Genomic DNA, 110,204 nt, shown 5'->3' with positions numbered 1-110,204 from the left:
GAACTTCGCCGGCGGGGAGTTGACCGCCTGCGAGTGGATCGGCCACTCCATGTTGTAGAGGTTGAAGATCGGGAGCGTCGAGATCAGGTCCCGGTGCGCGTCGAAGAACGAGTCGATCGTCCCCACGTCGCGCCAGTAGGAGCGGTCTCGCGGCGACGACCCCGGGACCTCGTTCTGCTTCATGTCGTAGTAGCCGGCCTCGCCGCGGTCGACGAAGTACGGGACGATGTCGCCGCCCATGTCGTGGCTCGACGTGGGCAGCTCCCCGTCGGCCTCGACGGCCGCGATCAGGGCGTCGGTGTCGAAGATGTAGTTGCCCATCGAGGCCAGGACCTCGTGCGGGGAGTCCGCGAGACCCGTGGCGTCGGTCGGCTTCTCCAGGAACTGGCGGATCCGCCCGGATTCCGGGTCGGCGTCGATGACCCCGAACTGGGACGCCAGAGCGAGCGGCTGACGGATGCCGGCGACCGTCGCCTTCGCGCCGGACTCGATGTGCGCCTCGAGCATCTGCCGGAAGTCCATCCGATAGACGTGGTCGGCGCCGATCACGACGACGATGTCGGGCTTCTCGTCGTTGATCAGGTTCATGCTCTGCAGGATCGCGTCGGCGGAGCCGGAGAACCAGCGCTTGCCCAGGCGCTGCTGGGCCGGGACCGAGGTCACGTACGAATCGAGCAGGGCCGACATGCGCCAGGTCTGGGAGATGTGCCGGTCGAGGCTGTGCGACTTGTACTGCGTGAGCACGACGATCTGTCTCAGCCCGGAGTTGATGAGGTTCGAGATGGCGAAGTCGATCAGGCGGTACTGGCCGCCGAACGGGACGGCGGGTTTTGCGCGGTCGGCCGTCAGCGGCATGAGTCGCTTGCCCTCGCCGCCGGCGAGGATGATCCCGAAGACCTTCTTTGGAGCGGACATGGGTCCACCATAGATCCCGTTCGGCGCGGGGAACTAGCATCTGGACAACCCGCTCGATAGCGTCTAGGCATGCGAGTCGAGATGATCACCAAGGAGTATCCGCCGGAGATCTACGGAGGCGCGGGTGTGCACGTCGCCGAACTCGTCTCCGCACTGCGTCGGGACATCGATGTGACGGTGCGTGCGTTCGGCGCGCCGCGCGACGAGGAGGGCACCTTCGCCTACCGCGCTCCCGAGAGCCTCTCCGCCGCCAACCCGGCGCTGCAGACGCTCGGAACGGACCTGGAGATCGTGTCGGCCATCGCGGGCGCCGACGTCGTGCACAGCCATACCTGGTACGCGAACTTCGCAGGACACCTCGCCTCCCAGCTCCATGGGATCCCGCACGTGCTCACGGCGCACAGCCTCGAGCCGCTGCGGCCGTGGAAGGCCGAGCAACTCGGGGGCGGCTACGCCGTGTCGAGCGGTATCGAGAAGCTCGCCTACGAGAACGCCGCCGCGGTGATCGCGGTGAGTGCCGGCATGCGCGCGGACATCCTCCGCAGCTATCCGCAGGTCGACCCCGCGCGGGTCCGGGTGATCCACAACGGGATCGATGTGGAGCGCTGGCGTCCGGTCCAGGATCGAGCTTTCCTCTCCTCGATCGGCATGGATCCTGACCGACCCTCGGTGGTCTTCGTCGGACGCATCACGCGGCAGAAGGGTCTGCCCTACCTCCTGCAGGCGGCACGGCTGCTGCCGCCCGAGGTCCAGCTCATCCTCTGCGCCGGTGCTCCGGACACGCCGGAGATCATGGCGGAGGTCCAGGAGGGGGTGCGGCTGCTGCAGCAGACCCGAGAGGGCGTGGTGTGGATCGAGCGGATGCTGCCGCGGGACGAGCTGTCGGCGATCCTGGCCGCAGCGACCACCTTCGTCTGCCCGTCCGTCTACGAGCCGCTCGGGATCGTGAACCTCGAGGCCATGGCCTGCGGAGCGGCCGTCGTGGGAACGGCGACCGGCGGCATCCCCGAGGTCGTCGACGACGGCGTGACGGGCCGGCTGGTCCCCATCGAGCAGGTGCAGGACGGTACGGGCACACCGACCGACCCCGACCGCTTCATCGCCGATCTCGCGGCAGTCCTCACCGAGGTCGCCACGGATCCGGCGCGGGCGCGGGAGTACGGGGAGGCCGGTCGGGAGAGGGCCCGCGCGAAGTTCAGCTGGGGCGCGATCGCCGACGAGACGCGCGCGCTCTACGCAGAGCTGTCCGCCTGAGCCGATAGGCTTTCGGTATGCCGATCGCTCTGGAGTTCACCGACGTCGTCGTGCGCCGAGAGGGGCGCAACATCATCGATCACGTGACCTGGCAGGTCTCGGACGATCAGCGATGGGTGATCCTCGGGCCGAACGGTGCGGGGAAGACGACCCTGCTGCAGCTCGCCGACACGCTGATGCACCCCACCTCGGGCACGGTCACCATCCTCGGCGAGACACTCGGACGCGCCGACGTCTTCGAGATCCGTCCGCGGATCGGGTTCGCGTCGTCCGCCATGGCCAAGCGCATCCCGCGCGACGAGACGGTGCTCAACACCGTCCTGACGGCGGCGTACTCCGTGCTCGGGCGCTGGAACGAGAGCTACGAGGACATCGACGAGCGGCGTGCGCTGCGCGTGCTGGGCGACTGGCGTCTCGCGCACCTCGCCGACCGCACCTTCGGCACGCTGAGCGACGGCGAGCAGAAGCGCGTGCAGATCGCCAGGGCGGTCATGACGGACCCGGAGCTCCTGCTGCTCGACGAGCCGACGGCCTCGCTCGACCTGGGGTCGCGCGAGGAGCTGCTGGCTCTGCTCGGCGGCTATGCGTCGGCGCCGACGACGCCCGCGATGCTCATGGTGACGCATCACGTCGAGGAGATCCCCGTCGGGTTCACGCACGTGCTGCTGATCCGCGACGGTGCCGTGGTCGCCGCGGGCCCGATCGCCGAGACGCTCACCGCGGATGCCCTGGGCGAGACCTTCGGGATGCCGATCGCGCTCAGCAGCGAGGACGGGCGCTACTCCGCCCGCGCCGCCTCCTGACCTCGGTCCCCGCTGGGTTACTGAGTTCGGTTCCGATGGGTTACTGAGCTCGGTTCCGATGGGTTACTGAGCTCGTCGAAGTACTGGTAGAATGGATCCTTGGTGCGTTCGGCACCACAGACTTCCCTCGTCCCTGGCACAATCCAGGGCAGCAACAAAGGAATCCCATGAAGACTGACATTCACCCCGAGTACAAGGCTGTCGTGTTCCGCGACCTGGGTTCGGGCGAGACCTTCCTCACCCGCTCCACCGTCACGAGCGACAAGACGATCGAGCTGGACGGCGTGGAGTACCCGGTGATCGACGTCGAGATCTCGTCGGCCTCGCACCCCTTCTACACGGGCAAGCAGCGCATCATGGACTCGGCCGGCCGCGTCGAGAAGTTCAACCAGCGCTTCAAGGGCTTCGGCGGCTCCTCCAAGTAAGACCGCCCACGAAGGCCCCGTACTCCTCGGAGTTCGGGGCCTTCGTCATGCGCGGGGTGGGCGAGTCGCTCAGACGTCGATGACGATGCGTCCGCGCTCGATGCGGCCCGGCGGATCTCCGGGGGTCGGCGCCGGGGCCGTGCGCCGGGTCTGCCGGTCTCGCTCCTGGCCGGCCTCGTGCGCGGTGGGGGACCACACCGCGTCGAAGACGCCGACCAGCCCTCCGGACCCGGCCTGCTCGTACTTCTCCTCGACGGGACGACGGGAGAGGGAATGCCGGATGCCCACGAAGAACAGCACCGGCCCCGTGCCGAGCACGAGGACGATCGTGGTCCACCCGAGCAGATGCTCCATGGCCCCAGGATAGATCGCGGAGCGCGGCGGTGACATCCGTCGCGCGGCGGAGGTCAGCGGAGGCGGCGTCCGTGGGCGAGGTCGATCAACCGCTCCAGCACGGGCCCCGTCCGCAGGCCGTTGTGCTCATGCTCGCTCGTCACCCACGGGGTCACACCGGGGAGGAGGCGGGCGGTCTCCAACGAGAACTCCAGGGGCACATACACGTCGTTCACGTACACGGCGGCCGCGCCCGTCGCCCCGGAGGCGGCGAGGGCGGCGGTGTCGTAGATCCGCGGCCAGGGGTGCTCCGCCAGGATCGACGTCACCTCGCGCCAGGGCTGCAGCGCCGGGACGGTGTCGGCCCACTCGCGGCGGATGTGCTCGCCCGTGAAGAGCGTCGGGTCGTCGCGGAAGTCCGTCGGCTCGACGCGCTCGGCGGACCACCGCGTGGTGTGCCCGTTCGCATAGCTCGACTCATGGAACGCGTAGTACAGCGGGTTGCGGCCGCCGAAGGGCATGGCGTGCTGGAGGTCGTGCCGGAAGGCGTTGGACGCGGGATCCCGCTCCAGCAAGGACCAGACCGTCTGCCAGCCGTCGTCGGTGCCGAGCGCGGAGCCGACGGAGCGCAGGCGCGAAGGCGACACGACCTCGCCGTCGGGAAGGACGAGCTCACCGGCGTCCGCGAGATCGACCAGGCGTCGCATGACGTCGCGGTGCTCCGGGAAGCGCCGGTAGTACCGCTCGGAGGCCGTGCGCATCTTGTCGAAGCAGAGCGCGTACACCTCGTCCGGATCGCGCTCGACCGTGCTGAGACCGCCGGTGATGAAGACGTCGTCGAGGGAATCCGCGTGGGTGGACAGGTAGGCCAGCGTCGTGAAGCCGCCGAACGACTGACCGAGGACGCTCCAGGTCGATGCCCCCAGATGCTCCCGCAGTGCCTCGCAGTCGCGCACGATGGCATCCGCACGCAGGTGCGTCAGGTGCTCGGCGACGGCTTCGCCGCCCTGCGCGAGGTCACCGTCGCCGACGGGGGAGGAGAGGCCGGTGCCGCGCTGGTCCAGGAGCACGAGCCGATAGTGCGCGAGGGCCTGATCCAGCCACGCCGGTGCCGTGGAGGCGTGGAAGGGGCGCGGCGCCTCGTGGCCCGGCCCGCCCTGCAGGAAGACCAGATAGGGGAGGGCCTCGCCGCCCTCGCGTGCCACCACGCGGGCGAACACGTCGATCGTGCGCGTGTCTGCCGGGTCGTCCCACACGAGGGGGACCGTGAGCGTGTGGTCCTCGAGCACAAGGTCGAGCAGGCGGCGGCGGATGACAGTGGTCATGGTCACATCACATTCCCGATGTAGGAGTATTTCACGAAGACCTCGGCGGCGATGCCGGACTCGTCGAGGACTCCCTGGACGGCCGTCATCATGTAGTTCGAGTCCCAACCCATGTAAAGGAAGTGCGTGTCGTCGAGGTCGTCCCACTGCCCCTTCCACGCCTTGTCGCGGTAGATCGGTCCGCCGTGGGTCGCGCAGTAGGCCAGAGCGGCCTCGGTCGTGTCGGTCCAAGCCCGACGGAACACGCGATTGAACAGGTGCTTGACGTCGTACACCTCCCACCGCTCGCCGCGGTATTCCACGTAGTCGAACTCGCGCTCCCATCCCGCGGGCCAGCCGCGGCGGCGGACGGCGTCGAGGATCGGGGTGAGGCCGTCGTCATCGATCTCGGGCAGTGCGGGTCGTGCCCACACGCGGACGAGGTCGGCCGTCAGCGCCACCGTGCGTGCGGTGATGGCCGCCGTGCCCCAGGATTCCTGTGCGGCGAGGGCGCGGGTTGCCGGCACCGCGCTGCGTGCGTAGGCCTCATCGCGTTTGGCGGGGAAGGAAGCGCCGAACACCCGCTCCGTCAGCCCCTGCTCCAGGAGCGTGAGGTTGCCGAGGGTCGGTGCGAGGGCGCGGTGGCTGTTCTGCTCGTCCTCGGAGTATTCGCTCCAGGGGCGCACGCCGTCGCCGGACCAGGCGTCGCCGGGCACGGCGGGCGCGATGTGCTCGACGTCGAAGCCGTCCACGTCGTCGACGCCCTCGAGCCGGCCGAGCACGTAGGCCGGATACGGCACCTCGCTGTACTTGAGCACGGCGCTGACCCGCTCGTCGGAGGGGGTGATCCGCGCGATGGCACGGGCGAGGACGTCGTGTCCGTCGCGACGGGCACGACAGAGCCGGGCGATGAGTCGCTCGGCAGGGAGATTCACGAGCGCGCGGCGCAGGAACATCGCCTGCAGCCACTCGAGCGTCTCGAGGAGCTGACTCCGGTCGATGAGGCCACGCGCGTGATCGCTGTAGGCGCTCATGACCAGCGGGTACGAGGAGCGTCCGAACGTGTTCACGTACCCCAGCTGCCGCGCGATCTCCGGGTCCTGCTCCTTCGTCGGATCGAGGAGGATGCCGTAGATCTCCGCATAGTGCCGCCACGTCTCGGCGTCGGCCTGGAGGTGGGCGACGTCGACGCGCGGGAACGACTGGCGGAAGGCGCTGTACACGCCGTGCTCTCCGTTCGCCGCCACCTCCCGCCCCGTCACGAGTACGAGATAGTGGCGCCAGAACGCGCCGATCGCCTCGCCCGTGTGCTGCTCGATCGGCAGCCAGAACCGGGCTTCCACGTCCAGCTGCTCGGCATGGTTCAGCCCCATGAGGATGTAGTTGTGGATCAGCTCGTGATCCCGCAGCGGCTCACCGGTGGAGTTCAGGCTCTCGAAGATCTGCTGCGCGTTGGCCTGGGCGCCGAGCGTGATCGAGACGTGCTCCAGTCGCTGCAGCCCCTGCCAGATGAACGGCACCTCGTCGGCATGGATCTGGCTGCGGAAGAATGCGTAGTTGTCGTCGAAGCGCGACTCCCGGTCGAGGTCGTCGCGGCGATCGAGCACGACCGACTCGTAGAGATCGGCCCAGGCGTCGTGCGGACGGAGCTTCGTGCGCTCGGGATCGTCGGGGCGGACCAGCACGCGGGCCAGGTCGGCGGCGAGCTCCGGATCGCGGTCACGCACCGAGTGATGCAGCGCGGCGACGAGGAGCATGAGCGTGGTGAGGCGCTGCTGCCCGTCGATGAGGATGAGGTCGGCGTCCGGGCCGGAGCCGTCCTCGGCGGAGAGGATCGATCCGATGAAGTGGCGATGCGCGTCGTCTTCGGCGGCCACCGCCCTGACGTCGGAGAGGAGCCGCTCGCAGCCGCCGATGTCCCAGCGGTACTGCCGCTGGTAGACGGGGACGACGATGGTCGTGCGTCCCGCCGCGAGCCATTCGATCGTGTTGACTGCCGTCGCCTCGACGTTGGTCGCGGTGCTCATGCTGGTGTCTCGTCCTCCCGTAGCGACAGGCGCCACGGACGCGCCGGGTGCCCCGCCCAGTCTATTCGCTTATCCACGGCGACCCTCCGGAGGAGGGCCAGGTCCCGCTGTTAGCCTTGCCTTATCAGGGCCTGTTAAAACGTGCTGGCCCCCGATGAAAGGAACATGACTCGATCATGGGATACATCAAGTCCGCAGCGCTGGAGGAGAAGGGCTTCGTCGTCCTCGACAGCTACGACCAGGAGGCCGACCCCAAGGAGTGGCTCGACATCGAGTACGTCGACTGGAAGTCCTCGGGCGACACCCGGTTCGCGCCCCTCGCCAGCGCCTTCGGCGACATCGAGTGCAACGGCTTCTGGAACCACAAGCCGCCGCGCACCGACAAGGACGGCGTCTGGATCGACGAGCAGACCGCCAAGGCCCCGAACCTCACGCGCCGTGCGCAGGAGCCCGGCGCGAACGTCGGCCGTTGCCGCGTCATCGAGCTGCAGCCGACCCCGTACGGCGACTGCCTCTACAACCTCCACCAGGACGACAACAACCGCCTGAACCCGGACGGCACCGGCTGGGTCGTGCGCGGGTTCTTCAACCTGACGGACGACAAGGACAGCTACTTCGTCCTGCGTGAGAACCGCACGGACCCCAGCATCGAGTACCGCATCGCCCTCCCGGCCGGTGCGCAGCTCATCGTCGACACCCAGCGTCTGTGGCACGCGGCCACCCACAACGGCACCGACCCGCGCTACTGCCTCATCACCTCGTGGACCTCCGGTCCCGAGCTCGACGCCTACATCGAGAAGTACCACGGCACCGACGACGTCCCGAACGTCGAGGTCCCGCAGGACGTGCTCGAGTTCGGCTACGCCGAGCAGGCCCGCAAGGACGCCGCTCGCGCGGCCTACTACGCGGCGAAGGGCCAGCAGGTCAAGCAGGCCATGAGCGAGGCCTGAGCCTCCGCACACTGGGTCGCTGAGCGTCCCCACGGTGGGTCGCTGAGCGTCCCCACGGTGGGTCGCTGAGCTCGTCGAAGCGCCCGAAGGCCCCGGTCCGCTGACCGGGGCCTTCGTCGTCGAATCACATGCTTGTGATTTCGCGGGAACTCGGCGAGAATGGGCGCACAACCGCATACTCTCGCCACTCTGTGGTTCAGGTCGTAGGGGAAGACGCACCTGATGAAACGGAGAGATCATGGCGACGGCTTACGCACGCGGAGTGGTTTTCATCCACTCGGCGCCTCGCGCGCTCTGCCCGCACCTGGAATGGGCGGTGGGTCGCGCTATCGGGCGTGCGGTGAACTTCGACTGGACCGAGCAGCCCGTGCTGACCGGCGCGCGCCGCGCCGAGTTCTATTGGGACGGTCCCGTCGGTACCGGTGCTGCCCTCGCGACCGCGATCCGGGGCTGGGAGCACCTCCGGTTCGAGGTGACCGAGGATCCCACGCCGCGCAGTGACGGCGGTCGGTGGCTGCACACGCCCGACCTCGGCATCCACTACGCCCAGACCGATGCCGCCGGCAACATCGTCATCGGCGAGGACCGCATCCGCTACGCGATGGAGATCGCCGCGGGCAACGCCGTCGAGCTGCAGCGCGAGCTCGACATCGCCCTGGGCTCCGCCTGGGACGAGGAGCTGGAGCCCTTCCGCCACGCCAGCGACGACGCGCGCGTCGTCTGGCTCCACAAGGTCGGCTGACCGACCGGCGATACCGGGAGCGCGGAGGCGTGAGTATCGGATGCCGGTGAGTGATCCCGGAGGCTGAGAAGACGAATCCCCGCTCCGCTCGACGAAGACCCCGCCCCGGCAGACTGGGCGGGGTCTTCGTCTGCGCAGATCAGATCACGGCCGCGTGCGCGAGGTCGTCGACGGTGTTCACACCACCGCCGCGCACGTCCGCCCAGGCCTGCGCCAGGCGCGTCATCGCCTCCGCCGCGCGCTCGGGCGGGAGCGTGATCGGGACCCGGAGTCGCCGCTCCAACACCCCGCCGGTCGTGAAGCGCGGCCCGGGCGGCAGGATGAGTCCCCGTTCGCGTGCGGCGAGCGAGAGGGTCGTCGACAGGGGAGCGCCGAGATCGATCCAGGCGGAGAGCCCGCCGGGTGTCTCCGGCATCCGCATCCCCGGGATCCCGGCGATTCCCGTGGCCACGGCTTCCCGCCCGGCAGTGAGACGTCGCCGGACGTGCTGGGTCAGTGCCGAGACGTCGTCGAGCAACTCCACGGCGATGCACTGCTCGAGGAGGGCGGTGCCGAGCTCGAACGAGGGACGGACGGCCAGCAGCCGGGCGATGACCGAGCGCTCGGCGCGGATCCAGCCGATGCGCATGCCTCCCCACGCGATCTTCGACATCGATCCCACCGTGATCACGTTCGGGCCATCGGCCGCCATCGGCGCCGGTGCCCATCCTCGGTCGATGTCGAGCTCCGCCGTCGTCTCGTCGACGATCAGGTGCGTGCCGGTGTTGCGGGCCGTCGTCGCGATCCGAGACCGCTCCTCCTGCGGCAGCGTCGCTCCGGTGGGGTTGTGGAAGTCGGGGATGAGGTACGCGACGTGCGGGCGTGCGGTCAGCAGGGTGTCGGTGAGGTGCCGGGTGTCCCAGCCGTCGGTGTCGACCGGCGTCGGGAGCAGCCGGTAGCCGTGCCGGTGCAGAGCCTCGAGCGCGTGCGGGAAGGTCGGTTGCTCCACGAGGGCGCGTTCGCCCCGGCGGCCGATCGCCGTGAGGATGAGGTTGACGGCGTTCAAGGCGCCGGAGGTGATCATGATCTCGTCGGCCGAGGTCGCCGCGCCACGTTCGGTGAACCGGCGGGCCACGGCTTCTCGGAGCTCGGGAAGGCCCTGCAGCGAATAGCCGCTCGTCCCGCGCAGGGCCGCCAGCCGGGGGAGGGACCGCACGGTCGCGTCGTACAGGCCGGGGGTCGAGTCCATCGAGGCGATCGACAGGTCGATCGCCTCGTCGTCCGCGTCGGGGGCGGCGGCCGCCGGGCCGTGCGGGAGGGTCACTCTGGTGCTTCCACCATGATGCCGGGACACGTAGCCGCCGGCCTCGAGAACGCCGTAGGCGCGGGTGATGGTCGAGCGTGACCGCCGCAGCTCGAGCGCGAGGGCGCGCTCGCTCGGCAGCCGCTCGCCGACGGTGAGGCGTCCATCGAGGATGAGGGCCCTGATGCGGTCGGCCAGGCCCGACGCCGAGGCGTCGTCGATGTCCTGCGTACCGAGCTGGGTGACGAGACGGGAGGCCATGCCTCCAGCCTGCCGCAAAGTGGCCTTCCATGTGCAGACCACTTTTCGCTCAGTGGTCGGCCTCGTGACGCCTTCGCACGGGCCACGATGGAGAGATGCTCTTCCGTGCCGTCTTCCTGCCGTTCACCGCGACCAGCCGTCGAGACCTGGTCGAGCGACTGGTGCAGCTCGTGGGCGGGCTCTTCCTCTACGGCGTCGCCCTCGGCTTCATGGTGCGAGGCGGCATCGGCGTCGCGCCCTGGGACGTGCTCTCGCTGGGTGTCGCGCGCTGGACGGGACTCGGGTACGGAGTCGTCACGGTGCTGATCTCGATCGTCGTCCTGCTGCTGTGGATCCCGCTCCGTCAACGGGTGGGTCTCGGCACCCTGCTCAACGCGCTGCTCATCGGCCCGTTCGCCGACCTCACGCTCCTCGTGCTGCCTGCTCCGCCGTCCGTGTGGGTGGGGGCGCCCATGTTCCTCTTCGGACTCGTGCTGCTGGCGTTCGCCACCGGGCTCTACATCGCGGCGGACTTCGGCCCCGGACCGCGCGACGGACTCATGACGGGGCTCGTCCGGGTGACCCGATGGCCGGTCTGGCTGGCGCGGACGGTCATCGAGGGGTCCGTGCTGCTCGTCGGCTTCCTCCTCGGCGGTCCGGTGGGCGTCGGCACCGTGCTGTTCGCGTTCGGCGTCGGCCCGTTGATCGGATGGTTCCTCCCGCGGATCGAGCGCCGCCGTCGGGAGCGTTCGCAGCGCCTTGCCGTCCGGGCGCGCGCGCCCCTGGGTCCCTGAGCCTGTCGAAGGGCCAGAGCGGACCTCGCACGACGAAGGCCCCCGGGATCGGATCCCGGGGGCCTTCGTCGTGAATGCGGAAGCGGTCAGTCGACGCCGCCGAGCACGAGCACCGCGTTGTGTCCGCCGAAGCCGAACGAGTTGCTGATGGCGATCTGCGGGCCGTCGCCGAGCGGAGCCGCCTCTCCGGACAGACGGAACGGCACCTCCGGGTCGGGCTCGGTCATGTTGATCGTCGGCGGGGCCACGCGGTCCCGCAGCGCGAGAAGGGAGAAGATCGCCTCCAGCGCGCCGGTCCCGCCCAGGAGGTGTCCGGTCGACGCCTTGGTCGCCGAAACCGGGATCTCGTCGATCCGGTCGCCGAAGACGTTCTTCAGCGCGACGTACTCGTTGGGGTCGCCGACCGGCGTCGAGGTCGCGTGGGCATTGATGTGCGTCACCTGGTCGGGGGTGATGCCGGCCTCCTCGAGTGCCTGGACGACGGCGCGGGCCGCCCCCTTGCCCTCGGGGTCGTTGCCGGTGATGTGGTACGCGTCGGCGGTCACTCCACCGCCGAGGACGTAGCCGTAGATCTTCGCGCCGCGGGCCTTGGCGTGCTCCTCGGTCTCGAGGATGAGGGCCGCGGCACCCTCGCCCATCACGAAGCCGTCGCGGTCGATCGCGCCGGGTCGGGAGGCATGGGCAGGGTCGTCGTTGCGGCGCGACAGCGCCTGCGCGGACGCGAACGCGGCCATCGTGATCGGGTGGATCGCCGACTCGGTGCCGCCGGCGATGACGACGTCGGCCAGCCCCTCCTGCAGGTGGTGGAAGGCGTGGATGATCGACTCGGTGCTGGAGGCGCACGCGCTGACGACGGTCTGTGCGTAGGCGCGGGCCTCGAACTGCAGCGACAGGTTGCCGGCGGCCGCGTTCGGCATCAGCATCGGCACGGTCAGCGGCATGACCCGGCGGGGGCCCTTCTCGCGCAGCGTGTCCCAGGCGTCGAGCAGCGTCCAGAGGCCGCCGATCCCCGTCGCGAAGTCGACGCCGAGGCGCTCAGGAGCGACCTCGGGCGAGCCCGCGTCCGCCCAGGCTTCGCGAGCCGCGATGAGGGCGAACTGCGAAGAGGGGTCGAGACGCTTCGCCTCGTGGCGGGGCAGCACCTCTTCCGGGCGGACGCTCGCGGAGGCGGCGAACGTGACGGGCAGGTCGTACTCCTGCACCCAGTCGTGCTCGATCGTGCGGGCGCCGGAGGCACCGGCGAGAAGGTTGTCCCAGTTCTCCGGGGCCGTCCCGCCGATGGCGGAGGTGGCGCCGATGCCGGTGACGACGATGCGCTTGGTCATGAGGTGTGGTTCCTTGTCGAAACGAGTTCGTGCGGGGGATGGGCAGGGCGGGAGGATGCCACGCCCCGCCAGGGGCGAGGGTGGCATCCTGCCGGGATTACTCCTGGCCCGCGACGATGAAGTTGACGGCGTCGCCGACGGTCTTCAGGTTCTTGACCTCGTCGTCGGGGATGGTGACGCCGAACTTCTCCTCGGCGTTGACGACGATCGTCATCATCGAGATCGAGTCGATGTCGAGGTCGTCCGTGAACGACTTCTCCAGGGCGACCTCGCTGGCGTTGATGCCGGTCTCGTCGGTGATCAGCTCTGCGAGGCCGGCGAGGACCTCATCGTTGGTGAAAGCCATGGTGGTCTTCCTCTTTCTTACGGGTTGTATTCGGAACCGTGGAACAGTCTAGGGAAGGTCGACGCGTCTTCAGGGGAGGACGACGACCTGGGCCGCGAAGACGAGGCCGGCGCCGAAGCCGATCTGCAGGGCGAGGCCGCCGGAGAGCTCCGGGTGCTCGGCCATGAGGCGGTGGCTGGCGAGCGGGATCGAGGCGGCAGACGTGTTACCGGTGGTCTCGATGTCGCGGGCGATGACGGTGGTCTCCGGCAGACCGAGCTGCTTGGCGAACTCGTCGATGATGCGCATGTTGGCCTGATGCGGGATGAAGGCGGCGAGGTCGGAGGCCTCGATCCCGGCCTTGTCCAGTGCCTCGCGGGCGACCTTGGCCATCTCCCACACGGCCCAGCGGAAGACCGTCGGGCCCTCCTGACGGAGTGTCGGCCACGGCACCACGCCGTCGCGGAAGTCCGTGAGGGTGCCGTTCATGCCCACGGCGTCGGCCTTGGAACCGTCGCTGCCCCAGACCGCGGGGGCGATGCCCGGCGTGTCGCTCGGGCCGATGAGAGCGGCGCCGGCGCCGTCGCCGAGGAGGAACGAGATGCTGCGGTCGGTCGGGTCGACGACGTCGGAGAGCTTCTCCGTGCCGATCACGAGGGCGTGGCGCGCGGCCCCGGCCTTGATGAGGGCGTCGGCCTGCGCCACGGCGTAGGCGTAGCCCGCGCAGGCCGCGTTGATGTCGTAGGCCGCGGCCGGGTTGGCCCCGACGCGGTCCGCGACGATCGCGGAGACGGACGGCGTCTGCTTCGGGTTGCTGATGGTCGCGACAATCACGAGGTCGACCTGGTCGGCGGGAACCCCCGAATTCTCGATGGCCTCGGCTGCCGCCGCGGTCGCGAGGTCGATGGCGTCCGTCCCCTTGTCGGCCCGGGCGCGCGTGACGATGCCGGTGCGCTGACGGATCCACTCGTCGCTGGAGTCGATCGGCCCGATGAGGTCTTCGTTGGGCACCGCGTTCTCGCCGCGAGCCGCGCCGAACGCGTAGATGCGGGTGTAGGCGGGTCCGGCGATCTGGGCGAGGGAGGCGGTCATGCGGCTTCTCCGTTCAGCAGCGCGACGGCGGCTTCGAGGTCTTCGGGGGTCTTCACGGCGACCGTGGGTACGCCGCGCAGGCCGCGCTTGGCGAGGCCGACGAGGGCGCCCGCGGGGGCGAGCTCGATGACGCCGGTCACCCCGGCGTCGGCGAACGAGGTCATGCAGAGGTCCCACCGGACGGGGGAGGAGACCTGGTCGACGAGGTAGTCGAGCGCCGTCGCTCCGTCGGTCACGACCGAGCCGTCACGGTTGGTCCAGAGCGTGATCTCGGGGTCGGACGGCTGCACGTCGGCGACCGCGTCGCGGAGGGTCGAGACGGCGGAGGCCATGTAGTCGGTGTGGAACGCGCCGGCCACCTGGAGCGGCACCACGCGCGTGCCCTTGACCGGCTCCTCGGCGAGAGCGGCCAGGGCCGGAAGGGGACCGGCGACGACGATCTGCCCGCCGCCGTTGAAGTTCGCCGGGGCGAGGCCGAGTTCGGCGAGGCGGGCGAGGAGCGTCTCCTCATCGCCGCCGAGCACCGCGCTCATCCCCGTCGGGGTCTGGGCGGCGGCATCGGCCATCGCCCGCCCGCGGATGCCGACGAGGCGCATGCCCGTCTCGGCGTCCAGCACGCCGCTGCCGACGAGCGCCGCGATCTCCCCGACGGAGTGCCCGGCGATGCCGTCGGCGCGGCGGCCGGCGGCGGCCACGAGGGCGTCACCGGCGACGAGGGAGGCGGCCACGATCAGCGGCTGGGCGACCCGGGTGTCGCGGATGGTGTCCGCGTCCGACTCGGTGCCGTGCGCGCGGAGATCGAGCTGCGCGGCCTCGGAGTAGGCGGCGAGACGCTCCTCCACTCCGTCGAGCTCGAGCCAGGGGGCGAGGAATCCGGGGGTCTGCGAGCCCTGTCCAGGGCAGACGACGACAATCACCCACCCAGTCTGCCAACGATCGCGGCAGAACGGTGGATGATCCATCACAAGATTGCGCGGAACCCTTGTGTGTGGCGCACAGAATGCGTCGGGCGGGTCAGCGCGGAGGGCGGCGCAGCGGAGGACGGCGGCGTACCTGCTCCGCGGCCCCGATGGAGCCGAGGATGAGCGCCGTCTGCAGGATGAGCGCCTCGCGGGGCCCGGTCGCGTCCCACCCGATGACCTCGCTCACCCGCTTCAGGCGGTAGCGGACGGTGTTCGGATGCACGAAGAGCTCGCGGGCCGTCGCCTCGAGGGAACGGCCGTTGTCGAGATAGCTCCAGAGCGTCGTGACGAGGTCGGTCGAGTGTGCCTGCAGCGGGCGGTAGATGCGCTCGATGAGGGTCTGCTTCGCGAGAGGGTCGCCGGCGAGGGCGCGCTCCGGGAGCAGGTCGTCGGCTTCGACGGGCCGCGGTGCGCTGCGCCAGGCGCGGGCCACCGCGAATCCGGCCAGAGCCGCACGCGCGCTCTGGCTGGCGTCGACGAGGGCAGCCACAGCCGGCCCCAGCACGACGAACCCCGGGCCGAACGACGGCTCCAGACGGGCCGCGATCTCCTGGAACCCGAGCTCCTCGTCCTCGCCCTCCTGGCCCTCGACGCGCGCGCGTCCGAGCACGAGCACGAGGCGCGAGCCCTGCACGCCGATGAGGACGTCGACCGCCAGCTTGCGCGCCGTACGACGCACGAGGTCGACGTCGAACTGCGGAGGCGTGGTGCCCACGAGGACCGCGACCTCTCCGTGGCCGTGCCACCCGAGAGCGGCGATCCGGCTGGGAAGCTCCTCGTCGGCCTCGCCCGTGAGGATCGAGTCGACGACGAGCGCCTCGAGCCGCGCGTCCCAGAGGCCGCGGGCCTCGGCGGCGCGCGCGTAGACGTCGGCGGCGGCGAAGGCCACGTCCCGCGAGTAGAGCAGGATGGCCTCGCGAAGGTGCTCGCCCTTGCCCGCCACCCGTTCCTCGGTCACCTCGACCGTGACGCGGATGAGCTGGAGGGTCTGCTGCAGACTCACGCTCCGCAGCAGCTCACGGGGAGCGGCGGCGAAGATGTCCGCGGCGATCCACGGGGTGGACGTCGGGTCGTCGTACCACTGGATGAACGAGGTGATGCCCGCCTGCGCCACCAGCCCGACCGCGGAGCGGCGGGCCGGTGGCATGTCGGCGTACCAGGGGAGGGTGTCCTCCAGCCGCTTGATCGTCACCGTGGCGATGTCGCCGGAGATCCGGCGCAGCCAGGTGAGCGTGGCGGCCTTGTCCATGCCGGCGGCGGAGGCAGCTGTCACCGAGGGCTCAGCTTTCGCCGCCTGCGTTGCCGCTCGTGCCGGCGTTCACGTCGTGCAGGCGGTACTTCTCGATGGCCTGGGCGGAGAGGCCGCGCTCGACCTTGCCCTCCTCGGCCAGCGCCTGCAGCGTGCGCACGACGATCGACGGTCCGTCGATCTTGAAGAAGCGGCGGGCCGCGGCACGGGTGTCCGAGAAGCCGAAGCCGTCGGCGCCGAGCGTGGCGAAGCGGTTCGGGACCCACGGGCGGATCTGGTCCTGCACGGCGTGCATGAAGTCACTGACCGCGACGACGGGACCCTCGGCGCCCTGGAGCTTCTGCGTGAGGTACGCGGTGCGCGGCTCCTGGTCCGGGTGGAGGAAGTTGTGCTCGTCGGCGGCGAGGCCGTCGCGGCGCAGCTCGGTCCACGAGGTGACCGACCACACGTCGGCGACGACACCCCAGTCCTTCTTCAGCAGCTCCTGGGCCTCGAGCGCCCACGGCAGGCCGACGCCGGAGGCGAAGAGCTGGGCGCGGGGGCCGTCGCCCTCGCCGACGGAGACGCGGTGGATGCCGCGGACGATGCCGTCCACATCCACGTCGGCCGGCTCCGCGGGCTGGACCATCGGCTCGTTGTACACCGTGAGGTAGTACATGACGTTCGGGTCTTCGTGCTGCCCGCCGTACATGCGCTCGAGACCGGAGCGCATGATGTGCGCGATCTCATAGCCGTACGCCGGGTCGTAGGAGACCGTCGCCGGGTTGGTCGAGGAGAGCAGGTGCGAGTGCCCGTCGGCGTGCTGGAGGCCCTCACCCGTGAGGGTGGTGCGGCCGGCCGTGGCGCCGATGATGAAGCCGCGCGCCATCTGGTCGCCGGCGGCCCACTGGGCGTCGCCGGTGCGCTGGAAGCCGAACATCGAGTAGAAGATGTAGATCGGGATGAGCGGCTCGCCGTGCGTCGCGTACGACGTGCCCGCGGCGGTGAATGCCGCGAGAGCACCGGCCTCGTTGATGCCGACGTGGACGATCTGTCCCTGCGGGCTCTCCTTGTAGGCGAGCAGCAGCTCCCGGTCGACCGACGTGTAGTGCTGGCCGTTGGGGTTGTAGATCTTCGCGGTCGGGAAGTACGCGTCCATGCCGAACGTGCGCGCCTCGTCGGGGATGATCGGCACGATGCGGTGGCCGAACTCCTTCGAGCGCAGCAGGTCCTTCAACAGGCGGACGAACGCCATGGTCGTGGCGATCTCCTGCGTGCCGGAGCCCTTCTTCGGCAGCGCGTAGGCGTTCTCCTCGGGAAGGGAGAGGCCGACGTGCGTCGAGCGGCGCTCCGGGAGGAAGCCGCCGAGGGCCTTGCGGCGCTCGAGCATGTACTGGATCGTCTCGTCCTGCGGTCCCGGGTTGTAGTACGGGGGCAGGTACGGGTTCTCCTCGAGCTGCGCGTCCGTGATCGGGATGTGCATCGCGTCGCGGAACGTCTTGAGGTTGTCCAGCGTCATCTTCTTCATCTGGTGGGTCGCGTTGCGGCCCTCGAACTGCGGGCCGAGCCCGTAGCCCTTGACGGTCTTCGCGAGGATGACGGTCGGCTTGCCCTTGTGCTCGGTCGCGGCCTTGAACGCGGCGTACACCTTGCGGTAGTCGTGGCCACCCCGCTTGAGGTTCCAGATGTCGTCGTCGGAGTAGTCCTTGACGAGCGCGGCGGCGCGCTCGTCGCGGCCGAAGAAGTGCTCGCGGATGTAGGCCCCGGACTCGGCCTTGTACGTCTGGTAGTCGCCGTCGGGCGTGACGTTCATGAGGTTGAGCAGTGCACCCTCGGTGTCGCGGGCGAGCAGGTCGTCCCACTCACGGCCCCAGACCACCTTGATGACGTTCCAGCCCGCGCCGCGGAAGAACGACTCGAGCTCCTGGACGATCTTGCCGTTGCCGCGCACCGGGCCGTCGAGACGCTGCAGGTTGCAGTTGACGACGAAGGTGAGGTTGTCGAGGCCCTCGTTCGCGGCGACCTGGAGCTGGCCGCGGCTCTCGACCTCGTCCATCTCGCCGTCGCCGAGGAACGCCCAGACGTGCGACTGCGAGGTGTCCTTGATCCCGCGGTTCTCGAGGTACTTGTTCGACATCGCCTGGTAGATGGCGTTGATCGGGCCGAGACCCATGGACACCGTCGGGAACTGCCAGTACTCCGGCATCAGGCGCGGGTGCGGGTACGACGGGATGCCGTTCGGCGCGTGCGACTTCTCCTGGCGGAAGCCGTCGAGCTGGTCCTCGGTGAGGCGACCCTCGAGGAAGGAGCGGGCGTAGGTGCCGGGGGAGGCGTGGCCCTGGATGAAGATCTGGTCGGCGCCACCGGGGTGGTCCGCGCCCTTGAAGAAGTGGTTGAAGCCCACCTCGTACAGCGCCGCGGAGGACGCGTAGGTGGAGATGTGACCGCCGACGCCGATCCCGGGGCGCTGGGCGCGGTGCACCGTGATGGCGGCGTTCCAACGGATCCAGGCGCGGTAACGCCGCTCGATCTCCTCGTCGCCGGGGAACTCGGGCTCGTTCTCCGGGGCGATGGTGTTGATGTAGTCGGTGGTCGGAACCATCGGCACGTTCAGGTGCAGTTCCTTGGAGCGCTTGAGCAGGCTGAGCATGATCTCGCGCCCGCGGCCGTGGCCCTTGGCGTCCACCAGCTCGTCGAGCGACTGCTGCCACTCACCGGTCTCTTCCGGATCGCTGTCGAGGGGGCCCTGAGAGTACGGATCCTGGTCGTGGACGGTCACGGGGGAACCTTTCGTCAAGCTGGCAGGTCATGCCAAGGAAACGGGAAGCGACACGGGCAGCCTTGTCGGCCGTGCACAACGCGCGCCGACCTCAGCCTATCCCTCTTCCACGACACGGGTGCGCATCCGCACCCGGATAGACTGAGCGCACCAGGGCCTTTAGCTCAGCTGGTAGAGCGCCACGTTTACACCGTGGATGTCGTCGGTTCGATCCCGGCAGGGCCCACCCGTAACGTTTGCAGCGGGGAGCGCAATGACGCGACGCATCGTCATCAGCGGGGCATCAGGCCTCATCGGTTCTGCTCTCGCCGCCTCCCTGCGGGCGGACGGCATCGAGGTGAGCACCCTCGTGCGACGTCCCCCGCAGGCGGAGGGCGAGATCGAGTGGGCTCCGGGGGAGGCGTCCCTGGATCCCGACGTACTCGCCGGGGCGGAGGCCGTCGTCGCCCTCGGGGGTGCGAGCGTCGGCCGGCTGCCGTGGACGCGTGGGTACCGTCGCCAGCTCGTCGAATCGCGGCTCGACGCGACGAACACGCTCACCACCGCTCTGCGCGCCCTGCGCACCGACGCGCCCGCCTTCCTCTCCGCCTCCGCCGTGGGCTACTACGGGTCGGCGCCCGGCGAGGTGCTCACCGAGCACTCCGGCCCCGGGAGCACCTTCCTCGCCGACCTCACGGTGCGCTGGGAGACCGCGGCGCGGCGGGCCGAGGACCACACGCGGGTCGCCCTGCTGCGGACGGCACCCGTCATCCACCGCCGGGGTGTGCTCCGGCCGATGATCACGCTGACGAAGCTCGGCGTCGCCGGCCCGCTGGGGCCGGGTACGCAGATCTGGCCGTGGATCTCCTTGGACGACGAGGTGCGCGGTATCCGCCATGTCCTCGATGAGAAGCTCGCGGGGCCGGTCAACCTCACCGGGCCCACCCGGGCGTCCGCGAACGACATCGGTCGCGCGCTCGCGCAGCGGATGCACCGGCCGTTCTGGGTGCCCGCCCCCCGGTGGGCCCTGCGCCTCGCTCTCGGCGACGCCGCCGAATCCTTGCTGCTCCCGGATGCCGATGTGCGGCCCGAGGCGCTGCAGCAGTCCGGCTTCCGGTTCACCCATCGCACAGCAGCCGAAGCGGTCGCCGCCGCGATCTGACGAGCCCGCGATTCTCCCGGCGACACCCCTGCCGTCGCGGCGCTCGCGCTGTCAGGATGGGCGCATGGAGATCATCGAGAACTCGAAGCTCACCGTCGTCGGCGCCGGAAGCGTCGGATCGAGCGTCGCCTACGCGGCTCTGATCCGCGGCTCGGCCCGCCACGTCGCCCTCTACGACATCGCGACCGAGAAGGTCGAGGCGGAGGTGCTGGACCTCGCGCACGGGACGCAGTTCACCGGCAGCAGCGACATCATCGGGGGCAGCGACATCTCGGTGGCGGCCGGTTCCCATGTCGTGGTCATCACGGCGGGAGCGAAGCAGAACCCGGGACAGACGCGCACCGAGCTCGCCGGCGTGAACGCCGGCATCATCCGGCGCATGATGCCGGAGCTGCTGTCCGTCGCGCCGAACGCGGTCTACGTCATCGTCACGAACCCGTGCGATGTGCTCACCGTCATCGCTCAGCAGGAGACGGGCCTGCCCTCGGAGCGCATCTTCGCCTCCGGAACGGTCCTCGACACCTCCCGGCTGCGCTGGAAGCTGGGGGAGCGGGCGGGAGTGTCCACGGCGAGTGTGCACGCCCACATCATCGGGGAGCACGGCGACACCGAGTTCCCGCTCTGGTCGCGGGCGACGATCGGCACAGTTCCGATCCTCGACTGGGAGACCCCGGAGCACCCGCGCTTCACACTGGCGGAGCTGGACGAGATCGCCGTCGACGTCCGGGACGCCGCCTACAAGGTGATCCAGGGGAAGGGCGCCACGAACTACGCGATCGGGCTCTCCAGCGCGCGCATCGTGGAGGCGATCCTCCGGGACGAGCATGCGGTGATGCCCGTGAGCACGGTTCTCCGCGACTTCCACGGGATCGACGGCGTCGCCCTGTCCGTGCCGTCGATCGTCAGCGCCGCCGGGGCCGTGCCGATCCGCACGACGGCGTTCTCGGATCGCGAGCTCGACCTGCTGCGGCAGTCCGCCGACGCGCTCACCGCGGTCGCCGCATCTCTGCAGGAGTGACGCCGGTGGGGCGGCGGTCCGCCCCACCGGGGTTCACCGGCCGTGCGGATCCGTGCGGTTGAGGACCGTGACGACCTCGTCGTAGTCGCCCCGCGCCTCGCCGTAGCGGAGGAACTTCACCCGCTCGACTTGGATCTCGGTCGCGTCGGGCTGGGTCTCGATGAGCGTCATGACCTCGTCGACGAACGCGTCGAGCGGCAGAGCGGCCTCGTTCTCCGCATGCCCGGGCATGAGGTCCGTGCGCACGGCGGGCGGCTCGAGTTCCTGCACCGCGACGGTCGTACCCGCGAGCTGCAGCCGCAGCGACTCGCTGAGCATGTGGATCGCCGCCTTGCTCGCGTTGTACGTGGGCGTGACCTTCAGGGGCGCGAAGGCGAGACCGGAGGAGACGGTCATGATGGTCGCCGACGGCTGGGCCCGCAGGTGCTCGATGAAGGCGGCGATGAGACGGATCGGGCCGAGGATGTTCGTCGTGACGGTCTCCTCCGCGGTGGACAGGAAGCCGGCCGGCGTGGTCCAGTCCTCCGTGCGCATGATGCCCGCCATCGTGATCAGCACGTTCAGCGTCGGATGTGCGGCGAGGACCGCGGCCGCGGCCTCGTCGATGCTCGCCGGGTCCGCGATGTCGATGCGGACGGTGTGGAGCCCGGGATGCGCGGCAGCGATAGCGGTCAGCCGGTCCTCGCGGCGTCCCCCGACGATCACGGTGTTGCCGCGCTCCTGCAGCCGGAGCGCCAGTGCCAGACCGATCCCGCTCGTCGCGCCGGGGATGAAGATGGTGTTTCCGGTGATGTCCATGACCTCAGCCTCGGCGCTGTACCGGCCCCGTTCCAGAGACGGCTGATCGGGGGATCGGCGGTCCCTGGATCCCGTCCCGCGTCCGGGGGATACTGCACGGATGGATCGCGATGCCCTGGCCGACTTCCTCCTGCGCCGTCGGGAGGCGCTCCGCCCCGCCGATGTGGGTCTGCCTGAGGGGCCGCGTCGCCGGACGGCCGGGCTGCGCCGGGAGGAGGTCGCGCAGCTGGCGACCATGTCGACGGACTACTACACGCGGCTGGAGCAGCGCCGGGGCCCGCAGCCGAGCCCCCAGATCCTCGCCGCCCTCGCCCGCGCGCTGCGGCTGTCCTCGGACGAGCGTGACTACCTCTACCGGCTCAGCGGGCTCAGCGCTCCCGATCGGGCGGTGATCACCGACTACGTCCGTCCCGGAATCCTCCGGGTGCTCGACCGTCTGCACGACACCCCGGCGTTCGTGGTCTCGGCACTCGACGAGGTGCTGGTGCAGAACGACGCCTCGCGCGCGCTGATCGGAGACGCGAGCGGGCTGACCGGGCTCGACCGGAGCGGCATCCACCGCTGGTTCGCGCGCCCGGGGGAGGAACGGCGGCGATACCGGGAAGTCGATCACCCCCGGCAGTCACGGGCGCTGGTGGCGGCGTTGCGCGCGGCGTACGGGACGATGGGCGCGCGGTCGCGGGCGGGGGAGATCGTGGCGGATCTGTCGGAACGGAGCCCCGAGTTCGTGCAGCTCTGGGCGGCTCACGAGGTCGCCCGTCGCTTCGAGCAGCACAAGGTGATCGTTCATCCGGAGCTGGGGGAGATCGAGGTGGACTGTCAGGCGCTGTTCACGGAGGACGAGTCGCAGGCGCTCATCGTCCTCACGGCGCAGCCCGGGAGCGAGGCGGCTGAAAAGCTGGAGTTCCTGCGCGTACTCGGCACGCAGAGCGTCTGAGCCTTCGCGGCTCAGGACTCCTCGTGCACGGCGGGATCGCCGTCGAACAGGCGCCCGTCCGCGCGTCCGAGTGCGGTGATCGCGGCGACCTCCGCGTCGTCGAGCACGACCGCGGCGGCGGCGAGGTTCGCGGCCTGGTGCTCTGCGGACGACGCCTTCGGGATCGCGACCGTCTCCCTGGCCACGTGCCAGGCGAGGACGGTCTGCGCGGGCGTGATGTCGTGAGCGGTGGCCACCTCGCGGACGACATCCTCGTCGAGGAGGGCCTGCGCACGCCCCAGCGGGCTCCAGGCCTCGGTGAGGATGCCGCGCTCCCGGTGATAGGCCAGCTGCTCCTCCTGCGGGAAATACGGGTGCACCTCGATCTGGTTCACGACCGGCCGGACCCCGGTCTCCCGTTCGATGCGCTCGAGATGCTCGGGGAGGAAGTTCGAGACGCCGATCTGGCGGACGACGCCGCGCGACTGGGCGTCCACGAGAGCCGCCCATGCCTCGACGTACTCGTCCTGGCTCGGGTTCGGCCAGTGGATGAGGTGCAGGTCGGTCGCGTCGAGGCCGAGGCGGGATCGGCTCTCCTCGATGCTGGCGGTCGCCGTCGCGCGGGCATGGTGCCGTCCGGGGAGCTTCGTCGTCACGATGACCTCGGAGCGGGGGACGCCGGAGGCCGCGACGCCGCGCCCGACGGAGCCCTCGTTCTCGTAGTTGAACGCCGAGTCCACGAGTCGGTAACCCGCACGGAGCGCCTGGGCGACCGCCTCGGCCCCGGCGTCGCCGTTCAGCCGATACGTGCCGAGACCGAGGGCCGGCAGGGCGAAGCCGTTGTGGGCGCGGAAGGTGGGGACAGTGGTCATCGATGCTCCTGGCGTTGGCGTGCCTCCAGCGTAGGGCGAGTTGGCGCATCACGGCCCTCCGCGCGATGCTGGCAGGCATGACCCTGATCGTCGCGCTCCCATGACGGCGTCCTTTCGCTGCCCCTGCGCCTCGGGGGATACGTTCGCCGCCTGCTGCGGACCGCTCCTCGACGGGGCATCCGCGCCGACCGCCGAGCGACTGATGCGCTCGCGCTACACGGCTTTCGTGCGGGAGGACGGGGCGTACCTGCTCCGTACCTGGCACCCGGAGACGCGACCGGAGACGATCGCCTTCGAGGACGACCTCGAGTGGCGTCGGCTGGTGATCGTGGATCGCGTGGCCGGCGGCCCGTTCGACACGGAGGGCGTGGTCGAGTTCGAGGCCTTCTGGCGGCAGGGCGGCACGCGTGGATCGTTGCACGAGCGCAGCCGCTTCGTCCGCGAGAACCGGACGTGGCTCTACGTGGACGGCGACATCCGATGATGCGGCGCTCGGCCCGGCAGCGACTAGATTTGAGAGCGTGAACGCCACCCCGGAGAACCAGCGCACCCTGCTCGACATCGCGGACCTCGACCGGCGCATCGCGCAGGCGGAGCGTGCCCGCACGCAGCCGAGCCAGGCGGGCCGGATCGCCGAGCTCGTCGCCATCCGTCAGGAGCAGCTCCGCGAGCTCACGGTCCTGACCGGCGCCAGGGACGACGCCCGGACCGAGCTCTCGCGGCTGGAATCGGATGTCGCGCTGGCGGAGCAGCGGCGCGACCGCGACGCCCAGCGCCTCGCGGCGGCCACCAACCCGAAGGAGGCGCAGGCCCTGGAGCACGAGCTCGCCAGTCTCGCCAAGCGTCTGAGCGACCTGGAGGACGCGGAACTCGACGTCATGGGCCGGGTCGAGGAAGCCGACGCCGCCGTGGCCGCGCAGCAGGCGCTGCTGGATGCGACGACCGCGGAGGGCAGCGCGCTCACCGCCCAGGGCAAGGCCGATGTCGCTGCGGCGGCCGAGCTCGGCGCCCAGCTCGCCCGGGACCGGGAGGCCGTCGCCGCCACCGTTCCCGCTCCTCTGCTCGCGGAGTACGATCGTCGCGCCGCGAACAGCGCCGGAGCTGCGCTCCTCACCCGCGGAACCTGTGAAGGCTGCCGCATGATGCTCCCCGGCACCGATCTCAACGAGATCCGTCGCGCGCCCGAGGACGAGGTCGTCTCGTGCCCCGAGTGCGGCTGCATCCTCGTGCGCACCGAGGAGTCGGGACTCTCTTCATGAGCGCATCCGGCCTGCACCGCCCGTGACGGCGCCGGCGTCGGGCCCGGAGCGACGCCTCGCGCTGGTCGGCCTCGGTGCGGGGGAGTACGCCGCGATCGAGCTCGACGAATACGACGAGGAGCAGCAGCGCACGCTCCTGCCCGCGGCGGAACTCGCCGGATGGGTGGCCGCGGTCGAAGCCGCCGACGCCCCGCGGTGGATCATCCGTAGCGCGGCCGAGATCTACGCGCTGCTCCTGAGCGAAGGCGTCAGGATCACGCGCAGCCATGATCTCGTGCTCTGCCACGCGATCCTGCGCGACACGGCCATGGCGTCCACGCCGCTGGCACCCGGTGCGGCGTGGGAGCGCCGCGACCCGGTCGACACCACCCCCTCCCTGTTCGACGTCCTCGACGAGGAGTCCGGCGAGGACGCGATCGCCGCGGCACTCGAGCAGTACCGCGCACAGCGGACCGTGATGGCGGAGGCGGCCGACGGGCGCCTGACGCTGCTGTGCGCCGCGGAGTCGGCCGGCGGGCTGATCGCGGAGGAGATGCGCGTCGCGGGGCTCCCGTGGGACGCCGGGGTGCACGACGCGATCCTCACCGAGACCCTGGGCGCTCGTCCGGCCGCGGGCGGGTTGCCCCGACGGATGGTGGAGCGCGGCGACGAGGTGCGGGCCCTGCTCGACGACCCCACGCTGCACCTGGACAGCCAGCCGAAGCTGCTGCGGGCGCTGCACCGCGTGGGCGTGTCGGTGGAGTCGACGAGCAAGTGGGAGCTGTCCGCCCACGAGCACCCCGTGATCGAACCACTCCTCGCCTATAAGAAGCTGTCTCGACTGCTCAGCGCGAACGGCTGGACCTGGCTGTCGGAATGGGTGCAGGATGGCCGTTTCCGTCCGGTGTACATCCCCGGAGGCGTCGTGACCGGACGGTGGGCGTCGGCCGGCGGCGGTGCCCTCCAACTGCCGCGCAACCTCCGCCCCGCGGTGCGTGCGGATCCGGGCTGGGCCCTCGTCGTCGCGGACGTCGCCCAGCTGGAGCCGCGGATGCTCGCGGCCATGGCGTCCGATGAGGCGATGGCGGCCGCGGCGCGCGGCGGCGACCTCTACGCGGGGGTCGTCGCGTCGGGTGCCGTCGCGACCCGCGAGGAGGCGAAGTACGCGGTGCTTGGTGCGATGTACGGCGCCACCAGCGGCGACAGCGGGCGACTCGTTCCCCGGCTGCGGAAGGTGTACCCGCGCGCGATGGCGCTCGTCGACGACGCGGCGCGTGTCGGGGAGGATGGCGGCATCGTCTCGACCTGGCTCGGTCGCTCCTCGCCGCGTCCGTCCACGGAGTGGATGCGGCTGCAGGCCGATGCCACGGGCGCCGACGCCGACCCCGCCGTGGTCTCCCACGCCCGCCGCCGCGCACGGGAGTGGGGGCGCTTCACCCGGAACTTCGTCGTCCAGGGCACCGCGGCGGAGTGGTCGCTCATCTGGCTCGCCGAGATCCGTCACCGCCTGGCACAGCTCCCCGAGGTCTTCGGCGCGGCCGAGGCATCGGGGCCGTTCGCCCGGGAACCGCACCTGGCGTTCTTCCTGCACGACGAGGTGATCCTGCACACGCCGCAGGAGCACGCGGAGGCCGCGGCCGACGCCGTCCGCGAGGCCGCTGCCGTCGCCACCACCCGCCTGTTCGGCACCTTCCCGATCGATGTTCCGCTCGACCTGCGCATCGCGGACTCCGCAGAGAAGTGAGGCCCCATAGACTGGAGGGGCGAATGGGTCGACTGGACGGTCGCGTGGCGGGCAACCGCACCGAGGAACGTCCGGGCTCCACAGGGCAGGGCGGTGGGTAACACCCACCCGGAGTGATCCGCGAGACAGTGCCACAGAGAGCAGACCGCCCCGCGAGGGGTAAGGGTGAAAGGGTGGTGTAAGAGACCACCGGGGGCCGTGGTGACACGGCCCGCCAGGTAAACCTCGCCCGGAGCAAGGTCAGACAGAGGATGATGACGCGGCCCGCCGAGTCCTCGGGTAGACCGCTGGAGCGGCACGGCAACGTGTCGCCGAGAGAGATGGCCGTCGAAGGGGCGAAGAACCCCGGAACAGAACCCGGCGTACAGGTCGGCCCATTCGCCTCGAACGCCGAAGGCCCCGATGACTCCCGTCATCGGGGCCTTCTCTCGTTGGGTCGCTGAGTCTGTCGAAGGGCCCTGAGCGTCCCGTTGGGTCCCTGAGCCTGTCGAAGGTCCCTGAGCTTGTCGAAGGGTCAGTCGCCGGCGAGCGAGGCCGCGCCGATGATGCCGGAGTTGTTGCGGTGGATCGCGGGGACGATCGGCGTCTTCAGGTCGAGCAGGGGCAGGAAGTCGCCCGCGTTCTTCGACACGCCGCCGCCGACCACGAACAGGTCGGGGCTGAACAGGAACTCGATGTGGGAGTAGAACGCCTGCAGGCGCTCGGCCCACTCCTCCCAGCTCAGGCCTTCGCGCTCGCGTGCAGAGGTGGCCGCGTAGGTCTCGACGGACTCGTACTCGCGGAAAGTTCAGGTGGCCGAGCTCCGTGTTCGGGAGCAGCACGCCGTCGTACAGGAACGCGGAGCCGATCCCGGTGCCGAGCGTGGTCAGGAGCGTGAAGCCGAGCACATCACGGGCGGCTCCGTGGCGAGCCTCCGCGACGCCCGCGGCGTCGGCGTCGTTCACGAAGACGATGTTGCGGCCGAGGCCGTCGCGGAAGAAGCGCTCGGCGTCGAAGTCGATCCACTCCTTCGAGACGTTCGCCGCGGAGAGGGTCTTGCCGCGCTTGACGATCGCGGGGAACGCCACGCCGAGCGGCAGGGTCGACTCGTGCACGTCGAGCGTCTTCAGGACCGTCTGCACCGCGACGAGGACGTCTTCCGGTGCCGCGCCGGCCGGAGTGGGCACGCGCACCCGATCCGAGGCCATGGTGCCGTGTTCGAGGTCGACGATTCCCGCTTTGATGCCCGTGCCGCCGATGTCGACGCCGATCGCTTTTGCCATGGCCGATAGCTTAGCGACCACGGTGCACGCCAGTAGGATCGATGACATCACCCCAACCGCTCGCGGGAAGAAGGAGCAGCCATGACCGACGGCGATCACAAGTACTGGTACAACTCCGTCACGGGCGAGGTCGAGTTCGGCATGCTGTCGCCGTCCATCGACCGCATCGGTCCGTTCGACACCGAGGCCGAGGCGCGCCGCGCCCCCGAGGTGCTCAAGGAGCGGTCGCGCGCCTGGGCCGAGGAAGAGGCCGCGGAGCAGGGCTGGGACGCGAAGCCGTCCAGTGGCTTCGGCGCAGAGAAGGGCCAGGGCGCAGAGTAGCCATGGACAAGCAGAGGGACTTCGTCCTCCGGACGATCGAGGAGCGCGGCGTCAAGTTCGTGCGCCTGTGGTTCACCGACGTGATCGGCACGCTCAAGTCCGTCGCCATCGCGCCGGCCGAGGTCGAGGGCGCCTTCGCCGAGGGCATCGGGTTCGACGGCTCCGCGATCGAGGGGCTGACCCGCACGTACGAGTCCGATCTGCTCGCCCAGCCCGACCCGACGACCTTCCAGACGCTGCCGTGGCGCGGGGAGATCGACCCGACCGCGCGCATGTTCTGCGACCTCACCACGCCCGACGGACAGCCCGCGGTGGCCGATCCCCGTCACGTGCTGAAGCGGACGCTCGCGAAGGCCGCCGATGCGGGCTTCACGTTCTACACGCACCCGGAGATCGAGTTCTACCTGCTCAAGTCGTCGTCGTTCGGTCCTGAGGGGCCCGTCCCCGTCGACTCCGCCGGCTACTTCGACAACGTCCCCGGGGGTACGGCGCACGACTTCCGTCGCCGTTCGGTCCGCATGCTGGAAGACCTCGGCATCTCCGTGGAGTTCAGCCACCACGAGGGCGGCCCCGGCCAGAACGAGATCGATCTGCGCTACGCCGACGCCCTCACCACCGCGGACAACGTGATGACCTTCCGCACGGTCATCAAGGAGGTCGCGATCGAGCAGGGCGTGTACGCCACGTTCATGCCGAAGCCGCTCAGCGGCCAGCCCGGCAGCGGCATGCACACGCACATGTCGCTGTTCGAGGGCGATCAGAACGCGTTCTACGAGGAGGGTGCGAAGTACCAACTCTCCAAGACCGGACGCCACTTCATCGCGGGCCTGCTCAAGCACGCCAACGAGATCTCCGCCGTGACGAACCAGTTCGTCAACTCGTACAAGAGGCTCTGGGGCGGCGACGAGGCGCCGAGCTTCATCACGTGGGGCCACAACAACCGGTCCGCGCTGGTCCGCGTCCCGATGTACAAGCCGAACAAGGGGCAGTCGTCGCGCGTCGAGTACCGCGCGCTCGATTCCGCGGCGAACCCCTACCTCGCGTACGCGCTCATGCTCGCCGCCGGTCTCAAGGGCATCGAGGAGGAGTACGAGCTTCCGCCGGAGGCGGAGGACAACGTCTGGGCGCTGAGCGACGCCGAGCGCCGGGCGCTGGGCTACTCCGCCCTGCCCGCCAGCCTCGACCACGCCCTGGAGTACATGGAGGCCTCCGAGCTCGTCGCGGAGACGCTGGGGGAGCAGGTGTTCAACTACGTGCTGCTCAACAAGCGCAAGGAGTGGGAGGCGTACCGCGGCCAGGTCACGCCGCTGGAGCTGAAGAACAACCTCGAGCTCCTCTGAGCGCGGCATGGCTCGCCCCGACGCCTCCGTCTCGCTCTCGGCCCTCGCCCGGCTCGGGTTCGCTGAGCTGAGCGAGGCCGCGGCGTCGCTGGCGGAGCTCGAGAGCCTGCTCGGCGTGCCGCGCGCGATGCTGCTCGAGGCGGCCGTCGCGGCGGACCCGGATGCGGCCGTTCGCGGGATGCTGCGGGTCGCTCGACGAGACCCTGCCCCGCTGCGGGCGCTCGCGGACGACGAGGAGACGCGCCGGCGCGTCTGGCGCGTCTTCGGAGCCTCCGTAGGACTGGCGGAGTTCTTCCTGCGGCATCCCGACGAGCTGGACGTGCTGGCGGCACCGATCGACGTGCTCCCCTCGGCGGACGTGTGGCGCGATCGCCTCCTCGCTGCCGTCGGGGCGGAGGACGGGTTCGCGGACTCGGCGGACGACGGGACGGTCGTGGCGCTCCGCGTCGCGTATCGGCGGAACCTCGCGGAGATCGCCGCCTTCGATCTCGGCCACTCGCGCCCCGAAGAGGTCGTCGCCGCGGTGGCCGCTTCCCTCGCGGATCTCGCCGGCGCCGCCCTTGAGGCCTCGCTCGCGATCGCCCGCACCCGCCAGGCGCCGTCCGCCGGTCGCGATGTCGTCGCTGCCACTCAGCTGGCCGTGATCGGCATGGGGAAGGCCGGCGCGAGGGAGCTCAACTACGTCAGCGACGTCGACGTCATCTTCGTCGGCGGCACGACGGATGAGGAGGCGCTTTCCGAGCCGCAGGCGATCGACATCGCCACGCGTCTGGCCAGGGACACCATGCGCCACCTCAGCGCCATCGAGGTCGAGCCGCCGCTCTGGGAGGTCGACGCGGCGCTGCGCCCGGAGGGCAAGCAGGGCGCGCTCGTGCGTTCCCTCGCGTCGCACGTCGCGTACTACGACCGGTGGGCGAAGAGCTGGGAGTTCCAGGCGCTGCTGAAGGCTCGTCCGCTGGCCGGCGATCCCGACCTGGGCGCCGCCTACATCGATGCGGTGCAGCCGCGCGTGTGGTCGAGTGCCGCCAGAGAGGAGTTCGTCGAGAGCGTCCAGCGTATGCGCGAGCGGGTCATGGAGCACATCGACCCGGAGGACGCCCCGTACCAGCTCAAGCTCGGCGCGGGCGGGCTGCGCGACATCGAGTTCACGGTGCAGCTCCTGCAGCTCGTGCACGGTCTCACCGACGAGTCGCTGCGCACGCGCGGCACGCTGGAGAGCCTGGACGCCCTGGTCGCCGGCGGCTACATCGGTCGCGCGGATGCGGGGACCTTCGCGGACGACTATCGGGTGCTGCGCCTCATGGAGCACCGTCTGCAGTTGCGCGACCTCAGCCGCACCCACCTCATGCCCAAGACGCCGGCCGGCCTGCGCATCCTGGCGCGCAGCACGAAGCTGGCGGAGACGGGAGAGGGCGTCTGGGCGCGGTGGGAGAGCGTCCGCCGCGAGGTGCGCGACATCCACACCCGCCTCTTCTACCGGCCGCTGCTGAGCGCCGTGGCCGGACTGCCCGAGGAGGAGCGCACCCTCTCCGCGGAGCAGGCTCACGACCGGCTCGCCGCGATCGGGTTCCGCGACCCGGCGGGAGCGCTGCGCCACATCGGCGCGCTGACACGCGGACTCAGCCGCAAGGCGACGATCCAGCGGCACCTCATGCCCGTCATGGTGCGCTGGTTCGCGGACGGCAGCGACCCCGACTACGGCCTCCTCGCGTTCCGCCGCATCAGCGAGCGGCTGGGGGACACCTCGTGGTTCCTGCGCATGCTGCGGGACTCCTCCGGCGCGGCGGAGAGCCTCACCCGACTGCTGTCGTCATCGCGGTACATCGGCGAGCTGCTGGAGTGGATCCCGGAGTCGGTGGCGTGGCTGGACAGCGCCGAGCGGCTGCGACCGCGGAGCGCGCAGGCGCTCGACGACGAGGCCCGAGCGATCCAGACGCGCCATGAGACGGTCGCCGACGCGTTGCGGGCCGTCCGGGCCCTGCGGCGTCGCGAGCTCCTGCGCACTGCGATGGCGGCCGTCCTCGACGTCGTCACCATCGAGGAGGTGGCCACCGCGCTCACCGACATCACGGACGCGACGATCCAGGCGGGCCTCCGCGCCGTCCTCCGCGAGGTCGTGCCGCCCGAGGACGCAGCGCTCGACTTCGCGGTCATCGGCATGGGGAGGTTCGGCGGCGCAGAGCTCGGCTTCGGGTCCGATGCCGACGTCCTGTACGTGTACGACGCGAACGGCGTCGACCCGGGCAGAGCGGAGAAGCTCGCGACGCGGATCGTGGCGGGACTCCGTGAGCACCTCACCGATCATCGCCTCCCTCTCGACCTCGACGCGGGTCTGCGGCCCGAGGGGCGCAACGGTCCGATCGTGCGGTCCCTCGACGCCTACGCGGCCTACTACCGCCGCTGGTCGCTGTCGTGGGAGGCGCAAGCGCTGCTGCGGGCGCGTGGTGTCGCGGGGAGCACGAAGCTCATCGGGCGGTTCATGGAGCTCGCGGACAGCATCCGGTACCCGGAGGCGGTCGATCTTCAGGGCCTCCGGGAGATCAAGCGGATCAAGGCGCGCGTGGAGGGGGAGCGGCTGCCGCAGGGCACTGACCCCCGTCGTCACCTCAAGCTCGGGCCGGGGACTCTCAGCGACGTGGAGTGGCTCGTGCAGCTCCTCCAGCTGCAGCATGCGACCGACGTTCCGGGTCTCCGGACCACTTCCACGCTGCTCGCGCTCGACGCCGCGGTCGGAGCCGGGCTCGTCGGGGAGGACGACGCCGAGCGCCTGCGGGCCGCCTGGCTGCTGTCGAGCCGTCTCCGTTCGGGCATCACGCTGCTCACGGGGCAGACGAGCGACGTCCTCCCCGCTGACCGCCGTCAGCTGGATGCCCTGGCCCGTCTGCTCGGCTATCCACCCCGGTCCGCGACACCGCTCGAGGAGGACTATCTGGCGGTTACGCGGCGCGCCCGGCGGACCTTCGAGCAGCTCTTCTACGGCTAGACGGCCGGTCGAGTTGCACGATCGCCCTCCGTCGCTCAGAGTGAGCGTATGACCTCTCCTCGCATCGGCGTGATCTGGAACCCGACGAAGTCCGACCGGGATGTCCTCGGGGAAGCGGTGACCCTCGCGTTCGGCGAGGAAGCCGATGTGCGCTGGGGGGAGACCACTCCGGACGACCCCGGTCGCGGCGTCGCGGCGAAGGCCGTGGAGGAGGGCTGCGCCCTCGTCATCGCAGTCGGCGGTGACGGCACGATCCGCGCCGTCGCGGAAGCTCTGGTCGGCACCGATGTCGCCCTCGGCATCGTGCCGCAGGGCACCGGCAATCTCCTGGCGCGCAACCTCGGCGTGCCGCTCGAGGGCGTGCTGCCGGCGCTCGAGCACATCCGCGACTCGGAGCCCCACCGCATCGACCTCGGCTGGGTGGAGTTCGACGGCGAGGAGCACGCCTTCTCCGTCATGGTCGGCTTCGGGGTCGACGCGCAGATGCTCGTGGAGACCAACGACGACCTCAAGGATCGCGCCGGCTGGCTCGCCTACGTGGAGGCGATGGGGCGGGCACTCGCCGGCACCGAGATGACGGACATCACGCTGCAGCTCGACGACCACGAGCCGGAGGAGGTGCGCGGGCACACGCTGCTCGTCGGCAACTGCGGCATGCTCCAGGGCGGCATCCGCCTGTTGCCGGACGCCGTCCTCGACGACGGCCTCCTCGACATGCTGCTCATCAGCTCCGACGGCGCGCTGCAGTGGCTCGACACCGTCCGCTCGGTCGTCTGGGACAACGGGATCCGTCGCATGATCGGGAACGTCGATCAGGCGGTCAGCACCGACTCCACGACCCATGTCTCGGCGGAGCGGATCCGGGTGCAGCTCGCCGCGCCGCAGATGTTCGAGATCGACGGCGAGGAGGTCGGCGAGATCGACGCCTTCACCGTCCGTGTGCAGCCGGGCGCCGTGCTCGTCCGCTGATCAGGCGACGGTCACCGCGGGCGGCGTCTTCTTCCTGTCCTGATTGGGGAAGACGACCTTCTGCACGATGATGATGATGCTCGCGGCCACCGGGATGGCGACGAGCGCACCCAGGATCCCGCCGAGCGCGCCACCGGCCACTGCGGCGATGACGACCAGCGCGCCCGGGACATCGACGGCCTTGTTCATGATCCGCGGAGAGAGCACGTATGCCTCGATCTGCATGTAGATCAGGTAGTAGATGATCGCGATCAGCGCGGTCGTCGGCGAGACGAACAGGCAGATGAGCGAGATGATGATCGACGCCGAGAGGGTTCCGACGAGCGGGATCATCGATCCGATGAAGGCGATCAGTGCGAGCAGCGCCGGCACCGGCGCTCCGATGATGGTCAGGAAGATGAGGCTCAGGATGCCGTTGGTGAGCGCGAGGCTCGCCTGACCGATGACGTAGCGCCCGACGGCACTCGAGACGTCCTCCAGGAGCTCGCTGAACGTGTCGCGCTGGTACGCCGGGACGAACCGGGCAGCCACCCGCTTCATGCTGCGCAGCGACGCCATGAAGTAGAGCGTGAGGATGACCACGATCGTGATGCCCGTCAGGCCGCCGGCGATTCCGGCGCCGACGGCGAAGACACCGCCGCCGATGTCGAGGAAGTTGTCCGGGTTCTGCACGAAGCCGAGCACGCCGTCGACCGCGTCCTTGATCGTGCCGCCGAACTGTCCGCTGACGTCCTGGAACCAGGCGCTGTTCGTGAAGTCCTCGATCATCTTCGGACCGTCTTTGATCAGGTTCCCGATCTGCTCCACGAGGGTGGGGACGATGGCGAGGATGATCCCGGCGAAGGCGAGCAGGACGCCGATCACGACCACGGCGACCGCCGCGGGACGGGGGAGCTTACGCTCGATGAACCGCACGATCGGATCGAGGCCGAGCGCCAGGAAGAGCGCGACGCCGATGTAGACCAGCACGGTGGCGAGCTGACCGACGATGCCGCCGATCATCAGCGCGACGAGGACCCCGAGGGCACCGAGGAGACCGAACATGAACGGGTTCGCCCTGGCGCCGGCGACCACGCTCGACGGCGACCGTCGCTGCGCGGACACGCTGGGTGCCTGATCCGGCGGTGCGATCAACTTCCTGCGACGCATGGTCCCCTCCCTCTGTCGATACTCGACACTCGATCATCCTCCACCCGGTCCCGCGCGCCGCTCAGCGACACCCGCCGGCTCGGCGGGCGTCGGGAGCGTCGGATCAGTGGCTGCTGTTGCCCTTGCCGTTGTTGCGGTCGCGGCCTGGGCTCTTGCCTCGGTTCTCCTGCGCCTGCGGTGCGGCGTTCTCGGGCAGGCTATCCTCGGCGATCGACTCGGTGACCGGTGCCGTCCGTGTCACCGGGGTCGCGGCCACCGGCTCGACGGCGACGGTCTCTGCCGGCTCCGAGTCGACGACGGTGTCCGCGGGAGCCGGCTCGACCGGCACGAGGTCCTCGACGCCCTCGACGATCCTCGACGCGCCATCGGAGACGGCGCCCGAGCTGGCGAGAGCCTGCTCGCCGTGTCCGAGCAGTGCTGCGGAGGCGGTGGTCACCGCGCCGAGTACGACCACCGCAGCGATGAGCAGGGACTCGCGAAGACGTCGCGTGCGCCGGGCCGGGGACGCGGCGGGGTGCGCCGAGGCGGCGCGACGGCGGGCGCGAGCCTCGGCGCGCGTCCGGGGGAGGGCGCCTGCGGTCGGCGCGGGAAGCGGCACGGTGACGTCTGTTGCCACCTCTTCGGTGACGGGGAGATCGATCAGCCGACGCAGTTCGCTCTCGACCTCCAGAGCGTGCGGTCGTGCGTCGGGGTCGATCGCCGTCATCGCGCTGAGCAGTGCGGCCCACTCCGAACCCAGTTCCGCCGGGATCTCCGGCGCGATGTGGAGACGGGCGAGGGCGGATTCGACGCTGAGGGTGGGGGCGAACCCAGGCTTGCCGGTGAGCGCCTCCAACAGGATGAGACCGAGCGCGTAGATGTCGACCGCGGGACGGATATCGCCGTTCCGCAGCTGCTCGGGCGCCATGTAGGTCAGCGTCCCGAGGACGATGCCGGGAGTGGTGACGCGGGACATGTCGATGGCGCAGGCGATCCCGAAGTCGGCCAGCTTCGCGCTCCAGCGGCCGTTCGTGTCGAGGGGCGGCGTGAGGAGGACATTCGAGGGCTTGATGTCGCGGTGCACGATGCCGGCGCTGTGCACGGCGTGGAGGGCGGAGGCGATGTCCGCCCCGATCGTGGCGATCTCGCGCGGGGTCACCGTCGCGCGGGCCATGCGCTTGCTCAGCGTCGGTCCCGGCACGTACTCCATCACGAGGTATTTCGGTCGTCCGGGCTCGAGGTGCGCGTCGAGGAGGGTGACCAGGCCCGGGTGGTTGAGACCCGCGAGGAGCGCCTTCTCCGAATGCACCCGCTCCACGGACTCGACGGCATCGTCGGATTCGCGGAACATCTTCACCGCGACGGTGCGTTCGAGGGCGATGTCCTCCGCGCGATACACGGTCGCCATCCCGCCCATGCCGACAGCCTCCGCCAGGCGGTAGCGGCCGTCCAGAAGCGCGGCGGTGGGCGGGGCTTCCTGGGTGATCACGGCGTCCTCCACTGGCGGGACCGGGTATCCCGACGATGTATTCACCGTATCCGCGCAAAAAGAACGACGCGTTGGGGTTGACGTGGAGCCCGACACCTGCAATGGCGGATCCACGGGGAGCTGAGAGACTGGACGGATGGCAGGGATTCACCACGTGGAGGTCTGGGTCGCCGACCTCGTGTCGTCGCGAGCGGAGTGGGGGTGGCTGCTCGGTGCGGTGGGTTTCGTCCGCGCCGGTGCATGGCCCGAGGGCGAGTCCTGGGAGGCGGGTGGCGCGTATGTCACCCTCACGACATCCCCGAACCTCAGCAGCAGTGAACACGATCGTCGTGCCCCGGGCGTGAACCATCTCGCCTTCGCTGCGGGCCCGCGGGACCGTGTGGACGCGATCATGGCGGCGGCGCCAGAACACGGCTGGCGGCCTTTGTACGCGGAGCGCTACCCGCACGCGGGCGGGCCGGATCACTACGCCGGATGGCTGGAGAACTCCGCGGGGTTCAAGGCCGAGATCGTCGCCGACGAGCCCTGACGGGGGCCATGCCCGGAGCGCCGTTACCGCCAGAGGCGGGCGGCGGTGCTGGCGGTCTCCAAGACTCTCATCGTTCCTCCGACAGCTCCTGGCTGAGGTCGAGCTCGCGGAGGACGTAGGGCTGGGCGACGGCGTCGGTGAGGTAGTACGTGTAGAAGATGACTGCGGCTTCGTCGGCGGTGAACACCTCGTTCGAGAACACGCGCACCGCACGGGTCTGACTGATCGGGATCAGCGTCGTCCCGTCGGCAGGCTCGGGACGCCCTACCGTGTACAGGTGGGTCTCGCCGTCAGGCGCGGGGAGGCGCACTTCCACCGTCATCTGATCGGCTGAACCCGCCGCCTGCATGAACCCGTCTCCGCCATCTTGCGGAGTGACGATGATGCTCTCGGGGTTCGGGGCTCGCCAGATTACGTAAGTGAACTTTTCTTGCCCGTCGAGGTGCCCGAGCATCATGCGCAGATGATCCGGGATGGGGCGGCGACGGTCGCTGATCCATCCGGTCATCCCTCGCGGGGTTGTCTCCGCGAATGGCCCGTAAAACGTCAAGGAACGTACCTCACTTCGATCCTCTCCTTGACGACGCATGGCTTGTTCTTTTGAACGATTGCGTATTTGCCCTCGTAATCTCGTCCGTCCGCGCCATCGAGCTCGTCCTCGAATTGCCAAACGGTGGGGGCGAGACGTGGGACGGTGTCGGCGATGGCGTCGTGACGGACCGCAGCTCTCATGGCGCCTCGTCCTCGGTGGGGTCGGGGACGCTCATATCGAACTCGCGGAGCGTGTAGGGCTGGGCGACTTTGTCGGTGAGGAAGTAGGCGTAGAAGATCACCGCGGCTTCGTCTGCTGTGAACACCTCGTTGGGATACACGGTGGTGGAGTACCGTCGAGGGCCTCCGCTGTCCCGGCACACTGGATGTACTCCTCGCTGAAGGGGATGCTGTCCAGGAGGTCCGCGCTCTCCGGCGCACGCCACAGTGAGAATGCCCAGAACGTGGAGGGGTTCATGGCGCTCAGCGATGTTCGCAGTTGGTCGGTGTACGGGCGTACGTAATCCACGAGTGGCCCGCGGGATTCTCCGTTGATCTGGGTGATATGTGTGGGAGTGCTCATATGACGGTCTCCAAAACGACGCGGGTGATCATCGTTGCTCCGACAGCTCCTGGCTGAGGTCGAGCTCGCGGAGGACGTACGGCTGAGCGACGGCGTCGGTGAGGTAGTACGTGTAGAAGATGACCGCGGCTTCGTCAGCGGTGAACCCCTCGTTCGAGAACACGCGCACCGCACGGGTCTGACTGATCGGGATCAGCGTCGTCGTCCCGTCGACGGGCTCGGCACGCCCGACCGTATACAAGTGTCTCTCACCGTCAGGTCCAGGCAGTTTCACCTCCACCGTCATTGCGTTGGCAGAGCCTGCCGCCTGCATGAAGGTATCCCTGGCAGGCTCGCGGAAGCCCACGGTGCTGGAGGGATCGGATCCGGGCCAGATTATGTAGGTCAGCTTTCGCTCGCCGTCCAGGTGGCCCAGCATGAGCCTCAGATGCGCGGGAATGGGGCGGAAGCTGTCCGTGATCCAGCCGCGCTGCCCGCTGGGTGTTTCTTCGCCATGCGTAAACGGCGCTCTCATGGGACATCCCTGCTCTCTACTCGCGTGATGGTGACGACGATGTTTTGGCCGTCCAGGTTGCCGCGGGCGGGGGTTCCATCTCGGACCGTATGAGCGTCACTTCCAGAGGCGGGCGGCGGTGCTGGCGGTCTCCATGGAGATGGCGTTGGCGGTGATGAGTCGTCGGTTGGCTTCGGCGAGGGCGGCCTTCATACGGCGGATGGCGGTGTCCCAGTCGTGGTGGGCGCGGTCGTATGCTGCCTGCGCCTCACCGGACCATGAGGATCGAAGTCGAGCGGCCTCCGCGTCGAGGGCGTCGAGCCGCTCCTGGAACTGCCGTACGGTGAGGGCGAGACGCGCGACCGTGTCGCTAATGGCGTCGTGACGGACCGCTACTCTCATCGTTGCTCCGACAGTTCTTGGCTGAGGTCGAGCTCGCGGAGGACGTACGGCTGAGCGACGGCGTCGGTGAGGTAGTAGGTGTAGAAGATGACCGCGGCTTCGTCGGCGGTGAACACCTCGTTCGAGAACACGCGCACCGCACGGGTCTGACTGATCGGGATCAGCGTCGTCCCATCGGCAGGCTCGGGACGACCGACCGTGTACAGGCGGGTCTGACCGTCAGGCCCTGTCAACCGGACCTCCACGGTCATCTGATCGGCTGAACCCGCCGCCTGCATGAAGGATCCACCAGGCTTGGAGTCGAACCCCACGATGCTCGTCGGGTCGCTGCCCCGCCAGATGATGTAGGTGAATGTCTCCAGGCCGTCCAGTGCTTCGAGCCTCAGCCGAAGAGTGTCCGGGACCGGACGAAAGACCTCTTCAATCCACCCTTCCTGGCCGCGTGGGGTTCTCTCTGCGAACGGTCCGTAGCTGCTCATGGTTCCCTTCTCACAATCACCCTAGAAATCTCGATACTCTCACCATTGAGCCGCCCTCTCGCAACGGCCCCATCGTTCACTTGCGCGTCGAACTGGCGCTGTGTGCTCCCCGGCCGGAAATACGCGTCATAAGCACCACCTGACTTGACCTCGATGGCTGTGAACGTCCCGTCAGGGTTTCGGACGAGGCCGTCATAGTATCGGCCGTCCTGCGGCGCGCCGTCGTAGCCCACCTTGGCTTTGGTGCGGATCACTTCCACTTGCTCTTCAGCGGCGAACTTGTCAAGTCCGATCTTCTCTTTGTCGACCCACGGCTTGTTCTCCTGACCGTTTGCGTATTTGCCCTCGTAGTCTCGTCCATCCCCGCGATCGACGCCCTTGCGGGGGTCGGCGGCTCGGTCGGTTTCCCGGAACCATCGCCCTGCCGCGTCGCCGATGAGTCCCGCACCGACTCCGGCGACGCCGACGCCTGCGGCAGCGACGGCGGGCGCGCCGGCGATGGCACCGACTCCGGTCACCGTCAGACCTCCGCCACCGACAGCGAGTGCGGCGCCTCCGATGAAGGTCGCAGCCCCGCCGAGGAGTTCGAGGATGATGTCCGGGTGCTCCCACAGCGTCTGTGCGGAGACGGCGAGCATGTCCGTCGTGGCCTGGAACGGCTGCACGACAGCAAGGGTGAACACCGCCTCGGTGACGGCATGTTGGGCTGCGGTCGCGGCCTCAGCCTCGGTGAGCGGCATGCGCGCGGCCTCTGCGGCCTGGTCCAACCGGACTGCACAGTCTCGGGCGAAGACCTCCAGCGTCGCCCGGGCGTTGTACAGCACCTCTCTGGCCTGTTCATGCGCGGGACCGGACGGGTCGACGAATGGCACCTCCACCTCCGGGTGCCGAAGGCCCTGCCCGACCCGAAGCTCGCGGACGTAAGCGCGGTGCGCGGCCAGTGCCGTGGCGGCCTGCTGCTCGGCCTCGTCCCAGAGAGTGATGGCGCGCGCGGCTTCCTCCTGCGCCCACTCCAGCGCATCCGCCCAGGTGAACAGGGCGTGAGCGCCCTCGCGGAGCCCGTCGCCGGCGTTCGACCAGTGCAGCAGCTGACGATCGAAGCGCGTCAGGTACGCGTCGTAGGCCTCGCCCGTCCAGGTGCCCTCATCGTCGAGCGACGCGAGCTGGTCGTGCACCCGTGCTGCAGTCGTGCCGTGTGCCTTCCACCCCTCGGCTGTCTGCCTGACCTCGCCGGGGGAGCCAGGGATGAGGGCGGTGGCGGAGCGGGTCTGCCCGAGCTCCATCACTCTTCCCAGATCATCGCGTCGACCTCGGCCTTCGCGGCATCCGTCCCCTCATCGAAGACCCGGGCCGTCGTCGCCAGACGTTCGGTGAAGTCGTCGGAGTCCGTCACCCGCGCTGCGAGGCCGGCAGACCACGTTTCGGCGAACCGCTCAGAGGCTGCGACCACCCACTCGTGGCCGGCGCTCGTCGGCGGGGTGAGGTCGGTCGCCCCGACGTCGGCGATGACGCGCCGCGTCTTCGCCGCCATCGCCCGCAACACATCCGTGTCGACCTCATAATCCTGCGACATGCCGCCCTCTTCCTGCGAGCCCCCCGGCTGCGGGATCGAGCATAGGTCAAGACAGGGTCAGAGGATAGCGAAATGTCTGAATATGCGTAGGAAGTAACCCCAAATGAGTACGTGGGGGGTAGGGCTGCCGTAGCCGCAAGGTTCCCATGCAGCGAAAGAGCCCGCCCCCGGATGGGGACGGACTCTTTCGCGATCTGCGTTCGGCTCAGACTCCGAAGTACAGCTCGTACTCGAACGGGTGCGGGCGCTGAGCGATCGGCAGGATCTCGTTCTCGTACTTGTAGGAGATCCAGGTCTCGATGAGCTCCTCGGTGAACACGCCGCCCTCGAGGAGGAACTGGTGGTCGGCGCGGAGCGCCTCGAGCGAGTCCAGCAGGGAGTTCGGCACCTGCGGGATGTTCTTGGCCTCCTCGGGCGGGAGCTCGTAGAGGTCCTTGTCGACGGGCTCGTGCGGCTCGATGCGGTTCTTGATGCCGTCGAGGCCCGCCATGAGCTGCGCGGCGAAGGCGAGGTACGGGTTGCCCGAGGCGTCGGGGGCGCGGAACTCGATGCGCTTGGCCTTCGGGTTCGAGCCCGTGATCGGGATGCGGATCGCGGCGGAGCGGTTGCCGGCCGAGTAGACCAGGTTGACCGGAGCCTCGAAGCCCTTGACCAGACGGTGGTAGCTGTTCAGCGTCGGGTTGGTGAAGGCGAGCAGCGCCGGCGCGTGGGCCAGGATGCCGCCGATGTACCACCGCGCGATGTCGCTGAGCTGACCGTAGCCGGCCTCGTCGTAGAACAGCGGCTTGCCGTCGTTCCATAGCGACTGGTGGGTGTGCATACCCGAGCCGTTGTCGCCGTACAGCGGCTTCGGCATGAAGGTGGCGACCTTGCCCCACTCCTCGGCGGTGTTCTTGACGATGTACTTGAACTTCAGGATGTCGTCGGCCGCGTGCACCATGGTGTCGAAGCGGTAGTTGATCTCCTGCTGGCCGGCCGTGCCCACCTCGTGGTGGGAGCGCTCGAGGATGAAGCCCGCATCGATGAGCTTGAGGGTGATGTCGTCGCGCAGGTCGGCCGTCTTGTCGACCGGGCTGACGGGGAAGTAGCCGCCCTTGTAGGGGGTCTTGTTGGCGAGGTTCCCGCCCTCCTCCTCGCGGCCGGTGTTCCACGCGGCCTCCTCGGAGTCGACCTTGTAGAAGCTCTCGCCGGCCGTCACGGAGTAGCGCACGTCGTCGAAGATGTAGAACTCGGCCTCGGGAGCGAAGAACGCGGTGTCGGCGATGCCGGTGGAGGTGAGGTACTTCTCCGCCTTCTTCGCGACCTGACGCGGGTCCTTCGAGTAGATCTCGCCGGTGCGCGGGTTGTAGATGTCGAAGATCATCACGAGGGTGCTCGCCTCGCGGAAGGGGTCGATGTACGCCGTCGTCACATCCGGGATGAGCTGCATGTCCGACTCGTGGATGCTGGCGAAGCCGCGGATGGAGGAGCCGTCGAACAGCTGTCCGTCCGTGAAGAAGGCCTCGTCGACCGTCGCCGCAGGGATGTTGAAGTGCTGCTGCACACCAGGGAGGTCGGTGAAACGGATGTCAAGGAATTTGACGTCGTTCTCCTTGATGTAGGCCAGTACCTCGGACGAATCTTTGAACATGTACGACTCCTGTGATGCGGATCGATGGCTTCGGGGCCACTTTGCACAGTACGGACGGGGGATTTCTCCACGGTATCCGCTTTGTTTCGTCCGTGTTACAGCGTGAGCAGGATCGGAGGGCATCCACAGCCTCGGTAGGCTGGAGGGGTGACGGATGCTGTGAACACGTACCCCGGTGAGCGACTCGGACTCCCGGAGTCCGGACCGGGAAGCATCGGCCGCCCCGGTCGCCGGATCGGCGCCCTCGCGATCGACTGGACGGCAGCCGTCATCCTCTCCGTCGCGTTCTTCCAGTACGACCCGTTCGCCACGCTGCTCATCTTCGGCGTCGTGCAGATCCTCTTCATCCCGACCGCGGGCGGCAGCCCCGGGCACCGCATCCTCGGCATGCGCGTCGTCCGTCTCGACGGCGGCTGGGTCGGCCTATGGCGCCCGATCGTACGCACGCTGCTGCTGCTGATCGTGATTCCGGCCGTGGTGTGGGACCCGGATCAGCGCGGTCTGCACGACAAGGCCGTGGGAACGGTCCTCATCCGCGCCTGACGCTCAGGCGCGGCCGCGGTTGCGCCGGCGTGCCTCACGGGGTGCGCGGCCGCCGAGGAAGGAACGCGCCGGGTCGACGACGTAGCCGCGGCGCAGCGCTTCGCGGCCGATCAGCATGCGGAATCCCATCTCGTCCCGGTTGCTCAGGGTCACTTCGGCCATCACCTCCCGGTCGACGAGCCGGATCATCAGCTGCACGACGAGACGCTCCTGCGCGTGCCCGGACGAACTCCGGACGGCCCGGCGGTCGTGGATGGGGGACTCCACGACGACGGCGTCCTCCTGGCTGTCCTGCCAGGGCTTCACGCGGAAACGCACCCAGGCCTCGCCGTCGCGTGCGAACTCCTGGATGTCGAACGCGTGCAGGGACGAGGTGCGGGCGCCGGTGTCGATCTTGGCTTTGATCCAGTCGACGCCGAGATCGGGCAGGCTCACCCACTCGCGCCACCCCGTAAGGGTGTTTGAATGGGTAGACCTACTCACCTGATACATCCTGGCAGGAAATCCCCCGTGAAGATCGCAGTGCTGTCCCGTGCGCCGCAGGCGTACTCCACCCAACGCCTCCGCGCGGCCGCACTGCAGCGGGGCCACAACGTGAAGGTGCTCAACACGCTGCGCTTCGCGATCGACCTGACCTCCGATGAGCCCGACCTGCACTACCGGGGCCGGCAGCTCAGCGACTACGACGCGATCCTGCCCCGCATCGGCAACTCGATCACGTATTTCGGCACCGCCGTGGTGCGGCAGTTCGAGCAGATGGACGTCTACACCCCCAACACGGCGAACGGCATCTCCAGCGCGCGCGACAAGCTGCGGGCGAACCAGATCCTCTCCCGGCACAACATCGCTATGCCTCCGACGGCCTTCGTGCGCAACCGCGCCGACGTGCGACCGGCGATCGAGCGCGTCGGGGGTGCTCCCGTGGTGATCAAGCTGCTCGAGGGCACCCAGGGCATCGGCGTCATCCTCGCGCCTCAGGTGAAGGTGGCCGAGGCCATCATCGAGACGCTCCACTCCACCAAGCAGAACGTGCTCATCCAGAAGTTCATCGCCGAGAGCCGGGGGCGCGACATCCGCGCGCTCGTCGTCGGGGACCGCGTGGTCGCGGCGATGCGGCGCTCGGCGGCCGGAGACGAGTTCCGCTCGAACGTGCACCGTGGCGGCTCGGTCGAGGCGATCGAGCTCGACCCGGTCTACGAGCGGGCCGCCGTGCGATCGGCCCAGATCATGGGACTCCGCGTCGCCGGCGTGGACATGCTGGAGGGGGACGAGGGACCCCTGGTGATGGAGGTCAACTCCTCCCCGGGCCTGCAGGGCATCGAGACCGCGACCAAGCTCGACGTCGCGGGCGCGATCATCGACTACATCGCCGGTCAGGTGGCCTTCCCGGAGATCGACGTGCGGCAGCGCCTCACGGTCTCCACGGGATACGGCGTCGCCGAGCTCATGGTCCACGGCGCCGCCGACCTCGTCGGCAAGACGCTGGGGGAGGCGGGTCTGTGGGAACGCGACATCACCGTCCTCACGCTGCACCGCGGGGTGAGCGTGATCCCGAACCCGCGCAAGCACGTGGTCCTCGAACCCGACGACCGCCTGTTCTGCTTCGGCAAGCTCGATGAGATGCGCTCCATGATCCCCGAGCGTCGTCGCCGCCGGGCGAAGGTGCGCCGTCTCCCCAAACAGCCGCTCTCGGAATAAGAGAAGCGCGGCCGCCCTCGGTGAGGACGGCCGCGCTTCGCGGTTCGGGGGAGCGGGTCAGCGCGGACGCTGCGCCCGCACCTTCGTCGGGTCGATCCCCTTCGGGATGGGGAGCGACGACAGCGACTGCGAGACCGAGTCGATGCGGCGGATGACGGCCGCCATCGTGGCCTTGTCGATGGCCTTCGGGAGCTTCTTGATGGTCTTCGCGAGGTCGGCGATGGGGACCTCGTCCTCGCCGTGCCCGACGTAGAGCACCGTGATCGGCACGCCATGGGCGACGCGCTGCGCCCGGCTGCGCTCCTCGTTCACCAGCCGCGTGAGACGTCCGCGGGCGCCTTCGCCGACGACGACGATGCCGCCGCGGCCGACCGTCCGGTACACGGCCTCCTGCGTCTTCGGGTTGATGCCCACCGGGGTCTCGGAAGCCTGCCACTGGCGACCCAGGCTGGTGCTGAGCACGTGACCCGTCGCACCGGGCATGCCGTCGATCTTCGTGTACATGGCCGAGGTCGAGAGCCTGGTCATGAGGAAGAGGGCGCCGAGCACGCCGAGCATGAGGCCGGTGATCGCCCAGAGCACGAGCGTCCACACCTGGAACGGCGGGATCAGGTAGCCGGCCAGGAGACCGAGCAGCACGCCGCCGATGAGGATCGCGGCCTGCGCCCAGGGGAGCCAGGGGTAGGCCTCGCGCGTGAACCGGAAGAGGGACTTGATCTGGGAGAAGAACCCAGGACGCTTCTCGGGTTCGGGAGCACGCTTTGCCATGGAGACCAGCCTACCGAGTCCGAGCGCCTTGCGATGCCGCCGTTCGCGTGCAGCGGAGAGCAGAGGGTAACCGTTCCTGCACAATTCGGACCGCGACCGGATCCCCTCCCGGCGGCACCGAACAGGCACGGCGGGTCCGGCGGGTCGGGTGGGATGGACCACATGACACCAGCGCGTGAGACTCCGTTGCAGGAACCGGTCGTGCTCGCCCAGGCGCACCGCACGATCCGTCTCCTCGACCGCTCCGAAGGGCCATTCCACGGTGCGCTCGTGACCTCACCGGACGGGCCGCTCGTGCGCGCCGAAGCTGAGAGCTTCGCCGGCTGGGCGGGCTGGCGGTACGCGGGCTCTCAGCACATCGCGGCTCCGGTCGACATCGCCCGACGGCTGGACGGGCATGACGTGTTGCTTCCCTGGTGCACGGAGCGGCTGGAGTCATACCTGGACCGACGGCTCCGGACACAGGGTGGGCTGCCGCCCGGGGAGATCGGCACGGTGGTCGTGAGTCTGCTGCGCGGACTGGCGGAGCTGGGTCCGGCGCCGGCTGTCGAGGCGCAGGGAACATGGTGGCTCACCGAGGGTGGCCGGCCGCTCTTTGTGGTCGGGCCCGGCCAGGAGGCGGCGTCTGCCGTCTCCGAGATCGTAGGCCGGCTGCGCGCGGAGTGTACGGACAAGATGCTGGCCCGGGCTCTCGACCGCGCCCGGGATCGAATCGACACGGCCGCGGCACAGCGCAGGGTGCCACGGCGGCTGCTCGAGGAGGTGGAGAGCGAGCTCCTGGAGATGGCGGCGCCGCGACCTTTGGAAGAGGCGGCCGAAGACCGGGCAGGCCCCCCCGTGGAGACGCGGGTGGCCGGGGCGCTGCGGCGCGTCCGGGTCGAGCCGGTTGCCCGTGCGCGACTGCGGCACCGCCGGGCGCGGGTGGAAGGAGCGGGCGGACCGCGCTCGACACGGATCGTTGCCGACATTCTCGTTCTGCGTGACCGCCTCGTCGGCAGGACGCGAGCCCTCATCGGCCAGCAGGCCGGCAGGCCGCGCCGGGCCGCACCGGAGCGGGGGACCGGATCCCGACGGCCGCGGGTTCTCGCCGTGGCCGGTGCCGGCGCGGTGGTGGTGCTGCTTGCCGGCTTGCTGTGGCCTAACGAGCGAGATGATCCGGCGGACGGGCCCCCGGAGAGCCGGCCCTCGGCCTCGCCCCATCGAGCGGGGGCCGACTCTGCGGACGTAGACTCCCCGTCGCCGGCTCCCGCGGCCCGCACACCGGTGGCGCCGACGGGCGACGATCCGGTGCTCGCCCTGCCGGGGCTCGTGGCCCAGATCGAGGAGTGCGAAGCTCAGGAGGACCGGGTGTGCGCTTCCGCGGTCGCGGCGAGCCCGTCGGAGGTCATCCCGCTCGTCTCCGGAGCCGCCGACGTCCAGGACGCCGCTCTCATCGATCGGTATGGAGACATCGCCGTGCTGGAAGTGCCGTCATCGTCCGCTGACGAGGAGGGGACGGAGGGTGCGATCACTCTCGTTCTCGCGCGCATAGAAGAGAAATGGCTGGTCCGCGACGCATATCGCGTCGCGGACCAGCCGAGGTGAGACGAAGCCGTCGAGTCAGGCGCCGAGCTGACCGCTGAACTGCGCGGCCTCCAGGCGAGCCTTGACAGCGCCGAGGAAGCGGGCCGCGTCGGCACCGTCGATGATGCGGTGGTCGTACGACAGGGCCAGGTACACATAGGAGCGCACCGCGATCGCGTCCGTGCCGCCGACCTTGACCAGGCCAGGGCGCTTGACGACCGTGCCGGTGCCGAGGATCGCCGACTGCGGCAGGAACACCACGGGGGTGTCGAACAGCGCGCCGCGCGAACCGGTGTTGGTCAGCGTGAACGTGGCGCCCGCGAGCTCGTCGGGCTTCAGCTTGTTGTCGCGCGTGCGCGCCGCGAGGTCGGCGATCTCGTGGGCGATCTCGGCGATGTTCTTCGACGCCGCGTCGCGGAGCACCGGCGTGAGCAGACCGCGCTCGGTGTCGACCGCGATCGAGACGTTCTCGGAGGCCGGGTAGACGATCTGCTCGCCGTCGACCGTCGCGTTGATGATCGGGAAGGCCTGCAGAGCCTCCGCCGCCGCCAGCGCGAAGAACGGCAGGAAGGAGAGCTTGTCGCCCGTCTTCTCGAGGAAGGACGCCTTGACGCTGTCGCGGTACTCGGCGAGAGCGGTGACGTCGACCTCGACCACGGTGGTGAGCTGAGCGGTCTGCTGCATCGACTCGACCGCGCGCTTGGCGAGGACCTTGCGCAGGCGCGACATCGGCTGAGTGGTCCCGCGCAGCGGCGACACCTCGAGGGGTGCCGGAGCCGGTGCCGCGGCGGCCGCCGGTGCGGCGGTCGCCGTCTCGGCCGCCTTGAGGACGTCCTCCTTGCGGATACGGCCTCCGACGCCGGTGCCCTTGACCGTGGCGAGGTCGACACCCTGCTGCGCAGCCAGACGGCGGACGAGCGGGGTCACGTACAGGTTGTCGCTCTCGGTCGGCAGCGACAGCTTGGGAGCCTCGGCCTGCGCGGGCTGTGCCGGAGCAGCGGGCTGTGCGGGAGCAGCGGGCTGGGCCGGCGCGGCGGGAGCAGCGGCCTGCGGGGCAGGAGCAGCCGGAGCCTCGGGCTGTGCAGCCGGAGTCTCGGCCTGCGGAGCCGGCGCGGCGGGAGCCTCGGCCTGCGGCGCGGCGGGAGCCTCGGGCTGAGCCGCGGGAGCAGCACCGGAACCGACACGAGCCAGCACGGCGCCGACCTCGACGGTCTCGTCCTCGCCGGCGACGATCTCCTGCAGCACGCCGGCGACCGGCGACGGGATCTCGGTGTCGACCTTGTCGGTGGAGATCTCGAGGAGCGCCTCGTCGACCTCGACCGAGTCGCCGACCTGCTTGAGCCAGCGGGTGACCGTGCCCTCGGTGACGCTCTCGCCGAGCTCGGGGAGCACGATGTCCGTCGCGTCGCCGGACGGAGCCGCAGGGGCGGCCTCGGCGGGAGCGGACTCGGCGGGAGCCTGCTGCTCCGCTGCGGGAGCCGCCTCGGGCTCCGGAGCGGCGGGGGCGGCGGCTTCGGCCGGAGCGGCCTCGGCGGCGGCAGAGGCATCGCCGGCAGGGGCCGCGCCGCTGCCGTCACCGATGCGGGCCAGCAGAGCACCGACCTCGACGGTCTCGTCCTCGGCGACGAGGATCTCCTCGATGACGCCGGTGACGGGAGAGGGGATCTCGGTGTCGACCTTGTCGGTCGAGATCTCGAGCAGGCCCTCGTCCGCCTGGACGGTGTCTCCCACCTGCTTGAGCCAGCGGGTGACCGTACCCTCTGTGACGCTCTCACCGAGAGCGGGGAGGACCACGGATGTGCTCATGACTGAGTCTCCTTCAGAAGTTGTATGACGCTTGTCTAGCTTAGTGACTCGGGCACCGGTTGGTGCTCAGAGGGCGTGCAGGGGCTTTCCGGCCAGCGCGAGGAAGGCTTCGCCGAGGGCCTCGCTCTGGGTCGGGTGGGCGTGGATGAGCGGCGCGATGTCCTCCGGGTGGGCTTCCCACGCGACCGCGAGCTGCCCCTCGGTGATGAGCTCGCCGACGCGGTCGCCGAGGAGATGCACGCCGAGGACGGGACCGTCCTTGAGGCGGACGACCTTGACGAGGCCGCCCGTGCCGATGATCTCGCTCTTCCCGTTCCCCGCGAGGTTGTACTCGTAGGAGTGGACGGCGTCGGCGCCATGTGCCGCGATCGCCGCCTCTTCGGTGAGACCGACCGAGGCGACCTCGGGGCTGGAGTAGGTCACCTTGGGGATCTGCACGTCAGGGACGTTCACGGGGGTGAGGCCCGCGATGCGCTCGGCGACCGCGATGCCCTGCTGGAACCCGCGGTGGGCGAGCTGGAGACCCGGGACGATGTCGCCGACCGCCCACACGCCGGGGACGCCGGTGCGGAGCTCGTCGTCCACCGTCACGAACCCCCGGTCAAGGCGCACGCCGGCCTCCTCGAATCCCAGGTCGGCGGTGGCGGGGCCGCGGCCGACGGCGACGAGGAGGTAGTCGGCAGTGAGCTCCTTGCCGTCCTCCAGGGTGACGGTCACGGACGAGTCGTCCTGCGTGGCGGTCTGGAAGCGCACGCCGAGCGAGTACTGGATGCCACGCCGGCGGAACGCGCGTTCGAGGCCCTTGCTCATCGCGATGTCCTCGTTCGGGACGAGGTGGGGCAGGGCCTCCACGATGGTGACCTCGGCGCCGAAGGAGCGCCATACGCTCGCGAACTCGACGCCGATCACGCCGCCGCCCAGGATGAGCACGCGCTCGGGGATGACGTCCAGGGCGAGGGCCTGCTCGCTGGTCAGGATCCGTCCGCCGATCTCGAGCCCCGGCAGCGAGCGGCTGTAGGAGCCCGTGGCGAGGATCACGTCGGTGCCGACGTAGACGTCGTCGCCCACGCTGATGCTCCGGTCCGTGTTCAGGCGGCCGAGCCCGGGGACCGTCGTGATCCCGCGCGCCTTCACGAGCCCCTCGAGGCCTTTGTACTTCTTGGCGACGATGCCCTCGCGGTACGTGCGCACCCCGGCGACGTCGATCCCGCCGAACGAGGCCGTGACTCCCACGGAGGAGGCGTCGCGCACGTGGTCCGCCACCTCGGCGGCGTGCAGCAGCGCCTTGGTGGGGATGCACCCGCGGTGGAGGCATGTGCCTCCCACCTTGTCCTTCTCGATCAGTGCGACGGAATTGCCGAGCTCGCTCGCTCGCAGTGCCGCGGCGTACCCGCCGCTGCCGCCGCCCAGGACGACGATGTCGAAGGTGTGGGTTGTCATGGGTGTCATGCCTCCGGGTGGGATGCTGCTTCGGCGAAGGCGATGATCGATCGGACCATCGCCCCCGTGGGGCCCTTCTCGGTGAAGCCGTAGGGGGCGCCGGCGTGTTCACCGGAGCCCGCGATGTCCAGGTGCACCCAGGGGATGCGCTTCGCGTCGTCCGCGTCCGAGGTGCGGCCGACGAAGCGTCGCAGGAAGAGGCCGGCGAAGGACGCGCCGCCCATCCGATCTCCCATGTTGGCGTTGATCATGTCGGCGATGGGGGAGTCCAGCGTCTCCTCCATGTAGGCGGGCAGGGGCATGTGCCACGCCGGCTCTCCCGTGCGCGCAGCGGCGGCGAGGAACTCCGCGACCGTCTCGTCGTCGCCGAAGACACCCGTGTGGCGGTGGCCGAGGGCCGCGACGATCGCGCCGGTCAGGGTCGCGACGTCGATGATGACGTCGGGGTTCTCCCGGCTCGCGGCGACCAGGCCGTCGGCGAGGACGAGGCGCCCTTCCGCGTCGGTGTTCAGCACCTCGACGGTGGTGCCGTCGAGGATGCGGATGACGTCGCCGGGGCGGAGGGCGCGGCCGGACGGCATGTTGTCGGTGATGCAGAGCCAGGCGGTCACGTGCACGGGAAGTCGCAGGGCTGCGATGGCGCGGAGCGCGGCGAGAGAGGTGGCGGCGCCCGCCATGTCGAACTTCATGCCGACCATCGACGCGGCCGGCTTCAGGGAGAGCCCACCGGTGTCGAACGTGATCCCCTTGCCGACGAGGGCGATGTGGCGCTGCGCGTCCGCCGGCGCGTAGTCGAGGCGGACGAGACGCGGTGGGCGGTCGGAGCCCTGGCCGACGCCGAGGATGCCGCCGAAACCCTGTTCCGCGAGAGCGGTCTCGTCGAGGATCTGCACGGTGACGTCGAGGTCGGCGACGCTGTCGGCGGCGCTCTGCGCGAGCTGTGCGGGGCTCTGCCACTCCGCGGGCACGTTCACGAGGTCCTTGATGAGGGCGACAGCCTCGCCCGTGGCCTGGGCGCGAGCGACGGTCGCGTCGTCGAGCGGGGCGTGGACGACGACCGCCGTCGCCCGCTTCTTCCTGCCGTTCTCGGCGCGGTAGTCATCGAAGCGGTAGCCACCGAGGACGGCGCCCTCCGCCGCGGCGGCCGCGTGCGCCTCGAGCCCGGAGGCGAGGCCGAGCGCGACGGTGTCGAAGCCGGTGAGGGAGCGAAGAGCCGTGCCGGCGGCGCTCCGCACGGACGCGTCGTCGATGGTAGAGCCGACGCCGACGACCGCGAAGGGGAGGGTCGTCACCTCGGGGGCGTAGACCCGCGCAAACGCTCCGGCGGCGCCGGTGAAGCCGATGCCCGCCAGGACGTCGGCGAGACCGGGGTGAGCCGCCAGCGACTCGGCCGACTCGGAGTGATCGGGGACGACGAGCACTGCGGCATCGGCAGCGCTTCCGGGGAACTGATCGGTGGTGTGCGAGAGCACGGGAAGCGTCATGCTCTCCATCCTAGGATCTCCGTACCGGGGTCGTCGGTCCGGCGGCCGGGGTGTGTTCGCTCTCAGCGAGACACGTCAGAGCCCGGCTCCGGGTGCGGCTCGTAGCATGGAGACATGCCCTTCTCCGGAGAGATCCACGAACGCGTCGCGAACGCCCCCGCGGTGCCCCACGGCCTGCCTCTCGTGATGCTGCTCACCGGGTTCACCGACGCCGGCAGTGCGGTGTCCGGGCTCATCGATCACCTGCGGGAGACGACGTCGCCGCAGCCGCTCGCGATCTTCGACAACGATGTGCTCCTCGACTACCGCGCGCGCCGCCCGGTCATCTCGTTCGACCAGGACCACCTCGCCGAGTTCCGCCCGCCGCGCCTCGAGCTCTCCCTCGCCACGGATGCGCTGGGACGCCCGTTCCTGCTGCTCACGGGGTATGAGCCCGACTTCGCGTGGAACGCCTTCGCGGAGACCGTTCTGGATCTCGCTGCGGAGTTCGAGGCCTCGGGACTGCACTGGGTCCACTCCATCGCCATGCCCGTGCCGCACACGCGTCCCATCGGGACGACGGTGAGCGGTAATCGGCGCGATCTCGTGGTGTCACACTCCGTGTGGCGTCCGCGCACGCAGGTGCCCGCGACCGCCGGCCACCTGCTCGAGTTCCGGTTCGCGGAGCGGGGTGAACGCGTCGTCGGCTTCGTGCTGCTGGTGCCGCATTACCTCGCCGAGACCGAGAATCCGGAGGCGGTCAGCGCGGCGGCAGAGAAGCTCATGGCGTCGACCGGTCTCGTGCTCATGCTCGACGCGGTGCAGGAGCGGCGCGCGGACTACATCGCCCGGGTCGACGAGCAGGTCGCGGCGAACGACGAGCTGCAGCAGATGGTGCACAACCTCGAACGTCGTTACGACGCCTACATGGCCGGTCGTGACCCCGAAGACGACTCGTACGACGAGGGCGGGTTCAGCGAACGCGACCTGCCCAGCGCCGATGAACTCGCGGCCGAGCTCGAGCGCTACCTCGCCTCGCGTCCGTCCGGCGACGAGGACAAGCCGGGGCGCGGCTGAATCTCTCGCAGCGGATCGCCCTCGAATGCGTCCCCATCGCCATACGTGTGCGATACTAGGAGTCCGACCCGTTGTCAATCAGTGTTTTCGAGCGCTGGACTTGACAAGGGTCTTACTAGTGTCCGAAATGTCCCGGGGTCTCCCAGCGGCCCCGTGAAAGGCGAAACGTGACTCCTGCCACGACGAAGAACACGCGGACGAAGAAGGCCGATCAGATCACCGCGGATCCCGAGGTCGAGGACGTCGAAGCGACCGAAGCGGCTCCCGCGCCCAAGCGCGCCGCGGCCAAGCGCGCCCCCGCGAAGAAGAAGAAGTCGGACGACGTCGTCGAGGAAGACGACGCCGCTGCGGCCGAGGGCTCCGAAGACGCCGCGGGCGACGAGGAGGAGGACGACGCGAAGCCGGCCTTCACCGAGCCGCTGCCGACCGGTGCGATCGTCATCTCCTCCAAGGACGACGAAGAGGTCCCGGTCTACTCGACCCAGATCACCGGCGCGACGGCCGACCCGGTCAAGGACTACCTGAAGCAGATCGGAAAGGTCGCGCTGCTGAACGCGGCCGAAGAGGTCGAGCTCGCGATGCGCATCGAGGCGGGTCTGTTCGCGGAGGAGAAGCTCTCCGCGATGTCTCCCGCCGAGAAGACGAGCCAGCTCGGACTCGACCTGCAGTGGGTCGCCCGTGACGGTCAGCGCGCGAAGAGCCACCTCCTCGGCGCGAACCTCCGTCTCGTCGTCTCCCTCGCCAAGCGCTACACCGGACGCGGGATGCAGTTCCTGGACCTGATCCAGGAGGGCAACCTCGGCCTGATCCGCGCCGTCGAGAAGTTCGACTACACCAAGGGCTTCAAGTTCTCGACCTATGCCACCTGGTGGATCCGTCAGGCGATCACGCGTGCCATGGCCGACCAGGCCCGCACGATCCGCATCCCGGTGCACATGGTCGAGGTCATCAACAAGCTCGCCCGCGTGCAGCGCCAGATGCTCCAGGACCTCGGTCGCGAGCCCACCCCGGAGGAGCTGAGCCGCGAGCTCGACATGACCCCCGAGAAGGTCGTGGAGGTACAGAAGTACGGCCGCGAGCCGATCTCCCTGCACACGCCGCTCGGCGAAGATGGCGACAGCGAGTTCGGCGACCTCATCGAGGACACCGAGGCCGTGGTCCCCGCCGATGCCGTGGGCTTCACGATGCTGCAGCGTCAGCTCGAGCAGCTCCTCGACTCGCTCTCCGAGCGCGAGGCCGGCGTGATCCGGATGCGCTTCGGCCTGGGCGACGGTCAGCCGAAGACGCTCGACCAGATCGGTGACACGTTCGGGGTGACGCGTGAGCGCATCCGCCAGATCGAGTCCAAGACGATGGCCAAGCTGCGCCACCCGAGCCGCTCGCAGTCGCTGCGGGACTACCTCGAGTGATGCAGGCGAACGAGGGCAAGGCGCTCGAGACGAGCGTCGACGGAAAGAGCTACGCGCGGATCCCGCTGCGCACCCGTGTCGTGATGCCGGACGACGATCTCGACGCCATCATCACGGAGTACGCCAAAGATGCCGTCCAGCCGGGTGACCTCCTCTTCGTGACCGAGAAGATCGTCGCGATCACGCAGGGGCGGTCCTACCGCCTGGACGAGATCAAGCCGCGGAAGCTCGCGCTGTTCCTGTCGAAGTACGTCACGCGCACGCCGTACGGCATCGGTCTCGGCATGCCGGAGACGATGGAGATGGCGCTGCGCGAGTGCGGTACGCCGCGCATCCTCTTCGCGGCGGCCGTCTCGGCGATCACCAAGGCGTTCGGGCGCAAGGGCGACTTCTACCGCATCGCGGGGGACAAGGCGCGCGCGATCGACGGACCGACGAAGCACACCATCCCTCCGTACAACGAGGCTGTGGTGCTCGGGCCGAAGGATCCGGACCGGGTCGCGGCGCACCTGAAGACGCTGATCGGCGGTCAGGCGGAGGTGGCCGTGGTCGACATCAACGATCTCGGCGGCAACATCCTCGGCTCCACGCTGGACAAGGCGGGGGAGCTGCGGCTGGTGAAGATCCTCGGTGACAACCCGCTGGGGCAGGGCCTCGAGTCCACCCCGCTCGGCATCGTCCGCGCGGTCTGAGCGGGTCGAACCACCCCTTTACATACGAACCGGCCCCTTGCGTTTGAACGCAAGGGGCCGGTTCGTTCGTAAGGGGCCGGGTCGACGCTTCGACAGGCTCAGAAGCCGATGACCTCGCGGTACCGCGGCTTGTGCCCGGTGCGGATGCCGGTGACGCTGGGCTTGTTCTCGTACACGCCTGCGCCCCAGTTGCCCTCGACGAGCACGGGGCCGTCAGGGGTCACGACGACGTCCCAGCCGACGTACTGCACCTGCGGCACGACGCGGGCGACCTGATCGATGAACGCCCGCACCTCGTCCATATAGGGCAGCTGGAAGTCGGCGATACGGAACCCGGAGTCCGGGTGCGTCTCGTGGACGTGGCCGTGCGAGTCGTAGCCGGCCCCCACCGCGTGCCCGTTCTCGTCGAGCATCGTGTAGAAGCCGCCGAAGGTCATCTGGTCGCTCACCGCGCCGCGTCCGAACTTCTGCGCCATCGCGAGGATGTGCGCCTTCTCGCCGTCGAAGAACGCGGTGATGCGCGTGGTGTTCACGGTCCCGGGGCACACGGCTGCGAGGTCGTCGTGCTGGCGGATGACCTGTTCGATCAGCAGCTCGCCGCGATCGAGGAGGCCGCGGTGGAACTCGGTCCAGTCCGTGATGTCGGCCGCGTGATACCGGTGCACACCGGTCCCGGCCTGGCCGACCGGCTCCTTCGTGACGATCGTGCCGAGGCGCTCCGTCAGGGCGCGGACCTCGTCGGCGTTCCCCTCCTCGACCACCATCCACTCACGGTGCAGGTGCGCGGAGAACTTGCGGTTGAACTCGATCTTGTCCTGGAAGATCCAGCGGAAGTCGGGGTGGTCGTACTTCTGCGAGAGCTGGTTGGACACGGGGTGCGTCATGTACGTCTCACGCTCGGCCCGGTTCAGCATCGCGAAGTCGTAGTCGATGTAGTCCTGGAAGCCGACGTTGTGACGGGCCGCCGACCAGAGCATGTCGGCGACGATCGTGGGCACGGGCCGGTGATGCTGGGCCGAGGCCTCCTTGGCGCGTTCGAACACCGAACCGACGTCGATGCGGCGGGCACGGCCGAGGAGGTAGCGGATGCGGGGCGCGAGAGAAAGACGAGACATGAAGCTCCGGGTCTAGGGATCGACGTCCCAGTCTACGCGGGGAGCCCCCAGGCTCCTGGGAGCGCGGAAGCTAGGCTGGAGCACGTGTGTGACACGAGTTCGAGTGCGCTTCCGCAGGCGATGATCTCGCGTTCGGCCCTCGCTGCCGGCGCGTCCGCGGCGATCCAGGCGGGAGGTCGCCGGGCCGACTTGCGGCGCGATGCGTGGGGTCACGGTCTGCTCGCCGTCGCCCAGGCGGTGACCGCGGCAGGAGCGGAGGAGGTCCTCGTCGACTCCCCCGGAGAGGTCGAGGCGCTCCGTCTCGAAGGCATCACCGCCACGATCACCGGAGAGCCGGACGTCGATCCCGCTCTCCTCTACGGGCTGCCGTCCGCGGAGGGCCTCCCGACGACGCCTCCGGTCATGCGCCTGGTCGGCCGTGTCATGTCCACCAAGCGCCTGCGGGCGGGAGAGGCCGTCTCGTACGGCTACACCTTCCGGGCGGCGGCGGACACCACGGTCGCGCTCGTGACGGGCGGCTACGCTCAGGGCATCGTCCGGGCCCTGGGCAACCACGCGGACGTGGAGATCGACGGCGCGCTGCACCCCATCGTCGGGCGTGTCGCGATGGACGTCTGCGTCATCGACCTCCAGGGGGCTCCCGCGGAGGTCGGCGACGCGGTGACCTACTTCGGAGGGACCGGACCCGCCTCCGGCGCCATCGCGCGCTGGGCGGAGCTCACTCGGATGACCCCGGCTGAGCTCGTCGCGGTCCCGGGAGCGCACGCCGTGCGCGGATGGGAGGCATGATGGGAGGCCCGATGCGCCCCGAACTGCGTCTGGACAGCGCCGTCTTCCGCGCGAACATCGCGGCGGTCCGTGACCGCCTCGGCGACTCCACGCTGATGCTGGTCCTCAAGGACGATGCCTACGGCCACGGGCTCCGCTGGGCGGTCGAGACGGGCCTCGAGGCCGGGGTGACGTCGTTCGGCAGCTATGACGTGCGCGGAGGCGTCGAGGTCCGGCGCATCGCGGGCGGAGAGGTGACGGTGTTCGCCTGGGCGACCTCGACAGATGAGGAGATCGACGAGGCGCTCCTGCAGGACATCGAGCTCGGCGTCGGCACGGTCGAATATCTCCGGCGCATCGCCGCCCGGGCGGAGGTCCTCGGCGTGCGCGCACGGATCCACCTCAAGATCGACACCGGGCTGCACCGCAACGGCGTGCGCCCGGAGGACTGGGCGGCCGCGGTCGCCGATGCCCGGGACGCCGAGCGGTCCGGCGCCCTCGCGCTCGTCGGCGTCTGGAGCCACATCGCCGAGGCGAGCGATGCCGAGGACGACGAGGCGCAGGCCGTGTTCCTCGACGCCGTCCGGCAGGCCGGCCTGACCGGGCCGCAGCCGGCGTCTGTGCACCTCACGGCCTCGGCCGCGTCCTGGTGGCGACCCGAGCTGCGCGGGACCGTGTCGCGGATCGGCGCGTTCTGCTACGGCATCCGCTCGGCGGACGGCCCGGACCTCGACGGGATCCGTCCCGCGGCGCGTCTCGTCGCGCCGGTCGTGCGGGTGGAGGGCGAGAACGCGATCGTCGCCGTCGGGAGCCTGGACGGCGTCCCCTCCACGCTGACCGGGATGACGGTGGGCACCCCCGCCGGCTCGCGTGCCGTGTCGACCATCGATGTCGCCACGATGACGGTCGAAGGCTGGCCGGGGATGGCGGTCGGCGACGAGGTGACGATCTTCGGCCCCGGCGCACAGGGGGAGGAGACAGCAACGACCCTCGCCGAGCGGATCGATACGGTGGGCGAGGAGATCCTCACCCGCCTCGGTCCGCGGATTCGGCGGAGGGTCGTGGACTGAACCGGCCCGGCCGGGTCAGGCGCTGATCAGACCGTCTCGATGAGACGGGCGGTCTCGTCGTGCCAGCTCGTGGCCACGCTGCGCAGCTTCTCTTCGTACTTGCGGCCGTGGTGGGCGCAGAAGAGCAGCTCGGAACCGTTGACCTCGGCGGCGATGTAGGCCTGCGCTCCACACGAGTCGCAGCGGTCCATCGCGGTCAGGCGGTACTCGACAGCGGAGGTCTCACGTTCGGTCGTTGCATTCATCTCGGGGCCTCCTCGGGTGTCGGCGTCCTTGTTGGTCGTGCTCAATACAACCACGCTGCACCTGGGGGCATGCCCGGTCGACGGCGTGTTTCGCTCAGCGCGTACGCGCGCACCCGCGAAGGCGGCGCCCCGGGGAGTGTCTGCGAGGGGCGACTCCCTCCCGCGAATAGACTCGGAGATTGTGAATGCCGAGTACTCCGCCCATCATCTCCAGGTGCTCGAAGGACTCGAAGCGGTCCGCAAGCGCCCCGGCATGTACATCGGCTCGAACGGTTCGCCCGGGCTCATGCACTGCCTCTGGGAGATCATCGACAACTCCGTGGACGAGGCCGTCGCCGGCAACGGTTCCCGGATCGACGTCATCCTCCACGACGACGGCAGCGTCGAGGTGCACGACCGCGGTCGCGGCATCCCCGTCGACGTCGAGCCCCGGACCGGTCTGACCGGCGTCGAGGTCGTGTACACGAAGCTGCACGCCGGAGGGAAGTTCGGCGGTGGCTCCTATGCGGCATCGGGCGGTCTGCACGGCGTCGGCGCCTCGGTCGTGAACGCGCTCTCCGAGCGCCTCGACGTCGAGGTCGACCGCGGCGGCAAGACCTACGCGATGTCCTTCCACCGCGGTGAGCCCGGCATCTTCCAGGACTCGGGGGAGAAGCGGCCCGATGCGCCGTTCACCCCGTTCGAGGAGAACAGCGAGCTGCGCGTCGTCGGCAAGGCGCCGCGCGGCGTCACCGGCACGCGGGTGCGGTACTGGGCCGACCGCCAGATCTTCACCAAGGACGCCGCGTTCCAGCTCGCCGAGCTCGAGACGCGGGCGCGTCAGACGGCCTTCCTGGTCCCCGGGCTCGAGATCGTGGTGCGCGACGAGCGCGCCGCGAGCGCCGGGGTGGGGGAGGACGGTGCGCCGACCGGCCCCGTGGAGACCTCGTACCTCTACGAGGGCGGCATCTCCGAGTTCGTGGACTACCTCGCGGTCGACCCGCCGGTGACCGACACCTGGCGCATCCAGGGGGAGGGCACGTTCACCGAGACCGTCCCGGTCCTGCAGCCGGACGGGCACATGGTGGCGACCGAGGTCGAGCGCGTCTGCGCCGTCGACATCGCCCTGCGCTGGGGCACCGGCTACGACACCCGCATCCGCTCCTTCGTGAACATCATCTCCACGCCGAAGGGCGGCACGCATCAGCAGGGCTTCGAGCAGGAGCTGCTGAAGGTGCTCCGCAGCCAAGTCGAGCAGAACGCCCGCCGGCTCAAGGTCGGCAACGACAAGCTCGAGAAGGACGACGTCCTCGCCGGCCTCACCGCGGTCCTCACGGTCAACGTACCGGAGCCGCAGTTCGAGGGTCAGACGAAGGAGGTGCTCGGCACGCCCGCCGTGCGCCAGATCGTGGCCCAGGTGATGCGCAAGGACCTTCAGCAGCGTTTCACCTCCACCAAGCGCGACGACAAGAGCCAGGCCACGCAGCTGCTCGACAAGATCGTCTCCGAGATGAAGGCCCGCGTGTCGGCACGCGCCCACAAGGAGACGCAGCGCCGGAAGAACGCGCTCGAGTCGTCCACCCTGCCGACCAAGCTCGTCGACTGCCGGACGAACGACGTGGAGCGCAGCGAGCTCTTCATCGTCGAGGGCGACTCGGCCCTCGGCACGGCGAAGAACGCGCGCAACAGCGAGTTCCAGGCGCTGCTGCCGATCCGCGGGAAGATCCTCAACGTGCAGAAGGCGTCGGTCGGCGACATGCTGTCCAACGCCGAGTGCGCGTCCATCATCCAGGTGATCGGGGCCGGCTCCGGTCGGACCTTCGACATCGACGCCGCGCGCTACGGGAAGATCATCCTCATGAGCGACGCCGACGTCGACGGCGCGCACATCCGCACTCTGCTGCTCACGCTCTTCTTCCGCTACATGCGGCCCCTCATCGAGAACGGACGGGTGTTCGCCGCCGTGCCGCCGCTGCATCGGATCATCGTCATCAATCCGGGATCCAAGCCGAACGAGACGATCTACACCTACAGCGAGCAGGAGCTGCACGCGCTGCTCGCGAAGCTCCGCAAGGCCGGCAAGCGCTGGCACGAGCCGATCCAGCGCTACAAGGGTCTCGGCGAGATGGACGCCGAGCAGCTCGCGAACACGACGATGGACCGCTCCGGTCGTCTGCTCCGCCGCGTCCGGATGGAGGACGCCGAGGCGGCGGGCCGCGTCTTCGAACTCCTCATGGGCAACGAGGTCGCCCCGCGGCGGGAGTTCATCATCGACTCCGCAGACCAGCTCTCCCGCGAGTCCATCGACGCCTGAGTGCAGAGGTCACGAAGAAGGGGACCCGGCGTGGCCGGGTCCCCTTCTTCGTGGAACGGATCAGACGAGCGTGCGGCCGATGCTGCCGATGACGCCGTCGATCGGCTGACCGGAGGCGTCGCGTCGTGCCCCCACGTCCGGGAGCTTGCGCACCGCGCCGGTGGGGTCGACGGCCAGTGCCGGACTCGGGCCGACCCAGGCGACGGTGAGGCGGTCCTCGCCCTTCAGGAAGGCGTGGGCGCGGACGCCGCCAGTCGCGCGGCCCTTCGACGGGTACTCCGTGAAGGCCGAGACCTTCGCGCGGCCGGGATCGGTGCCTGGCAGGATGCTCTCCGCACCGGACACCGTGGCGACGACGGCCTCCGTGTCCGGGCGGACGGCGCCGAAGAAGAGGACAGAGGCGCCGGAGCCGAGCTTGATGCCCGCCATGCCGCCCGCCGGGGCGCCCTGGGGGCGGACCGTCGAAGCCGAGAACCGGAGGAGCTGCGCGTCGGTGGTGAGGAACACGAGGTCGGCGTCATCCGCAGCGTCGGCCGCACCGACCACGGCGTCGCCGGCCTTGAGGCCGATGACCTCCAGGTCGGGCCGCACGGGCAGGGTCGACGGCACGATGCGCTTCACGATGCCCTGAGCGGTGCCGAGGGCGACGGGGGTCTCGCTGTCGAAACGGACGAACCCGAGGATGCGCTCGCCCTTGGTCGTGATCCCGAGGTAGTCGCGCAGCGGAGTCCCCGCGGCGAGCTGCACCGAGGTGCCGGGCACCGAGGGCAGGTCGACGGGGGAGAAGCGGACGACGCGTCCCGTGCTGGTGAGCGCCCCGACCTCGCCCCGGACCGTCGTCTCGACCGTCGCGAGGATGGCGTCGTGCTTGCTCCGCCGGGCCGGGGCGGTGAGCTCCTGTCCTTCGCCGAGGTCCACGCGCACGGCGCGGCCCGTCGTCGACAGGACCACGGTGGTCGGAGCATCGGCGATCTGCAGATCCACCGCGCCCTTCGTCGCGCGGGGCTTCGGCGGGGCGGCGTTCATCAGCAGCGTGCGGCGCGGCGTGCCGTAGGCCTCCGCCACGGCGTCCAGCTCCTGGGCGACGGCGGCGCGCAGCAGCGCCGGGCTGGCGAGCAGTTCGCGCAGCGACGCGATCTCCGCGAGGAGGGCGTCGCGCTCCGCTTCGAGCTCGATGCGGGAGAACTTGGTCAGGCGGCGCAGTCGCAGTTCGAGGATGTACTCGGCCTGCGGCTCGCTGAGGTCGAACACCGACCGGAGTCGGGTGCGGGCCTGCTCCGTGTCGTCCGAGGAGCGGATGACCTGGATGACCTCGTCGATGTCGAGGATCGCGATGAGGAGCCCCTCCACCAGGTGCAGGCGCTCCTCCCGGCGGGCGAGGCGGTACCGGCTGCGGCGGGTGATGACCTCGATGCGGTGGCCGACGTAGACGCTGAGCATCTCCTTGAGCCCGAGCGTGCGGGGCTGACCGTCGACGAGGGCGACGTTGTTGATGCTGAAGGAGTCCTCCAGCGGAGTGAGCCGGTACAGCTGCTCCAGGACGGCGTTCGGGTCGAATCCGGTCTTGATCCCGATCGCGACGCGCAGGCCGTGGTTCCGGTCGGTGAGGTCGGTGACGTCGCTGATGCCCTGCAGCTTCTTCGCCTGCACCGCGTCGCGGATCTTCTCGATGAGACGCTCCGGGCCGACCATGTAGGGCAGCTCCGACACGATGATGCCCGTGCGCCGGGGGCCCAGCGGCTCGATCGACGTCCGCCCGCGGACCTTGAGGGCACCGCGCCCGGTCGTATAGGCGTCCTTCACGCCATCGAGCCCCATGAGGATCCCGCCCGACGGGAAGTCGGGACCGGGGACGTACTCCATGAGGTCCTCGGTGGTGGCGTCCGGGTTCTCGAGCAGGTGGGTCGCCGCGGCGACGACCTCGATGAGGTTGTGCGGCGCCATGTTGGTCGCCATGCCCACCGCGATGCCGCTGGCACCGTTGACGAGCAGGTTGGGGAACGCCGCGGGCAGCACGGCCGGCTGCTGGAACTGGCCGTCGTAGTTCGGGATGAAATCGACGACGTCCTCGTCGAGGTTCTCGGTGAGCGACAGCGCGGGCGCGGCGAGGCGCGCCTCGGTGTACCGGGCGGCGGCGGGGCCGTCGTCCAAGGAGCCGAAGTTGCCGTGACCGTCGACGAGCGGCACCCGGAGGGCCCACTCCTGCGCGAGGCGGACGAGCGCGTCGTAGATGGCCGAGTCGCCGTGGGGGTGCAGCTTTCCCATGACCTCGCCCACGACGCGGGCGCTCTTCACATGACCGCGGTCCGGGCGCAGGCCCATCTCGGCCATCTGGAACAGGATGCGGCGCTGCACCGGCTTGAGGCCGTCTCTGGCGTCGGGGAGTGCCCGCGAGTAGATGACGGAGTACGCGTACTCCAGGAAGGATCCCTGCATCTCGTGAGAGAGATCGATGTCCTGGATGCGTTCCTCGACGGGCTCGGGCGGCGGGGTTTTCGGCATGGACTTCCTGAGGGCGTACGGGAGCCTGTGTCAGACTGGCTCGGATGCCCTTCATGCTACCGTCCGTGCCGCCCGGCGCCCGGAGCGTCGTCGGGGTGGCGGACGACCTTCGCTCCGCTCTCCGAGGCGAATCCGCCACGCTGCCGAGCGCCGATTCGGCCGTGCTCGTGGTGATCGACGGCCTCGGGGCGATCAGCCTCAGGGGCCACGCCGGTCATGCCCGGTCGCTCACCGCATCCATGACCAAGAAGGACGTCGCCCAGACGGTGTTCCCGACGACGACGGCGGCGGCGCTGACCAGCCTCACCACGGGTGCCTGGCCGGGGGAGCACGGCCTCGTCGGGTACCGGGTCAGGGATCCGGAACGGGACGTGCTCGTGAACCAGCTCAGCGGGTGGGAGACGGACGGCCTGGATCCCCTCACCTGGCAGGGGACGCCCACCGTGTTCGAGCGCGCGGCGTCGGTCGGACAGGAGACGTTCGCCGTCGGACTCGCGACCTACGCGCACAGCGGCTTCACGCGGGCGACGTTGCGGGGAGCGACCTTCGTGTCTGCCGCGACGCCGGAGGAGCGGGTCGAGGTCGCCTACACGCTGGCCGCGGAGCATCCGGGCTCGCTGGTGTACTGCTACCTCCCCGAGGTCGACAAGGCGGGGCACAAGCACGGTGTCGCGTCCGCCGAGTGGGTGGCCGCGTTGGAGCGGATCGACGGGGCGCTGTCGCTCCGCGTCCCCCCGCGGGTCGGCGTGGTCGTGACCTCGGATCACGGGATGGTCGATGTGCCGTTCCACCGTCAGGTAGTGCTCGAGGAGTCGCATCTCGCGGGAATCCGTCACGTGGGCGGAGAACCCCGCATGCTGCACCTCTACTCTGAGCCGGACGCCGATGCCGCTCTGGTTGCGACGCGGCTTCGCCGCGACCTCGAGGGCGCGGCCGATGTCGTCACCCGCGCGGAGGCGGTGGAGGCCGGGCTCTTCGGTCCGGTCGTGCGAGACGAGGTCCTGGATCGCATCGGCGACGTCCTGGTCATCGCCACGGGAGTCCGGGCACTCTACGACGGCACTGCCGACGACCAGCGCAATCGCGGCATGGTGGGGCAGCACGGGGCGCTCACGCCGGATGAGACGCGGGTTCCCTTCCTGCGGTTCGGATCGTTCGCCTCCTGAGGCTCGACCGGGAACCGATCACTCGTCGGTGCGCGCTCCGAAGACGATCTCGTCCCACGACGGCATCGCGTTCCGGCGGCGCCGACGCCCGCTGCCGTCGCTGTCCCCGGAAGCAGGCTGACGCGGCGCGGGCTCGGGGGCCTCGGGCTCGTCGTCCGGCTCCTCCAGGGCGGCGAACAGAGCGATGGGGTCGGACTCTTCCGGAGTCTCCTCGATCTCGTGCTCGATCGGCGACGGTTCCCGCTGGCCGCGACGGCGGCGCAGGGCTTCGAGGAGGTCGGCGGTCTCCGGACTCGTCGAGGCGGAGTCGGGTGCGCGGTTGATCGCGGCGTCCTGGACCGCCGGCGCCGACCGCTCGGGCTGCGCCGGCTCGTCGGCCTCTGCAACCGGAGCCGGGACCAGACGAGGACCGAAGGCACCGGAGTCGAAGCGGCTGTCGTCCTTGTAGGGGGAAGCGGCACGGTCCGCCTCCACCGCCCGCAGGCGCGGGATGAGGCCCTCCGGGAGCGAACCCTGGCGGGAGAGCTGCGTGGCGTCGGCGTTCAGGGGGGAGAGGGCGCTGCGCCGCGGATCGAAGCTCCAGCGGGCGTCATGCTCGACGTCGTTGGCGGAGAACTCCAGCTTGATGATCCAACCGGACTCCTCCTTCCAGCTGGCCCAGCGTTCGGACGACGCGGCCACCTCGGCGAGCTTGGCGCGGATCGCGGCTCCGAAGGTGGGCTGCGCATCCGGCTCGACCTCGCTGCCGATGAGGACGGGCACGGCGAGCGCCTGGCCGATGATGTGCTCGCGCTCGGCGAGGACGGGGCCCTCGAACCGGGCGACGTCGTCGACGCTGATCCCGAGGAGCTCCGCGACCTCCGCGGCGGTGAGACCGGCGCGGATCTGTGCCTGGATGTCGCGTGGACTCGCAGCGAGCTTCTGGGCGGCCGGCTCGGCCTGGCGCGTCGCGCGGCGGATCTCCCGCTGCAGCACGGCGTCGATGGGCAGCGCGAACCGCTCGCCCGCCTCGGTAGCGAGGACGAGCACTCCTGCCTCTGTGCCGACGATGGTGACGTTTTCCATGCGAATGCCCCTCTGATGGGTGTGCGTTCATGGTGTCACGCCGGGCTGGCCGGAACGGGGAATACGGCGGGCGTGCCGTGAGTTTGCCCTGTCGCATGGGAGGGCATTTGCGAAACGCCCGCCGGTCATGCAAACTATGGCCGCCGATTACCCGACGGCGCACCCGCCCACTCGCACCATGAAAGTGGAGATTCACCGCATGGCAACCGATTACGACGCTCCCCGAAAGAGTGAAGACGACTCCGAGTCGATCGAAGCCCTCAAGGAGCGTGTGCCGGACAAGCTGTCCGGCACGACCGGAGACGAGGACTCCGACAACCCGTCGAGCTTCGACCTCCCTGGCGCGGACCTCTCCGACCTCGAGCTGGATGTCGTCGTGCTGCCCGCGCAGCAGGACGAGTTCACCTGCATGAGCTGCTTCCTCGTGAAGCACCGCTCGCAGCTCGACCACGAGGGACCCGATGGCCCCATCTGCAAGGAGTGCGCTGCCTGAGCAGCCCTCTGAGCGACGCCCCACGCGCCCCCGACCATCCAGGTCAGGGGCGCGCTGTCGTCTGCGGGTGCGGTCAGTCCCGTGCGGCGCGGATGGCCGCGGCGAGGCGGTCCGGGGTGCGTGTCGAGATCGTCCAGGCGACGACGGGGTCCGCCTCGTCGGTGTTCGGCACCACGACGACTCCATCGATGCCGCCACGGATGAGGTGCCAGCCGCGTGCGGGGAGCTCGGGTCCTCTGGCGCTGCGCGCGTCCTCGCCGTTCAAAGCCATCGGCTCGCCGAGATAGCGCACGTCGATGTGAGCAGGCCCGGCGCGGAGTACGTCGTCCTGCACCGAGACGACCGGAGCCAGGGCGATGGCCGCCACCACGAGCAGCGCGGACACCGCTCCGCCGAGCAGCAGCGCGAAGGTCGAGCCGACCGGCACGAAGATGAGGGACACCATCGGTCCCGCCAGGGCGATCGTGACCAGCAGCCACAGGCTGGGGGCCAGGCGTTCGTGGTAGCGGGGACGTGCGTCCGTTGCGGGGTTCTGCATTAGCCTCATGGGGTGACCGATTCCGTTGATGTCCCCATTATCGCCGCAGTGGTCCCCGGCTATGCGCATCCGGGCGACGCCGGAGCCGATCTCGTGGCCGCCGAGGCCGTACGGCTCGAGCCGGGGGAGCGGGCTCTCGTGCCCACGGGCGTGCGCATCGCGCTGCCGGACGGCTATGCGGCCTTCGTGGTGCCCCGGAGCGGTCTCGCGGCGAAGCACGGCATCTCGATCGTGAACTCGCCGGGCACCGTCGACGCCGGCTACCGGGGCGAGATCAAGGTCAGTCTGATCAACACGGACATCCACAGCGCGTACGATGTCGCCGTCGGCGATCGCATCGCACAGCTCATCGTGATGCCCGTCACCCGCGCCCGGTTCCTCCCGGTCGACGAGCTTCCGGACAGCGTCCGCGGCGCCGGCGGATTCGGCTCGACCGGCTACCAGGCACAGACTCCCGAGAACGAAGCAGGACAGGCGAAATGACCGACAGCAACGACACTCCTTCCAAGTCGGCGCCCGAGAACCGCGCCACCGAGGGCCCGTTCGACGACTCCGAGGCGAACCCCGTCCGCCCGTACATCGACCTCGGCGGGATCAAGATCCTGCCGCGCGAGGGACTGAACCTGCGGCTCGAGGTCGAGGAGCAGAGCAAGCGCATCGTGGCGGTCGGGCTCGACTACGCCGAGTCGTCGCTCCAGGTGCAGCCGTTCGCGGCTCCGCGGAGCGGCGGTCTGTGGGATGAGACGCGGGTCCAGCTCCGCGACCAGGTGAAGGCGCAGGGCGGTCGCGTCGAGGAGCGGGAGGGTCCGCTCGGCAAGGAACTCCTCGCCGAGGTCCCCGCCACGGCCAGCGAGGGCTCCGGCCTGCGTCTGGCGCGCTTCATCGGCATCGACGGCCCGCGCTGGTTCCTCCGCGGCGTGATCGGCGGAGCGGCGGCGTCCGACCCCGAGGCCGCGGCGAAGGTCGAGGACCTCTTCCGCTCGATCGTCGTCGTCCGCGGGGGAGCGCCCATGCCGCCGCGCGACCTCATTCCCCTGAAGATGCCGGCGACGCCGGGCTCCGCGTGACCACGCCGGACGCCGAGGAGCCACGCACGCAGAGCGCGTCGGAGATCCTCGGAGCAGCACTCGGCGGCGCCGCGCGCAAGGCCGGGCTCGATCCGTCCGAAAGCGCGAGCACGCACAAGGTGGTCTGGTCGGCCATGGGCGGCTGGCGCGGGATCCTGGAGTCGGTGCTGCCGAGCCTCGCGTTCGTGATCCTGTTCACCCTTCGGCCTGAGCCCCTGCTGCTGCCCCTCGGAGTGTCCGTCGGTCTGGCCGCCGTGTTCACCGTCGTCCGGCTGGTGCAGAAGTCGCCGCCGTCGGCCGCCCTCGGCGGACTGATCGCGGCCGTGGCCGCCGCCGGTCTGGCGCTGTGGACGGGCCGCGGCGAGGACAACTTCGTTCCCGGCCTCATCACCAACGCGGTCTACGGCTCGGCGATCCTCGTCTCGGCTCTCGTCGGCTGGTCGGTCATCGGTCTCACGGTCGGCTTCCTCATGGGGGAGGGCACCGCCTGGCGTGCGGATCGTCGCAAGCGGCGGGCCTTCTTCTGGCTCGGCATCGCCTGGGCCACGCTGTTCTTCGCGCGGCTGATCGTGCAGTTCCCGCTGTACCTGGCCGGTGACGTCACCGCCCTCGGGACCCTCAAGCTCGTGATGGGACTGCCGTTGTTCGCGCCCCTGATCGCCGTGACGTGGCTGGTCGTCCGCGCGCTCTATCCCCGCGCGTCGTCGCACGACGACCCCGCGGCGGCGTGATAGATTTATCTCGACATCAAGATAAATCACGGGCTTTCGCCGGTGACCTGCGCGGAGCAGACTGGTTAGGTCCCCCTTGCTAGCCGCGCGGCCGCACCGGCGAGCAAGATGGAGGCGCCTGTCGCTCCCATCCGAATAGAAGGAGACGGATTCGTGTCCACGGTGAACAGCTTCGGTGCCAAGAGCACCCTGACGGTCGGCAGCACCGACTACGAGATCTTCCGCATCGACACGGTGCCCGGTTTCGACAAGCTCCCCTTCAGCCTCAAGGTCCTCCTGGAGAACCTGCTCCGCACCGAGGACGGCGCGAACGTCACGAAGGCGCAGATCGAGGCGCTCGGGTCCTGGGACGCCAACGCGGAGCCCAACACCGAGATCCAGTTCACGCCGGCGCGTGTGGTCATGCAGGACTTCACCGGTGTGCCCTGCATCGTCGACCTCGCCACCATGCGCGAGGCCGTGACGGCGCTCGGCGGCGACCCGAACAAGATCAACCCGCTCTCGCCGGCCGAGATGGTCATCGACCACTCCGTCATCGCCGACCTGTTCGGCACCGAGAACGCCCTCGAGCGCAACGTCGAGATCGAGTACGAGCGGAACGGCGAGCGGTACCAGTTCCTGCGCTGGGGCCAGACCGCGTTCCAGGACTTCAAGGTCGTGCCCCCCGGCACCGGCATCGTCCACCAGGTGAACATCGAGCACCTGGCGAAGGTCATCTACGACCGCACCAACGGCGGCGTCCTCCAGGCCTACCCCGACACCTGTGTCGGCACCGACTCGCACACCACGATGGTCAACGGACTGGGCGTGCTCGGCTGGGGCGTCGGCGGCATCGAGGCCGAGGCCGCGATGCTCGGCCAGCCCGTGTCGATGCTCATCCCGCGCGTCGTCGGCTTCAAGCTCTCGGGTGAGATCCCCGCGGGTGTGACCGCGACCGACGTGGTGCTGACCATCACCGACATGCTGCGCAAGCACGGCGTCGTCGGCAAGTTCGTCGAGTTCTACGGCGAGGGCGTCGCCTCGGTGCCGCTCGCGAACCGTGCGACGATCGGCAACATGTCGCCCGAGTTCGGCTCGACCGCCGCGATCTTCCCGATCGACGACGTCACCCTCGACTACCTGCGCCTCACCGGCCGCAGCGACGAGGCCGTCGCGCTCGTGGAGGCCTACGCCAAGGAGCAGAAGCTCTGGCACGACGCCTCCCACGAGCCGGTCTTCAGCGAGTACATGGAACTCGACCTGAGCACGGTCGTCCCGTCGATCGCCGGCCCGAAGCGCCCGCAGGACCGCATCCTCCTCTCGGAGGCGAAGACGCAGTTCGAGCAGGACATCCTGAACTACGCCACGGCCTCGACCAGCGACGACATCGTCGACCTCGAGTCCAAGCACTCCTTCCCGGCGTCCGACCCCGGTCAGGTCCCCGGCGAGGAGGAGCCGACCACGCGTCCCGTGCACATCAGCAGCGGTGCGCCGGCCAACGTGTCGAACCCCGTGCCGGTCACGACTCCCGAGGGCGAGAAGTACACCCTCGACAACGGCGCCGTGACGCTGGCCGCCATCACGTCGTGCACCAACACGTCCAACCCGTCGGTCATGATCGCCGCCGGTCTCCTCGCCCGCAAGGCGCGGGAGAAGGGCCTCAAGCAGAAGCCGTGGGTCAAGACCACGCTCGGCCCCGGCTCGAAGGTCGTCACGGACTACTACGAGAAGTCGGGTCTGGACAAGGACCTCGAGGGTCTCGGCTTCTACACCGTCGGCTACGGCTGCACCATCTGCATCGGAAACTCCGGTCCGCTGATCGAAGAGGTCTCCGAGGCGATCAACTCGCACGACCTCGCGGTCACGGCCGTCCTCTCGGGCAACCGCAACTTCGAGGGTCGCATCAGCCCGGACGTGAAGATGAACTACCTGGCCAGCCCGCCGCTGGTCATCGCGTACGCCCTCGCCGGCTCGATGCACTTCGACTTCGAGACCGACGCGCTCGGCAAGGACGCGGACGGCAACGACGTGTTCCTCAAGGACATCTGGCCTTCGCCGGACGAGGTGCAGGAGATCGTCGACTCGTCGATCTCGCGCGACCAGTTCATCAAGCAGTACGCCACCGTGTTCGACGGTGACGAGCGCTGGCGCAACCTGCCCACGCCGGACGACGACACGTTCCAGTGGGACGAGAACTCGACCTACGTGCGCAAGGCCCCGTACTTCGACGGCATGACGATGGAGCTCACCCCGGTGAAGGACATCGAGGGTGCGCGCGTCATGGCGACGCTCGGCGACTCGGTCACCACCGACCACATCTCGCCCGCCGGAAACATCAAGCCGGGCACCCCCGCGGCCCAGTACCTCACGGAGCACGGCGTCGACCGCAAGGACTTCAACTCCTTCGGCTCGCGTCGCGGCAACCACGAGGTCATGATCCGCGGCACCTTCGCGAACATCCGCCTGAAGAACCTCATGGTCTCGGCCGTGAACGACGGACAGGTCGTCGAGGGTGGCTACACCCGCGACTTCACGCAGCCGGGCGGCCCGCAGTCGTACATCTACGACGCGTGCATGAACTACGCCGAGCAGGGCACCCCGCTCGTCGTCTTCGGTGGCAAGGAGTACGGCTCCGGCTCGTCCCGTGACTGGGCGGCCAAGGGCACGAGCCTCCTGGGCGTCAAGGCCGTGATCACGGAGAGCTTCGAGCGTATCCACCGCTCCAACCTCATCGGCATGGGCGTCGTCCCGCTGCAGTTCCCCGCCGGCGAGAGCTGGGAGTCGCTGGGTCTCGACGGCACCGAGATCGTCTCGATCACGGGACTCGAGGAGCTCAACAACGGCGTCACCCCGAAGACGGTCAAGGTCACCGCCACCCCGAGCGAGCACTCGCCCGAGGGCAAGGAGCCGGTGGAGTTCGACGCGGTCGTCCGCATCGACACCCCCGGTGAGGCGGACTACTACCGCAACGGCGGCATCCTGCAGTACGTGCTGCGCTCGCTCGTCTGAGCCGCGACGCCGAAGGGGCCCGTGTCCACGGACACGGGCCCCTTCGGCGTGTCAAGGGTCTCCCGCCCTCGGGGGATTCCCGGCTCCGAGCGGTAGGATCGGGAAGACGTCCGCACCCCTTCGGACGCTCTGCCGAGGCCTGTGAGGAGGCGCAGATGCCCATTCTTCCGAGCATCTCTGGACCGCGCGATCTTGATCGACTCTCGCCGGAGCAACTGGAAGAACTCGCTGCGGAGATCCGGGCTTTCCTCGTCGAGAACGTCTCGCAGACGGGCGGTCACCTCGGTCCGAACCTCGGCGTCGTCGAGCTGACGATCGCCCTGCACCGCGTGTTCTCGTCCCCGGACGATCCCTTCATCTTCGACACCGGCCACCAGTCCTACGTCCACAAGATCCTCACCGGCCGTCAGGACTTCTCGAAGCTCCGCGTCCGGGAGGGTCTCGCCGGTTACCCGCAGCGTGCGGAGAGCCCCCACGACGTCGTCGAGTCGTCCCACGCCTCCAGCTCGCTGAGCTGGGCCGATGGTGTGTCCCGGGCGCTCACCGCGACGGGTCGCGCGGACCGACACGTCGTCGCGGTCGTCGGCGACGGTGCGCTGACCGGCGGCATGACGTGGGAGGCGCTGAACAACATCTCCGACGACAACGACCGCAACCTCGTGATCGTCGTCAACGACAATGGCCGCTCCTACGCGCCGACCATCGGCGGCATGTCCCGCTTCCTCAACCGGGTCCGCACCGCGGCGGCCTACAAGGACCTCCATCACAAGTCCGATCGCCTGTTCCGCGCGTTCGGGCCGGTGGGCCGCGCGGTGTTCCGCGGCGTGCGGGGCGGCACTCACGGCTTCCTCTCCCGGTTCACGAACAACGAGGCCCTGTACTCCAACCTCGACATCAAGTACCTCGGTCCGGTCGACGGTCACGACCTTCCCGCCCTGCTGGAGACCCTGGAACTGGCGAAGTCGTACGGCGCTCCGGTCATCGTGCACGCGATCACCGAGAAGGGCCGCGGCTACCAGCCGGCCCGTGACGATGAGGCCGACCAGTTCCACGCGGTCGGAAAGATCGACCCGACGACGGGGGAGACGCTGTCCTCGGGCGGCCGCGGGTGGACCGACGTCTTCTCCGACGCTCTCGTGAAGGTCGGGGAACGCCGCTCGGACGTGATCGCCATCACTGCGGCGATGCTCCGGCCCACCGGTCTCGCTCCCTTCGCGGAGCGCTTCCCCGACCGTGTCTACGACGTCGGCATCGCCGAGCAGCACGCGGTGGCCTCGGCCGCCGGACTCGCCTACGGCGGCCTGCACCCGGTCGTCGCCGTGTACGCCACGTTCATGGGACGGGCGTTCGACCAGGTGCTCATGGACGTCGCGCTGCACCGCGCGGGCGTCACCTTCGTGCTCGATCGGGCCGGCGTCACGGGTCCCGACGGTCCCAGCCACCACGGCATGTGGGATCTCGCCATGCTGCAGATCGTCCCGCATATCCGCATCGCCGCACCCCGTGACGGTGCACGACTGACCGAGGCGCTGGACGAAGCGGTCGCCGTCGAGGACGCTCCGACCGTCATCCGCTTCCCGAAGGGCGACGTCTCCGCCGATCTGCCGGCGCTCGAGCGCCTCTCGGACGGCGTGGACGTGCTGGCGCGCGGCGAGGGCGAAGACGTCCTCATCGTCGCCATCGGCCCCTTCGCCTCCCTGGCCGTCGACGTGGCGGAGCGGCTGCGCGCCCAGGGCATCGGCGCCACCGTGATCGACCCGCGGTGGGCGATCCCGGTGCAGCCCTCGGTCGTCGAGCTCGCGGCGAGGCATCGCCTGGTGATCACGCTGGAGGACGGCATCCGCGTGGGCGGCATCGGCACGCGCGTGCGGCAGGTGCTCCGCGAGGCGGGCATCGACACGGCGGTGGACGAGCTGGGTCTTCCCGACGAGTTCATCGACCACGCCTCGCGTGATCAGATCCTCGCCGACGCCGGGCTCACGGCCTCGAAGATCGCCCAGGACGTCGTGGCACAGGTGCTGGGCACCCGCATCCCGAAGGCCCGCCACGCCGGCGAGACCGGCGCGATCGAGCTCCCGCTCCACGAGCGCCACTGACGCGTTTCCCGAGCAGGACTCCCCGTCGGTCAGCCGAGGTCGGCCACCGTCTCGGCGACGATCTGTTCCACTACGGCAAGGGCGCGGGCGCGCTCGTCGGGGATGAGTCCGATCCGCGTGCGGCGGTCCAGCACATCGGCTGCCGTGAGCGCGCCCTGGAATCGGACGGCGTGCTCGACGGCGGCGCGGGAGAGAGTGGTGCCCTCGGCGATGCCGTCCTGCGAGCCGTCACCCGGTGCGGGATCGTCGATCAGGCGCAGCGTCGCGGTGCTGCTGGGACCGGCCAGGAGGCCTCGCTGCTGCACCGCCAGGTCCACGGTATCTTCCGCCATCCGGCGGTAAGTCGTCAGCTTGCCGCCGAGGACGGAGATGATGCCGGACTCGGAGGCGCGCACGAGGTGACGACGGGAGACGTCCGCGGTCTCGGCTGCTCCGGTGTCTACGAGCGGGCGGAGGCCGGCGAAGGCCCCACGGACGCGGTCCCGCGCCACTGGCACCGCGAGCAGGCGGTTCAGCGTCTCCAGGAGGAAGCTGATCTCGGCCTCGGTGGGCTCGGCGACGGAGGGGATGGGGCCCGGCGCGTCGACATCGGTGAGACCGACGATGATACGCCCGCCGCGCTGTGGCAGGGCGAACACATAGCGGCTGATGGAACCTTCCAGCGGGATGGTCAGCGCAGCGGCCGGATCGCCGAGATCCGCGGCGTCCAGGACGATGTGGGTGCCGCGGCTCGGGCGCACTGTGAGACCCTTGTCGAGGGTCGCCGCCCACACCCCGGTGGCGTTGACGACCGCCCGTGCCCGGATATCGATGCGTTCCCCGGTGAGCATGTCCGTCGCCGTGGCCCCGTCGGCGTGCAGCCGCTCGGCGCGGACTCGCGTGAGGATCCGCGCGCCGAGACCGGCAGCCGTGCGGGCGACAGCCATGACGAGGGCGGCGTCATCGGACAGCTGGCCGTCGTAGGTGACCATGCCGCCGCGGAGTCCGCGGGGGTTCAGGGCGGGGAACAGGCGCAGGGCCCTCGCCGTCCCGACGGGGTGCGGCCCCGGGAGGGTCTTCGCGCTCGTGCGCGCCTGCAGGCGGAGGAGGTCCCCCATGGCCATCCCCGCCGCCCCGGCCCCCCGCTGGCGGCCGCTGACACCGGGGGCGAACGGGAGCAGCTGTCCGAGCGGACGGATGAGGTGGGGTGCGATCACCGACATCAGCAGATGCCGCTCCCGCGCACTCTCGCGCGCCGTCGCCACGTCGCCCGTCGCGAGGTACCGCAGGCCGCCGTGGACGAGCTTCGAGCTGAACCGGCTCGTCCCGAAGGCGAGGTCCTCCGCCTCGATGAGGGTCACACGGAGACCGCGCGACGCGGCGTCCAGGGCCACGCCCGTTCCGGTGATCCCGCCACCGACCACGAGGAGGTCGCACGTGTCGTCGGCCGCGGCCACGAGCTCGCTTCGGCGGCGCAGCGCGTTGAGAGCGGTCGAGGCGGAGGTCATGGCCGCAGGTGGCCGTCCAGCGCGGCGCGGAGCTCGCGTTCCCAGGCCTGCTCGTCGATGAGGTCGGCCACCGTGCCGTGCGACAGCACGGCGGACTGGGCGATCAGGAGCAGCATGACGGCGATCTCGCCGGGTTCGCCCGCGCGTACCGAGCCCTGGGCCTGTGCCGCTGCGATCGCGTCGGCCAGCCACCGGAGGATGAGCCGCTGGCTGGAGCCCACCCGGTGCAGCGTGTACCGCGTGAACGCCTCGGGTTCCTCCTCGAGGAGACGGCCGTACACCGGGTCACCCCGGAAGAGGGAGGTGAACTGCAGCACATCGGCGACGAGCGCATCCCGGGATTCGACCTTCGCCGGGAACTCCTGGAGGAGGTCGGCGACCCGCCGCAGGAGCGCGGAACGGACGACGTCGTCGGCGTCGCGCCAGGTCCGGTAGATGGTGGGACGGCTGAGGCCGGAGCGCCGGGCGAGTGCGGCGATGGTCACACCGTGGACACCGCTGCGGACGAGCAGGTCGTCCGCAGCGTCGAGGACTCGGCGTTGCGTGGCATCCCAGGCGGGAGTGAAGGCTTCCGAGGGAACATCCGAAGGTTGACGTTCTTCCATGATGTGTCACACTGTAACCCATGGAGCAGCGGAACGGCAGAGGAGCCGACAGGCCCGAGATGCGCTGGAACGGCTGGGGGGACCCGGAAAGGGCGAAGGACCTCCCTCTCGCGGTCCGGGGCCTGCTGCCCCTGCTGCTGGGCCGTGTTCCCCGCCCGCCGCGTCCGCCCGCGCTGGACGACGTGCGTGTACGGCCCTCCCGGCTGACGGTCGATGATCTCGACGCGCTGGTGGCCGCGGTCGGTCCAGACGCGGTCGATGCCACGACGTCGATGCGCCTTCGGCATGCCGGGGGGCGCTCCACGCCCGATCTCCTGCGGCGGCGGGCTGTCGAGCAGGACGCCCCCGATGCCGTCGTGTTCCCCGCGGACCACGACGCCGTCCGCGCCTGCCTCGCGCTGGCGGGGGAGCGCGGGATCGCCGTGATCCCCTTCGGCGGGGGAACGAGCGTCGTCGGGGCGCTGGACCCGGAGACCGGCCGACATCGTGCGGTGCTCAGCCTGGACCTGCGCCGGCTTTCCGGGCTGCTCCGGCTCGACGAAGTGAGCGGCGAGGCGACCCTCGCAGCAGGCACGACCGGACCCGAGGCCGAAGCGCTGCTGTCGGCGCACGGGTTCGAGCTGGGGCACTTCCCGCAGAGCTTCCGGTATGCGACCATCGGCGGTTTCGCCGCCGCTCGGTCGTCCGGACAGAACTCGGCGGGCAACGGGCGCTTCGACGCGATGGTGACCGGGATCCGCGTCGCGACGCCCACGGGGGATCTCGACCTCGGCCGCGCGCCGGGATCGGCGGCCGGGCCGGATCTCCTCCGCCTCTTCCTGGGCTCCGAGGGGATCTTCGGCGTGATCACGGAGGTCCGCGTCCGCGTGCACCCGGTACCGACGGCGCGGATCTTCGAGTCGTGGACCTTTCCGGACTTCGACCGCGGCGCCGATGCGCTCCGCCGGGTCGTCCAGCAAGGGGCCGGCCCTACGGTCATCCGGCTCTCGGATGAAGCCGAGACCGCCGTGAGCCTCGCCCAGGTCGGCCGGATCGGGAAGGCTCTTGCGAAGGGGGCGAGCGTCGTGACGGTGTTCGAGGGCGACGACGCCGCGGCACGCCGGGACCGGACCACGGAGATCCTCGCCGCGGCGGGTGGACGGTCTGCGGGCACCGGCGACGCGGAGGAATGGGCGGCGGGACGCTTCGACGGTCCGTACCTGCGTGACGCACTGCTCGATGCCGGGGTGTTCTGCGAGACGCTGGAGACCGCGACCACCTGGTCGAACCTGCGCACTCTGAAGGAAGCGGTCGAGGGGGCGCTGCGGGACGGCTTCGACGCGGCGGACGCCCGCTCGTACGTCATGTGTCATGTCTCGCACGTGTACCCGACCGGCGCGTCCCTCTACTTCACGGTGCTCGCCGGGCTGCGACAGGATCCGCTCGGCGCCTGGACCGTCGTGAAGGGCAGGGTGAACGACGCGATCCTCGCGAACGGCGGGACGATCAGCCATCATCACGCCGTGGGTCGCGATCACGCCCCCTGGCTCGCGCAGGAGATCGGGGACACCGGCGTGCGGATCCTCACCGCCGTGAAGCGGGAACTCGATCCTCGCGGCATCATGAACCCGGGCGCCGTCCTCGTCGACGGCGGGCACAGGGCGACCGTCTGACATGGGTCACATCGCGGTGCTGTCGAACCCGCTGTCCGGCAAGGGCCGCGGACAGCGTGTCGCGCAGGAGACGCTCGATCATCTGCGGCAGCGGGGCGCGGTCGTCCGCGTCTATGTCGGAGAGTCGGCTGCGGACACGAGGCGACTGGCCGGGGCCGCGCTGGACGCGGCACCCGACGGACTCGTCGTGGTCGGCGGCGACGGCACCCTCTCCGGCATCCTCGAGCTCGTGTGCGCCGCGGGCGTCCCGGTCACGGTGGTCCCCGCCGGCACGGGGAACGACCTGGCGCGCGCACTCGGGCTGCCGCGCGCGGACGTGGCGGAGGCGGTCGAGCTCGCGCTGACCGGCGTGCCCCGTGCCATCGACATCGGCGAGGTGCGGACTGCGACGGGCACCTCGCTGTTCCTCACCGTGGCGGCTCTGGGTTTCGACGCCCGGGTGAGCGATCGCACCAACCGTCTCCGCTGGCCCTCCGGCGCGCTGCGCTACTACCTTGCGCTGCTGATCGAGCTCATCCGGCTGCGTCCCCTCGATTTCACGATCCGTGCCGATGACGGCCCGATGACCCCGGCCCGCGGCACCCTCGTGGCGGTCGGGAACACGGCCAGCTACGGCGGGGGGATGCCGGTCTGCGTGGGCGCGGCCCCGGACGACGGCGCCCTCGACGTCGTCGCCGTGGGCCCCCTCGGCCGCCTCCGGCTGCTGCGCCTGTTCCCCTTCCTCCTGCGCGGGACGCACCTCGCGCGGCCCGAGGTGCAGCACCTCCGCGCCCGCACCGTCGCGGTCTCCGCTCCGGGCCTCGTGGCCTACGCGGACGGCGAGCGCGTGGGGGAGGATTCCTGCACGATCTCGGTCCGGGCGGGGGCACTGACGGTCATGACCCGGGCGGAGCGGAGGGACGCGCATGTTCGATGAGGACGTCGTCATCGTCGGGTCGGGCTTCGGCGGCTCCGTCGCGGCCCTCCGGCTCACGGAGAAGGGCTACCGCGTGTGTGTGTTCGAGGCCGGGCGGCGCTTCGCCGACGAGGACTTCGCGAAGACGAGCTGGGACGTCCGTCGCTACCTCTGGGCACCGGCGCTCGGGTGCTTCGGGGTGCAGCGCATCCACCGGCTCCCGCACGTCATGATCCTCGCGGGGGCGGGCGTGGGCGGGGGGTCGCTCAACTACGCGAACACGCTGTACGAACCCGGCGCGGCGTTCTTCTCCGACGCTCAGTGGGCGTCGATCCGAGACTGGCGCGCGGCACTGGCCCCGCACTACGCCACGGCCAAGCGCATGCTCGGCGTGGTGGAGCGCTATCCGCACGAGGGTCCTGTGGAGCGGATCATGGCGGGAGCCGCGGAGGACCTCGGGGTGGGTGCGACTTTTCGCCGAGCCCCGGTCGGCGTGTGGTTCGGGGAGCCGGGGCAGCGGGTCGCCGATCCGTTCTTCGGCGGCGAGGGTCCGGAGCGCACGGGCTGCACGCTCTGTGGGAACTGCATGGTCGGCTGCCGCGTCGGCGCGAAGAACACCCTCGTGAAGAACTACCTTGCCCTGGCCGAGCGCCGCGGGGCGGTCATCGAGCCGCTGCGCACCGTCACCGAGGTGCGTGAGCTGCCGGACGGCGGCTTCTCCGTCACGACACGACGGAGTGGTGCCTGGTTCCGGCGGCGTGAGCAGACCGTCACCGCGCGAGAGGTCGTGCTGGCGGCGGGGACCTGGGGCACCCAGCAGCTCCTCCATCGGATGAAGGCGTCTGGCGCGCTCCCGCGGATCTCCGACGCCGTGGGCCGGCTCACCCGGACGAACTCGGAGGCGTTGGACGGCGCCGTCGCGGTTCGCGTGCCGGAGCGGGTGGAGGTGGCGCGGGGCGTGGCGATCACCACCTCTTTCCACGTGGACGACCGCACCCATGTCGAGAACGTCCGCTACGGTCCGGGATCGAACCTGATGGGCGCTCTCGCCACCGTGCTGGTCCCCGGTGACCGCGCCCTGCCGGGTCGCCTCGCCGCGCTCGCGGGGCAGGTGCTGCGCCGTCCCGCGCGGGCCCTGCGCCTCGCCTCCCTCCGGCGCTGGAGCGAGCGGGGGATCATCGCGCTCGTCATGCAGACCGCCGACAACTCGCTCACGCTGTCGCTGCGGCGGCGCTTCGGGCGCGTGCAGCTCACGAGCGCCCAGGGGCACGGCGCACCGAACCCCAGCCACCTCCCCGAGGCGCATCGTGCCGCCCGTGCCATCGCTGCCCGCCTGCAGCGCGAGGGCGGAGTGCCCACCGAGCCGCGCGGCTCCTGGCCGGAGGTCTTCGGGATCCCGCTCACCGCGCACTTCCTCGGCGGGGCGGTGATCTCCGGCTCGCCGGAGGAGGGGGTCGTGGACGAGTATCAGCGCGTCTGGGGACACCCGGGGCTGCACGTCGTCGATGGAGCCGCCGTACCCGCGAATCCGGGGGTGAACCCGTCCCTGACCATCACCGCCCTCGCGGAGCACGCCCTGTCGCACTGGCCACGACGCGGCGAGCCGGATACTCGGCCGGCATCGGGGACGACACAGGGGGCCGCGCCGGTGGCGCGACCCCCTGCGGAGAGCTGATCAGCGGTTCTCGATACCGCGGATCTGCGGCGTGTGGAACGAGCCGCCGAACGCGCGCTCGGCGGCCCCCTCGCGGTCGAGGTACGGCGACGCCCCACCATCGATGAACGGCCAGCCGGCGCCGAGGATGAGGCACAGGTCGATGTCCTCGACCTCCGGCACCACGCCCTCGTCGAGCATCAGCTTGATCTCGGTCGCGAGTCCGTCCTGCACGCGCTGCAGGATCGTGGCCGCCGACGCCGGGCTCTTGCCGACGGCGGGCGCCAGGACCTTCTCGGCCTGCTTCGTCCAGCCGACCACCCGGCCGCCCTTGTCCTTCTCGACGACCTGGTCGAGCTCGGCCAGGGCATGGAAGTTCTCGTTGGCGTAGAACCGGTCGGGGAACGCGCGCACCATGGTGTCCTGCACGTGCGCGGCGACCTTCCAGCCGACGAGGTCGATGAGCTGGAAGGGGCCCATCGGGAGGCCGAGCGGCGCGAACGCCTTCTCGACGTCGGCGATCGGGGTGCCCTCGTAGACGGCGCGCGCCGCCTCGCCCATGACCTTCGCGAGCAGACGGTTCACCACGAAGCCCGGGGCATCGGCGGTGAGCACCGCGTTCTTGCCGAGGTTCTTGGCGACGACGAACGCCGTCGACAGGGCGGTGTCGGCGGTCGTCGGCGTCTTCACGATCTCGATCAGCGGCATGACCGCGACCGGGTTGAAGAAGTGGAAGCCGACGAGCCGCTCCGGGTGGGCGAGCTTCGCGCCGATCTCCTCGACCGAGAGCGACGAGGTGTTCGTGGCGAGCACCGCGTCCTCCGCGATGATCTTCTCGATCTCGCCGAAGACCTGCTGCTTGACGCCGACCTCTTCGAAGACCGCCTCGATGACGAAGTCGCAGTCCGCGTAGAGGCTCTTGTCGGTGGTGCCCGTGACGAGACCGCGCAGCTTGTTCGCGGTGTCCGCGTCCACCCGGCCCTTGGCCTCCAGCTTGCCGATCTCCTCGTGGATGTAGGCGACGCCCTTGTCGACGCGCGCCTGGTCGAGGTCGGTGATCAGCACGGGCACCTGGAGCTTGCGCACGAACAGCAGCGCGAACTGGCTGGCCATGAGACCCGCACCGATGATGCCGACCTTGGTGACCTTCTTCGCGAGCTCCTTGTCGGGGGCGCCGACCGGACGCTTCGCGCGCTTCTGCACGAGGTCGAAGGCGTACATCGACGCGGCGAACTGATCGCCGGTCACCAGTTCCGCCAGAGCCTCGTCCTCGCGGGCGAAGCCCTCCGCCTTGGTGCCGCTCTTCGCCTTGTCGAGCAGCTCGAGAGCCGCGTAGGGCGACTTCGGCACGGTGCCGATCTTGGACTCCAGCATGCCGCGCGCCATCTTGATGGCGATCGGCCACTTGGTGAGCCGCTCGATCTTGCCCGGCTCGTTCTTGCGCACGACCTTCGTGCCGCCGAGGACCGCGTCCGCCCAGGCGAGCGAGTTCTCGAGGTAGGTCGCAGCGGGGAAGATGGCGTCGAAGATGCCGAGGTCGAAGGCCTGCTGCGGCTTCAGCATGCGGTTCTGCTTGAGGGGGTTGGAGATGACCACCTCGAGGGCGTTCTCGATGCCGATGAGGTTCGGCAGCAGGTACGCCCCGCCCCAGCCGGGGATGATGCCGAGGAAGACCTCGGGCAGCGCCACGGCCGCCGCCGAGGCGTCGACCGTGCGGTACGTGGAGTTCAGCGCGATCTCCAGGCCACCGCCCAGTGCGAGTCCGTTCACGAACGCGAACGACGGCACGCCGAGCTCGCTCAGCTTCCCGAGCACCTTGTGGCCGAGCTGGGCGATCAGACGCGCGTTGTCCCGGGAGCCGACCTTGCTGATGTCCGAGAGGTCGGCACCGGCGGCCATGATGTACTGCTTGCCGGTGATGCCGACCGCCTGGATCTCGCTGGCCGCCGCGCGGCTCTTCAGGCCGTCGAGTGTCGCGCCGAGTTCGGTGAGGGTGGCAGGACCTAGGGTGTTCGGACGGGTGTGGTCCCGACCGTTGTCCAGCGTGATCAGGGCGAGGACCTTGCCCGACGCGAGGCGGATGTCGCGCACGGGGGAGTGCGTGATGACCTCTCCCTCGGTGAGCGCCTGGATGGGCGAGAAGTCGACGTCGTCGTAGCTCACTTCTTCTTCTTTCCGTCGTAGTGCGGGTTCTCCCAGATGACCGATCCGCCCTGACCGAGACCGACGCACATCGCCGTCAGGCCGTAGCGCACGTCGGGGCGCTCGGCGAACTGCGCCGCGAGCTGGATCATGAGGCGGACGCCGGATGCGGCCAGCGGGTGGCCCACGGCGATCGCGCCGCCCCACGGGTTCACGCGGGGGTCGTCGTCGTCGATGCCGAAGTGGTCGAGGAGGGAGATCACCTGGATGGCGAACGCCTCATTGAGCTCGAAGAGTCCGATGTCGGAGATGTCCAGACCGGCCTTCTTGAGCGCCTTCTCGGTCGACGGGATCGGGCCGATACCCATGATCTCGGGCTGCACACCGGCGAACGCGAACGAGACCATCCGCATCTTCGGCGCAAGTCCGAGCTCCTTGACCGCGCTGCCGCCGGCGAGCAGCGACATCGTCGCGCCGTCGGTGAGCGGGGAGGACGTTCCGGCGGTCACGCGACCGTGTGGGCGGAAGGGAGTCTTGAGGCCGGCGAGGTCCTCCATCGTGGTCTGCGGACGGCGGCCCTCATCCTCGGTGGCGAGGCCCCAGGCACCGTCGGCACCCTTGATCGCGACGGACACGAGGTCCGGCTGGATCTTGCCGGCGTCGTACGCCGCCTGCACCTTCTGCTGGCTGCGCATGCCGTAGCGGTCGGAGCGCTCCTTGGTGAGGTGCGGGAAGCGGTCGAAGATGCGCTCCGCGGTGACGCCCATGTTGAGGGCGCCAGGGTCGACCATCTTCTCCGCCACGAAACGCGGGTTGGGGTCGGCGTTCGCGCCGATCGGGTGGTGACCCATGTGCTCGACGCCGCCTGCGAGGGCGAGGTCGTACATGCCCACGCCGATCGAGGCGCCCATGGTCGTCACGCTCGTCATCGCGCCGGCGCACATGCGCTCCACCGCGAGTCCGGGGACGGTCTGGGGGAGTCCGGCGAGGATCGCCACCGACCGCCCGAGGGTGAGCCCCTGGTCGCCGGTCTGGCTCGTCGCGGCGATGGCGACATCGTCGATGCGGTCCGCCGGCACGGCCGCGTTGCGCTCCATCAGGCCGATGGTCGCCTTCACGGCGAGGTCATCCGCGCGGGTGTTCCAGTACATGCCCTTTTCGCCGGCGCGCCCGAAGGGGGTGCGCACTCCATCGACGAAGAAGACGTCCGAGATCTCGGCCACTCTGCCTCCAAGTTAGTGCGGTGGCCTCAGTCTATGAACGGCCGGAAACCGGGAGGAATCGGTTGGATCGAACCTACGAAGCCGTCGCGGACGTGGTGTCCGGCGATTGCGCCGCCTCTACAAAGGCGTCGGCGATCTTCTGTGCAGTCTGTTCAACCTGCCAGGGGCGGGCCCCGAGCGCGGACAGCGCGGCGCCGATCTCTTCCGCCGTCGTGCCCGGGCCGTCCCACGCGACCCGGCGCAGGTACTCGGGCGTGAGGAGGTTCTCCGTGGGCATACCCAGCTCCTCCGCGACGGCCTCGACGGCGGGACGGGCGGCCTTCAGGCGGGCGTCCGCGTCCGGGTTGCGGTCGCCCCAGGCGCGGGGCGGCGGGAGCGCGTCGCTGGGCACACGCTCGCGCGGCAGCGTCTCGGCGGCACGGCCGTCGACGATCGCCTGCCACCAGCGGTCGAGCTGGGTGCGGCTCGCGCGACCCTGGAACTCCTTGACTCCCGCGAGAGCCTGCTTGGAGGCGGGGTTGGCGAGGACGGCGGCGACGAGGGAGCGGTCGGGCACGAGGCGCCCGGGCGAGATGTCCTGCTGCTGCGCGTACATCTCGCGCGCCTCCCACAGGGCGCGGGCCACGGCGAGGTTGCGGGCGCCGCGCACCTGGTGGAGCCCGCTCAGCCGCCGCCAGGGGTCTTCGCGCGGGGCCTTCGGGGCGCGCGCCAGGGTGGCGGCGAACTCCTGCGCGGCGAACGCGGTCTTGCCCTGTTCTTCGAGCTCGGCGACGAGGGCGTCACGGACGTCGACGAGGTGCAGCACGTCCAGCGCGGCATAGTCCAGCCAGGAGTCGGGCAGCGGACGGGTCGACCAGTCGGCTGCCGAGTGCTCCTTCTTCAGGGTGATGCCGAGCGTGTCCTCGACGACGGCGGCCAGACCCACCCTGTCGTGACCGAGCAGGCGGGACGCGAGCTCGGTGTCGAAGATCTCCTTCGGCTCCAGGTGCAGCTCGCGCAGCGACGGGAGGTCCTGGCTGGCCGCGTGGAGCACCCACTCGACGTCGCCGATGGCCTCCTGCAGGGGAGCGAAGTCGCCGATCGCGGGCGGGTCGAACAGGAACACCCCGGCCTCGCGCCGGAACACCTGGACCAGATAGGCCCGCTGCGAGTAGCGGAAGCCGGACGCCCGCTCCACGTCGACGGCGACCGGGCCGGTGCCTGCGGCGAGCGCAGCACAGGCGGCGCGGAACTCCTCGGTTTCGGAGATCACGGAGTATTCAGTCACGTACAGCCTTTCGCGCGCCGATCACGGCGATGCCCTCGGAACCCGGCGGAAGCCCCGCCAGCATTCCGACCAGCTCGGCCCATGCTTCGACGTGCGGTCGGAACGGGCCCTCCGGAGTCCAGGACGCCCGCAATTCTATCTGTGCACCGTCTCCCTCGTCGGCGAGGCCGCCGAATCCCTTCGACAGCGTCTTCGTCGACGTGCCGGACGGGGAGTGGTAGATCGCGTCTCGAGAATCCAGCGCGTCGACGAGCCACGACCAGGTGACGTCGGCGAGCAGGGGGTCTGTGCCGATCTCGGTCTCCAGCGGAGCCTGGGCGAAGATCACGATGCGCCAGGCGCCGCCCCAGGCATCCGGTTCGTCGGGATCGTGCAGGAGGATGAACCGTCCGGTGCCGTATATCGAGTCGCCGTCCTCGCCCGGGCGGACGTCGGCGGAGAGCGCGATCGCGAAGGGCGCGAGGTTCTGCGGCGTGGGGATCTCGCGGACCGCGATGTCGTCGCGGAACGCGGTCGCGCGCAGTTCGGCGACGGCGGCGTCGAAGGGCGTCCCGGCCTCGGGGTGTGCGGTCACGGCAACAGGCTAGAGTCGGAAGGCGATGAAGAGTCTCAGGCACGCCGTTGCGATCGTTGTCCCCGCGCTCCTCGCCCTGGGCGCCACCGTCGGGATCCTCGTGATCGCGGTGGCGCGTCGGGTCGTCACCCCGTTGCGAAGCCGCGTCCAGGACACGGAGATCCTCGCGATCGACACCGGGGCGCAGACCATCGAACTCCGCCGCACCCTCGACACCGAGCTGCCGGGGCGATACGGCCTCTTCACCACGGGCACGTACGGCTACGTCAAGCTCGGCGCGGTGCTCAGCGCGGACAGCACCACCGTGCGGCGCAAGCTCCTCACGAAGATCGAACCCGGAGCCCGGGTGGACCGCGGAGCCTCGTTCAGCGGCAGCTACTACACGTCGCCGAGCGAGTTGCACCTGCGATGGGAGAACGTGCTCATCGGCTCTCCGGCCGGGCCGTGCCCCGCGTGGTTCTTCCCGGGGGACTCCTCGACCTGGGTCATCCAGGTGCACGGTCGCGGCACGACGCGGGCGGAATGCCTCCGTGCCGTGCCGGTGCTGCATGCGGCGGGGCTGCCCACGCTCGTCGTGTCGTACCGCAACGACGGCGAGGCGCCGCGGACCAAGGCGGGCGCCTACGCCCTCGGGGCGTCGGAGTGGCGGGACGTGGACGCCGGGATCGCCTACGCGTTGCGTCACGGCGCGGAGCGGGTCGTGCTGATGGGCTGGTCCATGGGCGGCGCCGTGTCGTTGCAGGCCGCGGTCAACTCCGGCTATCGCGACCGCATCGCGGGCATCATTCTGGAGTCGCCGGTCGTGGATTGGCGCACCGTGCTGCGCTTCCAGGCTCGGGTCGCCCGGGTGCGTGAACCCCTTCCCGCCCTCGCGATGGGGGCGCTGCAGCTGCCGCTCACGGCGAAGCTCAGCGGCGCGGACGAACCCATCCTGTTCGACCGCCTGGATATGGTCGCCCGTGCCGACGAACTGCACGCGCCGATCCTCATCCTGCACAGCGACGACGACGGCTTCGTCCCCGCGGACGCCTCACACGCCCTGCAGGAGGCGCGGCCGGAACTCGTCACCATGCCGCGCTTCACGGTCGCGAGGCACACCAAGCTCTGGAACTACGACGAGAAGGGCTGGACCACCGCGATCACGGAGTGGCTTGCGGCGCAGGGGCTCAGCGCTTCTGCCTGACCTGGTTCTTGGCGCGCATCAGCATGCCGGTCATGCCGCCGATCCGCAGCGGTGACACCGCCTTCGTGAGCCCGATCGACTGCGGGTAGTCCTCGGGGATCGCCAGGACCTCGTCCGCCGTCAGTCCGGTGAGGCCCTGCACCAGGATGCTCGCGAACCCCCGGGTCGTCGGCGCCTCTTCCGGAGCCGTGGCGTGCATGGTCACGACGTCGTCGTGGACTTCGACGTAGATGTAGACCGGCGATTGACACTCCGCGACGCGCTCGCACATCTCCGGATGCGCCGCCACCTCGTCGGAGACGGCGGGCAGCTCGTCCGCATACTCCAGGAGTAGCAGCAGGCGGTCCGATTCCGGGGTCTCCAGGAATCCGTCGCGGATCTCGGCGAGAGTGTCAGGCAGGGCGGAGGCGTTCATCCCCGCCATTCTCCCACCTCAGACGGTCCCGGGCTCTGTGCCCGTCACGATCGGGACGCGCACGGCGCTGCCCCACTCCGTCCACGAGCCGTCGTAGTTGCGGACATTCTCGAAGCCGAGGAGGTGCTTGAGCACGAACCAGGTGTGGCTCGAGCGCTCCCCGATGCGGCAGTAGGCCACGACGTCATCGCCGTCCTGCAGCCCCGCGCCGTCGCGGTAGATGGCGTCGAGCTCGGCACGGCTCTTGAAGCCGCCGTCCTCGGCGACGGCCTTCGCCCACGGCACGCTCTGCGCGGTGGGGATGTGGCCGGCCCGCAGCGTCCCCTCCTCCGGGTAGGCGGGAGCCGTGGTCCGCTCGCCGCTGTACTCCTCCGGCGAGCGCACGTCGATGAGCGGATTGCCGAGGTGGGCGAGCACGTCCTCCTTGTATGCGCGGATGACCGAGTCGTCGCGCTCCACCACCGGGTACTCCGTGGCAGGACGGTTCGTCGCCTCCCGGGTCAGCTCGCGGCCCTCCGCGATCCAGCGGTCACGACCGCCGTCGAGGAGGCGCACGTCCTCGTGGCCGAAGAGCGAGAACACCCACAGTGCGTAGGCGGCCCACCAGTTGTTCTTGTCGCCGTAGATCACGACCGTGTCGTCGCGGGCGATGCCCTTGCGGCTGAGCAGCTCGGCGAAGCCCTCACCGTCGACGTAGTCCCGCACCACCGGGTCGTTGAGCTCGGTGTGCCAGTCCACCTTCACCGCTCCGGGAATGTGGCCCGTCTCGTAGAGGAGGACGTCCTCGTCCGACTCGACGACCACGAGGCCGGGCTCTCCCAGGTGGGCGGCGAGCCACTCGGTCGTCACCAGGCGGCCGGGCTCGGCGTACTCGGCGAACTTGGGGGAGGAGGAGTCGAACTCGATGGCCATGGGGTCTCCGTAGCGGTGAGCGGGCGAGCGGGCGGTGCGGACGGCGTAGTGTGGATCCGTCCCTTCGACGATAGATCCTCCGCGCGCCCCCGGGACCCGATCCGTAAGACTTCGACACAGGCCGTTGCCTGATTCAGGACCGTGATGACCGACCCGACCACCCGCACCGGAACCGTCCACCTCACCGAGCGCACACCGACGGTCAGCGGACCCGAGATGCTCGCGAGCCTCGTGCCGCCGCCGCAGTTCGACGACGCCACGTTCGACAGCTATCGGGCGGACCCCGCCTACCCGTCACAGGAGGAGGCGAAGCAGACGCTGCTCCGCTTCGCAGGACGCGGTGCTCCCGTCAAGCGCGGCGGTCTGTTCAGCCGGGCCAAGAAGGAGCCGGAGCTCAAGCCCGGCGTCTACCTCGACGGCGGCTTCGGCGTGGGCAAGACCCATCTGCTCGCCTCGATCTACCACGCGATGCCGGCTCGACGGAAGTACTTCGGCTCGTTCATCGAGTACACCGCCCTGGTGGGTGCCCTCGGCTACAAGAACACCGTCGACCTCCTCAAGGGCGCCGATCTGCTCTGCATCGACGAGTTCGAGCTCGACGACCCGGGCGACACCATGGTCATGACGCGCCTGCTGGGGGAGCTCGTGCCCACCGGCACCCGGCTCGCGGCCACGTCCAACACGCCGCCGAACGCGCTCGGCGAGGGGCGCTTCGCCGCGCAGGACTTCCTCCGCGAGATCCACGCGATGTCGGACAGCTTCCAGACCCTGCGCATCGACGGCGTCGACTTCCGGCAGCGCGCGATCGACGGTCACGCCGTGGCGCTGGACGATGCCGCCTACAGCGCCGCCGTAGACGCCGCCGCGGCGGACGGCGCCGTCTCTGACGACACGTTCGACGACCTCATCCGGCACTTGGCGCAGGTGCACCCCTCGCGCTACATCCGGCTCATCGACGGCCTGCACCGGGTGGGGCTGCGGGGCGTGCGCCAGCTCACCGACCAGTCCGAGGCCCTGCGGTTCGTCGCCTTCGTCGACCGCGTCTACGACGCCCAGATCCCGATCCTCGCGACGGGCCTCGGGCTCGACGCCGTGTTCTCCGACGAGATGCTGGCCGGCGGCTACCGCAAGAAGTACCTGCGCGCCATCTCCCGGCTCAACGCGCTCACGCATTCTGCGTAAGCCCGCAGGCCCGCGTAACGCGATGTTCACACCCGGAGCCGGGCTGTAACCGCGGGGAAACAAACCTCACGCATGGGCGAAATCGCCCGTGGTCACACTGAAGCTCTCAACTACTTCGGATGTGAGGTTTTCCTATGGATGCTCCCGGCAACATCTCGTGGGCGATCACCGCGACGGCACTGGTGCTGCTCATGACGCCCGGCGTCGCGTTCTTCTACGGCGGTCTCGTCAAGGCGAAGAGCGTCGTCAGCATGATGATGATGAGCTTCGGCTCGATCGGACTCGTCGCCGTGCTGTGGATTCTCTTCGGCTTCTCGATGAGCGCCGTGGACAGCCCGACGGCTTTCGCGGGCAACCCGTTCGCGGACATCGGCCTGTCCAGCCTCGCCTCGGGTGAGGGATCGAACGTCGCCCTCCTCAGCGTCGCGTACGGCGCCACCTTCGCGATCATCACCGTCGCCCTCATCTCCGGGGCGATCGCCGATCGGGCGAAGTTCGGCAGCTGGCTGATCTTCGCGGGCGTCTTCGCCACGGTCGGCTACTTCCCGGTCGCCGCCTGGGTCTGGGGCGGTGGCTGGATCATGAACCTCGGCACCACCCTGTTCGGCGAGGACAGCGGCATCGGCGTGATCGACTACGCCGGCGGCACCGCTGTGCACATCAACGCGGGCGCCGCGGCGCTGGCCCTCGCCCTGGTGCTGGGCAAGCGCATCGGCTTCCAGAAGGGCATCCTCAAGCCGCACAACGTGCCGCTGACGCTGCTGGGCGCCGCCCTGCTGTGGTTCGGCTGGTTCGGCTTCAACGCCGGCGCGGAGTGGCTTGCCGAGGACATGGGCGGCGTCGGCCTCATCGGCCTGAACACCCTGGGCGCGACAGCGGCCGCGATCCTCGGCTGGATCCTCATCGAGCGCATCAAGGACGGCAAGCCCACCTCCGTCGGCGCCGCGTCCGGCGCGGTGGCGGGTCTCGTGGCGATCACCCCGGCGTGCGCCAACCTCACCCCCGGGTGGTCCCTCCTGCTCGGCGCGGTCGCCGGCATCGTCTGTGCCCTCGCCGTGGAGCTGAAGTTCCGCCTCGGCTTCGACGACTCGCTCGACGTGGTCGGTATCCACCTCGTCGGCGGTCTCATCGGGACCGTGTACCTCGGCTTCTTCGCCACCGGCACCGGCCTCTTCGTCGGTGGTGACGCGCGCCAGCTCGCCGTCCAGGTGATCGCCGCCGCCGGCGTGCTGATCTACTCCTTCGTGGTCGCCTGGGTGATCGGCTTCGTGATCCAGAAGACGATCGGGTTCCGCATCACGAATGAGGACGAGATCGCCGGTGTCGACCAGGTCGTCCACGGCGAGGAGGGCTACGCTCTCGCGAACGCGTGACGACGGTTAGGGTGACCGTGTGGGCACGACCAGCAACGGCATCCTGAAGACACTCGCGGATCTCCTGCGCCGAGCAGTGGGCTCCCCCCGGGCGTCGCGGACCTCTCCCGGTCCGCGGCGCCCGGACGCGCGTCTGCGGACGGCAGAGGAGCGGGAGCGGCGGTCCGCGACGGGCTCGGATGCCGGCATCGAGCCGGGACGCACCCGCGGCACCGAGACCGTGCGGCTCGACGCCGGGCGCATGCCGGCCGTCCGCGTGTCGTACGCGCCGCAGCGGGACGGGGCCCCGGATGCGGGCGAGGTCGTCTGGACCTGGGTGCCGTACGAGGAGAACGACGGCCGAGGCAAGGACCGGCCTGTGCTGGTGATCGGACGGCAGTCGTCCGAGCGGGTGTACGCGGTGCGGATGACCAGCAGGCCGCACGACGGCGACCGTGACTACCTCTCGATCGGGAGCGGGGAGTGGGACGGGCAGGGCCGCGAGTCCTGGGTCGACATCGAACAGCTCTACAGCGTCCACGAGCGTGGTCTGCGCCGGGAGGCGGCGGCCCTGGACCGTACCCGGTACGCCCGGGTCGCCGCGGCGCTCCAACGGCGATACGGGTGGGCACAGAGCTGAGGCGGACGCCGCGTTCCCATCCGATGGGGGCAGGGCTCCGAACCTTCCTGTGAGTCGCCGCCGGCGGCACCCAAGGAGGAATCATGCGTTTCATCCCGACCAAGGTCCATGGAGTTCTCGACTACGTCGTCGGAATCGCCCTGATCGCCGCGCCCTGGCTCTTCGGCTTCGCCGGCATGGGCGGAGCCCCCGTCGTCATCCCGATCGTCCTCGGCATCGGCCTCATCGTCTACAGCCTCTTCACGAAGTACGAGTGGGGTCCGTTCGGGCTGATCCCCATGCCCGTGCACCTCGTCTTCGACATCGTCGCAAGCCTCTTCCTCGCCCTGTCGCCGTGGCTGTTCGGCTTCGCGGACGAGGCGCTGAACGTCTGGCTCCCGCACGTCGTCGTCGGTGCCGCCGTCATCGTCGTCGTGCTGTTCTCCCAGCCCCAGCCGCAGAGCACGCGCGGACGCGCGGCGACCGCCTGACGCCGGACACGACGAGGGGCGACCGGATGCCGATCCGGTCGCCCCTCGTCGTCGCGAGGATTACTCCTCGTCGTCGGCCTCGGCCTGATGCTCCTGCTGCTGCTCGGTGTCGACCTGGGCCGGAGGCAGGTCCTGGAGGAACTGGCGGTCGCTGTTCGGGTCGCCGCTCCCGTCGCCGGCGAGCGGATCCTGCGCGCTGACGTCGTCGGCGGGGATGTTCTCTCGTCCGTTCATGTCTGTCCTCTCACGCGGGGCGCCGGGTGCGCCCGTTCATGGGCGAGTCTGCCTGCCGTCCGCGAAGGTCGGGATCCCCTGGTGCGATCGGACGCGTGGTGATAGGCGGCTCAGCCCCGGAGAGCGGCGCTGATCCAGCGGGCGTACTGGTGCCAGGGGTCGCCGCCCTGCTGCAAGCGGGCGATGTGAGCGCGGATCTCGGGCGTCAGAGTGAACCACTCGCCGCCTTCGCGGGCGGAGGCGAACTCGCGATGCCGCTGCTGTTCGCGCACCCGGTCGCCCTGTTCGAAGGCGAGGAGCTCGTCATGACGGATGCTCGCGAGGCGGCGCCGTGGCTGCCTGCTCGTGCCGATCTTCACCCTGCGGTCGTAACGGAGGTAGTACACGACGTCGATCCGCGGGAACGGCAGGTCGGGGTCGGGGGAGTCCCCGTAGCGCCAGTCGCAGAGCGCGCAGTGCCACGCATCGTCCGTCCGCAGCCCGGCGAGACCGCCGCACAGCGGGCAGGGTCCGGGGAGAAGGCGGGGTTTCGGCACCGGAGCAGCGTACGTCGTCCCTCGGACATCGCTGCCACTTGGCAGCAGCCGGCGCTCCTGTCAACCACTGCCGCGGAGCGTCGTCCCTTGCCAGACTCGGCCTATGGTCTTCATCGGATTCCACGCCTCCCATGAGCAGATCCGCCCCAGCGCCTTGCTCGACGCGGTCGTCAGCGCGGAGTGGGCCGGCTTCGACGGGGCGATGTGCTCCGACCACCTGGCCCCGTGGCTGCCCGAGCAGGGGGAGTCGGGATTCGCGTTCAGCTGGATCGCCGCGGCGCTGGCCCGCACCCGCTTCCCGATCGGCATGGTCAACGCGCCGGGACAGCGGTACCACCCCGCGATCGTCGCGCAGGCCTTCGGAACGCTGGAGGAGATGTTCCCCGGACGGTTCTGGGCCGCGCTCGGCAGCGGGGAAGCCATGAACGAGCACGTGACGGGCGACATCTGGCCGGCCAAGGACGTCCGGAACGCGCGGTTGGGCGAGAGCGTGGACGTGATCCGGCGGCTGCTGGCCGGAGAGGAGGTCGACCACGACGGTCTCGTGCGCGTGCACCGCGCCCGGGTCTGGACCCGGCCGGCGCAGCCGCCACCCCTCTTCGCCACCGCGGTCAGCCCCGAGACCGCGGAGTGGGCGGCCGGGTGGGCGGACGGGCTCGCGACCGTCGCCCAGGAGCCGTCCGCGCTTCGGAGGGTGGTCGAGGCCTACCGTTCAGCCGGAGGACAGGGGCCGTGCATCCTGCAGACGCACGTGAGCTGGGGCGCCGACGATGCCGAGGCGTACACGGTCGCGAAGGAGCAGTGGCGGCAGGGGATCGTCACGCCGCCGCTGGCGTGGAACATCGAACAGCCGGAGGACTTCGATGCTGCCGTCGGCGAGGTCGACGAGACAGCCCTGCGACGAGCGGTCCTCGTCGATCATGACGCCCGTTCCCTCGCGGGACGACTGGCGGAGCTCGTGGGCATCGGCTTCGACCGGATCTACCTGCACCACGTCGGTCGGGAGCAGACCGGATTCCTGAAGGCGGCCGCCGCCGAGATCCTGCCCGCCCTGAGGGAGCGCACATGAAGATCACCGACACGAGCGACCTCTGGTGGAAGACGGCCGTCGTCTACTGCCTCGACGTGGAGACCTTCCTGGACGCGGACGGCGACGGCGTCGGCGACCTCCGCGGCCTCGCGCAGCGGATCGACTACCTCTCGCAGCTGGGTGTGACGTGCCTGTGGCTCATGCCGTTCTATCCCTCGCCCGACCTCGACGACGGCTACGACGTCAGCGACTTCTACGGCGTGGACCCTCGTCTGGGCACCCACGGCGACCTCGTGGAGGTGATCCGCACGGCCCGCGACCGCGGTATCCGGGTGATCGTCGACCTCGTCGTCAACCACACCTCCGACCGCCACCCGTGGTTCCGCGCGGCGCTCCGGAGTGTCGACTCGCCGTATCGCGACTACTACGTGTGGCGCGACGACGCGCCGCCGAAGGGCCAGAAGAACACGGTGTTCCCCGGGCAGGCCGACGGGATCTGGACGAAGGACGAGAAGTCGGGGCAGTGGTACCAGCACAGCTTCTACGAGCACCAGCCCGACCTCAACATCGCCAATCCCGTGGTCAGGGATGAGATCGCGAAGGTGATCGGATTCTGGCTGCAGCTGGGCATCTCGGGTTTCCGGGTGGACGCCGTGCCGTTCCTCCTCGAGGTCCCGAAGACGGCCGACCTCCCCGACCCGCACGAGCTGCTGCGGGACATGCGACGCTTCCTCCAGCGTCGGTCCAGCGAGGCGATCCTGCTCGGCGAGGTCAATCTCCCGTACGAGGAGCAGCGGGCGTACTTCGGGGGCGCGGACGGCGATGAGCTGACCATGCAGTTCGACTTCGTGGCGATGCAGGCGCTCTATCTGTCGCTCGCCCGCCGCGATCCCGCGCCGCTCGTCGAGGCGCTCACGGCCCGCCCGGTTCTCGGGCCGGAGGTGCAGTGGGCGAACTTCCTCCGGAACCACGACGAGCTCACCCTCGACAAGCTGAGCGACGCCGAGCGCCAGGAGGTCTTCGAGGCCTTCGCCCCGGACGAGCGGCAGCGGGTGTTCGGGCGCGGGATCACCCGACGGCTGCCGCCGATGCTGGAAGGCGATCCCCGGAGGATCCGGATGGCCTACAGCCTTCTCTTCACCCTCCCCGGGACGCCGGTGCTGTTCTACGGCGAGGAGATCGGGATGGGCGAGAACATCGCCATCGAGGGGCGGCAGGCCGTACGCACCCCGATGCAGTGGTCGGCGGATCGCAATGGCGGCTTCTCCGACGCCCGCCCCTCGCGTCTGGTGGCGCCGCTTCCCGCGGACGGCTATGCCCCGGCGCACGTGAACGCCGCCGCGCAGCTCGAGGGCAGGGGATCGTTGCTGCACTTCGTCCGCGACCTGATCGCGCGCTACCGGGTGTCGCCCGAGCTCGGGTGGGGCACGTTCGGCGTCATCGACCAGCCGCAGGAGGCGCTGCTGGTGCACTCCCTGGAGGCGGATGTGGGACGCACGATCGCCGTCCACAACTTCGCGGAACGGCCGGCGACGACGCGGTTCCGGCTGGGGGAGGAGCCCGCGGGCACGACCCTGGTCGACCTCCTCGACGCGCGGCGCGTGCCCCTCGACGAGGACGGCGGGGTGGAGCTGGAGCTTCCTGCCTACGGCTACCGGTGGCTGCGGGTCTCGCGCCCGGGGGACGGCAGGGTCCTGTGACGATCCGAAAACGCCGAAGGCCCCGGGTGACCGGGGCCTTCGGAGGGATTCTGTGGGCGATACCGGACTCGAACCGATGACCTCTTCCGTGTGAAGGAAGCGCGCTACCAACTGCGCCAATCGCCCATACCCGCGGGGTACGTCAACCGATACTACCCGACCCGCGAGCGCCTCGATGACTAGTCTGGAGACACGCGCGAGATTCGCCACGGGTTTGGCGGAGCGCGGATCATCGGCTAATGTTTCATAAGTGCCCGGGACAACCGGGAACGAAATGCGGATGTAGCGCAGTTGGTAGCGCACAACCTTGCCAAGGTTGGGGTCGCGAGTTCGAGTCTCGTCATCCGCTCGAGTGCAGTAGATCTTCTCGAAGATCGGCGGCACGTGGGGTCAATCCACACGGTGGCGTGGCCGAGCGGCTAGGCACCGGCCTGCAAAGCCGTTTACACGGGTTCGAATCCCGTCGCCACCTCACGGGAAAACTGAATAGCCCCAACGGGCGCGATTGGCGCAGCGGTAGCGCGCTTCCCTGACACGGAAGAGGTCACTGGTTCGATCCCAGTATCGCGCACCACGAAACCCCCGGTTTTCCGGGGGTTTTTTGTTGCCCTGGCACCCGCGGGCAACATCTGGGCAACATGATCCGGCAATAGTGCGGCTCGAAAACTTCTTGGTTACAACTGTGTCTCGACGGCGGAGACACACGATGCTCCGCCTAGACAGGGGCAGACCATGAAGAACGAAACACCGACTGTTGCTCACGGTCCGAGCGGAGAGACAGCCGAGTACGTGTTCGTGACGCCAGAGCTCGCCGTGAGCTGGCTCGCGCTGAACATCGACAACAACCGCAACGTACGCAAGAGCCGCATCAACGGCTACGTGCGCGACATCCAGAGCGACCGCTGGGTCATCACTGGGGAAGCGATCAAGTTTAACGCCTCAGGGCGGCTGGTGGACGGCCAGAACCGGTGTCAGGCGATCGTCGCAGCGGGCAAGGGGGCATGGGTGCTCGTGGTGCGGGGGATCAGCGAGGATGCCCTCATCGTGCTGGACTCTGGTTCGTCGCGGAACGCGGGGGACATGCTCGTCATCACGGGCCTTGCAGATCGAGCGGATGCGAAGGATGTGGGGGCGATTGCTCGTCTCTACTCCGCCTATCAGGCCGGCGATGTGAAGCACGCAGCATCCAACCTGGGCGGCAGTACCGGCATCACCAAGTCGGAGCTCGCAGAGGCCGTGCTCGCAATCCCTGACATCGAGTTCGCTGCCCGCCACGCACGCGGCATGTATCGCTACCTACGTCTGCCCGTCAGTGCCCTCGGGGTCGCGTTCCTCGAGTTCTCCAAGCTCGACGTCGACGACACAGCCGAGTTCTTCAACCGCATCCGAGACGGTATCCAGAACGGCCCAGGCGATCCCTTCCTCACGCTCTCGCGGCGGGTTTCCAACGACCTGCAAGCGGGTGCCTCACGGCGTATCGTTCCGGGGCAGGCGCTCTTCTACCTGTTCCGTACGTGGAACGCCTTCCGAGAGGGAGAGCAGCTCGTGAAGCTGCAGATCGGTTCGCCGCAGGCTGGTTTCACACCGATTCCGGTGCCGAAGTGACGACCTGTGCGGGGTGGGTCCGCGTCACCTCATTGAGTCTCGATTACAGAAGATCGTCGCGAAAGCTCTGCACAGCCGAGATGAAGGTCTCTTCGCTCCTGGTCTTGAACGTCGCTGAGAACTCCGGATACACGGCTTCGACAACGTGGGTGCCGACGTGGACCCCGTAGCCAGGCAGGCTAAGCGCGGGGGGAGTATGGACACGGATGGATGTCAAAGTTGCTCGAGGAACGAACGTGACTGAAAGCGCCGCGCTATCCGAATCGCGAGAGCCCTGAGCGACAAGGTTGGATGTCCATAGCGTGGCGACCAGAGCGCCGTCGAGGTACGACCAGGAAGCAAAGTCAACTGGATCGTCACCAACCACGGCAAGGATCGACGAAAAAAGGACATGTGCCGCCCCCATCTCCGACGTCCCGGGTTCCGGCCAGATGTCGAGATCAGACCAAGCATTGTCAGTCGCGATCATCGCGGAGTTGAGACGCTGAGCAGCACGCGAGTAGTCCATCGGTAAAGCGTAGCGATAGGCTGCACGTTCATCCATGGCGGGTGTGTCGTCTTAGCCACGTCTCGGGAAAGCAAGTGATCCCTCCTCCGCGGGGAGGCGGAGAAGGGATCGGAGCCAGTATGCCGGTCTGACCGGGGGAGTGCAATCACCGCTGCCTGGCCCGGGTGCTGATGTCGTTCATGCGGCGTAGGCTCGAGGAGTCTCGGCCGGAGGAAGGACATCTGGTCGTGGTTTCTCGAGGTCTCTCTGCGCCCGTGAAGTTGAGTGTTGAGTTGGATGCGATCTGTTCGCGCAACAGGTACACGACAGATCCGGCGCCCGTTCTGGATGAACTCAGGTCTACGGCCGGCGAACGGGTAGACGTGCTCGCGGAGGCGGTAGGCACGTGGGTTGGGTACTTCGAGGGCGAGTACACGGTAACCCTCTGCGCGGCCCTGAGGACACTCCCCGGGCTGGAACCGTGGATTGCGTTGGGGCAGCATCGCCGGTCGCTCCCAGCCCCATCCACGCCGGCCGTTCTCGGTCACGGTCAGGCTGCGGCGCTGCCGCTCTACATCAGCGTCGAGTGAGAAGAGATGATCCCCTCCCCGCGGAGGGCGGGAAGGGGATCAACCGAGCGAGCTGCGCCGCAAGATGGGCGCGCGCTCCCCTCCCCGGTGCCGCCTATTCTGCCCCTAGGTCGGCCAGGGCGGAAGCATCGATTTCCACGGGGGTGTCAACGACCTCGTCCACGAGGGTGATACCGCCGGAGGAGCTGGCTTCCATCATGAGCGTCTGAACCCACTTCGCGTTGAGCTGCGGGTTCTCCGGTGTCTCGAACGTGAAACGCAGGGGGATGGACGGGTGAAGCCAGATCGTGGACCGACCGGGGGCATCGCCCTCTGGGTGCTTCCAGGAAAGGGTGAAGCTCTCGTTGCGGCGCAGCTTGGTCGCGATCGCGACCTTGAGGTGCGCGAGAGCTCGGTCTTCGATGTGGATCTCGCTGCTGTCGCCGTACTGGATCGTTCCCATGGGTTCACTCTACGGGTCGACGGTCTACGCATGTCGGTCTCACACATGAGGCAGATGCGCAATGCCCCATGACGCGGGGCGAGTCGTGCGTAGTCTGAGCGGAGCACACGCGTGCGTGTCCCGATGAGCCGGCTACAAACGATGCACAAGATTGTCATGACCCCCACTACACGAATCAGCATCGACCGAGAGACGTTCATCCTGGCGGAGGACTGCGACGTCGGTGATCTGATGGGCCGCATCGAGTCGGCCTCGCACGGGGAGTCCGGGTTCGTGACTTTCGCTTCGCGGTTCGAGACGCTGAGCGTGCTTGTCACCCGTTATACGCGAGTCGTGGTCAGCGTCGAACACTCTGTCGGGGAGGCGCCTGGTTCTGAGACCGGTGCCGCTCAAGACTGGTACGACGACTATCCGGGAGACAACTGGGTCTGATCTCGCCGTTATCTCTTGCCGTTCTGCGGGGGGAGGTAGACGAAAGTGGGGTGTCCGTCCGTGCTGTTAGGTGGGATTGTGGGTATCACCACGAGCGATAGGAACCCGTGATGGGCAAGTTCATATATGACGGCGGACCGAAGACTGAGATCGAGGACCGTGCGCTCACGCATATCCAGCTCGTCATGACGGCGAAGCTCCGACGTGGTGAGCCGTTTGCGTTCACGTGGAAGGACGATTCGAGCATCGGGGGTGGTCGCACGACGGTGTGGGTCCACGCTGGTTCGTCTCTTGTTTTCAAGTATGCGGGGAGCCGTCAGCCTGCTATCAACCGCGCATGGGTTGATGCTCTCGCCTACACGGCCAACGCGCCCACCGGCCTGTACCTTGTGCCCGAGCCCGCCAACACGGGAGCGGTTGAGCACTTGCCGGGTGTCGTCTAAGGACTTCATTCACTCCGGTGCTCTTTCGGGGTTACGTTGCTGGCGCTTGCTGAGGCGCAAGCCCGAATTATTGCGACGATGGACCTGCGTATCCAGACCCTCGAGGGCCGCCGTCAGTGATTACTCGGCTTGCATTTTGCGCCTCTTGTGCGCGTCGTATGCCACCCCAGCGAGGACTATCGCGGCCATGCCTAGCACCGTCAGCACGACGAACAGGACGATCCCGCTGATGGACGGACCGACTGCGTCTTCGGCTGGACCGACCGCCTCGACCATGGTGTCGATGATCGATACGATCGCGGCGACGAGTGAAAGGACCGCTAGGGTCCATTGCGCAGCTTCGAGCATTGTTCCTGCGGGCAGGATTTCCTTGCTGAGCAGGAGGTGAGTCACCATCGCGCCGATCGCAAGGAATGAAGCGAGGGCGCCCATATAGGTCATGAAGAAGCTGAGATCCATGCGCGCAACCGTAGTGGTTACGATCGGCGCCTCGGGGGCCCCTGAAAGGCGGGTTGCCCCATTTCGCTGGGCCAGGAGGATTTAGACTTCAACCCTCGGTCACTGGGGTCGGGCAAACTGAAGAAATGGGAAGTCATGAGTCGACAGTCGGAACTCGCGTTCGAGGCGGAGCGCGCGATGGACGAAGAGATGGGATACGAGGAGCACGAACAGCTCGCTGACGAACCGTGCTGACGCATCTCGCAACCAGGTAACACCCCCACCCGACACTAGTTGGGTGGGGGTGTTCAGCTTCCACGGTTAGCCAACGCGCGAACCGCGAGACGTGACCGGCACGGCCGCTACTCGCCGATCCACGCGAACAACTTGTCGACTGGTGGGCGTAGTGCGCGTCCGCGACCGGACTGCAGGTAGTAGTTCCACATGATCCACGCGATCTCACGGTCGCGATAGTGCGTGAGGAACCGATTGAGGAGCGCTGGGTCGGTCATCGCCACTAGTTCCTCCATCCGTTCTCAAGCGTGACGCGGTTAGCGGTCGAGGCTCGATGGATACGTCCGTCCACGATTTGAGCGAGCCCGTCCCCACCGATCTCCAACCTTCCCGAAATCGCCAAGCCATCAAGGGAGATGGCCTGAGCCGCTGCTGATTGGACGACGACAGGTGCCTGCGAAGCAACCCAGTAGGGCTGCTGCTCGGACACACTGGGTCCAGCAGTAAGGGTCGCCCTCCACTCCTCGATCACGGAGTGCCCGCCCGCCGCATCGACCTCATCAGCAGGGATGACATGCTCACCAGGCGCGAGCATCCGGAGCTCAGAGTCCTTGCCCTTCGGACCACGGCCATGAACCGGACCACCAGACGACATACCTGGCGTCTTGAGTACCGTGCCCACGCCGACCGTCGAGACCGGGATGTTGAAGTGCGTACGAACCGCCTCATTCAACCGACCCAGAATCCCATTCAAGCTCGCGTGCGCCTGAGACGTGTTAGCCAGAACCTTGATCTGCCGCTCCGTTGGAATCGCATAGATCTTGTCCGCCAGAGCTTCCGCCTGACTCCTCGTGGCACCCATCTGGATAGCCGAGTTGATCAAAGCCTCCCGGCCTGCGCGCATGCGATCCGTGTAACCCTTAGTCGATCCATCTAGCTCGAACTGCGCACCCGCCGCCGCCTGCGCATCAGATGCAAGCCCGACAAGCATGTCCATGTTCGCCCGACCGGCCTCAGTCGAGATATCCAGGCCACGCGAACCATCAGCAATCGCCTGATTCACCGCTGCAAGCGTCTCCTGATACCGAACATTCGAGGTCACTGCATCCTGACCAACACCGTTCGCGGCGTTGATCGTGTCGATCAACTGAGTCAACTGGCTCTCGAGCGCTTCCACCGCGTCGACCTGCGCAAGGTACGTATCCGCAGCACTCTCAGACTGGGCCTGTGACGTCGAAGTTGCCTCCGCCTCCTGCCCCTTCAACCGGATGGCTTCATCGATTGCACCGTTCTGCTTCTGAATCCCGCCGATCATCGCCTCGAGCGCAGCACGGGTCTCGTACGCGTTCATCCCGGTCTCCTCCTGGATACGGTTGAACGCCTCCTGGTCGCCGTTCAGAGCGTCGTAATAGGTGCTGAGCTCGTCTACCGCATCCGCGTTCTTCAACGCCGCATCCGTGACCACATCGGCCCCCACGCCCAGCTTCTCCGCCGCGTCAAAGGCAGACTGCCAGTTGAACGTCAGCAGCTCGCCGCCCTTCTGCAACTCGTCGATCGCGGTGGAGCGTGCAGCATCGGACAGCTTGTTCGTGCCGTCCTCGATCGAGTCCGCGTACGCCTGAGCTCGCGCCTGCGCCTTCTGATGCTGGGAGGCAAGCTCACCCACGATGAGGAACAACCCACCGAGAGCGAGACCCGCGGCGCCGGCCGTCAGACCAATGCCCTTCATCGTCCAGGTAGAAGCCTCCACCGTCGCCTTGAATTCCAACCACTTCGGAACAGCCAAGAAAGCCGCCCCGCCCGTAAGGGCCACAGCAGCCGCAGCCCCACCCAGAGCCATCACCGACGCCTGTACCGGCTCCGGCAGGTCGTTGTACATGCCGATCAGGCCGGTAAGCGCCTGCACCATCGTCCGCAGAGTGTCATTCGCGGTCGACCCTGTATCGATCAGAGCGGTCTCAAAAGCGCCCCCGAGGGCTTCCACGTCGCCCTTGAGGTTGTCGAGCCGCATAGCCGCCGTGGAGGCCGCGTAGCCCTGGTCGTTGACCTCATCAGTCCACTTCTCGATGCCCTCGGCGCCCTGCTGGTACAGGACCGTCGCGGCACGCACAGCGTCAGCACCGAAGATCGTCTTGAGAGTCGCGTTCTGCTGCTCCGTCGACAACCCCGACAGGCCCTCCTTGAGCCGGCCCGCGTACTCCGACAGGCCAACGAAGTTCCCCTGAGCGTCGTACGCCTGCAAGTTGTACTTCTCCATCAGAGTTGCCGCCTGCGCAGACGTCGGATTCAGCGCCTGCAACATCGTCTTGAACGACGTACCAGCGTCAGAACCGAGAAGACCGGCCGAAGCGAACGCGGCCAGGCCCGCGGTCGTCTCCTCAATCGAGAGACCCGTCTGCTTCGCGACAAGCGCCGACTGGTTCAACGCCTGCGACAGATCAGAGACGTCGCCCATCGCCTTGCCGGCGCCCGCGGCCAAAAGGTCCGCAACATGCGACATGTCCGAACCCTCAAGCTTGAACTGCTGCAACGAAGTCGCCGCGATGCCAGCGGCGGTCGCAACATCCAAACCACCGGCAGCCGCCAGATCCAGAGCACCCGCCAGGCCTCCGCCGAGGATGTCCTTCGTCGACACACCCGCCTTCGCAAGCTCCTCGATCGCCTGAGCCGACTCCGTAGCCGAGAACACCGTCGACTCGCCGGCATCCAAGGCCGCCTGCCGCAACAGATCCATGTTCGCCGCGGTCTCATGCGTCGCCGCCTGCACATTCGACATCTGAGCATCGAAATCCATCGACGCCTTCACCGCGACCGCCAGACCAGCAGACAACACCGCCCCCATCGCCACCCCAGCAGCCCCAAGCTGATTGAACGCCTGCTTCTTCTGCGCCAGCTTCTCCGCCTCAGTGCCCACCGTCGCGGTCGCATTCGCCGCGTCGAGCATCTTCTTCTCAAAGTCCGAAACCACCGCAGAAAGACGGACCTTCACCACCCGCTCAGGCATCAGCGGCCTCCTCCTTCTTGCGGGCCAACAGCGCCTCACGCCGCTGCTGCGGCTCCCACACATTCAGGCCCCACACCGCCATCCGGAACTCCTTCTGATCCTCCGGCGGCATCTGCGGGTACAGCTCCGGCCACACATACACCGCCTGCTTCTCCCGCACGCGGAACAAGTCATCAACCTCGCCATCAATGACGAGCGTCACCCCCGGATAGTTCCGTGCCACGGCATCGAGGTTGAACCACAACGGCATATCCACCGCCACACCCGGGCGAGGCGCAAACCGGTCAGCGAGCTCACTGAACTCACTCGGATGCATGAACGGCACCCGGAACGTCGCCGGCCTATCACCGAACACCGTCTCAACCTCAACCGGCCCAACCTTCTCGTAATACGCCTCAGCCTCAGCCACCAGCTCCTCAGCCATACGCTTCTGCTTCTCAATCAGCGTCTTGATATCAGTCATCGCTTCTCCTCAAACCGCGTACGGGTCGTTACCGAACAAGTCGTTGACGAACTCGCGCATCTCGCGATCCGCCCGGTTGTTGTACTTCTGGACCGTGCCGCCCTCTCGCCGCGCCACATTCCCCATCGGCTTTGTCGAACGCGCCAACCGTTCGGCCTGCAACACCAACGTCGCCTCATCAGTAGCCGTCAACAGCACATCCCTGTCCTCGTCAGAAACCCCGAAACGAGCAGCAACGGACACGCGCAACGACTCAAGCCGCGCATCCGCAACCTCCTTCTCCATCTCGGCGATCCTCCGAGTCAGAACATCAGCCCGTTCAGCCGACGCCTTCACCTCGTCGTAGTCCGCCGGCTTAAGACCGGGTTCAGCGTCACGCAAAGCGCGCGTCACCTCCCGGTCGATCTGCTTCTGAGTCAGCTTCCGAGGCGCAATCCGCGACGCCACATCCGCTGGAGTCGGCACCTCAGCCGGCTCACTCTGAATCTGTTCACTAGTCACCTGAATCTCCTTCACTAATCGAGCGCACCGCTACGCCGAATGATCGGCGCATAGTCTCGAGCTCGCTTCTTGCTGTTGCATTCGTGGGTGATGCGCTGCCTTCTTGTTGGCCAGCGCATCGGAACCCCCCTTCGCGATGGGGACGAGGTGGTCCACGACGAAGCACTTGGGGTCCGGATACTTGAGCGAATAGTCGATCGGCATCCCGCAGATGTGACATGCGGGCTTCGACTTCGCGATTCTTGCTCGATGCCTCTTTCGAAGTGCATCGCTACGTCCGTTCTGCGCCATCAGCCCTCCGAAAGCGTCGAGATAGAGATCCTCACCACCCAGGTCGCGCTCGGGATCCTTGGAAAAAAAATGCCGGGGAGAGCGGATCCCAAGCCCCGGAGACGAACCCAGGGGAGGCTGAGGGGGGAGGATGGGGTGGGTGCGCGAGAGGGCTCCACGCGTGTGCGTAGAGCCCTCTTCGTTCGCGTGTTTACATGTATGCGACGGCGCGGTTGAAGCTGTTCTCGTGTAGTGCGTTGAGCTTCTGGATGTCGCCGACGAGCTGCGCGACGGTTGGGTTCTCGTTGGCGAAGGCGCGGCGTGCGTCATCCCATCGCTCCTCGACTGCTCGACGGAAGACTGCGTGCGCGAGTGTCCTGTCGTTGGTTCGAAGCGCTCGGGCCATGACGGTTGCTGCCTTCTCGGGGCTCGTGATGTTCTCGGCTCGGTCCTGCGCGTCACGGAAAGCCATGATGTTGTCGCTTGTATAGCCGACGTATCCGTCCAGTCGCCGTTCGATCTCGCTGATCTTGTTCTTGATGATCTCTTTCTCGGTCGCGATGGCGGTCTTGCGCTGTGCGGCACGGTCGCTCTCGAGGGCGTCGATGCGTTCCTTCTTGCCCTGATCGCTGAGCCCGGGGTCGTTGTTGATGCTCTGTACGGCCCGGCTGTGTTCCTTGGCTGAGGCCTTGCTCGAGTCGCGAAGTTCCTTGATGCGGGTGGCAACTTCGACGAGGTGCTCGCTGTCGGACTCTCGAATAGTGACGCCTTCGCCGTCGCGCAGTGTGATGTTCATGGTTCTCCTTTGATTAGGCGTTGTCGCCGGCTGCGATCTTCTGGATGGAGGCGTCGTTGATGCCACCGCTCACCTCTTTGGGTGGGGTGATGGAGTAGGCGGCGCCGTATCCGTTGAACCCGCCGTTCTCCTGCTGCTCGGTCCATCGATCGATGTTCGTGAGGTCCTCGAGGCGCTCGCGCTGTTCGGGGTAGTCCGTTTTGTATGCGGCGACGACATCGACCCATCCGAACTCGAGGGCCCGGGTCAGGATGGCGGTCGCCAGCGTTTCGTCGTCGCTGTGACGGGCGTTGATGACGAGGGCGAGGGCGTGGTCGCCATCCATGGCGCCGAGTCGCAGAGCGCGATCCTGCGCGTCACGGTAGGCGATGACACCTTCGGGGCCCATCTCCCGTTTGCCGAAAACACCTCGGTGGACTTCGTCTCGCTGCTTCGCGGTGAACGCGCGTTCCTCGTCGAGGATGGCGTCGAGCTGTTTCTTGGCGTGGAGGTAGTGCCGTGCGATCTCCTGCCGCTTGGCTACGGGAGTAATGCGCTTGTCGGCGCGGGTCTTCTCGAGCGCGGTGTTGAGGGTGTCCTTGATGGTTTGTGCTCGTTCGCGGTAGACGTCGATCTGGTTCTCGAGTTCGGTGAGTGCCATGGTTTCTCCTTTGGTCAGTTGTTGTCGTGGTCGGGGCAGTGGTTGCGCCACCGTCCGTTTGAGAGAGTTGATGCCCATCCGTCGTTGTGGGCTTCGGCGATGAGTTCGTAGTGTGCGAGTCGTTCGGTGCTGGCGTAGACGGCGTCGCATCCGGTTTCGTCGCAGAGGACTGCTGCTCGGATGGTCACTGGGTTTCCTTTGGGGCGTAGAGGCCGGGTGCGACCTTTTGCATGTCCGCGGGTGTGTACAGTCCTGGTTCGGTCTTGTTGAGGCCGGCTGGGTCTCTGAGGCCGGTTGTGGGTGTGTCCTCGTTTGTATTCATTGGTTTCTCCTTCCGAATCGCGGTCGTCCGGTCGCGTGTCGGCTGTCGATGCCCGGAAGCCTCGAGCTGGCGGTAGTACTGAGAGAGTTCACGAGCGAAAGCAATGGGGTCGTCCCACGCCTTGCTCAGTGCTCGAAAGTTGAGTGGCTTCGGGGCTGCTGCGCCCATCAGTTGCTCCTCTCGTTGAGCCACGGACATGTGGCGTCGTGTTGGATCTGCAGGATGGTGACGCCGGGGGAGACCTCGATTACGCGTGAGGTCGCTAGGCAGTCGGGGCAGAGTCGTTTCATCACAGCTCCCCATCTGTGTCCGAAGTGTCCGTGTGTCCGATTGGGAGTTCGTTTGATTCGGACACACGGACACTTCGGACAGGTCCGTAGAGGCCGCGGGACAGTCGCTCGGCTCTTCCCGCCTCCACAGCCCGCCTCAGATACCTGCCCACGTCGTCAGGATCGACGTGAGTGATGGTTGCGATGTCCTTGGGTTTCACTCCGTCTGGGAAGCGCGCTAGGGCTTCGATGATCTCGCCCATGCGGTCACCTACACCGGTGGTTGCTCGTGCGGTCTGTGCAGCTTCAGCCGCGTCCTTGAGGCTTCCGCCGCTGAGCACCCACGTTCCGACTCCCTCGAGGGAGATCCGGTACTCGCCCTCCGCAGCGTCGCGTGATGTGACTCGCAGAGTGGCGTCCTTTGAAAGGCGTTCACGGGAGAGGACGACGATGGTGTCAGCCGAGCCGGCAAGCCCCTGTGTTCCGGAGACAGCGTCGAGGAAGTCAACGCTGTCGGCCTTGCGCGTGTGGTGAACGACGACGATCGCGGCGCCTGGTGCCGAGTCCGCGATGGCTTTGAGCATGCCGCCCACTCGGTAGTCGCGCTCGTACGAGGACTCTCCACTTACCGCGGGGGGCATCGCCTTGCCGAGCGTGTCCAGAATCACGACCGGTTCGTGGCCGCTCCACTGGTCCACGAACGCCTGCAGCGTTTCGAAGATGTCGTTGCGGCCGATCTTCGTAATGAAGGTCAACGTGTCGGCGATCTGTTCCGGTACCAGCGCCCTGATCCGAGACTGCAACCGTCTGGGGCCATCCTCGAGTGCTGCGTAGAGCACGGGCCGCGCCTTCCCAGTCGGGATGCATCCGAGTGCCGGCGTGCCGGAGGAAACGGCCAGGCCCAGGCCGAGAACCAGCCAAGACTTGCCGAACTTCGGCGGCGCAACGAGCAGGCAGAACCCCTCGGGGATCACGCCGTCGACGACATATCGAACGGGCGGGAAGTACTGGTCCATCAGCCAGTCGGCGGTGAAGGAGTTGTCAAGCAGCGTGGTCACGGGCGGCCCCCTGGTCTTCAGTTGTTGCGAGTGTTACGGGCTGGCGGACGGTGTCGAGATTGGCGAGGTAGATGCGCCAGGTTTCGTCGAGAATGTCGTCCACGTCCGGACGATTGGCTAGTTCTGCCGCGTCGTCCAGACGCTGCAACAGATAGTCCTTGCGTTCCTCATCGCCGAATGCCCGGAGCCATAGACGATCTGCTTCGAGTCGGGCAGCACGGAGTTCGCCCTGCATTTGACTGCGCCCGTCCATCACGCCGAGGTTGTATAGCGAAAAGAGGGGAGCAGGCAGGGCCGCGAGTGACAGTTCGTCGTTCGCCAGCGCCGTAACCCACGCGTCGATAGTTGTCGAAGCTGTTTCGCTGATTCGACGCGCGGTGAAGCGATCCGGGGTAGAACGGAGTGCATATCCAGCCGCCACAGCAGGATTCCCGAGAGGCCCGTTCGCGGGGCTTTCGCCATTCAACGGGCGCTTCTTTCTCGGTCGACGTTCTGAGCTGCCCTTGCACCGGTCGGGTCAGCAACGCCGGTTGCGGTGTAGAGCTCGAATCCGGCCCAACTCAGCTTCTCGAGCGAACGCGCTACATACGTATTGATAACGCCGCGCACATTGCCGTTGGCGCGGTGCATGGCTCGAATGAGCTTGCTCATCTTCGCGGGGGGATACGCAACACTGTTGGCTTCGAAGACGCGCGCTGCGTAGCGGATGAGTTCTTCGACCGTTTCGTGCTTCCCGGTCGTTGCGGTTGATTCAGGGTGCTGGTTCATGCCGCGTCACCCCCGAGGTACTGGAGTGGGCGACCGGCCGCTTCGATGCTGGCCAAGTTGACCCTGATGAGTCGTGGGCCGAAGCGTTTGGCTTCGATCTCGCCCCGGGTGATCATTCGGCGAATGGTGTCAGGGGAGACCTTGAACTCGTTGGCGCCGTCGTCGATCGTTCCCCAGCGTGGCGCGAGTGCGTCGGTGGGCATAAAAATACCTCCAGGCAGAGTAATTAACCCTCTGCTTGGAGGCCGCTTGCACAAGGGTGGAGCCTGACCGTAAAGGTGGGTTCTCCTTGCCCCGTGCACTCTAATTCTAGTACGGCTCCTGCGACTGTGTGCGCGTTACTGCGTAATTGACTTGCTATGGATCAGGTGGATCAGGGGTAGTTCGTGGATCCTTAGCTGTGCGAGGGTGGTAAAGCTCGCATACAGGGTCGAAGGCTTAGCCACGACCCGGCGCAACCCGCATATCGGACAGCCCAAGTTCCAACGCACGCGAAACCCCGGGCGGTAGAAGATCTCTGGGTCATGACCCTCAATCCGTATCCACTCATCACCGTCGAGCCACTGTGCAACGTCCTGGGGGACATCAATAGCGTGGGGGAGTGATGGGGAGTAGTAGTGCCCGGTGAAGACGGTCCAGATGATTGATCCCTCGTATTCATCGGGATAGAAAGACGCGATCGGCGCCCTGTCATGTTCGCCCGCGCTCGTTCCGTCGCAGTATACGGAGACGTACGGCGTTTCGGGCCGGGAGTAAAGCGTCATTCGAGCTCCTTGCTTCGCTTACTACCTAAGCAGGCGCGCGGGACATTCCGGCGCGCCTGCTCTGTCACGGAATGATCTTGTCGGACTCCATCACCGGCTTGAGAATGAACGGGTCGCGGATTGGGTAGCGGCGGCCGATCGTGTACGCGAGGTCGTGGAGTGCCCACATGAGTGCTAGTTGCTTGCGGTTGGAGGTCCAGAATCGGTTGTCATCTCGGAACATGTTCTGGTCGATGGCAAGCACGATGAAGTCAGGGTCGTCGCAACCAACCCAGAGAGACGCTGCGATGCGACGCCCCACGGCTTGTGTCTGCTCGTCCTCGTCGGGTTCGACCGCGTCTGTCGTAGGACAGGACTTGGCGCGTTGTTCCGCTTCATTGAAAACCCAGGAGACGTCTAGGCCGAGTGCCCCACACATGCGGACCACTTGGTCAACCGGGATGGAGGGCCCCGTTGGTCTCAACCGAACGCTCACTTGCGCTTGAGACATCCCGGCGGCGGAGGCGAGGTCTTTCTGAAGCATGTGCTTCTCCCGCATCGCCTCCCGGATGACGGCGACGATGTGATCATCAACTCGGGAACGCGGTCTCCTAGTAGGCATCAGTTATGTCCTCTCGCCACCCGCGCTCGACGCGCCGGACCATAGCCGCGAACTTTCCAGCCTGCGTCTGGTTCCACGCATACTGCGGCCAACGCCTCGAGAGCGTCTTGTTGCAGCAGCCTATGGATCGTGCAGCCTCGCTAATAGAGGCCCCGTCTTCGAGGAGTCGTAGCGCCGCCGCCAGCTTCTGTTGGGGCAAGGGAGTGGTCGGTGGACAGTGGGTCTTGCCTGTTGAGTGGCGCCACCGGACGACTGTTCGGCTGGATACGCCGCAGATCTCGGCGATGGCTCGAGCCGACAGCCCTTCTTGTTCGAGAGTGTGGAACTGCTCATGCACGGCCATCAGACGTCCCGATCTGCGAGCTCTGCGGTGACGCTGTGGGGTCGCGTGAGGCGCGTTGAGAGGGCTTTGGCGAACCGCTCGTACTCGGCAGCTGCCTTGGTGAATACCTCGGCGACGTTCTCGAACGTGTTGGTGGCTTCGCCGGGCTCGATCCAGATCTCTCCGCCGTCGAACACGCACTCGATCCGTGGCCGTCCGTTCATAACTTCCAGCAGGAATGTCTCGCTCACATCCCCGGCCACGATGGTCAGGTGCTTCTCGTGGGCGTTGGCAGCGTGCTCGATGATGTCCGGGTCGGTGTGGTCGAGTTCGCACCAGCGGTACACGGGGCACTGGGCGGTGTCCGTAATTGCGGATACAGTTGCATTGGTCATTGCGACTCCAGTTGTTTGACCTTGCCCTCGTCGAGTTGCCGCTCGACGGGGGCTCTTCGTATGGCGACGGGCGTCGCCACGACTTATGCGAGTTCGCTCATTCGCCTCGCGAGTTCTTCGTCCCTGCCCGCAGTGTGCTGGTAGCGCATCGCGGCCGCCACGGTGGAGTGCCCCAGGCGCGCCTGTAGTTCCTTGAGCGTGGCGCCTGCGAGGGCGGCTCTAGTCGCTCCGTAGTGCCGCAGTGCGTGCCAGGGCATGTCACCTCTGCCGGCTGCTTTGCGGGCGGGGTCCCAGTGCTTGTAGAAGGCTGACTGGGCGAGGTGTCCGCTGCCGTCCGCGGAGGGGAAGAGGAGGCTGTCGGCAGACCGTCCAACGTGTTCTTCCAAGTGGGACTCGAGGATCTCGTTGACATGTGGTGGCAGGACGATGGTTCGCACGCCGGCTTCAGATTTGGTTCGCCCGACCACGAACCCTTGGCCGGGGACGTGGGCAACCGCACGCGACACGTTGACGACGATCGAGCCGGCTCCCTCGTCTGCGTCGAGTAGCTCGATGTCACGCCGCCTAAGCTCCGTGAGTTCGCCGTAGCGCAGGCCGGCCCACGCGGCGAGGATGACAGCGGCTCGGAACTTTGGTGTGATCGCGTCCACGATGGTTTGCAGTTCGGAGGCTGTAGGTGGCTCGACTTTCTTCCCCGTCGAGGCAGAGGCAGCGCCGCGGATCTGACACGGGTTCGTCTTGATGCGGCCGTCGGAAACCGCAGTGCTGAGGATCGCTTTGAGGAGCTCGTACGCTCGCGCGGCCTGAGTCTTCGTCCCGGACGCAATGATCGAGGAGTACCAGGCGCGCACCTGGTCGGGGGTGATCGCGGAAAGGCGGGAACCTGCGAAGGGGGAGAGGGCGCCCGTTAGGAGCCGGCGGTACTCGGCTGCTGTCCGTGGGCGCAGGTGTTCGCCATTCCGATTGGTGCGGGTAGCAACCCAATCCTCGGCGTACTCAGCAAATGTAGTGCCGCGGCCCTTGCCCGCCTGCTCTGCGCGCACCGTTTCGAACTCGGACCATGTTCCGTCGAGTATCCGTGCCTGCTGAACGGCTAACCACCCGCGCGCGTCGGTGATCCCGTCGAACGTCTGCGGTGCGTTGTGACGCCGACCGTCCGGGCCGACGTAGGACGCCTGATAGCGGCCAGACGAGCGCTGCCTGATGGCGCCGAAGGACTCGCGCCTCTTTCGTTTTGTGGTGGCCATGCGGTCCTCCCTGGGCAACAATGGGCAATATCTTGTGCGTGCCTGTGCGTCTTCGTGCGTCCCAGTGACCTTAACACGGCTCGGCCAGATTCGCACTATGTCGCGGATAGACCGCGAGAGGACGCGCATCTGCCCAGTGTCACGC

At 68.7% G+C, this 110,204-nt stretch carries 110 protein-coding genes, 5 tRNA genes, 1 other RNA gene and 1 pseudogene (1 of these 117 only partly in view); 52 read left to right on the top strand and 65 right to left on the bottom strand.

The window, feature by feature from the left end; all coding sequences use genetic code 11:
- Positions 1-915: the 5' portion of a glucose-1-phosphate adenylyltransferase gene (locus BLU02_RS02625; RefSeq protein WP_060921847.1), read on the bottom strand. 327 nt of this gene lie to the left of the window's left edge; only the first 915 of its 1,242 coding nucleotides appear in the window; the start codon lies at positions 913-915; its stop codon lies beyond the left edge, outside the window.
- 69 nt (positions 916-984) lie between these two features.
- Here BLU02_RS02625 and glgA point away from each other — a divergent pair, with 69 nt between their 5' ends.
- The 3 genes from glgA (at position 985) to BLU02_RS02610 (ending at position 3,397) form a co-directional block, all read left to right on the top strand.
- A complete protein-coding gene (gene glgA / locus BLU02_RS02620) occupies positions 985-2,169 on the top strand; it encodes a glycogen synthase (protein WP_060921846.1) in 1,185 nt (394 codons plus the stop codon).
- Between the two features lie 17 nt (positions 2,170-2,186).
- Positions 2,187-2,972: an ABC transporter ATP-binding protein gene (locus BLU02_RS02615; RefSeq protein WP_060921845.1), complete on the top strand. Its 786-nt coding sequence runs from the start codon at positions 2,187-2,189 to the stop codon at positions 2,970-2,972.
- Between the two features lie 167 nt (positions 2,973-3,139).
- Positions 3,140-3,397, top strand: coding sequence for a type B 50S ribosomal protein L31 (locus tag BLU02_RS02610; protein ID WP_025103626.1), 258 nt, complete (start codon positions 3,140-3,142; stop codon positions 3,395-3,397).
- Positions 3,398-3,466: 69 nt separating this feature from the next.
- On the opposite strand, the gene BLU02_RS02605 is transcribed toward BLU02_RS02610, so the two are convergent.
- From BLU02_RS02605 to BLU02_RS02595, 3 genes are read right to left on the bottom strand one after another with little or no spacing between them, the layout of a single operon-like run.
- Positions 3,467-3,751, bottom strand: a complete 285-nt coding sequence (locus tag BLU02_RS02605) for a hypothetical protein (protein WP_126893090.1) — start codon at positions 3,749-3,751, stop codon at positions 3,467-3,469.
- 53 nt (positions 3,752-3,804) lie between these two features.
- A complete protein-coding gene (locus BLU02_RS02600; protein ID WP_060921844.1) occupies positions 3,805-5,055 on the bottom strand; it encodes an alpha/beta fold hydrolase in 1,251 nt (416 codons plus the stop codon).
- Between the two features lie 2 nt (positions 5,056-5,057).
- The gene (locus tag BLU02_RS02595) at positions 5,058-7,061 is read right to left on the bottom strand and encodes a DUF262 domain-containing protein (RefSeq protein ID WP_060921843.1); all 2,004 of its coding nucleotides are present in this window, start codon (positions 7,059-7,061) and stop codon (positions 5,058-5,060) included.
- A gap of 176 nt (positions 7,062-7,237) precedes the next feature.
- On the opposite strand from BLU02_RS02595, the gene BLU02_RS02590 reads away from it, so the two are divergent.
- Positions 7,238-8,011, top strand: coding sequence for a hypothetical protein (locus BLU02_RS02590; protein ID WP_025103622.1), 774 nt, complete (start codon positions 7,238-7,240; stop codon positions 8,009-8,011).
- Between the two features lie 238 nt (positions 8,012-8,249).
- Positions 8,250-8,753 (top strand): DUF3145 domain-containing protein, encoded by a 504-nt coding sequence (locus BLU02_RS02585; RefSeq protein WP_025103621.1) that lies wholly within the window; start codon positions 8,250-8,252, stop codon positions 8,751-8,753.
- A gap of 139 nt (positions 8,754-8,892) precedes the next feature.
- On the opposite strand, the gene yczR is transcribed toward BLU02_RS02585, so the two are convergent.
- Positions 8,893-10,296, bottom strand: coding sequence for a MocR-like transcription factor YczR (gene yczR / locus BLU02_RS02580; RefSeq protein ID WP_060921842.1), 1,404 nt, complete (start codon positions 10,294-10,296; stop codon positions 8,893-8,895).
- Between the two features lie 95 nt (positions 10,297-10,391).
- Between yczR and yczE the strand changes: the two genes are divergently transcribed.
- Entirely contained in the window at positions 10,392-11,069 is a 678-nt protein-coding gene (yczE, locus tag BLU02_RS02575; protein WP_060921841.1) for a membrane protein YczE, read from the top strand.
- Positions 11,070-11,155: 86 nt separating this feature from the next.
- Here yczE and BLU02_RS02570 read toward each other — a convergent pair whose 3' ends face one another.
- The 6 genes from BLU02_RS02570 to aceE all read right to left on the bottom strand — a co-directional run bounded on the left by BLU02_RS02570 (position 11,156) and on the right by aceE (position 18,780).
- On the bottom strand, positions 11,156-12,394 hold the full coding sequence (locus BLU02_RS02570) for a beta-ketoacyl-[acyl-carrier-protein] synthase family protein (RefSeq protein WP_060921840.1): 1,239 nt from the start codon (positions 12,392-12,394) through the stop codon (positions 11,156-11,158).
- Positions 12,395-12,491: 97 nt separating this feature from the next.
- On the bottom strand, positions 12,492-12,740 hold the full coding sequence (locus BLU02_RS02565) for an acyl carrier protein (RefSeq protein WP_017202249.1): 249 nt from the start codon (positions 12,738-12,740) through the stop codon (positions 12,492-12,494).
- A gap of 69 nt (positions 12,741-12,809) precedes the next feature.
- A complete protein-coding gene (locus tag BLU02_RS02560; RefSeq protein ID WP_060921839.1) occupies positions 12,810-13,811 on the bottom strand; it encodes a beta-ketoacyl-ACP synthase III in 1,002 nt (333 codons plus the stop codon).
- The gene (locus BLU02_RS02555) at positions 13,808-14,728 is read right to left on the bottom strand and encodes an ACP S-malonyltransferase (protein ID WP_060921838.1); all 921 of its coding nucleotides are present in this window, start codon (positions 14,726-14,728) and stop codon (positions 13,808-13,810) included. The genes BLU02_RS02560 and BLU02_RS02555 overlap by 4 nt, the downstream gene beginning before the upstream one ends.
- Positions 14,729-14,825: 97 nt before the next feature.
- Complete coding sequence (locus tag BLU02_RS02550) at positions 14,826-16,022, bottom strand: PucR family transcriptional regulator (RefSeq protein ID WP_025103615.1); 1,197 nt, start codon at positions 16,020-16,022, stop codon at positions 14,826-14,828.
- Positions 16,023-16,053: 31 nt separating this feature from the next.
- A complete protein-coding gene (gene aceE / locus BLU02_RS02545) occupies positions 16,054-18,780 on the bottom strand; it encodes a pyruvate dehydrogenase (acetyl-transferring), homodimeric type (RefSeq protein WP_060921837.1) in 2,727 nt (908 codons plus the stop codon).
- Positions 18,781-18,933: 153 nt separating this feature from the next.
- On the opposite strand from aceE, the gene BLU02_RS02540 reads away from it, so the two are divergent.
- The 3 genes from BLU02_RS02540 to BLU02_RS02530 all read left to right on the top strand — a co-directional run bounded on the left by BLU02_RS02540 (position 18,934) and on the right by BLU02_RS02530 (position 20,939).
- A tRNA-Val gene (locus BLU02_RS02540) sits at positions 18,934-19,006 on the top strand.
- A 27-nt stretch (positions 19,007-19,033) separates the two neighbouring features.
- A complete protein-coding gene (locus BLU02_RS02535) occupies positions 19,034-19,921 on the top strand; it encodes a TIGR01777 family oxidoreductase (RefSeq protein ID WP_060921836.1) in 888 nt (295 codons plus the stop codon).
- A gap of 64 nt (positions 19,922-19,985) precedes the next feature.
- Positions 19,986-20,939 (top strand): L-lactate dehydrogenase, encoded by a 954-nt coding sequence (locus BLU02_RS02530; RefSeq protein WP_060921835.1) that lies wholly within the window; start codon positions 19,986-19,988, stop codon positions 20,937-20,939.
- A gap of 33 nt (positions 20,940-20,972) precedes the next feature.
- Here the strand turns inward: BLU02_RS02530 and BLU02_RS02525 are convergent, their stop codons facing one another.
- Positions 20,973-21,737 carry an SDR family oxidoreductase gene (locus BLU02_RS02525; protein ID WP_060921834.1) on the bottom strand — a complete coding sequence of 255 codons (765 nt, stop codon included), beginning with the start codon at positions 21,735-21,737 and terminating at the stop codon, positions 20,973-20,975.
- Between the two features lie 100 nt (positions 21,738-21,837).
- Here BLU02_RS02525 and BLU02_RS02520 point away from each other — a divergent pair, with 100 nt between their 5' ends.
- Positions 21,838-22,674 carry a helix-turn-helix transcriptional regulator gene (locus tag BLU02_RS02520; RefSeq protein WP_060921833.1) on the top strand — a complete coding sequence of 279 codons (837 nt, stop codon included), beginning with the start codon at positions 21,838-21,840 and terminating at the stop codon, positions 22,672-22,674.
- Positions 22,675-22,685: 11 nt separating this feature from the next.
- Here BLU02_RS02520 and BLU02_RS02515 read toward each other — a convergent pair whose 3' ends face one another.
- A complete protein-coding gene (locus BLU02_RS02515; RefSeq protein WP_060921832.1) occupies positions 22,686-23,525 on the bottom strand; it encodes an aldo/keto reductase in 840 nt (279 codons plus the stop codon).
- Positions 23,526-23,625: 100 nt separating this feature from the next.
- Here BLU02_RS02515 and BLU02_RS02510 point away from each other — a divergent pair, with 100 nt between their 5' ends.
- From BLU02_RS02510 to rnpB, 4 genes are all read left to right on the top strand, one after another.
- Positions 23,626-24,009: a YchJ family protein gene (locus BLU02_RS02510; RefSeq protein ID WP_060921831.1), complete on the top strand. Its 384-nt coding sequence runs from the start codon at positions 23,626-23,628 to the stop codon at positions 24,007-24,009.
- Between the two features lie 37 nt (positions 24,010-24,046).
- On the top strand, positions 24,047-24,784 hold the full coding sequence (locus BLU02_RS02505) for a zinc ribbon domain-containing protein (protein ID WP_060921830.1): 738 nt from the start codon (positions 24,047-24,049) through the stop codon (positions 24,782-24,784).
- 22 nt (positions 24,785-24,806) lie between these two features.
- Positions 24,807-26,507: a bifunctional 3'-5' exonuclease/DNA polymerase gene (locus BLU02_RS02500; protein WP_083370870.1), complete on the top strand. Its 1,701-nt coding sequence runs from the start codon at positions 24,807-24,809 to the stop codon at positions 26,505-26,507.
- A gap of 24 nt (positions 26,508-26,531) precedes the next feature.
- An RNA gene (gene rnpB, locus BLU02_RS02495) (RNase P RNA component class A) lies at positions 26,532-26,888 on the top strand.
- 133 nt (positions 26,889-27,021) lie between these two features.
- Here rnpB and ppgK read toward each other — a convergent pair.
- A pseudogene (gene ppgK, locus BLU02_RS02490) lies at positions 27,022-27,769 on the bottom strand (polyphosphate--glucose phosphotransferase).
- A gap of 81 nt (positions 27,770-27,850) precedes the next feature.
- Between ppgK and BLU02_RS02485 the strand changes: the two are divergent.
- The 4 genes from BLU02_RS02485 to BLU02_RS02470 are packed head-to-tail and all read left to right on the top strand — an operon-like array spanning position 27,851 to position 33,382.
- Positions 27,851-28,090 (top strand): hypothetical protein, encoded by a 240-nt coding sequence (locus BLU02_RS02485; protein WP_025103604.1) that lies wholly within the window; start codon positions 27,851-27,853, stop codon positions 28,088-28,090.
- Positions 28,091-28,092: 2 nt separating this feature from the next.
- Positions 28,093-29,430, top strand: a complete 1,338-nt coding sequence (glnA, locus tag BLU02_RS02480; protein ID WP_025103603.1) for a type I glutamate--ammonia ligase — start codon at positions 28,093-28,095, stop codon at positions 29,428-29,430.
- Positions 29,431-29,437: 7 nt separating this feature from the next.
- Positions 29,438-32,413, top strand: a complete 2,976-nt coding sequence (locus BLU02_RS02475; RefSeq protein WP_060923239.1) for a bifunctional [glutamine synthetase] adenylyltransferase/[glutamine synthetase]-adenylyl-L-tyrosine phosphorylase — start codon at positions 29,438-29,440, stop codon at positions 32,411-32,413.
- Positions 32,414-32,461: 48 nt separating this feature from the next.
- Complete coding sequence (locus BLU02_RS02470) at positions 32,462-33,382, top strand: diacylglycerol/lipid kinase family protein (protein WP_060923238.1); 921 nt, start codon at positions 32,462-32,464, stop codon at positions 33,380-33,382.
- Here BLU02_RS02470 and BLU02_RS02465 read toward each other — a convergent pair whose 3' ends face one another.
- Positions 33,383-34,531 (bottom strand): AI-2E family transporter, encoded by a 1,149-nt coding sequence (locus BLU02_RS02465; protein ID WP_060923237.1) that lies wholly within the window; start codon positions 34,529-34,531, stop codon positions 33,383-33,385. It abuts the gene before it with no gap.
- A gap of 103 nt (positions 34,532-34,634) precedes the next feature.
- Positions 34,635-35,999, bottom strand: coding sequence for a serine/threonine-protein kinase (locus tag BLU02_RS02460; RefSeq protein WP_157546984.1), 1,365 nt, complete (start codon positions 35,997-35,999; stop codon positions 34,635-34,637).
- Positions 36,000-36,135: 136 nt separating this feature from the next.
- On the opposite strand from BLU02_RS02460, the gene BLU02_RS02455 reads away from it, so the two are divergent.
- On the top strand, positions 36,136-36,528 hold the full coding sequence (locus tag BLU02_RS02455; RefSeq protein WP_060923129.1) for a VOC family protein: 393 nt from the start codon (positions 36,136-36,138) through the stop codon (positions 36,526-36,528).
- A gap of 67 nt (positions 36,529-36,595) precedes the next feature.
- Here BLU02_RS02455 and BLU02_RS02450 read toward each other — a convergent pair whose 3' ends face one another.
- From BLU02_RS02450 to glnA (BLU02_RS02415), 8 genes are all read right to left on the bottom strand, one after another.
- Positions 36,596-37,036: a hypothetical protein gene (locus tag BLU02_RS02450; RefSeq protein WP_060923128.1), complete on the bottom strand. Its 441-nt coding sequence runs from the start codon at positions 37,034-37,036 to the stop codon at positions 36,596-36,598.
- 220 nt (positions 37,037-37,256) lie between these two features.
- On the bottom strand, positions 37,257-37,400 hold the full coding sequence (locus BLU02_RS17710; RefSeq protein WP_231919623.1) for a hypothetical protein: 144 nt from the start codon (positions 37,398-37,400) through the stop codon (positions 37,257-37,259).
- A 270-nt stretch (positions 37,401-37,670) separates the two neighbouring features.
- On the bottom strand, positions 37,671-38,060 hold the full coding sequence (locus BLU02_RS02440; RefSeq protein ID WP_157546982.1) for a hypothetical protein: 390 nt from the start codon (positions 38,058-38,060) through the stop codon (positions 37,671-37,673).
- A gap of 192 nt (positions 38,061-38,252) precedes the next feature.
- Positions 38,253-38,537 carry a WXG100 family type VII secretion target gene (locus BLU02_RS02435; protein WP_060923126.1) on the bottom strand — a complete coding sequence of 95 codons (285 nt, stop codon included), beginning with the start codon at positions 38,535-38,537 and terminating at the stop codon, positions 38,253-38,255.
- Positions 38,534-39,016, bottom strand: coding sequence for a hypothetical protein (locus BLU02_RS02430; protein ID WP_060923125.1), 483 nt, complete (start codon positions 39,014-39,016; stop codon positions 38,534-38,536). Before BLU02_RS02430 ends, BLU02_RS02435 begins: the two co-directional genes overlap by 4 nt.
- The gene (locus BLU02_RS02425) at positions 39,013-40,299 is read right to left on the bottom strand and encodes a putative T7SS-secreted protein (protein WP_060923124.1); all 1,287 of its coding nucleotides are present in this window, start codon (positions 40,297-40,299) and stop codon (positions 39,013-39,015) included. Before BLU02_RS02425 ends, BLU02_RS02430 begins: the two co-directional genes overlap by 4 nt.
- The gene (locus BLU02_RS02420; RefSeq protein ID WP_060923123.1) at positions 40,299-40,589 is read right to left on the bottom strand and encodes a hypothetical protein; all 291 of its coding nucleotides are present in this window, start codon (positions 40,587-40,589) and stop codon (positions 40,299-40,301) included. Before BLU02_RS02420 ends, BLU02_RS02425 begins: the two co-directional genes overlap by 1 nt.
- Before the next feature lie 205 nt (positions 40,590-40,794).
- The gene (gene glnA / locus BLU02_RS02415) at positions 40,795-42,219 is read right to left on the bottom strand and encodes a type I glutamate--ammonia ligase (RefSeq protein ID WP_025103592.1); all 1,425 of its coding nucleotides are present in this window, start codon (positions 42,217-42,219) and stop codon (positions 40,795-40,797) included.
- Between the two features lie 147 nt (positions 42,220-42,366).
- On the opposite strand from glnA (BLU02_RS02415), the gene BLU02_RS02410 reads away from it, so the two are divergent.
- Positions 42,367-42,762: an RDD family protein gene (locus tag BLU02_RS02410; RefSeq protein WP_025103591.1), complete on the top strand. Its 396-nt coding sequence runs from the start codon at positions 42,367-42,369 to the stop codon at positions 42,760-42,762.
- Between the two features lie 3 nt (positions 42,763-42,765).
- Here BLU02_RS02410 and BLU02_RS02405 read toward each other — a convergent pair whose 3' ends face one another.
- Positions 42,766-43,254, bottom strand: a complete 489-nt coding sequence (locus BLU02_RS02405) for an ATP-dependent zinc protease family protein (protein ID WP_060923122.1) — start codon at positions 43,252-43,254, stop codon at positions 42,766-42,768.
- A gap of 18 nt (positions 43,255-43,272) precedes the next feature.
- Here BLU02_RS02405 and BLU02_RS02400 point away from each other — a divergent pair, with 18 nt between their 5' ends.
- Entirely contained in the window at positions 43,273-44,460 is a 1,188-nt protein-coding gene (locus tag BLU02_RS02400; protein WP_060923121.1) for a RimK family alpha-L-glutamate ligase, read from the top strand.
- A 57-nt stretch (positions 44,461-44,517) separates the two neighbouring features.
- Here BLU02_RS02400 and BLU02_RS02395 read toward each other — a convergent pair whose 3' ends face one another.
- Positions 44,518-45,228, bottom strand: a complete 711-nt coding sequence (locus tag BLU02_RS02395) for a DUF4191 family protein (protein ID WP_025103588.1) — start codon at positions 45,226-45,228, stop codon at positions 44,518-44,520.
- A 162-nt stretch (positions 45,229-45,390) separates the two neighbouring features.
- On the opposite strand from BLU02_RS02395, the gene BLU02_RS02390 reads away from it, so the two are divergent.
- A complete protein-coding gene (locus BLU02_RS02390; RefSeq protein ID WP_157546980.1) occupies positions 45,391-46,812 on the top strand; it encodes a serine/threonine-protein kinase in 1,422 nt (473 codons plus the stop codon).
- Between the two features lie 15 nt (positions 46,813-46,827).
- On the opposite strand, the gene sucB is transcribed toward BLU02_RS02390, so the two are convergent.
- The 3 genes from sucB to BLU02_RS02375 all read right to left on the bottom strand — a co-directional run bounded on the left by sucB (position 46,828) and on the right by BLU02_RS02375 (position 51,521).
- Positions 46,828-48,597, bottom strand: a complete 1,770-nt coding sequence (gene sucB / locus BLU02_RS02385; RefSeq protein ID WP_083370867.1) for a 2-oxoglutarate dehydrogenase, E2 component, dihydrolipoamide succinyltransferase — start codon at positions 48,595-48,597, stop codon at positions 46,828-46,830.
- Between the two features lie 66 nt (positions 48,598-48,663).
- Complete coding sequence (gene lpdA / locus BLU02_RS02380; protein ID WP_060921804.1) at positions 48,664-50,037, bottom strand: dihydrolipoyl dehydrogenase; 1,374 nt, start codon at positions 50,035-50,037, stop codon at positions 48,664-48,666.
- A gap of 5 nt (positions 50,038-50,042) precedes the next feature.
- Complete coding sequence (locus BLU02_RS02375; protein ID WP_060921824.1) at positions 50,043-51,521, bottom strand: leucyl aminopeptidase; 1,479 nt, start codon at positions 51,519-51,521, stop codon at positions 50,043-50,045.
- 114 nt (positions 51,522-51,635) lie between these two features.
- On the opposite strand from BLU02_RS02375, the gene BLU02_RS02370 reads away from it, so the two are divergent.
- From BLU02_RS02370 to BLU02_RS02360, 3 genes are all read left to right on the top strand, one after another.
- A complete protein-coding gene (locus BLU02_RS02370; RefSeq protein ID WP_060921805.1) occupies positions 51,636-52,577 on the top strand; it encodes a proteasome assembly chaperone family protein in 942 nt (313 codons plus the stop codon).
- A gap of 215 nt (positions 52,578-52,792) precedes the next feature.
- A complete protein-coding gene (locus BLU02_RS02365) occupies positions 52,793-53,986 on the top strand; it encodes an RNA polymerase sigma factor (RefSeq protein ID WP_370670652.1) in 1,194 nt (397 codons plus the stop codon).
- Positions 53,986-54,678: a coenzyme F420-0:L-glutamate ligase gene (locus BLU02_RS02360; protein ID WP_060921806.1), complete on the top strand. Its 693-nt coding sequence runs from the start codon at positions 53,986-53,988 to the stop codon at positions 54,676-54,678. Before BLU02_RS02365 ends, BLU02_RS02360 begins: the two co-directional genes overlap by 1 nt.
- Before the next feature lie 98 nt (positions 54,679-54,776).
- On the opposite strand, the gene BLU02_RS02355 is transcribed toward BLU02_RS02360, so the two are convergent.
- Complete coding sequence (locus BLU02_RS02355) at positions 54,777-55,793, bottom strand: sugar-transfer associated ATP-grasp domain-containing protein (protein WP_060921807.1); 1,017 nt, start codon at positions 55,791-55,793, stop codon at positions 54,777-54,779.
- Between the two features lie 84 nt (positions 55,794-55,877).
- Here BLU02_RS02355 and BLU02_RS02350 point away from each other — a divergent pair, with 84 nt between their 5' ends.
- On the top strand, positions 55,878-56,582 hold the full coding sequence (locus tag BLU02_RS02350) for an alanine racemase (protein WP_231919622.1): 705 nt from the start codon (positions 55,878-55,880) through the stop codon (positions 56,580-56,582).
- An 11-nt stretch (positions 56,583-56,593) separates the two neighbouring features.
- Entirely contained in the window at positions 56,594-57,631 is a 1,038-nt protein-coding gene (locus BLU02_RS02345) for an alanine racemase (RefSeq protein WP_060921826.1), read from the top strand.
- Between the two features lie 26 nt (positions 57,632-57,657).
- Here BLU02_RS02345 and BLU02_RS02340 read toward each other — a convergent pair whose 3' ends face one another.
- Positions 57,658-57,876: a DUF7455 domain-containing protein gene (locus tag BLU02_RS02340; RefSeq protein ID WP_025103577.1), complete on the bottom strand. Its 219-nt coding sequence runs from the start codon at positions 57,874-57,876 to the stop codon at positions 57,658-57,660.
- A 181-nt stretch (positions 57,877-58,057) separates the two neighbouring features.
- Here BLU02_RS02340 and BLU02_RS02335 point away from each other — a divergent pair, with 181 nt between their 5' ends.
- A complete protein-coding gene (locus tag BLU02_RS02335) occupies positions 58,058-60,169 on the top strand; it encodes a DNA gyrase/topoisomerase IV subunit B (protein ID WP_082750011.1) in 2,112 nt (703 codons plus the stop codon).
- A 60-nt stretch (positions 60,170-60,229) separates the two neighbouring features.
- On the opposite strand, the gene BLU02_RS02330 is transcribed toward BLU02_RS02335, so the two are convergent.
- Entirely contained in the window at positions 60,230-62,671 is a 2,442-nt protein-coding gene (locus BLU02_RS02330; RefSeq protein ID WP_060921808.1) for a DNA gyrase/topoisomerase IV subunit A, read from the bottom strand.
- A 44-nt stretch (positions 62,672-62,715) separates the two neighbouring features.
- Here BLU02_RS02330 and BLU02_RS02325 point away from each other — a divergent pair, with 44 nt between their 5' ends.
- Positions 62,716-63,837, top strand: coding sequence for an alkaline phosphatase family protein (locus tag BLU02_RS02325; protein WP_082750012.1), 1,122 nt, complete (start codon positions 62,716-62,718; stop codon positions 63,835-63,837).
- An 18-nt stretch (positions 63,838-63,855) separates the two neighbouring features.
- Here BLU02_RS02325 and sepH read toward each other — a convergent pair whose 3' ends face one another.
- Positions 63,856-64,902, bottom strand: coding sequence for a septation protein SepH (sepH, locus tag BLU02_RS02320; protein WP_060921809.1), 1,047 nt, complete (start codon positions 64,900-64,902; stop codon positions 63,856-63,858).
- Between the two features lie 199 nt (positions 64,903-65,101).
- Between sepH and BLU02_RS02315 the strand changes: the two genes are divergently transcribed.
- Positions 65,102-65,395, top strand: a complete 294-nt coding sequence (locus tag BLU02_RS02315; protein WP_060921810.1) for a DUF4193 domain-containing protein — start codon at positions 65,102-65,104, stop codon at positions 65,393-65,395.
- Positions 65,396-65,468: 73 nt separating this feature from the next.
- Here the strand turns inward: BLU02_RS02315 and BLU02_RS02310 are convergent, their stop codons facing one another.
- Entirely contained in the window at positions 65,469-65,933 is a 465-nt protein-coding gene (locus tag BLU02_RS02310) for a DUF3093 domain-containing protein (protein WP_060921811.1), read from the bottom strand.
- Between the two features lie 12 nt (positions 65,934-65,945).
- Here BLU02_RS02310 and dut point away from each other — a divergent pair, with 12 nt between their 5' ends.
- From dut to dxs, 5 genes are all read left to right on the top strand, one after another.
- On the top strand, positions 65,946-66,416 hold the full coding sequence (gene dut, locus BLU02_RS02305) for a dUTP diphosphatase (RefSeq protein WP_060921812.1): 471 nt from the start codon (positions 65,946-65,948) through the stop codon (positions 66,414-66,416).
- On the top strand, positions 66,413-67,000 hold the full coding sequence (locus BLU02_RS02300; RefSeq protein WP_060921813.1) for a DUF3710 domain-containing protein: 588 nt from the start codon (positions 66,413-66,415) through the stop codon (positions 66,998-67,000). Before dut ends, BLU02_RS02300 begins: the two co-directional genes overlap by 4 nt.
- A complete protein-coding gene (locus BLU02_RS02295; RefSeq protein ID WP_060921814.1) occupies positions 66,997-67,731 on the top strand; it encodes a DUF3159 domain-containing protein in 735 nt (244 codons plus the stop codon). Before BLU02_RS02300 ends, BLU02_RS02295 begins: the two co-directional genes overlap by 4 nt.
- 108 nt (positions 67,732-67,839) lie before the next feature.
- Positions 67,840-70,719, top strand: coding sequence for an aconitate hydratase (locus tag BLU02_RS02290; protein WP_174521424.1), 2,880 nt, complete (start codon positions 67,840-67,842; stop codon positions 70,717-70,719).
- 155 nt (positions 70,720-70,874) lie between these two features.
- A complete protein-coding gene (gene dxs / locus BLU02_RS02285) occupies positions 70,875-72,815 on the top strand; it encodes a 1-deoxy-D-xylulose-5-phosphate synthase (protein ID WP_060921816.1) in 1,941 nt (646 codons plus the stop codon).
- 29 nt (positions 72,816-72,844) lie between these two features.
- Here dxs and BLU02_RS02280 read toward each other — a convergent pair whose 3' ends face one another.
- Complete coding sequence (locus tag BLU02_RS02280; protein WP_060921817.1) at positions 72,845-74,302, bottom strand: glycerol-3-phosphate dehydrogenase/oxidase; 1,458 nt, start codon at positions 74,300-74,302, stop codon at positions 72,845-72,847.
- A complete protein-coding gene (locus BLU02_RS02275) occupies positions 74,299-74,907 on the bottom strand; it encodes a TetR/AcrR family transcriptional regulator (RefSeq protein ID WP_060921818.1) in 609 nt (202 codons plus the stop codon). The genes BLU02_RS02280 and BLU02_RS02275 overlap by 4 nt, the downstream gene beginning before the upstream one ends.
- 20 nt (positions 74,908-74,927) lie before the next feature.
- Here BLU02_RS02275 and BLU02_RS02270 point away from each other — a divergent pair, with 20 nt between their 5' ends.
- From BLU02_RS02270 to BLU02_RS02260, 3 genes are read left to right on the top strand one after another with little or no spacing between them, the layout of a single operon-like run.
- On the top strand, positions 74,928-76,559 hold the full coding sequence (locus BLU02_RS02270; RefSeq protein ID WP_231919621.1) for an FAD-binding oxidoreductase: 1,632 nt from the start codon (positions 74,928-74,930) through the stop codon (positions 76,557-76,559).
- 1 nt (position 76,560) lies between these two features.
- Entirely contained in the window at positions 76,561-77,475 is a 915-nt protein-coding gene (locus BLU02_RS02265; RefSeq protein WP_060921820.1) for a YegS/Rv2252/BmrU family lipid kinase, read from the top strand.
- On the top strand, positions 77,465-79,129 hold the full coding sequence (locus BLU02_RS02260; protein ID WP_060921821.1) for a GMC oxidoreductase: 1,665 nt from the start codon (positions 77,465-77,467) through the stop codon (positions 79,127-79,129). Before BLU02_RS02265 ends, BLU02_RS02260 begins: the two co-directional genes overlap by 11 nt.
- Here the strand turns inward: BLU02_RS02260 and BLU02_RS02255 are convergent, their stop codons facing one another.
- The 4 genes from BLU02_RS02255 to BLU02_RS02240 form a co-directional block, all read right to left on the bottom strand.
- The gene (locus BLU02_RS02255; RefSeq protein WP_060921822.1) at positions 79,130-81,271 is read right to left on the bottom strand and encodes a 3-hydroxyacyl-CoA dehydrogenase NAD-binding domain-containing protein; all 2,142 of its coding nucleotides are present in this window, start codon (positions 81,269-81,271) and stop codon (positions 79,130-79,132) included.
- Positions 81,268-82,473: a thiolase family protein gene (locus BLU02_RS02250; RefSeq protein ID WP_060921823.1), complete on the bottom strand. Its 1,206-nt coding sequence runs from the start codon at positions 82,471-82,473 to the stop codon at positions 81,268-81,270. The genes BLU02_RS02255 and BLU02_RS02250 overlap by 4 nt, the downstream gene beginning before the upstream one ends.
- 73 nt (positions 82,474-82,546) lie before the next feature.
- Positions 82,547-83,740: a ribonuclease D gene (locus BLU02_RS02245; RefSeq protein ID WP_083370866.1), complete on the bottom strand. Its 1,194-nt coding sequence runs from the start codon at positions 83,738-83,740 to the stop codon at positions 82,547-82,549.
- On the bottom strand, positions 83,733-84,314 hold the full coding sequence (locus BLU02_RS02240; RefSeq protein WP_060922075.1) for a DUF3000 domain-containing protein: 582 nt from the start codon (positions 84,312-84,314) through the stop codon (positions 83,733-83,735). Before BLU02_RS02240 ends, BLU02_RS02245 begins: the two co-directional genes overlap by 8 nt.
- Positions 84,315-84,339: 25 nt before the next feature.
- Here BLU02_RS02240 and BLU02_RS02235 point away from each other — a divergent pair, with 25 nt between their 5' ends.
- On the top strand, positions 84,340-85,497 hold the full coding sequence (locus BLU02_RS02235; RefSeq protein WP_060922076.1) for an alpha/beta hydrolase family protein: 1,158 nt from the start codon (positions 84,340-84,342) through the stop codon (positions 85,495-85,497).
- Here BLU02_RS02235 and BLU02_RS02230 read toward each other — a convergent pair.
- On the bottom strand, positions 85,481-85,912 hold the full coding sequence (locus tag BLU02_RS02230; RefSeq protein ID WP_060922077.1) for a SufE family protein: 432 nt from the start codon (positions 85,910-85,912) through the stop codon (positions 85,481-85,483). The genes BLU02_RS02235 and BLU02_RS02230 overlap by 17 nt on opposite strands.
- A gap of 18 nt (positions 85,913-85,930) precedes the next feature.
- A complete protein-coding gene (locus BLU02_RS02225) occupies positions 85,931-86,824 on the bottom strand; it encodes a sulfurtransferase (RefSeq protein ID WP_060922078.1) in 894 nt (297 codons plus the stop codon).
- A 144-nt stretch (positions 86,825-86,968) separates the two neighbouring features.
- Here BLU02_RS02225 and zapE point away from each other — a divergent pair, with 144 nt between their 5' ends.
- The 4 genes from zapE (at position 86,969) to BLU02_RS02205 (ending at position 90,468) form a co-directional block, all read left to right on the top strand.
- Positions 86,969-88,006, top strand: coding sequence for a cell division protein ZapE (gene zapE, locus BLU02_RS02220; RefSeq protein WP_060922079.1), 1,038 nt, complete (start codon positions 86,969-86,971; stop codon positions 88,004-88,006).
- 134 nt (positions 88,007-88,140) lie between these two features.
- Complete coding sequence (locus BLU02_RS02215) at positions 88,141-89,379, top strand: ammonium transporter (RefSeq protein WP_025103552.1); 1,239 nt, start codon at positions 88,141-88,143, stop codon at positions 89,377-89,379.
- A gap of 19 nt (positions 89,380-89,398) precedes the next feature.
- Entirely contained in the window at positions 89,399-89,998 is a 600-nt protein-coding gene (locus BLU02_RS02210; protein WP_082750041.1) for a type II toxin-antitoxin system PemK/MazF family toxin, read from the top strand.
- 83 nt (positions 89,999-90,081) lie between these two features.
- Positions 90,082-90,468 (top strand): SPW repeat domain-containing protein, encoded by a 387-nt coding sequence (locus tag BLU02_RS02205; protein WP_060922080.1) that lies wholly within the window; start codon positions 90,082-90,084, stop codon positions 90,466-90,468.
- Positions 90,469-90,528: 60 nt separating this feature from the next.
- On the opposite strand, the gene BLU02_RS17370 is transcribed toward BLU02_RS02205, so the two are convergent.
- The gene (locus tag BLU02_RS17370) at positions 90,529-90,702 is read right to left on the bottom strand and encodes a hypothetical protein (RefSeq protein ID WP_153244978.1); all 174 of its coding nucleotides are present in this window, start codon (positions 90,700-90,702) and stop codon (positions 90,529-90,531) included.
- A gap of 110 nt (positions 90,703-90,812) precedes the next feature.
- A complete protein-coding gene (locus BLU02_RS02200; protein ID WP_060922081.1) occupies positions 90,813-91,238 on the bottom strand; it encodes a GIY-YIG nuclease family protein in 426 nt (141 codons plus the stop codon).
- Positions 91,239-91,341: 103 nt separating this feature from the next.
- Between BLU02_RS02200 and BLU02_RS02195 the strand changes: the two genes are divergently transcribed.
- Together BLU02_RS02195 and BLU02_RS02190 are read left to right on the top strand one after the other, a co-directional pair.
- Complete coding sequence (locus BLU02_RS02195; RefSeq protein ID WP_060922082.1) at positions 91,342-92,307, top strand: TIGR03885 family FMN-dependent LLM class oxidoreductase; 966 nt, start codon at positions 91,342-91,344, stop codon at positions 92,305-92,307.
- On the top strand, positions 92,304-93,968 hold the full coding sequence (locus BLU02_RS02190) for an alpha-amylase family protein (protein ID WP_060922083.1): 1,665 nt from the start codon (positions 92,304-92,306) through the stop codon (positions 93,966-93,968). Before BLU02_RS02195 ends, BLU02_RS02190 begins: the two co-directional genes overlap by 4 nt.
- 53 nt (positions 93,969-94,021) lie before the next feature.
- On the opposite strand, the gene BLU02_RS02185 is transcribed toward BLU02_RS02190, so the two are convergent.
- Positions 94,022-94,094 (bottom strand) — tRNA-Val (locus BLU02_RS02185).
- Positions 94,095-94,244: 150 nt separating this feature from the next.
- On the opposite strand from BLU02_RS02185, the gene BLU02_RS02180 reads away from it, so the two are divergent.
- The 4 genes from BLU02_RS02180 (at position 94,245) to BLU02_RS02165 (ending at position 95,573) form a co-directional block, all read left to right on the top strand.
- A tRNA-Gly gene (locus BLU02_RS02180) sits at positions 94,245-94,317 on the top strand.
- 52 nt (positions 94,318-94,369) lie between these two features.
- Positions 94,370-94,440: transfer RNA gene (locus BLU02_RS02175), tRNA-Cys, on the top strand.
- 27 nt (positions 94,441-94,467) lie between these two features.
- Positions 94,468-94,542 (top strand) — tRNA-Val (locus tag BLU02_RS02170).
- Positions 94,543-94,700: 158 nt separating this feature from the next.
- Positions 94,701-95,573, top strand: a complete 873-nt coding sequence (locus BLU02_RS02165; RefSeq protein WP_157546978.1) for a hypothetical protein — start codon at positions 94,701-94,703, stop codon at positions 95,571-95,573.
- 43 nt (positions 95,574-95,616) lie between these two features.
- On the opposite strand, the gene BLU02_RS02160 is transcribed toward BLU02_RS02165, so the two are convergent.
- Positions 95,617-96,117 carry a hypothetical protein gene (locus BLU02_RS02160; RefSeq protein ID WP_157546976.1) on the bottom strand — a complete coding sequence of 167 codons (501 nt, stop codon included), beginning with the start codon at positions 96,115-96,117 and terminating at the stop codon, positions 95,617-95,619.
- Between the two features lie 128 nt (positions 96,118-96,245).
- On the opposite strand from BLU02_RS02160, the gene BLU02_RS17705 reads away from it, so the two are divergent.
- The gene (locus BLU02_RS17705) at positions 96,246-96,650 is read left to right on the top strand and encodes a hypothetical protein (RefSeq protein ID WP_157555061.1); all 405 of its coding nucleotides are present in this window, start codon (positions 96,246-96,248) and stop codon (positions 96,648-96,650) included.
- A 94-nt stretch (positions 96,651-96,744) separates the two neighbouring features.
- Here the strand turns inward: BLU02_RS17705 and BLU02_RS02150 are convergent, their stop codons facing one another.
- A complete protein-coding gene (locus tag BLU02_RS02150) occupies positions 96,745-97,092 on the bottom strand; it encodes a DUF7882 family protein (RefSeq protein ID WP_060922087.1) in 348 nt (115 codons plus the stop codon).
- Between the two features lie 156 nt (positions 97,093-97,248).
- Between BLU02_RS02150 and BLU02_RS02145 the strand changes: the two genes are divergently transcribed.
- Together BLU02_RS02145 and BLU02_RS02140 are read left to right on the top strand one after the other, a co-directional pair.
- The gene (locus BLU02_RS02145) at positions 97,249-97,524 is read left to right on the top strand and encodes a hypothetical protein (protein ID WP_157546974.1); all 276 of its coding nucleotides are present in this window, start codon (positions 97,249-97,251) and stop codon (positions 97,522-97,524) included.
- A 110-nt stretch (positions 97,525-97,634) separates the two neighbouring features.
- Entirely contained in the window at positions 97,635-97,967 is a 333-nt protein-coding gene (locus tag BLU02_RS02140; RefSeq protein ID WP_060922089.1) for a DUF7882 family protein, read from the top strand.
- Positions 97,968-98,087: 120 nt separating this feature from the next.
- Here BLU02_RS02140 and BLU02_RS02135 read toward each other — a convergent pair whose 3' ends face one another.
- The 18 genes from BLU02_RS02135 to BLU02_RS02080 all read right to left on the bottom strand — a co-directional run bounded on the left by BLU02_RS02135 (position 98,088) and on the right by BLU02_RS02080 (position 110,059).
- Positions 98,088-98,426, bottom strand: coding sequence for a hypothetical protein (locus BLU02_RS02135; protein WP_060922090.1), 339 nt, complete (start codon positions 98,424-98,426; stop codon positions 98,088-98,090).
- A gap of 341 nt (positions 98,427-98,767) precedes the next feature.
- Positions 98,768-98,917 carry a hypothetical protein gene (locus BLU02_RS17365; protein ID WP_157546972.1) on the bottom strand — a complete coding sequence of 50 codons (150 nt, stop codon included), beginning with the start codon at positions 98,915-98,917 and terminating at the stop codon, positions 98,768-98,770.
- Between the two features lie 5 nt (positions 98,918-98,922).
- Positions 98,923-101,643, bottom strand: coding sequence for a phage tail tape measure protein (locus BLU02_RS02130; protein ID WP_060922091.1), 2,721 nt, complete (start codon positions 101,641-101,643; stop codon positions 98,923-98,925).
- Positions 101,636-102,106, bottom strand: a complete 471-nt coding sequence (locus tag BLU02_RS17360; protein ID WP_060922092.1) for a hypothetical protein — start codon at positions 102,104-102,106, stop codon at positions 101,636-101,638. The genes BLU02_RS02130 and BLU02_RS17360 overlap by 8 nt, the downstream gene beginning before the upstream one ends.
- Before the next feature lie 9 nt (positions 102,107-102,115).
- Positions 102,116-102,607, bottom strand: a complete 492-nt coding sequence (locus tag BLU02_RS02125) for a hypothetical protein (protein WP_060922093.1) — start codon at positions 102,605-102,607, stop codon at positions 102,116-102,118.
- A 481-nt stretch (positions 102,608-103,088) separates the two neighbouring features.
- On the bottom strand, positions 103,089-103,673 hold the full coding sequence (locus BLU02_RS02115) for a hypothetical protein (RefSeq protein ID WP_060922094.1): 585 nt from the start codon (positions 103,671-103,673) through the stop codon (positions 103,089-103,091).
- Between the two features lie 13 nt (positions 103,674-103,686).
- Positions 103,687-104,313: a hypothetical protein gene (locus tag BLU02_RS02110; RefSeq protein WP_060922095.1), complete on the bottom strand. Its 627-nt coding sequence runs from the start codon at positions 104,311-104,313 to the stop codon at positions 103,687-103,689.
- A 14-nt stretch (positions 104,314-104,327) separates the two neighbouring features.
- A complete protein-coding gene (locus BLU02_RS17355) occupies positions 104,328-104,501 on the bottom strand; it encodes a hypothetical protein (protein WP_157546970.1) in 174 nt (57 codons plus the stop codon).
- Positions 104,498-104,803 carry a hypothetical protein gene (locus BLU02_RS17350; RefSeq protein WP_157546968.1) on the bottom strand — a complete coding sequence of 102 codons (306 nt, stop codon included), beginning with the start codon at positions 104,801-104,803 and terminating at the stop codon, positions 104,498-104,500. Before BLU02_RS17350 ends, BLU02_RS17355 begins: the two co-directional genes overlap by 4 nt.
- Positions 104,804-104,924: 121 nt before the next feature.
- Positions 104,925-105,962: an AAA family ATPase gene (locus BLU02_RS02105; RefSeq protein WP_197676696.1), complete on the bottom strand. Its 1,038-nt coding sequence runs from the start codon at positions 105,960-105,962 to the stop codon at positions 104,925-104,927.
- Positions 105,946-106,383 (bottom strand): hypothetical protein, encoded by a 438-nt coding sequence (locus tag BLU02_RS17345; protein ID WP_157546966.1) that lies wholly within the window; start codon positions 106,381-106,383, stop codon positions 105,946-105,948. The genes BLU02_RS02105 and BLU02_RS17345 overlap by 17 nt, the downstream gene beginning before the upstream one ends.
- A gap of 41 nt (positions 106,384-106,424) precedes the next feature.
- The gene (locus tag BLU02_RS17340; RefSeq protein ID WP_157546964.1) at positions 106,425-106,730 is read right to left on the bottom strand and encodes a hypothetical protein; all 306 of its coding nucleotides are present in this window, start codon (positions 106,728-106,730) and stop codon (positions 106,425-106,427) included.
- On the bottom strand, positions 106,727-106,933 hold the full coding sequence (locus BLU02_RS02100) for a helix-turn-helix domain-containing protein (RefSeq protein WP_060922097.1): 207 nt from the start codon (positions 106,931-106,933) through the stop codon (positions 106,727-106,729). The genes BLU02_RS17340 and BLU02_RS02100 overlap by 4 nt, the downstream gene beginning before the upstream one ends.
- Before the next feature lie 135 nt (positions 106,934-107,068).
- On the bottom strand, positions 107,069-107,494 hold the full coding sequence (locus BLU02_RS02095; RefSeq protein WP_060922098.1) for a hypothetical protein: 426 nt from the start codon (positions 107,492-107,494) through the stop codon (positions 107,069-107,071).
- Positions 107,495-107,558: 64 nt separating this feature from the next.
- Positions 107,559-108,017, bottom strand: a complete 459-nt coding sequence (locus BLU02_RS02090; RefSeq protein WP_157546962.1) for a helix-turn-helix domain-containing protein — start codon at positions 108,015-108,017, stop codon at positions 107,559-107,561.
- A gap of 67 nt (positions 108,018-108,084) precedes the next feature.
- Positions 108,085-108,438: a helix-turn-helix domain-containing protein gene (locus tag BLU02_RS17910; RefSeq protein WP_167627831.1), complete on the bottom strand. Its 354-nt coding sequence runs from the start codon at positions 108,436-108,438 to the stop codon at positions 108,085-108,087.
- Entirely contained in the window at positions 108,438-108,812 is a 375-nt protein-coding gene (locus BLU02_RS02085; RefSeq protein ID WP_157546960.1) for a hypothetical protein, read from the bottom strand. The genes BLU02_RS17910 and BLU02_RS02085 overlap by 1 nt, the downstream gene beginning before the upstream one ends.
- A gap of 83 nt (positions 108,813-108,895) precedes the next feature.
- The gene (locus BLU02_RS02080; protein ID WP_060922101.1) at positions 108,896-110,059 is read right to left on the bottom strand and encodes a tyrosine-type recombinase/integrase; all 1,164 of its coding nucleotides are present in this window, start codon (positions 110,057-110,059) and stop codon (positions 108,896-108,898) included.
- Between the last annotated feature and the right edge of the window lie 145 nt (positions 110,060-110,204).

The organism is Microbacterium paraoxydans (assembly GCF_900105335.1).
Lineage (GTDB): Bacteria > Actinomycetota > Actinomycetes > Actinomycetales > Microbacteriaceae > Microbacterium > Microbacterium paraoxydans.
This window is presented reverse-complemented; position numbering and strand designations above follow the sequence as displayed.

Excerpts from the sequence above, each read along its gene's own strand:
- BLU02_RS02330 (WP_060921808.1), bottom strand. The coding sequence starts at position 62,671 with ATGCCGAAAACCCCGCCGCCCGAGCCCGTCGAGGAACGCATCCAGGAC.
- BLU02_RS17370 (WP_153244978.1), bottom strand. The coding sequence starts at position 90,702 with ATGAACGGACGAGAGAACATCCCCGCCGACGACGTCAGCGCGCAGGAT.
- BLU02_RS02560 (WP_060921839.1), bottom strand. The coding sequence starts at position 13,811 with ATGACCGCCTCCCTCGCCCAGATCGCCGGACCCGCCTACACCCGCATC.
- BLU02_RS02570 (WP_060921840.1), bottom strand. The coding sequence starts at position 12,394 with ATGACCAAGCGCATCGTCGTCACCGGCATCGGCGCCACCTCCGCCATC.
- BLU02_RS02510 (WP_060921831.1), top strand. The coding sequence starts at position 23,626 with ATGACGGCGTCCTTTCGCTGCCCCTGCGCCTCGGGGGATACGTTCGCC.
- zapE (WP_060922079.1), top strand. The coding sequence starts at position 86,969 with ATGACCGACCCGACCACCCGCACCGGAACCGTCCACCTCACCGAGCGC.
- lpdA (WP_060921804.1), bottom strand. The coding sequence starts at position 50,037 with ATGACAACCCACACCTTCGACATCGTCGTCCTGGGCGGCGGCAGCGGC.
- dxs (WP_060921816.1), top strand. The coding sequence starts at position 70,875 with ATGCCCATTCTTCCGAGCATCTCTGGACCGCGCGATCTTGATCGACTC.
- BLU02_RS02280 (WP_060921817.1), bottom strand. The coding sequence starts at position 74,302 with ATGACCTCCGCCTCGACCGCTCTCAACGCGCTGCGCCGCCGAAGCGAG.
- BLU02_RS02610 (WP_025103626.1), top strand. The coding sequence starts at position 3,140 with ATGAAGACTGACATTCACCCCGAGTACAAGGCTGTCGTGTTCCGCGAC.
- BLU02_RS02085 (WP_157546960.1), bottom strand. The coding sequence starts at position 108,812 with ATGACCAATGCAACTGTATCCGCAATTACGGACACCGCCCAGTGCCCC.
- BLU02_RS02325 (WP_082750012.1), top strand. The coding sequence starts at position 62,716 with ATGCCCTTCATGCTACCGTCCGTGCCGCCCGGCGCCCGGAGCGTCGTC.
- BLU02_RS02205 (WP_060922080.1), top strand. The coding sequence starts at position 90,082 with ATGCGTTTCATCCCGACCAAGGTCCATGGAGTTCTCGACTACGTCGTC.
- BLU02_RS02135 (WP_060922090.1), bottom strand. The coding sequence starts at position 98,426 with ATGGATCTCAGCTTCTTCATGACCTATATGGGCGCCCTCGCTTCATTC.
- BLU02_RS02485 (WP_025103604.1), top strand. The coding sequence starts at position 27,851 with ATGACCGACGGCGATCACAAGTACTGGTACAACTCCGTCACGGGCGAG.
- BLU02_RS02145 (WP_157546974.1), top strand. The coding sequence starts at position 97,249 with ATGACCCCCACTACACGAATCAGCATCGACCGAGAGACGTTCATCCTG.
- BLU02_RS02450 (WP_060923128.1), bottom strand. The coding sequence starts at position 37,036 with ATGACCGGATGGATCAGCGACCGTCGCCGCCCCATCCCGGATCATCTG.
- BLU02_RS02470 (WP_060923238.1), top strand. The coding sequence starts at position 32,462 with ATGACCTCTCCTCGCATCGGCGTGATCTGGAACCCGACGAAGTCCGAC.
- BLU02_RS02110 (WP_060922095.1), bottom strand. The coding sequence starts at position 104,313 with ATGGCACTCACCGAACTCGAGAACCAGATCGACGTCTACCGCGAACGA.
- BLU02_RS17340 (WP_157546964.1), bottom strand. The coding sequence starts at position 106,730 with ATGAACCAGCACCCTGAATCAACCGCAACGACCGGGAAGCACGAAACG.
- yczE (WP_060921841.1), top strand. The coding sequence starts at position 10,392 with ATGCTCTTCCGTGCCGTCTTCCTGCCGTTCACCGCGACCAGCCGTCGA.
- sucB (WP_083370867.1), bottom strand. The coding sequence starts at position 48,597 with ATGAGCACATCCGTGGTCCTCCCCGCTCTCGGTGAGAGCGTCACAGAG.
- BLU02_RS02315 (WP_060921810.1), top strand. The coding sequence starts at position 65,102 with ATGGCAACCGATTACGACGCTCCCCGAAAGAGTGAAGACGACTCCGAG.
- BLU02_RS02090 (WP_157546962.1), bottom strand. The coding sequence starts at position 108,017 with ATGCTTCAGAAAGACCTCGCCTCCGCCGCCGGGATGTCTCAAGCGCAA.
- BLU02_RS02465 (WP_060923237.1), bottom strand. The coding sequence starts at position 34,531 with ATGCGTCGCAGGAAGTTGATCGCACCGCCGGATCAGGCACCCAGCGTG.
- BLU02_RS02260 (WP_060921821.1), top strand. The coding sequence starts at position 77,465 with ATGTTCGATGAGGACGTCGTCATCGTCGGGTCGGGCTTCGGCGGCTCC.
- BLU02_RS02275 (WP_060921818.1), bottom strand. The coding sequence starts at position 74,907 with ATGGAAGAACGTCAACCTTCGGATGTTCCCTCGGAAGCCTTCACTCCC.
- BLU02_RS02340 (WP_025103577.1), bottom strand. The coding sequence starts at position 57,876 with ATGAATGCAACGACCGAACGTGAGACCTCCGCTGTCGAGTACCGCCTG.
- BLU02_RS02605 (WP_126893090.1), bottom strand. The coding sequence starts at position 3,751 with ATGGAGCATCTGCTCGGGTGGACCACGATCGTCCTCGTGCTCGGCACG.
- BLU02_RS17350 (WP_157546968.1), bottom strand. The coding sequence starts at position 104,803 with ATGGGCGCAGCAGCCCCGAAGCCACTCAACTTTCGAGCACTGAGCAAG.
- BLU02_RS02215 (WP_025103552.1), top strand. The coding sequence starts at position 88,141 with ATGGATGCTCCCGGCAACATCTCGTGGGCGATCACCGCGACGGCACTG.
- BLU02_RS02130 (WP_060922091.1), bottom strand. The coding sequence starts at position 101,643 with ATGCCTGAGCGGGTGGTGAAGGTCCGTCTTTCTGCGGTGGTTTCGGAC.
- sepH (WP_060921809.1), bottom strand. The coding sequence starts at position 64,902 with ATGGAAAACGTCACCATCGTCGGCACAGAGGCAGGAGTGCTCGTCCTC.
- BLU02_RS02195 (WP_060922082.1), top strand. The coding sequence starts at position 91,342 with ATGGTCTTCATCGGATTCCACGCCTCCCATGAGCAGATCCGCCCCAGC.
- BLU02_RS02475 (WP_060923239.1), top strand. The coding sequence starts at position 29,438 with ATGGCTCGCCCCGACGCCTCCGTCTCGCTCTCGGCCCTCGCCCGGCTC.
- BLU02_RS02405 (WP_060923122.1), bottom strand. The coding sequence starts at position 43,254 with ATGTATCAGGTGAGTAGGTCTACCCATTCAAACACCCTTACGGGGTGG.
- BLU02_RS02440 (WP_157546982.1), bottom strand. The coding sequence starts at position 38,060 with ATGCTGGGCCACCTGGACGGCGAGCGAAAGCTGACCTACATAATCTGG.
- BLU02_RS02150 (WP_060922087.1), bottom strand. The coding sequence starts at position 97,092 with ATGGGAACGATCCAGTACGGCGACAGCAGCGAGATCCACATCGAAGAC.
- BLU02_RS02375 (WP_060921824.1), bottom strand. The coding sequence starts at position 51,521 with ATGACGCTTCCCGTGCTCTCGCACACCACCGATCAGTTCCCCGGAAGC.
- BLU02_RS02600 (WP_060921844.1), bottom strand. The coding sequence starts at position 5,055 with ATGACCACTGTCATCCGCCGCCGCCTGCTCGACCTTGTGCTCGAGGAC.
- BLU02_RS17910 (WP_167627831.1), bottom strand. The coding sequence starts at position 108,438 with ATGGCCGTGCATGAGCAGTTCCACACTCTCGAACAAGAAGGGCTGTCG.
- BLU02_RS02530 (WP_060921835.1), top strand. The coding sequence starts at position 19,986 with ATGGAGATCATCGAGAACTCGAAGCTCACCGTCGTCGGCGCCGGAAGC.
- BLU02_RS02095 (WP_060922098.1), bottom strand. The coding sequence starts at position 107,494 with ATGACGCTTTACTCCCGGCCCGAAACGCCGTACGTCTCCGTATACTGC.
- BLU02_RS02190 (WP_060922083.1), top strand. The coding sequence starts at position 92,304 with ATGAAGATCACCGACACGAGCGACCTCTGGTGGAAGACGGCCGTCGTC.
- BLU02_RS02565 (WP_017202249.1), bottom strand. The coding sequence starts at position 12,740 with ATGGCTTTCACCAACGATGAGGTCCTCGCCGGCCTCGCAGAGCTGATC.
- glgA (WP_060921846.1), top strand. The coding sequence starts at position 985 with ATGCGAGTCGAGATGATCACCAAGGAGTATCCGCCGGAGATCTACGGA.
- BLU02_RS02115 (WP_060922094.1), bottom strand. The coding sequence starts at position 103,673 with ATGAACATCACACTGCGCGACGGCGAAGGCGTCACTATTCGAGAGTCC.
- BLU02_RS02080 (WP_060922101.1), bottom strand. The coding sequence starts at position 110,059 with ATGGCCACCACAAAACGAAAGAGGCGCGAGTCCTTCGGCGCCATCAGG.
- BLU02_RS02515 (WP_060921832.1), bottom strand. The coding sequence starts at position 23,525 with ATGACCACTGTCCCCACCTTCCGCGCCCACAACGGCTTCGCCCTGCCG.
- BLU02_RS02235 (WP_060922076.1), top strand. The coding sequence starts at position 84,340 with ATGAAGAGTCTCAGGCACGCCGTTGCGATCGTTGTCCCCGCGCTCCTC.
- BLU02_RS02550 (WP_025103615.1), bottom strand. The coding sequence starts at position 16,022 with ATGGACAAGGCCGCCACGCTCACCTGGCTGCGCCGGATCTCCGGCGAC.
- BLU02_RS02100 (WP_060922097.1), bottom strand. The coding sequence starts at position 106,933 with ATGCCCACCGACGCACTCGCGCCACGCTGGGGAACGATCGACGACGGC.
- BLU02_RS02300 (WP_060921813.1), top strand. The coding sequence starts at position 66,413 with ATGACCGACAGCAACGACACTCCTTCCAAGTCGGCGCCCGAGAACCGC.
- BLU02_RS02160 (WP_157546976.1), bottom strand. The coding sequence starts at position 96,117 with ATGGATGAACGTGCAGCCTATCGCTACGCTTTACCGATGGACTACTCG.
- BLU02_RS02225 (WP_060922078.1), bottom strand. The coding sequence starts at position 86,824 with ATGGCCATCGAGTTCGACTCCTCCTCCCCCAAGTTCGCCGAGTACGCC.
- BLU02_RS02395 (WP_025103588.1), bottom strand. The coding sequence starts at position 45,228 with ATGGCAAAGCGTGCTCCCGAACCCGAGAAGCGTCCTGGGTTCTTCTCC.
- glnA (WP_025103603.1), top strand. The coding sequence starts at position 28,093 with ATGGACAAGCAGAGGGACTTCGTCCTCCGGACGATCGAGGAGCGCGGC.
- glnA (WP_025103592.1), bottom strand. The coding sequence starts at position 42,219 with ATGTTCAAAGATTCGTCCGAGGTACTGGCCTACATCAAGGAGAACGAC.
- BLU02_RS02345 (WP_060921826.1), top strand. The coding sequence starts at position 56,594 with ATGCGCCCCGAACTGCGTCTGGACAGCGCCGTCTTCCGCGCGAACATC.
- BLU02_RS02615 (WP_060921845.1), top strand. The coding sequence starts at position 2,187 with ATGCCGATCGCTCTGGAGTTCACCGACGTCGTCGTGCGCCGAGAGGGG.
- BLU02_RS02360 (WP_060921806.1), top strand. The coding sequence starts at position 53,986 with ATGCAGGCGAACGAGGGCAAGGCGCTCGAGACGAGCGTCGACGGAAAG.
- BLU02_RS02585 (WP_025103621.1), top strand. The coding sequence starts at position 8,250 with ATGGCGACGGCTTACGCACGCGGAGTGGTTTTCATCCACTCGGCGCCT.
- BLU02_RS02455 (WP_060923129.1), top strand. The coding sequence starts at position 36,136 with ATGGCAGGGATTCACCACGTGGAGGTCTGGGTCGCCGACCTCGTGTCG.
- BLU02_RS02290 (WP_174521424.1), top strand. The coding sequence starts at position 67,840 with ATGGAGGCGCCTGTCGCTCCCATCCGAATAGAAGGAGACGGATTCGTG.
- BLU02_RS02435 (WP_060923126.1), bottom strand. The coding sequence starts at position 38,537 with ATGAGAGTAGCGGTCCGTCACGACGCCATTAGCGACACGGTCGCGCGT.
- BLU02_RS02590 (WP_025103622.1), top strand. The coding sequence starts at position 7,238 with ATGGGATACATCAAGTCCGCAGCGCTGGAGGAGAAGGGCTTCGTCGTC.
- BLU02_RS02595 (WP_060921843.1), bottom strand. The coding sequence starts at position 7,061 with ATGAGCACCGCGACCAACGTCGAGGCGACGGCAGTCAACACGATCGAA.
- BLU02_RS02525 (WP_060921834.1), bottom strand. The coding sequence starts at position 21,737 with ATGGACATCACCGGAAACACCATCTTCATCCCCGGCGCGACGAGCGGG.
- yczR (WP_060921842.1), bottom strand. The coding sequence starts at position 10,296 with ATGGCCTCCCGTCTCGTCACCCAGCTCGGTACGCAGGACATCGACGAC.
- BLU02_RS02270 (WP_231919621.1), top strand. The coding sequence starts at position 74,928 with ATGGAGCAGCGGAACGGCAGAGGAGCCGACAGGCCCGAGATGCGCTGG.
- BLU02_RS02265 (WP_060921820.1), top strand. The coding sequence starts at position 76,561 with ATGGGTCACATCGCGGTGCTGTCGAACCCGCTGTCCGGCAAGGGCCGC.
- BLU02_RS02520 (WP_060921833.1), top strand. The coding sequence starts at position 21,838 with ATGGATCGCGATGCCCTGGCCGACTTCCTCCTGCGCCGTCGGGAGGCG.
- BLU02_RS02310 (WP_060921811.1), bottom strand. The coding sequence starts at position 65,933 with ATGCAGAACCCCGCAACGGACGCACGTCCCCGCTACCACGAACGCCTG.
- BLU02_RS17360 (WP_060922092.1), bottom strand. The coding sequence starts at position 102,106 with ATGACTGATATCAAGACGCTGATTGAGAAGCAGAAGCGTATGGCTGAG.
- BLU02_RS02430 (WP_060923125.1), bottom strand. The coding sequence starts at position 39,016 with ATGAGCAGCTACGGACCGTTCGCAGAGAGAACCCCACGCGGCCAGGAA.
- BLU02_RS17365 (WP_157546972.1), bottom strand. The coding sequence starts at position 98,917 with ATGACCGACCCAGCGCTCCTCAATCGGTTCCTCACGCACTATCGCGAC.
- BLU02_RS02230 (WP_060922077.1), bottom strand. The coding sequence starts at position 85,912 with ATGAACGCCTCCGCCCTGCCTGACACTCTCGCCGAGATCCGCGACGGA.
- BLU02_RS02425 (WP_060923124.1), bottom strand. The coding sequence starts at position 40,299 with ATGGAGCTCGGGCAGACCCGCTCCGCCACCGCCCTCATCCCTGGCTCC.
- BLU02_RS02390 (WP_157546980.1), top strand. The coding sequence starts at position 45,391 with ATGACACCAGCGCGTGAGACTCCGTTGCAGGAACCGGTCGTGCTCGCC.
- BLU02_RS02355 (WP_060921807.1), bottom strand. The coding sequence starts at position 55,793 with ATGTCTCGTCTTTCTCTCGCGCCCCGCATCCGCTACCTCCTCGGCCGT.
- BLU02_RS02420 (WP_060923123.1), bottom strand. The coding sequence starts at position 40,589 with ATGTCGCAGGATTATGAGGTCGACACGGATGTGTTGCGGGCGATGGCG.
- BLU02_RS02370 (WP_060921805.1), top strand. The coding sequence starts at position 51,636 with ATGCCCTTCTCCGGAGAGATCCACGAACGCGTCGCGAACGCCCCCGCG.
- BLU02_RS02140 (WP_060922089.1), top strand. The coding sequence starts at position 97,635 with ATGGGCAAGTTCATATATGACGGCGGACCGAAGACTGAGATCGAGGAC.
- BLU02_RS02535 (WP_060921836.1), top strand. The coding sequence starts at position 19,034 with ATGACGCGACGCATCGTCATCAGCGGGGCATCAGGCCTCATCGGTTCT.
- BLU02_RS02165 (WP_157546978.1), top strand. The coding sequence starts at position 94,701 with ATGAAGAACGAAACACCGACTGTTGCTCACGGTCCGAGCGGAGAGACA.